At 43.1% G+C, this 115,343-nt stretch carries 108 protein-coding genes (2 of these 108 only partly in view); 47 read left to right on the top strand and 61 right to left on the bottom strand.

What is annotated here, in order from left to right:
- The 5 genes from ACZMIG_RS03470 to trxA form a co-directional block, all read left to right on the top strand.
- Window positions 1–217 carry the final stretch of a TonB-dependent receptor plug domain-containing protein gene (locus ACZMIG_RS03470; RefSeq protein ID WP_418874037.1) on the top strand. It extends 1,772 nt beyond the left edge of the window, so only the last 217 of its 1,989 coding nucleotides appear in the window; its start codon lies beyond the left edge, outside the window; it ends in the stop codon at window positions 215–217.
- Window positions 218–229: 12 nt separating this feature from the next.
- Window positions 230–1,345, top strand: a complete 1,116-nt coding sequence (locus ACZMIG_RS03465) for a YncE family protein (RefSeq protein WP_418874038.1) — start codon at window positions 230–232, stop codon at window positions 1,343–1,345.
- Window positions 1,338–2,468 (top strand): ABC transporter substrate-binding protein, encoded by a 1,131-nt coding sequence (locus ACZMIG_RS03460; protein WP_487889047.1) that lies wholly within the window; start codon window positions 1,338–1,340, stop codon window positions 2,466–2,468. The genes ACZMIG_RS03465 and ACZMIG_RS03460 overlap by 8 nt, the downstream gene beginning before the upstream one ends.
- On the top strand, window positions 2,465–3,481 hold the full coding sequence (locus ACZMIG_RS03455) for an iron ABC transporter permease (RefSeq protein WP_021855595.1): 1,017 nt from the start codon (window positions 2,465–2,467) through the stop codon (window positions 3,479–3,481). Before ACZMIG_RS03460 ends, ACZMIG_RS03455 begins: the two co-directional genes overlap by 4 nt.
- Window positions 3,482–3,642: 161 nt before the next feature.
- Entirely contained in the window at window positions 3,643–3,945 is a 303-nt protein-coding gene (gene trxA / locus ACZMIG_RS03450) for a thioredoxin (RefSeq protein ID WP_418874040.1), read from the top strand.
- A gap of 196 nt (window positions 3,946–4,141) precedes the next feature.
- Here the strand turns inward: trxA and ACZMIG_RS03445 are convergent, their stop codons facing one another.
- From ACZMIG_RS03445 to ACZMIG_RS03435, 3 genes are all read right to left on the bottom strand, one after another.
- Window positions 4,142–4,864 carry a nitroreductase family protein gene (locus ACZMIG_RS03445; protein WP_418874041.1) on the bottom strand — a complete coding sequence of 241 codons (723 nt, stop codon included), beginning with the start codon at window positions 4,862–4,864 and terminating at the stop codon, window positions 4,142–4,144.
- Entirely contained in the window at window positions 4,837–5,373 is a 537-nt protein-coding gene (locus ACZMIG_RS03440; RefSeq protein ID WP_418874042.1) for a GNAT family N-acetyltransferase, read from the bottom strand. The genes ACZMIG_RS03445 and ACZMIG_RS03440 overlap by 28 nt, the downstream gene beginning before the upstream one ends.
- A 64-nt stretch (window positions 5,374–5,437) precedes the next feature.
- A complete protein-coding gene (locus ACZMIG_RS03435) occupies window positions 5,438–6,034 on the bottom strand; it encodes a YqiA/YcfP family alpha/beta fold hydrolase (RefSeq protein ID WP_418874043.1) in 597 nt (198 codons plus the stop codon).
- A gap of 408 nt (window positions 6,035–6,442) precedes the next feature.
- On the opposite strand from ACZMIG_RS03435, the gene ACZMIG_RS03430 reads away from it, so the two are divergent.
- On the top strand, window positions 6,443–6,742 hold the full coding sequence (locus ACZMIG_RS03430) for a glutaredoxin domain-containing protein (RefSeq protein WP_302331452.1): 300 nt from the start codon (window positions 6,443–6,445) through the stop codon (window positions 6,740–6,742).
- 91 nt (window positions 6,743–6,833) lie between these two features.
- Here the strand turns inward: ACZMIG_RS03430 and recQ are convergent, their stop codons facing one another.
- The 3 genes from recQ to ACZMIG_RS03415 all read right to left on the bottom strand — a co-directional run bounded on the left by recQ (window position 6,834) and on the right by ACZMIG_RS03415 (window position 12,092).
- Window positions 6,834–8,651: a DNA helicase RecQ gene (recQ, locus tag ACZMIG_RS03425; protein WP_418874044.1), complete on the bottom strand. Its 1,818-nt coding sequence runs from the start codon at window positions 8,649–8,651 to the stop codon at window positions 6,834–6,836.
- Window positions 8,652–8,889: 238 nt separating this feature from the next.
- On the bottom strand, window positions 8,890–9,573 hold the full coding sequence (locus ACZMIG_RS03420; protein ID WP_302024721.1) for a GIY-YIG nuclease family protein: 684 nt from the start codon (window positions 9,571–9,573) through the stop codon (window positions 8,890–8,892).
- 1,106 nt (window positions 9,574–10,679) lie between these two features.
- Window positions 10,680–12,092, bottom strand: coding sequence for a hypothetical protein (locus tag ACZMIG_RS03415; RefSeq protein ID WP_487889046.1), 1,413 nt, complete (start codon window positions 12,090–12,092; stop codon window positions 10,680–10,682).
- 776 nt (window positions 12,093–12,868) lie between these two features.
- Here ACZMIG_RS03415 and ACZMIG_RS03410 point away from each other — a divergent pair.
- Window positions 12,869–13,657 (top strand): inositol monophosphatase family protein, encoded by a 789-nt coding sequence (locus ACZMIG_RS03410; protein ID WP_418874472.1) that lies wholly within the window; start codon window positions 12,869–12,871, stop codon window positions 13,655–13,657.
- A gap of 52 nt (window positions 13,658–13,709) precedes the next feature.
- Here ACZMIG_RS03410 and ACZMIG_RS03405 read toward each other — a convergent pair whose 3' ends face one another.
- Complete coding sequence (locus tag ACZMIG_RS03405) at window positions 13,710–14,504, bottom strand: ADP-ribosylglycohydrolase family protein (RefSeq protein WP_418874471.1); 795 nt, start codon at window positions 14,502–14,504, stop codon at window positions 13,710–13,712.
- Between the two features lie 48 nt (window positions 14,505–14,552).
- A complete protein-coding gene (locus ACZMIG_RS03400; RefSeq protein WP_418874470.1) occupies window positions 14,553–15,233 on the bottom strand; it encodes an NUDIX hydrolase in 681 nt (226 codons plus the stop codon).
- A 406-nt stretch (window positions 15,234–15,639) separates the two neighbouring features.
- Between ACZMIG_RS03400 and bamJ the strand changes: the two genes are divergently transcribed.
- Complete coding sequence (bamJ, locus tag ACZMIG_RS03395; protein ID WP_418874045.1) at window positions 15,640–16,038, top strand: BamJ family beta-barrel-assembly machinery protein; 399 nt, start codon at window positions 15,640–15,642, stop codon at window positions 16,036–16,038.
- 35 nt (window positions 16,039–16,073) lie between these two features.
- Here the strand turns inward: bamJ and ACZMIG_RS03390 are convergent, their stop codons facing one another.
- From ACZMIG_RS03390 to nusB, 13 genes are all read right to left on the bottom strand, one after another.
- Window positions 16,074–16,835 (bottom strand): arginase family protein, encoded by a 762-nt coding sequence (locus ACZMIG_RS03390; protein ID WP_418874046.1) that lies wholly within the window; start codon window positions 16,833–16,835, stop codon window positions 16,074–16,076.
- A 144-nt stretch (window positions 16,836–16,979) separates the two neighbouring features.
- Window positions 16,980–17,792, bottom strand: a complete 813-nt coding sequence (locus ACZMIG_RS03385; protein WP_487889045.1) for a TrmH family RNA methyltransferase — start codon at window positions 17,790–17,792, stop codon at window positions 16,980–16,982.
- 820 nt (window positions 17,793–18,612) lie between these two features.
- Window positions 18,613–19,182, bottom strand: a complete 570-nt coding sequence (locus tag ACZMIG_RS03380) for a DUF4890 domain-containing protein (RefSeq protein WP_418874048.1) — start codon at window positions 19,180–19,182, stop codon at window positions 18,613–18,615.
- A gap of 267 nt (window positions 19,183–19,449) precedes the next feature.
- Window positions 19,450–20,718: a Y-family DNA polymerase gene (locus ACZMIG_RS03375; RefSeq protein ID WP_418874049.1), complete on the bottom strand. Its 1,269-nt coding sequence runs from the start codon at window positions 20,716–20,718 to the stop codon at window positions 19,450–19,452.
- Between the two features lie 7 nt (window positions 20,719–20,725).
- The gene (locus ACZMIG_RS03370) at window positions 20,726–21,163 is read right to left on the bottom strand and encodes a LexA family protein (RefSeq protein ID WP_021855570.1); all 438 of its coding nucleotides are present in this window, start codon (window positions 21,161–21,163) and stop codon (window positions 20,726–20,728) included.
- Window positions 21,160–21,444: a hypothetical protein gene (locus tag ACZMIG_RS03365; RefSeq protein WP_021855569.1), complete on the bottom strand. Its 285-nt coding sequence runs from the start codon at window positions 21,442–21,444 to the stop codon at window positions 21,160–21,162. Before ACZMIG_RS03365 ends, ACZMIG_RS03370 begins: the two co-directional genes overlap by 4 nt.
- 353 nt (window positions 21,445–21,797) lie before the next feature.
- The gene (locus ACZMIG_RS03360; protein WP_418874050.1) at window positions 21,798–22,496 is read right to left on the bottom strand and encodes a DUF2461 domain-containing protein; all 699 of its coding nucleotides are present in this window, start codon (window positions 22,494–22,496) and stop codon (window positions 21,798–21,800) included.
- A 56-nt stretch (window positions 22,497–22,552) separates the two neighbouring features.
- Window positions 22,553–23,200, bottom strand: a complete 648-nt coding sequence (gene nth, locus ACZMIG_RS03355) for an endonuclease III (RefSeq protein WP_418874051.1) — start codon at window positions 23,198–23,200, stop codon at window positions 22,553–22,555.
- Entirely contained in the window at window positions 23,184–23,618 is a 435-nt protein-coding gene (locus ACZMIG_RS03350) for a DUF5606 family protein (RefSeq protein WP_302354008.1), read from the bottom strand. Before ACZMIG_RS03350 ends, nth begins: the two co-directional genes overlap by 17 nt.
- A gap of 46 nt (window positions 23,619–23,664) precedes the next feature.
- Window positions 23,665–24,225, bottom strand: a complete 561-nt coding sequence (coaE, locus tag ACZMIG_RS03345) for a dephospho-CoA kinase (RefSeq protein WP_288948731.1) — start codon at window positions 24,223–24,225, stop codon at window positions 23,665–23,667.
- A gap of 6 nt (window positions 24,226–24,231) precedes the next feature.
- Window positions 24,232–25,092, bottom strand: coding sequence for a CdaR family protein (locus tag ACZMIG_RS03340; RefSeq protein ID WP_418874052.1), 861 nt, complete (start codon window positions 25,090–25,092; stop codon window positions 24,232–24,234).
- 122 nt (window positions 25,093–25,214) lie between these two features.
- A complete protein-coding gene (gene yajC / locus ACZMIG_RS03335) occupies window positions 25,215–25,547 on the bottom strand; it encodes a preprotein translocase subunit YajC (protein WP_021855563.1) in 333 nt (110 codons plus the stop codon).
- 31 nt (window positions 25,548–25,578) lie between these two features.
- Window positions 25,579–26,520 carry a transcription antitermination factor NusB gene (gene nusB / locus ACZMIG_RS03330; protein ID WP_487889044.1) on the bottom strand — a complete coding sequence of 314 codons (942 nt, stop codon included), beginning with the start codon at window positions 26,518–26,520 and terminating at the stop codon, window positions 25,579–25,581.
- A 228-nt stretch (window positions 26,521–26,748) separates the two neighbouring features.
- On the opposite strand from nusB, the gene ACZMIG_RS03325 reads away from it, so the two are divergent.
- The 6 genes from ACZMIG_RS03325 (at window position 26,749) to ACZMIG_RS03300 (ending at window position 32,396) form a co-directional block, all read left to right on the top strand.
- Window positions 26,749–27,348: a 50S ribosomal protein L25/general stress protein Ctc gene (locus ACZMIG_RS03325; protein ID WP_021855561.1), complete on the top strand. Its 600-nt coding sequence runs from the start codon at window positions 26,749–26,751 to the stop codon at window positions 27,346–27,348.
- A gap of 10 nt (window positions 27,349–27,358) precedes the next feature.
- A complete protein-coding gene (gene pth / locus ACZMIG_RS03320; RefSeq protein WP_021855560.1) occupies window positions 27,359–27,931 on the top strand; it encodes an aminoacyl-tRNA hydrolase in 573 nt (190 codons plus the stop codon).
- Window positions 27,931–28,359, top strand: a complete 429-nt coding sequence (locus ACZMIG_RS03315) for an RNA-binding S4 domain-containing protein (protein WP_302024239.1) — start codon at window positions 27,931–27,933, stop codon at window positions 28,357–28,359. The genes pth and ACZMIG_RS03315 overlap by 1 nt, the downstream gene beginning before the upstream one ends.
- Before the next feature lie 29 nt (window positions 28,360–28,388).
- Entirely contained in the window at window positions 28,389–28,964 is a 576-nt protein-coding gene (gene purN, locus ACZMIG_RS03310; protein ID WP_303054320.1) for a phosphoribosylglycinamide formyltransferase, read from the top strand.
- A 497-nt stretch (window positions 28,965–29,461) separates the two neighbouring features.
- Window positions 29,462–31,927: a TonB-dependent receptor gene (locus tag ACZMIG_RS03305; protein ID WP_418874053.1), complete on the top strand. Its 2,466-nt coding sequence runs from the start codon at window positions 29,462–29,464 to the stop codon at window positions 31,925–31,927.
- 55 nt (window positions 31,928–31,982) lie between these two features.
- Complete coding sequence (locus ACZMIG_RS03300; RefSeq protein WP_303054301.1) at window positions 31,983–32,396, top strand: secondary thiamine-phosphate synthase enzyme YjbQ; 414 nt, start codon at window positions 31,983–31,985, stop codon at window positions 32,394–32,396.
- A 212-nt stretch (window positions 32,397–32,608) separates the two neighbouring features.
- On the opposite strand, the gene ACZMIG_RS03295 is transcribed toward ACZMIG_RS03300, so the two are convergent.
- Complete coding sequence (locus ACZMIG_RS03295) at window positions 32,609–34,468, bottom strand: SLC13 family permease (protein ID WP_418874054.1); 1,860 nt, start codon at window positions 34,466–34,468, stop codon at window positions 32,609–32,611.
- Window positions 34,469–34,767: 299 nt separating this feature from the next.
- Here ACZMIG_RS03295 and ACZMIG_RS03290 point away from each other — a divergent pair, with 299 nt between their 5' ends.
- Complete coding sequence (locus tag ACZMIG_RS03290; protein WP_418874055.1) at window positions 34,768–36,900, top strand: Tex family protein; 2,133 nt, start codon at window positions 34,768–34,770, stop codon at window positions 36,898–36,900.
- 52 nt (window positions 36,901–36,952) lie between these two features.
- On the opposite strand, the gene coaW is transcribed toward ACZMIG_RS03290, so the two are convergent.
- The 6 genes from coaW to ACZMIG_RS03260 all read right to left on the bottom strand — a co-directional run bounded on the left by coaW (window position 36,953) and on the right by ACZMIG_RS03260 (window position 41,736).
- Entirely contained in the window at window positions 36,953–37,795 is an 843-nt protein-coding gene (gene coaW / locus ACZMIG_RS03285) for a type II pantothenate kinase (protein ID WP_021855553.1), read from the bottom strand.
- Window positions 37,796–37,927: 132 nt separating this feature from the next.
- The gene (gene rplT / locus ACZMIG_RS03280; protein ID WP_021852324.1) at window positions 37,928–38,272 is read right to left on the bottom strand and encodes a 50S ribosomal protein L20; all 345 of its coding nucleotides are present in this window, start codon (window positions 38,270–38,272) and stop codon (window positions 37,928–37,930) included.
- 33 nt (window positions 38,273–38,305) lie between these two features.
- Window positions 38,306–38,503 carry a 50S ribosomal protein L35 gene (gene rpmI, locus ACZMIG_RS03275; RefSeq protein WP_021855552.1) on the bottom strand — a complete coding sequence of 66 codons (198 nt, stop codon included), beginning with the start codon at window positions 38,501–38,503 and terminating at the stop codon, window positions 38,306–38,308.
- A gap of 89 nt (window positions 38,504–38,592) precedes the next feature.
- The gene (gene infC / locus ACZMIG_RS03270) at window positions 38,593–39,276 is read right to left on the bottom strand and encodes a translation initiation factor IF-3 (protein ID WP_053397739.1); all 684 of its coding nucleotides are present in this window, start codon (window positions 39,274–39,276) and stop codon (window positions 38,593–38,595) included.
- Between the two features lie 136 nt (window positions 39,277–39,412).
- On the bottom strand, window positions 39,413–39,925 hold the full coding sequence (locus ACZMIG_RS03265; protein ID WP_021855550.1) for a flavin reductase: 513 nt from the start codon (window positions 39,923–39,925) through the stop codon (window positions 39,413–39,415).
- 197 nt (window positions 39,926–40,122) lie between these two features.
- A complete protein-coding gene (locus ACZMIG_RS03260) occupies window positions 40,123–41,736 on the bottom strand; it encodes a leucine-rich repeat domain-containing protein (protein WP_487889043.1) in 1,614 nt (537 codons plus the stop codon).
- 555 nt (window positions 41,737–42,291) lie between these two features.
- Here ACZMIG_RS03260 and ACZMIG_RS03255 point away from each other — a divergent pair.
- Complete coding sequence (locus ACZMIG_RS03255; protein ID WP_021855548.1) at window positions 42,292–42,684, top strand: VOC family protein; 393 nt, start codon at window positions 42,292–42,294, stop codon at window positions 42,682–42,684.
- A 199-nt stretch (window positions 42,685–42,883) separates the two neighbouring features.
- Here ACZMIG_RS03255 and thrS read toward each other — a convergent pair whose 3' ends face one another.
- Window positions 42,884–44,836, bottom strand: coding sequence for a threonine--tRNA ligase (gene thrS, locus ACZMIG_RS03250; RefSeq protein ID WP_021855547.1), 1,953 nt, complete (start codon window positions 44,834–44,836; stop codon window positions 42,884–42,886).
- A gap of 412 nt (window positions 44,837–45,248) precedes the next feature.
- On the opposite strand from thrS, the gene ACZMIG_RS03245 reads away from it, so the two are divergent.
- Both ACZMIG_RS03245 and ACZMIG_RS03240 read left to right on the top strand, forming a co-directional pair.
- Entirely contained in the window at window positions 45,249–45,815 is a 567-nt protein-coding gene (locus ACZMIG_RS03245) for a hypothetical protein (RefSeq protein ID WP_302953137.1), read from the top strand.
- A gap of 329 nt (window positions 45,816–46,144) precedes the next feature.
- Window positions 46,145–47,272 (top strand): helix-turn-helix domain-containing protein, encoded by a 1,128-nt coding sequence (locus ACZMIG_RS03240; protein ID WP_418874474.1) that lies wholly within the window; start codon window positions 46,145–46,147, stop codon window positions 47,270–47,272.
- 868 nt (window positions 47,273–48,140) lie between these two features.
- Here the strand turns inward: ACZMIG_RS03240 and ACZMIG_RS03235 are convergent.
- The 5 genes from ACZMIG_RS03235 to ACZMIG_RS03215 all read right to left on the bottom strand — a co-directional run bounded on the left by ACZMIG_RS03235 (window position 48,141) and on the right by ACZMIG_RS03215 (window position 52,786).
- Window positions 48,141–49,076, bottom strand: coding sequence for an alpha/beta hydrolase (locus tag ACZMIG_RS03235; RefSeq protein ID WP_418874475.1), 936 nt, complete (start codon window positions 49,074–49,076; stop codon window positions 48,141–48,143).
- Window positions 49,077–49,272: 196 nt separating this feature from the next.
- Window positions 49,273–51,243 carry a tetratricopeptide repeat protein gene (locus ACZMIG_RS03230; protein ID WP_125104462.1) on the bottom strand — a complete coding sequence of 657 codons (1,971 nt, stop codon included), beginning with the start codon at window positions 51,241–51,243 and terminating at the stop codon, window positions 49,273–49,275.
- A gap of 66 nt (window positions 51,244–51,309) precedes the next feature.
- Complete coding sequence (gene def / locus ACZMIG_RS03225) at window positions 51,310–51,870, bottom strand: peptide deformylase (RefSeq protein ID WP_287603546.1); 561 nt, start codon at window positions 51,868–51,870, stop codon at window positions 51,310–51,312.
- Entirely contained in the window at window positions 51,870–52,289 is a 420-nt protein-coding gene (gene ruvX / locus ACZMIG_RS03220) for a Holliday junction resolvase RuvX (RefSeq protein WP_418874476.1), read from the bottom strand. The genes def and ruvX overlap by 1 nt, the downstream gene beginning before the upstream one ends.
- Window positions 52,290–52,291: 2 nt before the next feature.
- Complete coding sequence (locus ACZMIG_RS03215; RefSeq protein WP_021853348.1) at window positions 52,292–52,786, bottom strand: SPOR domain-containing protein; 495 nt, start codon at window positions 52,784–52,786, stop codon at window positions 52,292–52,294.
- 294 nt (window positions 52,787–53,080) lie between these two features.
- Between ACZMIG_RS03215 and ACZMIG_RS03210 the strand changes: the two genes are divergently transcribed.
- Genes ACZMIG_RS03210 through ACZMIG_RS03200 form a run of 3 tightly spaced genes read left to right on the top strand, consistent with a single transcriptional unit; the run spans window position 53,081 to window position 53,911 of the window.
- Window positions 53,081–53,299: a YtxH domain-containing protein gene (locus ACZMIG_RS03210; protein WP_021853349.1), complete on the top strand. Its 219-nt coding sequence runs from the start codon at window positions 53,081–53,083 to the stop codon at window positions 53,297–53,299.
- Window positions 53,300–53,313: 14 nt separating this feature from the next.
- Window positions 53,314–53,661 (top strand): phage holin family protein, encoded by a 348-nt coding sequence (locus tag ACZMIG_RS03205; RefSeq protein WP_021853350.1) that lies wholly within the window; start codon window positions 53,314–53,316, stop codon window positions 53,659–53,661.
- 4 nt (window positions 53,662–53,665) lie between these two features.
- Window positions 53,666–53,911: a hypothetical protein gene (locus ACZMIG_RS03200; RefSeq protein WP_418874477.1), complete on the top strand. Its 246-nt coding sequence runs from the start codon at window positions 53,666–53,668 to the stop codon at window positions 53,909–53,911.
- A 732-nt stretch (window positions 53,912–54,643) separates the two neighbouring features.
- Here ACZMIG_RS03200 and ACZMIG_RS03195 read toward each other — a convergent pair.
- Genes ACZMIG_RS03195 through ACZMIG_RS03185 form a run of 3 tightly spaced genes read right to left on the bottom strand, consistent with a single transcriptional unit; the run spans window position 54,644 to window position 57,326 of the window.
- The gene (locus ACZMIG_RS03195) at window positions 54,644–55,405 is read right to left on the bottom strand and encodes an MBL fold metallo-hydrolase (protein ID WP_021853352.1); all 762 of its coding nucleotides are present in this window, start codon (window positions 55,403–55,405) and stop codon (window positions 54,644–54,646) included.
- A gap of 2 nt (window positions 55,406–55,407) precedes the next feature.
- Complete coding sequence (murB, locus tag ACZMIG_RS03190) at window positions 55,408–56,421, bottom strand: UDP-N-acetylmuramate dehydrogenase (RefSeq protein ID WP_125104464.1); 1,014 nt, start codon at window positions 56,419–56,421, stop codon at window positions 55,408–55,410.
- 56 nt (window positions 56,422–56,477) lie between these two features.
- Window positions 56,478–57,326: a DUF4348 domain-containing protein gene (locus ACZMIG_RS03185; RefSeq protein ID WP_021853354.1), complete on the bottom strand. Its 849-nt coding sequence runs from the start codon at window positions 57,324–57,326 to the stop codon at window positions 56,478–56,480.
- A 141-nt stretch (window positions 57,327–57,467) separates the two neighbouring features.
- On the opposite strand from ACZMIG_RS03185, the gene pheS reads away from it, so the two are divergent.
- Window positions 57,468–58,505 (top strand): phenylalanine--tRNA ligase subunit alpha, encoded by a 1,038-nt coding sequence (gene pheS, locus ACZMIG_RS03180; RefSeq protein ID WP_053397724.1) that lies wholly within the window; start codon window positions 57,468–57,470, stop codon window positions 58,503–58,505.
- A gap of 115 nt (window positions 58,506–58,620) precedes the next feature.
- On the top strand, window positions 58,621–59,856 hold the full coding sequence (locus ACZMIG_RS03175) for an MFS transporter (RefSeq protein WP_302433133.1): 1,236 nt from the start codon (window positions 58,621–58,623) through the stop codon (window positions 59,854–59,856).
- Between the two features lie 230 nt (window positions 59,857–60,086).
- Here ACZMIG_RS03175 and ACZMIG_RS03170 read toward each other — a convergent pair whose 3' ends face one another.
- Together ACZMIG_RS03170 and ligA are read right to left on the bottom strand one after the other, a co-directional pair.
- Window positions 60,087–60,752, bottom strand: a complete 666-nt coding sequence (locus ACZMIG_RS03170) for a B3/B4 domain-containing protein (RefSeq protein WP_487889042.1) — start codon at window positions 60,750–60,752, stop codon at window positions 60,087–60,089.
- A gap of 172 nt (window positions 60,753–60,924) precedes the next feature.
- Window positions 60,925–62,925 carry an NAD-dependent DNA ligase LigA gene (gene ligA / locus ACZMIG_RS03165; RefSeq protein WP_487889041.1) on the bottom strand — a complete coding sequence of 667 codons (2,001 nt, stop codon included), beginning with the start codon at window positions 62,923–62,925 and terminating at the stop codon, window positions 60,925–60,927.
- 675 nt (window positions 62,926–63,600) lie between these two features.
- On the opposite strand from ligA, the gene ACZMIG_RS03160 reads away from it, so the two are divergent.
- From ACZMIG_RS03160 to ACZMIG_RS03150, 3 genes are all read left to right on the top strand, one after another.
- Window positions 63,601–65,169 carry a radical SAM protein gene (locus ACZMIG_RS03160; RefSeq protein WP_487889040.1) on the top strand — a complete coding sequence of 523 codons (1,569 nt, stop codon included), beginning with the start codon at window positions 63,601–63,603 and terminating at the stop codon, window positions 65,167–65,169.
- A 228-nt stretch (window positions 65,170–65,397) separates the two neighbouring features.
- Window positions 65,398–66,246 (top strand): hypothetical protein, encoded by an 849-nt coding sequence (locus ACZMIG_RS03155; protein WP_487889039.1) that lies wholly within the window; start codon window positions 65,398–65,400, stop codon window positions 66,244–66,246.
- Window positions 66,247–66,686: 440 nt separating this feature from the next.
- Complete coding sequence (locus ACZMIG_RS03150; RefSeq protein ID WP_487889038.1) at window positions 66,687–67,130, top strand: SprT-like domain-containing protein; 444 nt, start codon at window positions 66,687–66,689, stop codon at window positions 67,128–67,130.
- A gap of 116 nt (window positions 67,131–67,246) precedes the next feature.
- On the opposite strand, the gene ACZMIG_RS03145 is transcribed toward ACZMIG_RS03150, so the two are convergent.
- Both ACZMIG_RS03145 and ACZMIG_RS03140 read right to left on the bottom strand, forming a co-directional pair.
- Window positions 67,247–68,230, bottom strand: coding sequence for a leucine-rich repeat protein (locus ACZMIG_RS03145; RefSeq protein ID WP_487889037.1), 984 nt, complete (start codon window positions 68,228–68,230; stop codon window positions 67,247–67,249).
- 96 nt (window positions 68,231–68,326) lie between these two features.
- Window positions 68,327–69,109 (bottom strand): GNAT family N-acetyltransferase, encoded by a 783-nt coding sequence (locus tag ACZMIG_RS03140; RefSeq protein ID WP_302024735.1) that lies wholly within the window; start codon window positions 69,107–69,109, stop codon window positions 68,327–68,329.
- 736 nt (window positions 69,110–69,845) lie between these two features.
- Here ACZMIG_RS03140 and ACZMIG_RS03135 point away from each other — a divergent pair.
- Window positions 69,846–70,271 carry an HIT family protein gene (locus ACZMIG_RS03135; protein ID WP_418874928.1) on the top strand — a complete coding sequence of 142 codons (426 nt, stop codon included), beginning with the start codon at window positions 69,846–69,848 and terminating at the stop codon, window positions 70,269–70,271.
- A gap of 177 nt (window positions 70,272–70,448) precedes the next feature.
- On the opposite strand, the gene ACZMIG_RS03130 is transcribed toward ACZMIG_RS03135, so the two are convergent.
- Window positions 70,449–70,760, bottom strand: coding sequence for a hypothetical protein (locus tag ACZMIG_RS03130; protein ID WP_147630749.1), 312 nt, complete (start codon window positions 70,758–70,760; stop codon window positions 70,449–70,451).
- Window positions 70,761–71,059: 299 nt separating this feature from the next.
- Between ACZMIG_RS03130 and trmD the strand changes: the two genes are divergently transcribed.
- Together trmD and ACZMIG_RS03120 are read left to right on the top strand one after the other, a co-directional pair.
- The gene (trmD, locus tag ACZMIG_RS03125) at window positions 71,060–71,737 is read left to right on the top strand and encodes a tRNA (guanosine(37)-N1)-methyltransferase TrmD (RefSeq protein ID WP_287604927.1); all 678 of its coding nucleotides are present in this window, start codon (window positions 71,060–71,062) and stop codon (window positions 71,735–71,737) included.
- Between the two features lie 150 nt (window positions 71,738–71,887).
- The gene (locus ACZMIG_RS03120; protein WP_021853364.1) at window positions 71,888–72,421 is read left to right on the top strand and encodes a DUF805 domain-containing protein; all 534 of its coding nucleotides are present in this window, start codon (window positions 71,888–71,890) and stop codon (window positions 72,419–72,421) included.
- Between the two features lie 439 nt (window positions 72,422–72,860).
- Here ACZMIG_RS03120 and ACZMIG_RS03115 read toward each other — a convergent pair whose 3' ends face one another.
- Window positions 72,861–73,709, bottom strand: coding sequence for a patatin-like phospholipase family protein (locus ACZMIG_RS03115; protein WP_021853366.1), 849 nt, complete (start codon window positions 73,707–73,709; stop codon window positions 72,861–72,863).
- Window positions 73,710–74,071: 362 nt separating this feature from the next.
- Between ACZMIG_RS03115 and ACZMIG_RS03110 the strand changes: the two genes are divergently transcribed.
- The 4 genes from ACZMIG_RS03110 (at window position 74,072) to ACZMIG_RS03095 (ending at window position 80,720) form a co-directional block, all read left to right on the top strand.
- Window positions 74,072–75,469 (top strand): aminopeptidase P family protein, encoded by a 1,398-nt coding sequence (locus ACZMIG_RS03110; protein WP_125104472.1) that lies wholly within the window; start codon window positions 74,072–74,074, stop codon window positions 75,467–75,469.
- Between the two features lie 25 nt (window positions 75,470–75,494).
- The gene (locus ACZMIG_RS03105; RefSeq protein ID WP_021853368.1) at window positions 75,495–76,700 is read left to right on the top strand and encodes a C1 family peptidase; all 1,206 of its coding nucleotides are present in this window, start codon (window positions 75,495–75,497) and stop codon (window positions 76,698–76,700) included.
- Window positions 76,701–76,994: 294 nt separating this feature from the next.
- Window positions 76,995–78,731 carry a single-stranded-DNA-specific exonuclease RecJ gene (gene recJ / locus ACZMIG_RS03100; RefSeq protein ID WP_021853369.1) on the top strand — a complete coding sequence of 579 codons (1,737 nt, stop codon included), beginning with the start codon at window positions 76,995–76,997 and terminating at the stop codon, window positions 78,729–78,731.
- A 72-nt stretch (window positions 78,732–78,803) separates the two neighbouring features.
- Complete coding sequence (locus ACZMIG_RS03095) at window positions 78,804–80,720, top strand: RecQ family ATP-dependent DNA helicase (protein ID WP_487889036.1); 1,917 nt, start codon at window positions 78,804–78,806, stop codon at window positions 80,718–80,720.
- Window positions 80,721–80,861: 141 nt separating this feature from the next.
- On the opposite strand, the gene ilvC is transcribed toward ACZMIG_RS03095, so the two are convergent.
- The 6 genes from ilvC to ACZMIG_RS03065 form a co-directional block, all read right to left on the bottom strand.
- On the bottom strand, window positions 80,862–81,905 hold the full coding sequence (ilvC, locus tag ACZMIG_RS03090) for a ketol-acid reductoisomerase (protein ID WP_487889035.1): 1,044 nt from the start codon (window positions 81,903–81,905) through the stop codon (window positions 80,862–80,864).
- A gap of 123 nt (window positions 81,906–82,028) precedes the next feature.
- On the bottom strand, window positions 82,029–82,799 hold the full coding sequence (locus tag ACZMIG_RS03085; RefSeq protein WP_487889034.1) for an acyl-[acyl-carrier-protein] thioesterase: 771 nt from the start codon (window positions 82,797–82,799) through the stop codon (window positions 82,029–82,031).
- Entirely contained in the window at window positions 82,793–83,350 is a 558-nt protein-coding gene (gene ilvN, locus ACZMIG_RS03080; RefSeq protein WP_053397766.1) for an acetolactate synthase small subunit, read from the bottom strand. The genes ACZMIG_RS03085 and ilvN overlap by 7 nt, the downstream gene beginning before the upstream one ends.
- Window positions 83,351–83,358: 8 nt before the next feature.
- Window positions 83,359–85,074 carry a biosynthetic-type acetolactate synthase large subunit gene (gene ilvB / locus ACZMIG_RS03075; protein ID WP_487889033.1) on the bottom strand — a complete coding sequence of 572 codons (1,716 nt, stop codon included), beginning with the start codon at window positions 85,072–85,074 and terminating at the stop codon, window positions 83,359–83,361.
- A 169-nt stretch (window positions 85,075–85,243) separates the two neighbouring features.
- A complete protein-coding gene (gene ilvD / locus ACZMIG_RS03070; protein WP_487889032.1) occupies window positions 85,244–87,046 on the bottom strand; it encodes a dihydroxy-acid dehydratase in 1,803 nt (600 codons plus the stop codon).
- A gap of 841 nt (window positions 87,047–87,887) precedes the next feature.
- Complete coding sequence (locus tag ACZMIG_RS03065; protein WP_021853376.1) at window positions 87,888–89,030, bottom strand: OmpA family protein; 1,143 nt, start codon at window positions 89,028–89,030, stop codon at window positions 87,888–87,890.
- Window positions 89,031–89,603: 573 nt separating this feature from the next.
- On the opposite strand from ACZMIG_RS03065, the gene cobU reads away from it, so the two are divergent.
- The 4 genes from cobU to cobC are packed head-to-tail and all read left to right on the top strand — an operon-like array spanning window position 89,604 to window position 92,535.
- Entirely contained in the window at window positions 89,604–90,131 is a 528-nt protein-coding gene (gene cobU, locus ACZMIG_RS03060; protein WP_125104477.1) for a bifunctional adenosylcobinamide kinase/adenosylcobinamide-phosphate guanylyltransferase, read from the top strand.
- Between the two features lie 46 nt (window positions 90,132–90,177).
- Window positions 90,178–91,230 (top strand): nicotinate-nucleotide--dimethylbenzimidazole phosphoribosyltransferase, encoded by a 1,053-nt coding sequence (cobT, locus tag ACZMIG_RS03055; protein WP_302697751.1) that lies wholly within the window; start codon window positions 90,178–90,180, stop codon window positions 91,228–91,230.
- A complete protein-coding gene (locus ACZMIG_RS03050; protein WP_021853312.1) occupies window positions 91,205–92,026 on the top strand; it encodes an adenosylcobinamide-GDP ribazoletransferase in 822 nt (273 codons plus the stop codon). The genes cobT and ACZMIG_RS03050 overlap by 26 nt, the downstream gene beginning before the upstream one ends.
- Entirely contained in the window at window positions 92,008–92,535 is a 528-nt protein-coding gene (cobC, locus tag ACZMIG_RS03045) for an alpha-ribazole phosphatase (RefSeq protein ID WP_443733668.1), read from the top strand. The genes ACZMIG_RS03050 and cobC overlap by 19 nt, the downstream gene beginning before the upstream one ends.
- Window positions 92,536–92,932: 397 nt before the next feature.
- Here cobC and ACZMIG_RS03040 read toward each other — a convergent pair whose 3' ends face one another.
- From ACZMIG_RS03040 to ffh, 7 genes are all read right to left on the bottom strand, one after another.
- Window positions 92,933–93,469, bottom strand: a complete 537-nt coding sequence (locus ACZMIG_RS03040; protein ID WP_021853315.1) for a 2-oxoacid:ferredoxin oxidoreductase subunit gamma family protein — start codon at window positions 93,467–93,469, stop codon at window positions 92,933–92,935.
- 12 nt (window positions 93,470–93,481) lie between these two features.
- A complete protein-coding gene (locus tag ACZMIG_RS03035; protein ID WP_021853316.1) occupies window positions 93,482–94,255 on the bottom strand; it encodes a thiamine pyrophosphate-dependent enzyme in 774 nt (257 codons plus the stop codon).
- Between the two features lie 3 nt (window positions 94,256–94,258).
- Window positions 94,259–95,344: a 3-methyl-2-oxobutanoate dehydrogenase subunit VorB gene (locus tag ACZMIG_RS03030; RefSeq protein ID WP_053397706.1), complete on the bottom strand. Its 1,086-nt coding sequence runs from the start codon at window positions 95,342–95,344 to the stop codon at window positions 94,259–94,261.
- A gap of 3 nt (window positions 95,345–95,347) precedes the next feature.
- Window positions 95,348–95,581 carry a 4Fe-4S binding protein gene (locus ACZMIG_RS03025; RefSeq protein ID WP_021853318.1) on the bottom strand — a complete coding sequence of 78 codons (234 nt, stop codon included), beginning with the start codon at window positions 95,579–95,581 and terminating at the stop codon, window positions 95,348–95,350.
- Window positions 95,582–95,787: 206 nt separating this feature from the next.
- Complete coding sequence (locus ACZMIG_RS03020) at window positions 95,788–95,967, bottom strand: tetratricopeptide repeat protein (RefSeq protein WP_021853319.1); 180 nt, start codon at window positions 95,965–95,967, stop codon at window positions 95,788–95,790.
- A complete protein-coding gene (gene folD, locus ACZMIG_RS03015) occupies window positions 95,967–96,845 on the bottom strand; it encodes a bifunctional methylenetetrahydrofolate dehydrogenase/methenyltetrahydrofolate cyclohydrolase FolD (RefSeq protein ID WP_021853320.1) in 879 nt (292 codons plus the stop codon). Before folD ends, ACZMIG_RS03020 begins: the two co-directional genes overlap by 1 nt.
- A 106-nt stretch (window positions 96,846–96,951) precedes the next feature.
- A complete protein-coding gene (gene ffh / locus ACZMIG_RS03010; protein WP_487889031.1) occupies window positions 96,952–98,298 on the bottom strand; it encodes a signal recognition particle protein in 1,347 nt (448 codons plus the stop codon).
- 463 nt (window positions 98,299–98,761) lie between these two features.
- Between ffh and ACZMIG_RS03005 the strand changes: the two genes are divergently transcribed.
- Window positions 98,762–99,352 carry a helix-turn-helix domain-containing protein gene (locus ACZMIG_RS03005; RefSeq protein WP_484449120.1) on the top strand — a complete coding sequence of 197 codons (591 nt, stop codon included), beginning with the start codon at window positions 98,762–98,764 and terminating at the stop codon, window positions 99,350–99,352.
- A 218-nt stretch (window positions 99,353–99,570) separates the two neighbouring features.
- The gene (locus ACZMIG_RS03000) at window positions 99,571–101,475 is read left to right on the top strand and encodes a heavy metal translocating P-type ATPase (RefSeq protein WP_487889030.1); all 1,905 of its coding nucleotides are present in this window, start codon (window positions 99,571–99,573) and stop codon (window positions 101,473–101,475) included.
- 302 nt (window positions 101,476–101,777) lie between these two features.
- On the opposite strand, the gene ACZMIG_RS02995 is transcribed toward ACZMIG_RS03000, so the two are convergent.
- Together ACZMIG_RS02995 and ACZMIG_RS02990 are read right to left on the bottom strand one after the other, a co-directional pair.
- Window positions 101,778–102,929 (bottom strand): PD-(D/E)XK nuclease family protein, encoded by a 1,152-nt coding sequence (locus ACZMIG_RS02995; protein WP_487889029.1) that lies wholly within the window; start codon window positions 102,927–102,929, stop codon window positions 101,778–101,780.
- Window positions 102,930–103,055: 126 nt separating this feature from the next.
- Complete coding sequence (locus ACZMIG_RS02990) at window positions 103,056–103,742, bottom strand: hypothetical protein (RefSeq protein ID WP_487889028.1); 687 nt, start codon at window positions 103,740–103,742, stop codon at window positions 103,056–103,058.
- 345 nt (window positions 103,743–104,087) lie between these two features.
- Here ACZMIG_RS02990 and ACZMIG_RS02985 point away from each other — a divergent pair, with 345 nt between their 5' ends.
- From ACZMIG_RS02985 to ACZMIG_RS02950, 8 genes are all read left to right on the top strand, one after another.
- Complete coding sequence (locus ACZMIG_RS02985) at window positions 104,088–104,957, top strand: tetratricopeptide repeat protein (RefSeq protein ID WP_053397700.1); 870 nt, start codon at window positions 104,088–104,090, stop codon at window positions 104,955–104,957.
- Window positions 104,958–105,272: 315 nt separating this feature from the next.
- A complete protein-coding gene (locus ACZMIG_RS02980) occupies window positions 105,273–106,121 on the top strand; it encodes a prephenate dehydratase (protein ID WP_302433164.1) in 849 nt (282 codons plus the stop codon).
- On the top strand, window positions 106,096–107,286 hold the full coding sequence (locus ACZMIG_RS02975) for a pyridoxal phosphate-dependent aminotransferase (RefSeq protein WP_418873964.1): 1,191 nt from the start codon (window positions 106,096–106,098) through the stop codon (window positions 107,284–107,286). The genes ACZMIG_RS02980 and ACZMIG_RS02975 overlap by 26 nt, the downstream gene beginning before the upstream one ends.
- A gap of 43 nt (window positions 107,287–107,329) precedes the next feature.
- Window positions 107,330–108,394 carry a bifunctional 3-deoxy-7-phosphoheptulonate synthase/chorismate mutase type II gene (locus ACZMIG_RS02970; RefSeq protein ID WP_021853328.1) on the top strand — a complete coding sequence of 355 codons (1,065 nt, stop codon included), beginning with the start codon at window positions 107,330–107,332 and terminating at the stop codon, window positions 108,392–108,394.
- 84 nt (window positions 108,395–108,478) lie between these two features.
- The gene (locus ACZMIG_RS02965) at window positions 108,479–109,273 is read left to right on the top strand and encodes a prephenate dehydrogenase (protein ID WP_418873962.1); all 795 of its coding nucleotides are present in this window, start codon (window positions 108,479–108,481) and stop codon (window positions 109,271–109,273) included.
- 82 nt (window positions 109,274–109,355) lie between these two features.
- Window positions 109,356–110,309 (top strand): endonuclease/exonuclease/phosphatase family protein, encoded by a 954-nt coding sequence (locus ACZMIG_RS02960; protein ID WP_418873961.1) that lies wholly within the window; start codon window positions 109,356–109,358, stop codon window positions 110,307–110,309.
- 176 nt (window positions 110,310–110,485) lie between these two features.
- Complete coding sequence (locus tag ACZMIG_RS02955; RefSeq protein WP_418873960.1) at window positions 110,486–110,851, top strand: rhodanese-like domain-containing protein; 366 nt, start codon at window positions 110,486–110,488, stop codon at window positions 110,849–110,851.
- A gap of 40 nt (window positions 110,852–110,891) precedes the next feature.
- Window positions 110,892–112,427 (top strand): endonuclease, encoded by a 1,536-nt coding sequence (locus tag ACZMIG_RS02950; RefSeq protein WP_418873959.1) that lies wholly within the window; start codon window positions 110,892–110,894, stop codon window positions 112,425–112,427.
- Between the two features lie 258 nt (window positions 112,428–112,685).
- Here the strand turns inward: ACZMIG_RS02950 and ACZMIG_RS02945 are convergent, their stop codons facing one another.
- From ACZMIG_RS02945 to ACZMIG_RS02935, 3 genes are all read right to left on the bottom strand, one after another.
- Window positions 112,686–113,468, bottom strand: a complete 783-nt coding sequence (locus ACZMIG_RS02945) for an SDR family NAD(P)-dependent oxidoreductase (protein WP_418873958.1) — start codon at window positions 113,466–113,468, stop codon at window positions 112,686–112,688.
- Between the two features lie 4 nt (window positions 113,469–113,472).
- Window positions 113,473–114,561, bottom strand: a complete 1,089-nt coding sequence (locus ACZMIG_RS02940) for a UDP-N-acetyl glucosamine 2-epimerase (RefSeq protein WP_125105317.1) — start codon at window positions 114,559–114,561, stop codon at window positions 113,473–113,475.
- A gap of 218 nt (window positions 114,562–114,779) precedes the next feature.
- On the bottom strand, window positions 114,780–115,343 hold the 3' portion of the coding sequence (locus ACZMIG_RS02935; RefSeq protein ID WP_021853335.1) for an SPFH domain-containing protein. The gene runs 390 nt beyond the window's last position; only the last 564 of its 954 coding nucleotides appear in the window; the start codon falls outside the window, past its right edge; it ends in the stop codon at window positions 114,780–114,782.

The following is a 115,343-nucleotide window of genomic DNA, read 5'->3' as shown; positions in this document are numbered from 1 at the left end:
GAGCAGCCGCAGTTCAAATAACGAACATTATGAAGATTCTAACATACCGGGATTTTTCGAAACCGGCATAACCCTTTTCAGGTCGTTTAAAATAGCCAAAAACACGATTACCCTACGAGGAGACATCAAGAACCTTCTCAACAAGCAATACGAAATTGTCAAGGCATATCCGATGCCGGGAATAAGCTATCAATTTTCAATAAATTATAAATTTTAATCAAAAAAAGAAATGAAAAAATTTTTAAGTTTTGCAGCAATTGCATTATGCGTATCATTTACATCGTGCAGCGACGATGACGATAATTACGTTCCGAAACCTATTGATGTAAGCACAGGTGCCTTCATTGTAAACTCAGGAAACATGAGTTCTCAAATCAGCGGCAGCATCACATCTATTGACTATTCTACACAGACAGCCGCCCAGAAGGTATTTCAGGCTGCCAATGGACGCAATCTTGGTACAACACCTAATGACGCTCTGATTTATGGTGACAAGATGTATATTGTTGTAACGGGTGAAAATACAGTTGAAGTTGTCAACAAGAACACAATGGTGTCTGTCGGAACAATAAAGACAACCGAAGTTATGGGAGCAGACAAGGGTGAGACACCCAGACGTCTTGCAGCCGGAAACGGAAAAATTTATGTGTCAACATTCAAAGGCTACGTTGCAGCAATCGACACAGCATCTTTAAATCTAGATAAGATTTATCAGGCCGGTTCGTATCCTGAGGGAATTGCTATAGACGGCAATATGCTTTATGTAGCAAACAGCAGCTATGGCAATGGCCAAAATCCTTCTATTTCATACATCAACCTTACCGATGGAAGCGTTACAAATCTCACCGACCCATTGATAACAAACCCTGTTGGCATCAGTGTTATCGACGGAACACTTTATGTGATGGACAGTGGTCTTTATGATTCTAATTACAACCAATATGGCGCCGGTGTAAAGAAGATTACTGCAGACAAGAAGGTTACAAACCTTATCGACGCAACAATGATGGCGACAGATAAGAAAAACATCTACGTAATAAATGCTCCTTACAGCTATGTTTCTCCCGTCACTCCTACTTACAGCGTCTACAACATTGCAAGCGGTGAAGTTAAGACATTCATAACAGACAACCTGCCGTTCAGCCCATCTACAATTGGAGTTGACCCTGTTAACGGATATGTGTTTATCACTTCTTACAGCAAGAATCCTGACACCGGATATGCAAGCTATACTACAGATGGCTATGTCAACATGTACAAAGAAGACGGAACCTTTGTTAAGATGTTCTCTACCGGAGTTGGCCCTAATGCAATAGCATTCAATACTGGTGTTGTTTATGAATAAAAATTTAACGATAACCTCTTTACTGATATCAGTGCTGATTACCCTGTGCGCATGCCGGGGTAACAGCACTGATACATCTTTTAGCGGGGACACCCTAGAACTTAAATATGCCAAGCAGCTTCATATAATCAAATGCGACGGTTACAACGTTGTCACCCTGAACGATCCTTGGAACAAAGGAAAAATACTTCATACATACATCCTTGTACCATCAAACAAAGAACTGCCGGCCAATCTGCCACAGGGCACTATTGTCAGAACGCCTTTGCAACGTGCGGTTGTAACGACATCTGTTCACTGCGGCCTGATTATGTCTTTTGGCAAAGGTCAGAACATCAAAGGAGTTTGTGATGTCAAATATATTAATCTTCCATGGATTCAGCAACAATGTAAAGAAAACAAGATTGCTGACTGCGGCAGCGGAATAACCCCAACACTCGAAAAGATTATAGGTATAAATGCTGACGCAATATTGATTTCTCCATTTCAGAACAGCGGAGGCTACGGACGTCTTAATGAGTGGGAAAAGCCCATTATTGAAACTGCTGACTACATGGAAACTACAGCATTGGGAAGAGCAGAATGGATGAAATTCTATGGAATGCTGTTTGGTGCAGAAAAACAGGCTGACAGCATCTTTAATGACGTTGAGACAAAATACAACAGCCTCAAGCAAATTGCCAAAACTGCCAAGACAAGACATTCTGTAATTATCGACAAGATAAACAGTTCTGTATGGTATGTGCCTGGCGGACAAAGCACCATCGGACAGATAATTGCTGATGCAAATGCGGCATATCCTTTTTCTGCCGAAAAGAGCAGCGGCAGTCTGCCCCTACCGTTTGAGATAGTCCTCGAAAAAGCCGGCAACAGCGACATTTGGCTTATCAGATATAATAGTCCTAAAAAAGCCACCTACAAATCATTGTTAACGGAAAACAGCGGATACTCACAGTTTAAGGCATTCAAGAACAAGATGGTTTTCGGATGCAATACTTACAGTAACACGTTCTACGAAGACACCCCATTCCATCCAGACTTGTTGCTGCGTGATTTCATCATAATAACACATCCGGAAATAACCGAACTTGGCAAAGCGAAATACTTTGAACATATAAAATGAAAAAATATTGCAGATTTTTTGTTGTAATAACTTTGGCAATAATTGCTCTGTTTGTAATTAACATCATCTATGGAGCCGTGAAAATACCGATAAACAGCATTATCGATATTTTCAGCGGCAACGATGAGGTAAATGAAAGTTGGAAATATATAATATTGCAGACTCGCCTGCCCCAGGCTCTTACGGCCATTTTATGCGGTGGAGCATTAGCTGTCAGCGGATTATTACTTCAGACCGCATTCTGCAATCCTCTTGCCGGTCCGTCTATATTCGGTATCAATAGTGGTGCCAGCCTTGGCGTGGCTTTCGTTATGCTTCTGTTTGGTGGAAGCATAACGGCAGGAGCAGTTTCTGTTACTGGATTTCTGGCAGTACTTATTGCCGCATTTGTAGGTGCTGTGGCAGTAATGGCTGTATTATTGTTTTTCTCTAATCTTGTAAACAATAACGTCATGCTCCTTATCACCGGCATTATGATAGGCTATATATCCTCATCTGCAATATCACTGCTCAACTTCTTTGCGACTGAAGAGGGCGTTCACTCATATATGATATGGGGATTGGGCAACTTCGGAGGAGTGTCTATGGCTCAGATGCCTCTGTTCGCAGCTGTTACAATAGTAGGTCTAATATGTGCCTTGCTTCTCATTAAACCTCTCAATGCCGTGTTGTTAGGCGAACAATATGCAGAAAATCTTGGTATAAACACCATCAAGTTGCGCAATTGCCTTTTATTGGTAACAGGCCTTCTTACCGCTGTTACCACCGCCTATTGTGGCCCTATTGCATTTATCGGACTTGCAGTTCCACATATAGCACGTATGCTTCTTAAGACAGACAACCACCGCTATCTCATACCTGGCACTATTCTTTCCGGAGCAGCCATATCACTTCTGTGCAACATAATATGCGTTCTTCCTGGCGACAACGGCATCATACCCCTTAATGCTGTCACCCCAATCATGGGCGCACCGGTTATCATTTATGTAATCATCAAAGGGAGACATCAATAACAGCCAGTGTATGTAGCATGATGATTTATTACAGAAAAATAAACCTCATCCATACAAAAACGAAATACCTGAAGCTCTGTTGCCCGTTTACATACGCCAGCTTGGCACACACTTTGCTTGTTAGAATTACAAATAAGTTATTAATTTAATCACGAAAAGCGATGGAAACTTTTAACGACGTAATATCCGGCAATGGTCTCGTCCTAGTAGACTTCTTTGCCACATGGTGTGGTCCATGCAAAATGATGCACCCTGTATTAGAACAAGTTAAGGCAACTCTCGGCGACAAGATACGTATCATTAAGGTTGACGTAGACAAACACAATGATACCGCCGTGCGCTATGGCATACAATCAGTCCCCACTCTTATGCTCTTCAGAAATGGAGAAATTCTTTACAGACAAAGTGGTGCAATGTCTAAATCAGATCTGATGGCTCTTCTCGATCCGTTCTTGAATCAATAAACATCGCAGATACAATGCTGTAATTGGCACAACTGATAAGAATAAGTCCAAACCGACAAAAGTCAACAATCGGTTTGGACTTATTTTATTATAATGTCATAAGGTCTTAGCTCTAAAATTTGATAACAAGTCCACAGACAATTGAGCTACCTCCACTAGCCGTCGGTCCATCTGTGTTATAATTTAATATCTATGCTCATTCTGTCCACACAAAGTTCTCCCGGCCTGCTCCTATTTCGAAATGCAGTTTGGCTATACCTAAATCCATTTTAGTATAACCTACCAATGAGAACTGACGCCTTGCACGTACCTTTGCAGGATTTATTCCGTCTGCGCTAACATACTCAAAATAAAATTTCTGCTGATTCACAGCTGTAGGAGCGAGCAAAGCAGCCTCAACTCCACTCTTAAACCATTCAGGAGTTGCCCCGTCAGCATTGCTCACCTGCTCCATGCGCTTTATTTTGTGCGACACGCCGTTTGTCTCGCCGTAGCCTATCGAAATATAGGCTTTTATTACTTCATCATCATCAAGCACATACGTTCCAGGCACTTTCTTATAGCTCAATCCTACCCAACAGGTATTCATCCCGGCCATCTGCGCTGCCAGCACCAGTTGTTCACCATAATAGCCGATACGCTCATCAAGGTCATCTGCCTTCTTTCCTGCCATAACGATATAGTTGTTAACGTTTCTGAACTTGCCATACTTTGCCAGCATACCATGAAAAGCCTTAGGCTCATTCTGTATCAGCTGCATATGCAGATGCCCCATGGCATTAAGTTCTTCTATCTTACCCTCAAGCAGTTTCACATCGTTGTCTGTCAGAGGCATGTTCTTATAAACCCTCACGCTATGCCTTTGCTTTATAGCTTCATCTATCGTCATCATCAGTCCTCCTTTGGCAGATTCTTCCAAAACTTTCTTAAATCATCTATTATGCTGTCGTAGTCATTTTGCGTAAACGTCCCTTCCCCCAGCAACAATATTGTGTAGTCAATACCTTCAAAACTCTTTGCCGTCTGGGTGTCGCGGAATCCGTTACGCTTATAAAACTTATATCTTCTGCAACGCTGCTCCTTGTTGTTACAGTCAGTCTGCCATGGCGATTCTATATCTATAACCAGTCGTCTGTCTGCATATTTTGCCTTCAATGCAGTTAGAATATGCTGTCCGTATCCCTTGCCGCGCAGCTCTTCCCTTACGGCGAAATACCAGCCCCAGTTAAAGTCTTTGCGGTTAAGAACCATCGTCAAGCCAACAAACACATCTTCGTCATAATATGCCATAAAGTCTATGGGCATAACTCCCAACAGCCCTTTTAACTCATCATATGGTATACGCTCTTCCTTCGGAAACGCACTCTCATACAGACTTTTCAGTTGCACGTTGTCTACATTCTCTGCGGTTATCTTTTCAGTCCTCATAATATCAATTATTAACATTTGTCAAGATAAGAAACACTTTGCTTCCTGCCGTTAGCATTTACAGCTATAAATTTTGTACCAGCATTTTTTCAGCCAGCGGCACATACCATTCCTTCACCTCATCTGCCGTAGGTGTATGTCCTCCCGGGAAATGATAAGCATGTTTATAATGCTCCATAAACAACGGTTCGAAATGCGCCAGAGTGTCATTCTCGCCGAACAGTCCCCATATCCGTTCCTTGTTTTCATCCTTGCAGCACTCAAACTGAACAGCTTCCATCTCGGAAAATTCACAAATAAGTTTCTCGTCAATTACCAGACGTTGCCTGCCGTTTTGGCGCGGCGACTTATATTCATGCTCACCTATTCTGGTTTTCAGAAACTCCGTCATCATAAAATACGGATTGCCCAGCAGTGCCGGTATGCCTTCTATGTTGGCAGCCATCTGTGCATAAAACGACCCGCAACTGTTGCCTACAAGCACGTCAGGTTTCTCACTGTCGCAGATGTCTTTAATCATCGTCATGGCCTCATCTGGATGTATCGGCAGGTCGGGCGTTATCACCTCTGCCTTTCCCTTTAGAGCCTCTCTAAGACTAAGTGCCGGCACACATTGGCCACTGGCAAAAAATCCGTGAAAGAATAATATCTTTTTATCCATATTCGTCATTGAAAAATTCAAACTATACATGCCACAAACAAATGAATGCCCAATGATTCTCTATACGAAAACCACACAAACCGGCACTATTCATTAAGCGGCAAATATTCTACACTTTACAAAAGTACAAAATTAAAGCCAAATACATCATCACAAAGCCACAATATCATATAAGTTTACACTGCTGCTACAGCTTTTACGCTCATTGCCTTACAGCCGACATGCATTTATACTATTTGCAGCCAAGCCTCACATTCTATAATCGTTGCCGGCCGTTTCTGACATATATTTCATATTTTACACAACATTTATCGCCTCAGCACATACTGATATAAGTAAATTTCCTTAACTTTGTCATTGGCATTATATGCCATGACATTTATTCGTCAAACTAAAAACATTTGCATTATGATTAAGATTTATGTAATGAACACATGCCCTGACTGCACAGACGTTAAAGAGCAAGTTAAAGGGAACGACAAATATGAAGTCGTCGACATCGGCGAACATGTAAGAAATCTTAAAGAGTTTCTAAGGCTGCGCGACAAAAATCCAGCCTTCGATGTCATGAAGCGTGTAGGCTCTGTAGGCATTCCATGTTTTGTTCTTGAAGACGGCACCGTTACATTCCGTGCGGATAAAGCCGGCTTACAGCCGCCTGTAAAGGAAGAAGGACAATCATGCAGCATTGACGGAAGCGGATGCTAGAACGCTCCTTGTTCCCATTTTATGTTATTGTCTACGCAAATACGATACGTAGACAATAACATATGCAGTCATCATTCCCGACCCACCATTATCATGAATTGACATATCCTTTTATCACATCCACAAATCTCTTGCCGTAGGTATTCAGTTTATATTCGCCTATTCCATATATGTTGCTGAAGGCATTCAGCGTTGTGGGCTTTTCTTTGGCAAGGGCGTGCAGTGTCTTGTCAGACATAACCACATACGCCGGCCAGTTGTTTTCTTCTGCAATATTCTGCCTCAGCTTACGCAGCACACTGAACAGGGCCGGGTCTTCCGGCTTATCGCCATTACTATACTGCATGGGCAATTCCTGCTGCGCCTGCTTGATTTTATTCTTCCGTCTGTCCTCTCTCCTTATCATCGCAAGCTCCACTTTTTTGTCGCCAAACAATGCCTCACGTCCCTGCATCGTTACCTTCAGATGCTTGTCTTCGGTATATGCTATCTCTATAAAGCCCATCTGCAGCATCTGCAACAGATAGTCGCGCCAGTCGCGTGCCGGAACGTCGTGCCCCACTCCAAAAGTCTTAAGCAGATCATATCTGTTTGCCGCCACGTCGGCAGACATCGTGCCGCGCAGAATATCTATCGTCGTAGTAAAGCCTATACGCTCTTTTGTGCGCATTATTGCCGACAGTGCTTTCTTCACTATCATCGTGCCGTCAAAATGCTGCGGAGGATTGTTGCATACATCACAGTTGCCGCAGTCGTGTTCGCTAACCTCACCAAAATAGTTTAACAGTATGCGCCTTCGGCACACCTGTGCTTCGGCATACTCCTGCATTCTGTTCAGTTTCTCGTTGTTAAGCTCGCTCTGTCCGCTCTCGTCGGCAAAGCTGCGCAGGGTTACAAGGTCGCCTATGTTATAAAACAGCACCGTCTCCGTGGGCAGTCCGTCGCGTCCTCCGCGTCCTATTTCCTGATAAAAGCTCTCTATGCTCTTAGGCAGGTTATAGTGTATCACATACCTCACGTTGCTCTTGTCTATGCCCATGCCGAAAGCCACCGTTGCCACCACTACGTCTATCTTGTCTTTTATAAAGTCCTCTTGTATTCTGCTACGCTCTTCCATCTCCAGTCCGGCATGATATGCTCCGGCTGCAACGCCCTCACGCTTCAGCTTCCCGGCAAGCCGCTCTGTCTCCTTACGCGACAGACAGTATATTATCCCACTCTCATAAGGATGCCTGTCTATTATGTCCAAGATGGTGTTCAGCTTCTCCTTTGCCGAGTATCCGCGCCTTACATCAAGACTAAGATTAGGGCGGTCGAACGAACTTACAAATATCTGTGGATCGCGTAGGTTCAGTTTGTCTATTATGTCTGCCTTTGTCGTTTTGTCGGCAGTAGCAGTCAATGCTATTATAGGTACATCGGCAAAGCGTTCATGCAACACGCCAAGATGCACATATTCAGGCCTGAAGTCGTGTCCCCATTGTGATATGCAGTGAGCTTCGTCTATTGCGAACAGCGACACCTTCATCATCTGCCCTATCCACACAATTTCTGTCATAAAGCGTTCCGGCGATATATACAGCAGTTTTATCTTTCCCTGCTTACATTGTTCACGTATCACTCTGTCTGTTGCCTCATCGTTACCGCTGTTCAGTGTTGCAGCCATTATTCCGTTTGCACGCAGTGCCTCCACCTGATCTTTCATCAGTGATATCAGAGGCGATATAACCACAGCCGTGCCTTCGAGCATCAGCGCCGGCAGTTGGAAGCATATCGACTTTCCGCCGCCTGTAGGCATAAGCACTAAAGAATCTTTCTTTTGTATCACACTCTTTATTATCTCTTCCTGCATCGGTCTGAAACTATCATATCCAAAATATGATTTCAATATCTGTTTTAATGCTTCCATCTATTTTTACACATCTTCTATTAAAAAGATCTCACTTTAAAAATATCACTTCTAATTACGAACACGTGAACATTATGCCATGCTTACTAAATATAAGGAATGATACGAAAAAAATAACTATGCGACAAAATTGAAAATATTTTCATTCCTTTCACAGTCCATATAATCATTATATAACTGAACCTTTTGATTTATAATCAATATTTCCAAAAGTTCCAGTTTTAAATGTTCTTTTATATTATTTTAATAAAAAATCTTCCTTTTCATTTCTCAAGTCACTTAATATTTTGCCATTATAGCTAAAATATTTAGGACCTTGATATGCACAGGATGAGTTTTGTTTTTCTTCTGGCAAAAAGTTTGCAGTAAAAGCTGATAAACTGTACAACCGTCCTTCATACTCAATCTTATCATCGCTGGCTATTCTTACAGGAAGTTGAAGAGCATCAAAAATTATAGTGTCGCCTACATTAAGGCCAATCATATGAAACTTAAATGGTGGCTTTGGTGCCTTACGTTGTTTTTCTTTCGACTCAGCCTCAATCTTCTTATCCTCATCCTTACTCTTACTAATCACTGGCTTGCCGTCAACGTACACATACAATTCAGCATCATCAAGCAAATCAGCAATATCACGCATAATATCTAAAGCAACAGACGGTGCAATATTAAAGAATTCACGATTCTGTCTTATCCTTAAATCTGTCAGGCGGTCAATTTGTTTATGTATCTGTTTCTCAACTTTAGCATATTTACTAGTCTTGAGAGTTGCATAAATTTCAAAAGGTAAAGGCACAGCAGTATTGTCAAGCTCTTTACTCCGAACATCTACAGGACGTGAACTTTTACCAATCTTTACCCAATCTTCTCTAAAACTTGGATTGGTTAATATATAAACAAAGCCAGAATCATTTTTCTCCATAATCATTACACATTAATGGCCTTTATCAGGCTTGTACCAATATTGTTCTATTAAAATCAAACAACATATAATCAGTTTTTATATAACTAAAAACAGAATATACCAAAACATTCATAATGTCCTTATTTCAAAATACAAAAATACAAAAATTTATCGAGATAAAATTCAAAACACAATATTATTATTCCAAGGAATAATCGAACAAAGAAAACTAATTCATTATACAAACTAATCCAGCATATCAAATCATCCACCCTCCTCAATCATTTTAAGGCACAAAAATTTGAAACAAGAATATATATTTTTCGTTAACAAACAAGAGAAATGAAGATCAATTTAGCACAGACCGTAAGCAAAACAATACGCATAGGTTTCAAATCATTAACCTATTGTTTTTGAGTCGTAACTCGGCCACTTTTGATGCAAAAGTGACTGAGTTTTTAGGCACAAACAAATGAGTTTTAATGGCGAAACTGATGCGTCGGGATATGTCGCGAGCAGTTAAACAAAAATGGACTAAAAATGCAGGCAACAAAAACCGGCCTATACAGTCAAAAGGAGAAAAGAAAGAGTTAATAAATCATAAAAATAATGACGGCATATAAGTTACGCCGCAACATAACAGCAAGCGACGTAACTATCTGATAATCAATGCCTATTTAAAACAAAGTAAAAAATAAGGCTTTAAGCTCTTTGAAAACGCCTGAAATGCCTTTACGCCGAACAGCATCGGACAGCGACACGACAAAAGAGGATTTGGCAATATGAACAAAACAGACTATATTTGCTGCGTATTTAACCCATATTATATGAAAGATTTTACTGAAGAATTGATTCTCTTTATCAGAAGACACAAAATCCTGGCATTAGTTGTCTATACGGCTGCAGTAATGACGGTGTTGACTATGACGTTTAGCGAAAGCAATGACGAAAGATGGTTGAACCTTAATCTTTTAGACATCATAAATCGGATGTCAGATTAATAAACGACCTAACAAAAAAACAGAACACGGAACAGTTTTTATTGGTTCCGTGTTCTGCTGTTATATGTTTCCCAAAACCGGCCATCCGGCCGCATACTTGGTTTACAATATTATCACTGCGCTTTATTTAACAAGCACTTTATATGAATTATTGTTGATGCGAACAATAAACAGGCCCGGCTCTGAGCTTATGTCAGATGCCTTGCCGCTATAAACCATCTGTCCGCCAACGGTGTATACCTGCATCATCTCTCCGTCTGCACCCTCAACAACAATTCTGTTGTCAGCAGCATAGACATTGATATTGTCATTAAACGCGGGGCTTGCAATTCCGGTGCCGATAGACTCCATGAAGCTCAAAATCGGGAAACCGTTGTTTATGTTCTTTGTATCAGCAGCCCATATCTTATCTTCGCTGCCGCTACCGTTGTTGAGCGTAGTAACAAAATCTTCAGCCTTCATCTGCTCTGAAGTCATGACAGGAGCATTTGTTATTTCGAAGGCACCAAAGATATCGGTAACTTCACCGCATGAAGAACCGGCAAACACATCAGAGCTGAAATACATGTCGTGCATCTTAAGCGTGTTGAAATTCTGGAACATGGCAAGACCCATGATACCGCCTAAAGTAGAGTTGCCCTCTATTGCACCGACATTATAGCAGTTGTATAATTCACAGTTGTCTCCACGGCCTAAGGCATCACCAATGATACCGCCGAGACGCTCCGGACCACTCACTTTACCGGTATTAATACAGTTGCGTATAACGCCACCCTCAAGCAGTCCGATAACGCCGCCTGCACCATTTGTCATAGCTTTAACATCACCGAAGTTTGCACACTCTTCAATCAGGCTGTAGCATGTACCGGCAACACCTCCTGCTGACATACCGTTTCCGCCTTCGCTTCCGGCTGTAATATCTCCATAATTAACGCACTGTCTGATGACGCCTTCTCTGTAATTAGAACCAACGATACCGCCGGCATAATAGTAAACACATGATATGTCAACCTTGTTGACACAATTCTCAATGATACCGCTGTTTGAGCCTACAAACGGACCAACAACCATATCGCCCGTAATCGAACCGCTCTCAATTGTCAGGTTTCTCAACTCAAAGCCCGGATCAGTGCATCCAAACATACCCATTGACTTATAGTCAGTCAAACCAGGAATGGTCAGATTAGTAATTTTATGGCCGTCGCCGTCTACTTTTCCGCTGAAAGCAACTCTTACATTTTCCTCACCAACAGAACAGTTGTATCCGATAGGGAACCAGTCGTGACCTGCCAAATCAATATCAGCAACCAGTTTGAAATATGTATTTTCGTATACAGAAGTACCGTCGTAAACATCTTTAGCCAGTTTAGCAAGCTGCTCCGGAGTTTTTATCAGATAAGGCGATTCAGCCGTACCCTCGCCACCTTCAAAACTTGAAGCAGCGAAATCTGTCCATTGTGTCCCGTCGGCAACAGCAGATACATGATTGACACTTTTGTCGAACGAATAAGACGCTGAAGCTGTCAGACTCTGCATAGACAGTCCTAAGCAAAATAAAAGTAAAGTTTTTTCATAGTTAAATTATTTTATAAGAATTTATATGATTATATTTGTCAAATATAGACAAAATAAAACAAACCGCAATGAATTATTACAATTAAATATCATTTCGCTTTATAAATTAAGCCATATAGACATATATTTCAATTTATTAATATTAAAACTTTTCACTTTCAGATATCAGCTGAAAGGATTAATGTAAAGATATTTTCTGCCTACCTAAACGCAAGATGAGATGCAAAAATTAGAACACTATATAGGATTAAGAGAAACTATTTCGCAAGATTTACCCCCAATCGGTTATCAGACCGCATATAACTTTATCAATTTTATGTATTCATGCTTTCAGCCCGCCTTTTGTTTCTATTGGCGTCTTTTTGTTCGCTTTTTCTTGACATAGCCCGCTATGCCTGCAAAAATCCAACAAAAAGCCGCTCAATATAAAGCAAAAATACAGACCGAATCATAATAACAGATTTGGGTTTAAAAGGAATTCAAGAAAATAACGTTGACTTTTTATACTTTGCCCATGAACCTGTTATGACAATAATAATAAGGTCTAAAACAAAAGAATAAAGTAACAGAAAAACCGATACACCGAAACAAGACTACAGAAACAGCAACAGGTCATTATAATCAAACAAGAAAAAAGTATAAAATATGAAAATATGACGACAAATGAGCGTAAATTTAATAATTTTGCAAGTTGAACGGCTGAAGCCGGAATCAACAACATATTAACAGAACAGAATATGAACACTCCATCGTTACAGCAAATTATAGACATAGTTAAGGAGGCTGCGGGACTGATGCAGACCGATGCCTTCGAAATATCAGAAAAAGAAGGATTTGCCAACATCGTGACATCATCAGATGTGGCTGTGCAGGACTTCCTGTGCGGCAAACTGAAAGAACTGATGCCTGACAGCGGATTTCTGTGTGAAGAAGAAGACATGTGGGACACATCGCACGAATACACATGGATAATAGACCCAATTGACGGCACTGCAAACTATAGCCGCGGCATAGCGCAATGCGCAATATGCGTAGGCCTGAAACACAATGAAGACATGGCTATGGGCGTGGTGTATATACCGATGACAGGAGAAATGTTTTATGCCGAGCAAGGCAAAGGGGCTTTTCTGAACGGACGACAGATACACGTGTCAGACCGCCCGTTTGAGAACTCGCTGCTATGCACTGCCCTGCCCGTCTATCACAAAGAATATGCACAGATGTGCTCTGAAATTATAGTTGAAGCCTTCGGCCGCTGCAACGACATAAGGCGCTTCGGTGCTTGCGCCCCGGAACTGTGCTATCTAGCAATGGGCCGCTGCGAACTCTACTTTGAATATCTGCTCAGCCCATGGGACTATGCTGCAGCCTCACTAATTGTGACTGAAGCCGGAGGCACAATAACAGCCACAGACGGATCGCCTGTAAAACTGACGCAAAAGGGCGGCGTCATTGCCGCAAACAACGCAGCCAACCATAAACAGATGGCAGACATCGTGGCAGAAAAGACCAGAAATATAAACTGACAGGCACGCACCCGAAGGCATAAAAAAACTGAGCGGCACGGACAAGACGCGGCTATAAAGAGACAGCCGCGTCGAAATCGCTGTTGACCCGGCGCATCCATTCAGGAAGCATAGCCAAAGCCTCATACTGCAAGTTGTCAGGCATAGACCTGTAGAAGGCATAAGCCATAGGCCCGGCAATGGCTGCAAGAGTGTCGGCATCGCCGCCGAGAGAAATGGCAAGCTTGATGCAGTCGACATAATCTTTCGACTCAAGAAAACAAATAAGAGCTGCCGGCACCGTGCCCTGACAGGTGGTGTCGTTTACGTAGTCATCATGAATATCGGCATAACCTTTTAATGCCAAGTCTGGATAGAAATGTTCGAGAACACAAGACCTGACATACGCCTTGTCGCGGCCCGACTTGAGATGATACACAGCCAGTGCCGTTGCCATAGCCCCCTTTATACCTTCTGGATGATTATGAGTGGGCATAGCCGTAAAACGTGCCATATCGACACACTCTTCTTCTGTTCCGGCAAGCCATCCGGCAGCACTGCATCTCATAGCGCTGCCGTTGCCATAACTGCCATAAGGATTATGGACAGATGAAGCCATCCAAAGCCTGAACCTGTAGCCGTAGCCTGCATGCGGATGCCCGTTGGTACGCTTCCACAGATTATCGGCCATGTCGAGATTGTTCAACAAGGCTTCGGCACATGCAAAAGTACATACTGTGTCGTCGGTAAAACGGGCGTGAGAAGAAAACATCTCAACGGCATCATAATTCTTCGTACTATTATATCTGCTCTCATAAGCACTGCCGGCAATGTCGCCAATGGCTGCACTCAACAATAAATTCTTCATATCGAAACAACTATTATCTGATAATAACAAGCAAAACTCTGCCGACAGCTAAAACTCCGGAAATATGCCGTTACGCCTGAGTTTCTCATACTTTTCAGCGTCAAAGCGATAGACAGAACTTTTATGACCTGATGCAGGCGCAACCTTAACAAGAAGGCCTGTACGCAACATTCTGCCACCAAAGCTCCGATGATCAAAGCTAACACAAAATACTGCTTCATAAAGGGTGCGCAATTCCTTCATGGTAAACTCTTTTGGCAGAAGGCCGAAGGCTACGGGATGAAAATGGATGCGCTCACGCAAACGTGTAAGGGCATCTTTCAATATACGTGCATGATCGAAGGCCAAAGGCGGCACCTCGTTGAGCGAAAACCACCGCGCCCTTGAAGCATCGTCGCCGGAACGCACCTCGCTTGTGCGTACAAGAGCATAATGTGCTATTGTTATTACACGCTCACGCGGATCGCGGTCAGGGGCACTATATGTATGAAACTGCTCCATATAAGCCCCGGTCAGTCCTGTTTCTTCTTCAAGTTCGCGCATGGCACCCTCGACTGCCGACTCATCCATATTGAGAAATCCGCCGGGAAATGCCCAACAGCCTTTAAACGGCTCAGCACCACGCTCGATGAGCAACACCTGGAGACTGGCGCCATCAAATCCGAAAATGACACAGTCAACCGTAACTGACGGGTGAGGATGCTTATATGTATAAACCTTATTTTCCATATTGTCTTTGTGCATTGATTCTTTTGCAAATATAGTGAAAGGCGAGAGCAATGCAAAACAAAAAAACATTTTTTTGAATCTGCAATGCCGAGCCGAATCCTATATTATGAAAATATAGTGAAAGGCGAGAGCAATACAAAACAAAAAAAAAGTTTTTTGAATTTGTATTGCCGAGCCGAATCCTATATTATGAAAATATAGCGAAAGGCGGGAGCAATGCAAAACAAAAAAAACATTTTTTTGAATCTGCAATGCCGAGCCGAATCCTATATATACCAGGCACGAAATGTCCAGTCTGCCCAAAACATGAGCAGCAGATAAATGTTTGCAATATAAAAGGCACAGAATAATCAAAAAAACAGCTACCTTTACAGCCGGAAAAATTATATAAACAAAGAAAAACAGAATGGGAAAGAAAGAATATATCAAGGCTAACCGCGAATGGCTTGAGGCAAAAGCCGGCGAAGAAGGCGTAATGGCTCTGCCGAAAGGTGTTTATTACAAAGTGCTTTCGGCTGGAAACGACAACGGCGTACACCCTACTCCACGAAGCATCGTAACGGCACACTATACAGGACGCACCATTGACGGCAAAACATTCGACTCAAGCGTTGGCGGAACTCCTGTGGCTTTCAGACTGAGCGACCTCATTGAAGGATGGATTATTGCCATGCAATACATGTGCATAGGCGACAAATGGGAAATTTATATACCGGCAGAACTGGGTTACGGAAAATTCTCACAACCGGGAATACCGGGCGGCTCAACATTGATATTTGAGATAGAACTGCTCGGCATTGCATAAAGTCAACGCAAAGATAAAGACAGACTGCAGGGCCATCAACGGGCAGAAGCAAGCCTGCAATAAAGAGACAAAAGCTCGTGATTGGCCTTGCCGTCAATACTAATGCTGCGCTGTTCGTCAAAAAGGTCGAGCGAAGGAGTACATTCTCCACAAACATCTATGCCTATGACGTTCTCGTTTCGGAGTATTATTGAAAGCAAACTCTCAAGTGATGCAAGCGACAAAGAGCCCTGATCCCAGTTGGTAACGGCAGAGTCAGTATTAAGCACATCCTTGTCTACTGAAATATACACAGGTTCGTCGACATGTTCAGCTGAGAACTTTCTCCATTCCTCAGCATGCTCTAAAGAAGACTCACCATAAAACTTTACCCGGTCGCGATACTCATCAGGAACAGCCCGGATAAGTCTGTCGGCTGCCCCAACGATAAGCACCTTGCGCAAGAACTTATTAGTGTCGAGCATGGTCTTAACCCAAGAGCCACACGAAAGCATCTCATCGAATAAAGACGGCTGCATGTCGGGATGATGGTCGAATACTACCATTGAGAACGGTTCGATTATTTTATCGGTCCAAAACTTGCTGACGTAATGATAATTGCCAGAATCGATAAAATGCAGTCCGTGTGGACTGTAAGGCTTCATCCTACGTCTGAGCGCATCGGCTGCTTCAGCATCACAGTAACAGTCGGTGCCATTAAGGTCGGTACAGTCAATCCAGCAGAAATGACTATTTGACAGAAAACGCTCCTGCTCATATACATGAGTGAAGTTCATCACCACAATTTCAGGTTTCATCTTACAGTTAGTTTTTTATGTTTATTTGCTGTATTGCGCCTGCAAAGCCACAAGCTACTCGACCGCAACACTTCCGGCATTAATCCTAAAAACTGCCGCACAGAGCAAGAGCGAGCAGAAGAGTCAAAAGTCAGGCATGAAAAATCAGCCTTGCTGACGCTGCGGCCTAAGTTCCCAAAAAGCTACGGCTGCCGCAGCAGCCACATTAAGAGAGTCAACCTGATGTGACATGGGGATGCGCACCACATAGTCGGCCTTACAGATAGCTTCAGCAGGAAGTCCGTCGCCCTCGGTACCCATTATGAGCGCAAGACGCGGCTCGTCTTTCAGCGGTTTATAATCAAGAGGCACAGAACGGTCGGTAAGAGCCATTGCCGCCGTGCGGAAGCCAAGGCGTGACAACTCGCCAAACGGATCGTCACACCACGTCCAGGGAACAAGAAAAACCGAACCCATAGACACCCTGACAGCACGACGGTTAAGAGGATCGCACGAATCGGGCGTTATCAACACGGCATCAATGCCCAAGGCTGCAGCGGAACGAAATATAGCACCAATGTTGGTTGTGTCGACAACACCATGAATGACTACAACCCGGCTTGCATCACGGCAAACATCACTGACAGAAGGCATGACAGGACGACGCATGGCACACAGCACGCCACGCGTAAGTGTATACCCGGTAAGTCCAGACAAGACATCACGCTCACCGGTGTATATCGGCACATCACCTATATGCTCCACTATATCGGCAGCATCGCCTGTGATATGCTTACGCTCGCACATAAGCGCCAAAGGCTCATATCCGGCATCGAGAGCCACACGTATAACCTTAGGACTCTCAACAATAAACAGACCTTTTCCCGGCTCTACACGGTTACGGAGCTGTGCTTCGGTAAGTTTACCGAATATTTCTACTCCGGGATGACTTAATGATGTTATCTCTATTACAGGCATGCAGCAATGATAATCTTTTTACGTTTGTATTATGACGATACAAAAGTAGCATTTATTTGCCACACTCCATAAATATTCATGCACAAAAGACTATAGGCAGATGCTGTTTTTATAGAACTTATAAGAAGTTAACGGAAGTTTGCGGCATATCAAGACATTTGATTAATGCCACAATTATATGGATGCACAATATTCTCCCGCATGATAATGGCATATAAAGAACAGCCACAAGACAAACATACATAAAAATGAAGAAAGAACAACAATACAACCAAAAACATCTATGACCAACCGGGAATAGCATAAAGAAAACCTGCCGCACCATAATGGCACGGCAGGGCAATCGCTAAATCTAAAAGACACTCACGTGCCAATAAAAAAGAAACCAACACGACACTCACGTGCCAAAATAAAAGGAAAATCAAATTACAACGCCAATATAAATGTAGCAATTGTATGACATCAACTACCAACAAATCCGTAATCGGCATTAAGTTTCCATATCAACAAATTACTTTAACCCAAATCAGTAATCAGGCTATGTATTGTTTAATACAATTGGTATATTCATACTTTCAGCCGTATTTGTATTTTCTATCGTCGGAGTTCATAAACAGCACGCCAGTGAAAGGTATACAGCAATCAACTCAATATAAAACGACAATACAGCAGAAAGCCAATAACCAGTTGGGGGTAAATCTCATCAAGCAAATTGTCTATGAAAAGACATCTGCAAGACTTCATCAGCACTCCGCACAAAAGTCATAATAAAGCTATAATTTGAACATAAAGCCGAAAGCATAATCAAGCAGCAATAAAGTCAGGCTTTTTCTGGGAGGCCCAATTCCCTACGCTGCCGCTGAAGGTCGAGTTCGCGTTTTTGCCGTTCTCTCCTTTCTTTCATCATATCCTGCCATTTTGCATATTGTCCGTCATCAAGAATCTTTTTCATCTTCTTGTCCATCTTCTCTTCACGCTTTTTCATCTGTTCAGCCTTCTCGCTGAAATCTGCATTATCCGTTCCATCACCTGGTCTAGGCCTCATTCCTCTACCGGGCTCCATGCGCATACCATCAGGTCTCATTCCCGGACGCATTCCGCCGCGACCTTCCTCAGGGCCGACCATGCCATCAGGCATTTCTGGTTTATTTTCATCGGCCATGGCCTCAGCTTCTTTCAGGTTGAGCTTGTAAACCTTTTTATATTGCTTTTCTGTAAGTTTCAGTTCCTCTTTCATCCTGTCTGTAAGCTCACGCGCCGAAGTTTCAGGGTCAACAACTTTTCTCATTGCCGGTTTACGGCCCTGTTGCTCTTGTGCATAAACACTCGGTGAGCCCAAGACACAGAAAAGCGACATTGCAAAAGCTGCTATAAAAGTTAACTTTTTCATATCATTTAATTTGTTTATGAAACATTTCTGCGGCAAAATTACAAAATGCGTAATTCAAATAAAAACATAATCAACAAACAGGAAGATTGTATATACCAAAACGAATAGAAATCTTAACCCGAAAAAAAATTTTAATAATCTATCATAAAATCAGTCTTCTATATATGCCGGAATAAGATAAAATACTAATAACAAAAAATTACGGAAGCAAATAATAAAAAGGTAAAAGACACAACAAACGCCTAAAAGACATGGAATAATCGGGAATTATGCCTTCACCTTTATTATTTCATTCAAGTCTGTCGTATATCTCTGTGAGGCATGTTCGTGCTTAAGATGCCAATCATTGCCTGTGCCCTGCACTGCAATCTTAACCATGCCATAGCCGTTTTTACGGTTTATACAATCTATTGCGGCAGCAAGTCGGGCCTGCTTTGCACGGTCAACCTTATCAAAAAGATAAGTCTGAACTGCCGTGTCAGGACAAATGCCCCACACTATTACACCAGCCTTCTTAAAGCGGCATGTATCAGCCGGCCACTGCGAACGCAAGGCATCTACTGCCGTTGACACGAGTTCACGCAAATCATTGGTGGGAACTATCATCACTGACGTATGGTTTATTGCCCGGCGAGGCACATCTGTACGGAAACGGCTTGTATAGGCAAACACTGTAACGGCACCACAACAGCTGTGCTGTTGCTTAAGCTTGCGAGAACATGCCGAAGCAAAGTTTGCCACGGCCTCCTCTAAATGACTGAGTTCAGACAAGCCTTCATCGGCAAAACTTCGGCTCGTGCATATGCTCTTTTTCTGCGGCAACTCTTCTATATCTATGCAACTTTCGCCATGAAGTTCACGCCAGGTTCTTACTCCTGATATGGTAAGCATCTTGCGCACCCAACTCTCACTGCGCTGCACCAGGTCGTAGGCGGTGTGTACTCCATAATAGTTGAGCTTAGACACGCTGCGCCGTCCTATGCCCCACACATCAGCCACATCAAGTCCCTGCAGAGCTTTTATACGTTTGTCATCTGTATCGATAAGGCATACGCCGTGATAGCCCTTGAAACGTTTGCCATACTTAGAAGCCACCTTAGCCAAAGTCCTGGTAGGAGCAATGCCCATGGTTACCGGTATACCCGTACCCTTGCCTATGGCACGCACAATCTTCATTCCATATTCGCGCAGCATATCGCCGCTGCCAAAACCAGAAAGGTCAACAAAAGCCTCATCAATTGAATATTGACTGACATCGGGAGCGAACTCGGAAAGAAGCATCATTACGCGCCTGCTCATGTCGCCATAAAGGGTGTAATTTGAACTGAACACGGCCACCTTGTTTCTCTCTAGCATATCTTTAACCTGATAGAACGGAGTGCCCATGGCAATGCCCATGGCTTTTGCCTCATTGCTGCGCGCTATGATGCATCCGTCGTTATTTGAAAGCACTACGACAGGCGACGTTCGCAAGGCCGGATTGAACACACGCTCACACGAACAGTAAAAATTATTGCAGTCAACCAAGGCAAACATTGTATAACTATCTTCTTAGCTGCCGTTTTATATTATAGGTAAGAACGCCCCACACGATAAAATTGTTCTCCTCCGTTACCTTTATCGGAGGATAATCGTCATTGGCAGGAATTAGCCAAAGACAACTGCCGTCTGGATCTATCCTTACTTTCTTCAGTGTAAACTCGCCGTCGATAAATGCCACGACAATATCGCCGTCATGCGGGTCGATAGACTTGTCGATAACGAGCAAATCGCCATCGTCAATGCCACATCCCTTCATTGAGTCGCCGACAGCACGGGCGTAAAACGTTGTTGCCGGATGACGCACAAGTTCACGGTTAAGGTCAATGCTGTCAGACAAATAGTCTTGTGCCGGTGAAGGAAAGCCTGCACGTATGCCTCCGTCTGCATAAGTAAGGCTTAACTCGCTGCTAAGATCTGCCGAATATAGTATAAGGGTCATCTTCTGAGTGCGTTTTTAATCATATCCTCTCTTACAAGTTCCTTCTCCGTAGCCGAGAGTTTAGGCAACTTCACCCTGTCGGGACATTCAGTCTGATACGCCTTAACCTCGTTAATAAGCTGTTGCCAATCGTACAAGAATTCTTCAGAGCAGCCATGCTTACGGTAAATGTCCATAGCCGCCTCCAATATTTCGGGAGCACAGCTGTCGTCACCCTGAAACACAACAGCCGGTATATAGTTGGTTATACAATCTCTCAGTAACCTTAACTGGTCCTTCATTAGCGTTTTTAATTAAATTAATGCATAATAGACGTAACTGCCACAAAAATATGCCAAACGGCAATATGTCAAAGAAAATAGCTTATCTGACAACGATATCATGTATCACCTGTAAATATCTATTTTACAGCTTATTATGAAGCATGCTGCAAAAGGTATTGTTTTAGCGTTCAAAAAGCCATCTTTTACAATCCAATATGCCGTCTTTCGGGATGCAAAAGAATGTCTTTTGCAATATCACTGCCGGGGCTCAATATAAAAACTTGCCGTGCAATATTCACTCAGCACAATACATTGGCATGCGGGGCATATCGCACATAGCTCCAACAGTAGCCATAATATCTGATTAGCGGTTATTCATAATCATCTATAACCGAATTGACAAAGTCCATCATTGGCTTACCGACAGCCAGAATGTCTGACATCTCGTCGAGCCATGTGCTCTTTGAAAAGAATGTGTCGGGCACAGCTGTCCAGCAGCAATAATCTTTCATTCGCAGATACTGGATAAACTCATAATCGCGCGGAAATCCAGACGGAGCAGTCTTCAGACTTTCCAATCCAAACCCCTTAGGTGAATCCCATGTTCCTTCGCCCGGACGGCCAAAGAGTTCTACAAACTTCTTGCTCTCAACAATGCCTCTCCATGTATCTATGTTAGCCATTATCTCGTTTCTGCAGGAAGTAAGGATATTGGTAGGAAGCCAATAGCTGCCACATGACAACAGACAGTGTCCCGGCTCAAAATGGATGTAATAACCTCCATGAAGCGCCTTCTTGCCATGGGCTGCAATATATGCCCCAAGATGAGTCTTGTACGGAGACTTATCCTGCGAAAAACGTGTGTCGCGATAGAAACGGTAAGTTACATCCTTTATTGTAAGATGTTTTACCGAAGGGTCGAACTCTGTAATCCTTACTATTGCCTCTTCTATACATTTTTCAAACACAGTCTTGGCTGAAAGATATTCGTCCTTATGGCTGTTAAACCATTCCCTGTTGTTATTTTTTCTTATATTTTCAAGAAAATCGAATATTATTTTTGTTTGCATAATACCTACAGACCATTAAATAAGACTACAAAATTCAATAAATAAGAATACCTGTTCTACAACTTTGAGCCGTCCATTATTTTAGGACAGAAGTGATCAAAAGGACACTTCTCACAATGGGGCTTACGGCTCGTACATACGTACCGGCCGTGCAACAGCAGCCAATGATGTGCATCTGTTGCATATTCTGCCGGGATGTTAGCCATAAGTTCACTCTCAACTTTAAGCGGCGTGTTGGCCTTACGTGTTACAAGTCCGAGCCTGTGGCTCACACGGAACACATGCGTGTCAACGGCAATGACCGAACGCCCGAAGGCTACGGCCTGAATGACATTGGCCGTCTTGCGCCCCACTCCCGGCAGTTTTATCAACTTATCCATTGTGTCGGGCACTTCGCCGTTGAAGTCAGATATCAGCATACGTGCCATGCTGACAAGATGCTGCGACTTGGCGTTAGGATACGACACGCTCTTTATATACTCGTAAACCTCATCCGGCTCCGCCTCGGCCATAGACTTAGCATCAGGATAACGCTCAAACAGCTGCGGCGTGATAGAGTTGACGCGCTTGTCGGTACATTGGGCACTGAGAACAACGGCAACCAATAATTGAAAAACACTACCGAATTCTAATTCGGTAGTGACTTTCGGCATTTCTTCTTTGAAATAATCAATTATGTACTGATACCTATCCTTCTTGTTCATTCTCTTCAGCTGAAGCCTCGGTATTGTTCTCAAAATCAGTTATTCCGTTCTTAACCAATATGTTGTACCACTGATACAGCTTCTTGATGTCGCTGTCGTGAACTCTGTCCTGATCGAAATCCGGAAGAACCTGTGCAAAGTGATCACGAAGTTCCTTTGAAGGACATTTTCTGTAATCTATTGATACCTCGCCACCATTCTCTACTTTATAGAGGTCAGCAAGAATCTTTGTCAAAGGCACATCATCGGCATTTGTATACATGGCTATGTCGTTAAGACTTGTTACACAGTCACTTGCAAACACCGGCATACGCTTATGTGTTTCGTCTACTTTTTCAACTATTAAATTAGCCTTGCCTCTTGATACCAAAATATAAAGGCCTGGTTTTCCTGAGATAGAAAGAATTGTCTGTTTCATCTTTATATTCAAAAAAATTATAATTAAATTAATTACATTATTATCATTACCTGTCCAACGACTCGAGCACCTTGTTTATCTGGCTTTCGATGTCGCTATGACCATCGTTCACTATAACATAGTCGCTCAGCGCAGCCATATCCTCCTGAGACATCTGATGGTTTATCCAGTCACACGCCTTCTGACGAGAAATGTTATCGCGCTCCATCACTCTCCTTATCCTAACCTCCAATGGAGCAGTGACGCATATTGTCTTGTCAACTAACTTATCGAAACCGCTCGAAAACAGAATAGCACATTCCATCCATGTATAGTCAGAATGAACAAAATCGTCTGCCACGGCAGGATGTACAATAGAGTTGATCTTTTCTGTATTTTCAGGACTCTTCAGCAGAAATGATGTCAGAGCCGGCTTGTTGAGCACTCCGTTGACATAAGCATTGTCGCCCACTAATGCCGTAAGTCCGGCATGTATCTTTTCGGATGTGGCCATAAGCCGCTTTGCAGCATCATCACAGCTGTAAATACGTATGCCACGCTTCTCAAGCATACTGCAAATATAACTTTTTCCGCTTCCTATACCGCCTGTAACTGCAACTTTCACCATTTTACTCTACTGCTCCTCTATTAAATAGTCAACCTGATTCACATCCATCTTTGCATTGCGTACTCCGTGAGGAATATAGCGCAGATATACATTACATTTTTCCGACGGACTGTCAATCAGTTCGTTATAATCAACAATAACCTTAAACTTATCAGGCTGAATGGTTCTGAACATGCTGGCACCAACCGTAAACGTAACAGTTACGCGAGACGGGAACGTGCGCAATATTTTTCCTTCCGGCATATTCACTGCAACGATAGGCACCTCGACCTTTTCTTCTGTCAGAATATCCGGGAACAATGATATCTTTACATTATCAGGCACACTCTTGACTCCACGTGTCTTAAGCAACGGCACCTGACGTATCACAGTATCTGTTAAATTTGTTATGTTAAGGCGTTCAGTATATACATATTTAATACTGTCGAGAACATCACGCCCTGCATATATGTCTATTGAATCCGGAGAGAACATGACCTTGGCAAGATAATAGCTTCTACCAAGACGTATCTTTCCGTTTAACTTAACGGGCACCCGCTTCTTTAATCCATAATTGAAAAAGAACTCATACTTGTCGGGCTTTATGCTCGTTATATGGGAAGAATTAAAAAGCTGCTGATATATCAGCTTCTGCAATTCAGCAGAAGCTACGGTTCCTGTACCTGTGTTTTTTGCGTAACTGTTGAACTTGACTTTTATTGGATGTATCTTATTGCTGTACAAATATGTAAGCAGATAATAGCCTTTATCACGAACCGTAACACGTATGTCAGTTGTTGTGTCGCTTGCTAAAACAACATTTTTAGGTATATCGACCAATGTGACCGGTACCTCTATTTCTTTTTCATAGGTTTCATTCAAGGTCATTAACAACCAGAATGTACCGCTTAATATTAAAAAAAACAAGAAAATCAGAAACTCCTTGTTTACAGAACTAAACAAGAAGCTTCTGATGACTTTAAATATATGAAACAATTTTGAATCGTTCATTATTTGTTTTGACCAGCTGTAAGCTCTGATGATGTCGCATCGGCAAATACATAACCTTTGTCAACACGAATTGTCACACCTTTTGCAATCTCTATTTCAACAATATTGGTTGCAAGGTCTATTCTTTTAACTTCACCATAAATTCCACCGCCGGTTACGACCTTTGTACCTTCCTGAAGAGCATTCTGGAACTTACGGATCTCTTTCTGCTTCTTCTGCTGAGGACGTATCATAAAGAACCACATGATAGCGAATATAGCCACCATAAAGATTAGAAAACTCATACTTCCTCCCTGCTGAGCCTGAGAAGCCAAAAACATAAATGTGTTCATTTCGTTAATTCAGTTAATTTTATTTATTAATTCATTTTTTATTGTCACTTATAGGTTTCAACAACACGCCAGTATTTATAAGATGCCTTGCAATTGTGTCAAGCATACCGTTGATATATCCGGCACTCTTAGGAGTGCTGTAAACCTTTGCCAGATCAACGTACTCATTAATAGTAACGTTAATAGGGATATTGGCAAATGTAAGCATCTCGGCTATTGCAATCTGCATAATCACGACATCCATATATGCCAGACGCGAGAAGTCCCAGTTACGTGAAGTCTCGCTCATATAATGCTGATACTTGTCTGCATTTAATATCGTTGAGCGGAAAAGTTTACGTGCGAAGTCCTTGTCTTCGTCGTCTTTATACTCCGGCAGCAGTTCCTGCTTATCATCATTTGCAGGATCAAAGCGCTTTATTGTCTTCAATACAAACGTATCAACAATCTCTTTGTCATCATTCCAATAAAGACTTTTTTCCTCGAGCAGAGCATCAAGTTCCTCATTTTCCATAATGAATGTCTTATAAAGCTTGCGCCACAATTCACGGTCTGCCTCATAAGAAGAGTCATCACTGCTCATATAGCCTGTGTAGATTCTGCTCTGAACGATCTGAGAATATAGTTTTCTTACGAACTCTATATCATCATCCCATGTCTGTTTCTGAGTTGAGATAAAGTCACAGAGCTGCTGGTTTGCCTCCAGCTGTATGGCAAACTTATTATCAACGAACTTACTTGACGGCATGGCAGTATTTTCTCGGTTGGCCCTTGCCACTTCGACATCATAATGCTTGCGTGCCTCTTTTGACACGGCAACAACCAATGCCAATAAATAATGGTAAAGATGATAAGCTTTTGAAAGACTGAACAACAATTCTTTCTCTGCCACATCTATATTCCGATTGCCGTTTTGATAGTATGCATAGGTTAACTGGACTATCTTTATTCTAATTAATTCCCTGTTAATCATTATTTTATAGATTATTTTCTATTTTAATACGTGCAAAAGTAGGTAAAAATAAGAACATTTGCAAGAAAACGGTATAGTTTTTATATGTTTTTATTGTTATTATTTGCTCATTAGAATAAAAAGTAATAACTTTGCATCGCTTTTTCAGAGCACATCGTGAAATTTATTCTCGTGTGATGGTGAATTAAGCAAGATTTTATTAACTTAATTTAGAGTAACACAATTATTATGAAAGAAATTGAAGTAACCGGTAAAAAAAGAAGTACCATCGGTAAGAAATCTTCTAAGAACCTGAGAAAAGAAGGATTTATCCCATGTAACCTTTATGGTGAGGCAAAGGACGAAAACGGCGCACCTAAAGCATTGGCATTCACATGCCCGATGAACGAGCTCCGCAAAATCGTTTACACTCCTCACATCTATGTAATAAACCTTATTATCGATGGTGAAAGCCATACTGCAATACTGAAGGAACTGCAGTTCCACCCGGTAACAGACGCACTTCTGCACGTAGACTTCTATGAGGTTAACGACCAGAAGCCTATCACAATCGGTATACCTGTTAAGCTCACAGGTCTTGCACAGGGTATCCGCGATGGTGGACGTATGAACCTTTCTATCCGCAAAATCAACGTTACAGCTAAATATCAGGATATTCCTGAGCACCTCGACATCGATGTTACTGACCTGAAGATCGGTAAGAGCATCAAGGTTGGCGACCTGCACTTCGAAGGTCTGGAGATGGCTACAAGCAAAGAGGTTGTTGTATGCTCAATCAAGGCTACACGTAAATCTAATGCAGCCAGCAAAGCTGAAGACGCTGAATAATAACTAAAGAATGGATAAATACTTGATTGTAGGACTGGGAAATCCTGGTGATGAATACCAGAATACCAGACACAATACCGGATTTATGATATTGGACGCTTTCGCGAAAGCGTCCAATATTATTTTTGAAGACCGCAGATACGGCTTTATAGGAGAAACATCCATAAAAGGCCGCAAACTCATACTGCTTAAACCAACTACATACATGAACCTCAGCGGCAATGCCGTTAGATACTGGATGAACAAAGAGAACATATCTCTTGAACATCTTCTTGTTGTAGTTGACGACTTGTCACTGCCTTTAGGCGCATTACGTCTGAAAGCAAGCGGAAGCAATGGCGGACACAACGGTCTGGGAAATATCCAAAGCGTCATCGGTACGCAACAGTATTCACGTCTGCGTGTAGGCATCGGCAACGATTTTCCTAAAGGAGCACAAGTAGACTGGGTATTGGGAAAATACGACGAAGAAGACATGAAGACGCTTACTCCGGCAATAGACACATCTATCGAAATAATCAAAAGTTTTGTACTGGCTGGAGTCAACATTACAATGAATCAATATAACAAAAAGCACCAATAATGGCAGACACTGCGAGAATAGACAAATGGCTGTGGGCATCAAGGATATTCAAGACACGCTCACTGGCCGCCAATGCCTGCAAGAACGGAAGAGTAACCATAAACGGCGTCAACGTAAAGCCATCGCACATGGTTAAAACAGGGGAAACTGTATCCGTGAAGAAGCCTCCTGTAACATACTCATTTAAAATATTACAATGCATAGAACAACGCGTAGGCGCCAAGCTCATTCCTGGCATTTATGAGAATGTTACAGATCCTAAACAATATGAAATCCTTGAGATGAACCGCATCAGCGGTTTCATTGACCGTGCACGAGGAACAGGTCGTCCGACAAAGAAAGAAAGAAGAAGTCTGGACGCATTTATAGAACCGGCAGAATTCGGATTCGACGACTGGGATGACTCTTTCGATGACGATGAGTTTTGAAAACAATAATATCATTAAATACAAACCAAATGACAAACATCGCAATATTTGCATCCGGAAACGGCACTAACTGTGAAAATATAATAAGATATTTCACTGACCACAAAGATATAAACATTAATCTTGTTATCAGCAACAAGCAAGATGCTTATGTCTTGACTCGTGCCAGCAAATATAATGTTCCCTGCAAAGTATTGACAAAAGCAGAAATAAACAATGCGGAGATAATGTTGTCTTTGTTAAAAGAGAATGATATTAATTTCATCGTATTAGCAGGATTTCTGCTCATGATACCTGATTTTCTCATTGAAAATTTTGAAAATAGAATTATAAACATACATCCGTCACTACTGCCCAAATTTGGTGGCAAAGGCATGTACGGACATCATGTTCATGATGCCGTTAAAGCTGCAAAAGAAACAGAAACAGGCATCACAATACACTTTGTGAGCAATGTATGCGATGGTGGCGCAATCATAAAGCAATATACAACCCCACTCACGGAAAACGACACGGTAGAAGTTATCGAGTCAAAGGTTCATGAACTTGAGCAGAAATATTTTCCGAAGACAATAGAAGATGTTGTGTTAAAAATGAATTCTTAATCTGGTCCTCTAGATTTCCGTACAATATATAACACAATAAGCTCCACACATTAATATGTGTGTTTCACACAGCTTTAATTACCAAGTTATATCTCCATTTAGATAAACGCATAAAAGCCAGTGATATATTTTGCTGACTGCATTAATTGTACAATTTATTCTGCATGCAATGCAATATAAAATCGGCATAGTATATAAATCAAAATGCCAACTCAAAACCAGTTTTACCACTAAACAATATTAGACTTACCATATTAACACTTTCCTTTTTATAATACTATCTGTTTTATAAAAACGACCAATATACCTGCAAAAACTATAGACGACCTATTTTATATAAATAAAAATACGTCAGGAGCTTATGACCTGTTGTGATAAATAGAAATAAACCAACAAAAACACATACAACTACAATACAAAAATCCACATAAATAAGGATTGCACATAAAATGTGTAATACTTAATTTTGCAGGCGAAAATAAAAACGGTGAATACAAATGGATACAAAAAAAATAACATACATGGCAGTTGCCTTGATGTGGTTAACAACAACCGAAAGTCAGGCTGCATCGTTTAAATATTGCTGTAACATAGCATTTTCTGGAAACAAAGTCTCTTTGACAGACGTTGCAAATAAAATTGGAGCAACAGACACTTCACGAGTATACAACCTTGACGAAGTGGTCATCGTATCACAGCCCAAAGAAGCTTTGCTTCTGAGGCAGCAGCCGCTTAGCTCTTCAATGTTCACCGGCAACGACATAAACAGCCTTGGAATAACAGACCTGAGCATGCTTGCCAGCTATGTACCTTCTTTCGCAATGCCTGCATACGGTTCACGTCTTACATCTTCAATGTATATCCGTGGTATAGGCTCGCGAGTAAACAATCCTGCAATAGGAATATATGTCGACGGCATCCCCATGGTAAACAAGAGCGCATTCAACATACATACATACCAGATTGACCGCGCCGACATTCTACGTGGTCCACAAGGCACACTGTATGGCATGAATACAGAAGGCGGACTGTTACGCTTATATACAAAAAATCCGATGAAATATCAGGGAACAGACATTCATCTTGGTCTGGGCACACATTTTCAAAGAGATTTTGAAGCAGCTCATTACGGAAAGCTTGGTGATAATGCAGCCTTCAGCATTGCAGGTTTTTATAGCGGAAGTAACGGATTCTTTAAAAATCAGACAACCGGCAACAGAGCAGACAATTATAATGAGGCTGGCGGCAAGGCACGCTTTGTTTCAAGACTAACAGACAGGTTCACCATAGACTTTACAGCCGATTATCAGTATGTAAACCAAAACGCCTTCCCATATGGTCTGCTTGACATAACGACCAACAATGTTGAATCACCATCGGCCAACAGACAAAACAGCTATAAACGAAATATGCTTAACACTGGCCTTAACCTTAAATATGCAACAGACAAATTTACACTGACATCAACCACAAGTTATCAGTTCATGGACGATTGCATGATGATGGACCAAGACTACCTTGCATCAGACTTCATGCACCTGGAGCAGCGGCAGCTCACTAACGCAATAACACAGGAACTGACCGTAAGAAATAACACAGAAGGTAAATGGAAACGTGCCACAGGCCTTTATGGATCGTACCAATGGCTAAGAACTGACGCCCCTGTATTTTTCGACGAAGACTTTACTGGCCGCATATCAGGCGGAATACAGTCTGCAATGTATAATTCAATACTTAAGGCAATGATCGACAAGATGGTTGCAGCAGGCATGCCGCAAGCAGCAGCCGAAAAAGCTGCAGCCGCTGCAATAGAGAAAGCTGGAGGAATTAATGTAAGCGCAGACATGAAAGTTCCGGCTACATTCAACACTCCACAGCTCAACATCGGCGTCTTCCATGAATCTAACATCAGTCTTACAGACCGGCTGACAGCAACACTTGGACTTAGATACGACTACAACAGGGTAAAAGTGCATTACGACACATACGCTGCAATGGCAATTACGGCAAATGTTATGGGACAAAGCATGACAAACACATTGACATCAATGCTCAACAACATGTCGCACGACAACTACAGCCAACTACTTCCGAAAGTAGGTCTTAGCTACACAATTGACTCTGACGGAAGTAACGTGTATGCCACTGTATGTAAGGGATACAGGGCCGGAGGCTACAACATACAGATGTTTTCAGACATACTTCAACATGAACTTAACGAAAACAGCAACAAAGCCATGACAGGAAGCTATGACATACCTCACACACAGGCAGACTATGATGAAATAAACAATACGATATCATACAAGCCGGAGGAAAGCTGGAACTATGAAATCGGTGCCCATCTTAACCTGTTTGACAATAAGATTCATGCCGATTTAGCCGTGTATTACATGCAGATACGCAACCAGCAATTATCAGTAATGGCCGGTGAATACGGATTCGGACGAATGATGGTCAATGCAGGAAAAAGCATAAGCTGGGGACTTGAAGCAGCACTGCGCGGCAGTGCGTTCGACAACAGTCTTACATGGTCGGCTGGATACGGCCTTACAAGAGCGACATTCAAAGAATACAACGAGACAAGCAATGATACCGAGATAAGCTACAACGGGAAACGTGTGCCATTTATACCTATGCACACTCTAAATGCCAGAGCTGACTACAGAATAAGGCTCAATGGGTCAGCCGTACAGTCTGTTGTCATCGGCGCAGACGTAACAGCTCAGGGACGCACATACTGGAATGAGGACAACACATACAGCCAGCCATTCTATGCTCTGTTAGGAGCACATGCCGACATTAACTTCACCGGCGTAAGCCTGAAACTGTGGTGCCGTAACATTACAGACACTCATTACAACACATTCGCATTCGACAGCAGTGCATCTGGACAAACCATTTATCTGGCTCAGCGCGGCACTCCAATACAAGCAGGATTTGACATCAACCTGCATTTCTGACACAATGGAGAACAGAAATTTACATAACAACAAGCAACAGATAATTTTATAAGAAATGATAAAACAGACGGAATTTACACTGAAACCGCGTACACGAGGCTTTCATCTTATAAGCAACGAGATAATAAGCCAACTGCCGCAACTGCCTAAAAACGGACTGCTTAATCTATTTGTTAAACATACAAGCTGCGGACTTTGCATAAACGAAAATGCTGACCCTGACGTACGCACAGACATGGAAGGCATATTCAACCACATAGTACCCGAAAATCAGCCATACTTTTGTCATACCCTTGAAGGAAGCGATGACATGCCGGCCCATGCAAAATCTGTCATATCAGGCGTGAGTCTCAGCATACCCATAACTGACGGCCGTCTGAATCTCGGCACATGGCAGGGTATTTATCTCTGTGAATACAGGATCCACGGCGGCCCGAGACGCATAGTTGCCACGATTATAGGCGAATAAACACACCCCTGCCAGCACTCTTTGGCATTTAAATTGACAAGAACCCGCACAAACGGAGCAGACAATAATAAAACTGGCCATATCATAACACTCTTTTCTGAGTGATGATATGGCCAGTTTTGCTTTAATAGACAATTATATTAAAAGTAAAGCCGGATAATTTTGTATGAATGGTTTATCACTGTTTATCCGGCCACCGCAAATACCGGTTGTCAGAATGGAAAAAGCAGAGGCAGAACAAACACCATAACCAGACCTATAATTATCTGCAGAGGAAGTCCAACTTTTACATAGTCCATAAATGTGTATCGCCCGGCCTGCATGACAAGTGCATTTGGCGGTGTTGAAAACGGTGAGGCAAAACACATGCTGGCACCAAGCGTAACAGCAAAAAGGAATGGATATGGACTTAACCCAGTTTCCGTCGCGGAAGCCAAGGCAATGGGAGCCATAAGCACAGCCGTAGCAGTGTTGCTTATAAACATAGTAAGAAGCGACGTCGTGAAGTAAATTCCTGCAAGCAACACAAACGGGCCGTATGCACCCAATCCGCTTACAAGCGAATGAGAAATCAATGCCGAAGCTCCGGTTTTCTCCAGTGCCACAGACATAGGCAACATGGCAGCAATAAGCACCACGCTCTCCCAGTTAATTGTCTTATATGCAGCCTCAACGTTACGGAAACATCCCGCAAGCACCATCAGCACGCCGGCTATCATAACAGCCGTAACTGGAGCTACTGGAATAAAGTCGAACACCATCATGGCTATCATTAGCAACATTATGCAAGCTGCCAGCGGTGCCTTATAGTCGAGAGTAACCTTTGCGGCCTCTTCGAGCGGCTGTCCCAGCACCACCCAGTCGTCCTCATCCCTGCCTAAACGGCTTATGTTGGCCCATGTTCCCTGAACAAGAAGCACGTCGCCTCCATGCAGGCGCACATCAGGCAGCCCCTCCATTATATATTCGCCCTTACGCCTTATGCCGATTATATTTATGCCATATTTAGAGCGGAACGACGATTCTTTTAGCAGACGGTTTACGAGGCGCGACGTAGGCAGCAATACAATCTCAGCAATGCCAATGTCATAAAAATCGAGTGACTCATGGCCTGCATGTCCGTCAGAAACAGCCTTTGAAGGGATGTCCAAAGAGTAGTCTGCAGCAAGCCGCAATGCTTGTTCTCTCTCCCCTATCACGTATATTATGTCGCCGTCCTGCATTATTGTATTCGGACCGGCAAGCTTCTGACTTACACTTTTTATTATACCCTTCTGCCTGGTTGTCTCACGCCTTATTTCCAGCACAGTAAGTCCATAACGGTTGTGTACGTCAAGCTCAGCCACAGTCTTTCCCTTAGCCTTCGATCTGGCCCCTACGACAAAGCGCGAAAGATTTTCATCAAGACGGTATTCACGCACAAGTTCGTCGAGAGATTTTGTCTTGTGCTCCTTATCCTTGTCGCCGTCATTTTTCTTGACAAGCAGCCACTTGCTGAGCGGCAGAAGCACGATGATGCCGATGACGATGCATATCAGTCCGACAGGAGTGAACGAGAAAAACGACAACGGAGCATAGCCATTCTCAGAAAGAACGCCCTGAATAACAAGGTTGGGCGGCGTACCGATAAGCGTCAGCATACCGCCAAGGCTGCTGGCAAAGGCTAACGGCATGAGCAGGCGACCCGCACTTATGCCGGCTTTGGCTGCAAGGCTCACAACGATAGGCAACATAAGGGCTACCGTACCCGTGTTGCTGACGAATGCCCCAATAACGGATGTAACTGTCATAACCAGAAGAAACAGGCGCAGTTCGCTGTCGCCTGCCAGCTTCATTATGCGTCCGCTTATCATCTTTGCAAGTCCTGTCTGAAATATAGCTCCGCCAACAACAAACAGGCCTACCATCATTATCACCACCGAATTTGAAAAGCCAGAAAGAGCCTCTTCAGGCGTCAGTATGCCCAACGACATAAGCAGTATAAGAGCACACAGGGCAACAATGTCTGAACGTATTTTTCCTATTGCAAAAAAGAAAGCGGAAACAGCAAGTATTATTAATGTCGTTATCATATAAACAAGAATAGTTTTCTGAATCAGTCTATCAAAAAACATAACATACACCTACGGCCGCAAACCTGCCAGCACGACAGACATACAGCTCAGGCAACTATGTTACATGGTTATATGCAAAGATAACCATTTTAAAAGAAAGACTGCTGACTGGCTTCTCTTTTTTACTATCCTTTAACGAAACAAATAAAACCTGTACTCCGTGCTACATAACATTTAACTTTTAAAAATAGGTGCACAGGATTGCATTTTAACCGAAAAGCAGTATTTTTGTAACAAAGTTAATCAATACAGTAAAGATGAATCTATTTGCCAAACGAATATCCGACCTTCTGAACATCAACATAAAATATGTTGACAACACCCTGGAGCTGCTCGACTCGGGATGCACCATCCCCTTCATAAGCCGTTACAGGAAAGAACGTACAGGAGGGCTTGACGAAGTTCAGATAACACAGATTTGTGAACTGAACGAGCGCATGAAGGAAACCGCCAAACGTAAGGAAACCATAATAAAGACAATAAGCGAACAGGGTAAACTTACCCCCGAACTGGAAAAGCGTATTAACGAATGTTGGGAGCCGGAAGTGCTTGAGGACATCTACATGCCCTACAAACCGAAACGGCGCACAAGAGCTCAGGTGGCAAGGGAGAACGGCCTCGAACCGCTGGCAACAATAATAATGCTGCAACGCGACAGCGCCCCCGAGACAACAGCACGGAGATTTATAAACGAGAACGTCAAAAGCGAGGAAGACGCCATAAAGGGAGCTTTGGACATTATAGCCGAGAATGTCAGTGAGGACGAACGCTCACGTAGCCAGTTGCGCAATGCCTTCAGACGCGGGGCAATAATAACCTCGAAAGTAATAAAGAGCAAGGCCGACACTGACGAGGCCGCAAAATACTCCGACTACTTTGATTTCTCCGAACCGCTGAAAAGATGTTCGTCACACAGATTGCTGGCAATGAGGCGGGGCGAGAAGGACGGCATACTGCGCGTAAGCATTTCTGCCGACGACGAAGAATGCGTTGAAAAGTTAAAACGTCTTTTCGTAAGAGGCTACGGCAGGTGCTCAACACTAGTAGGCGAAGCTGTGGCCGATTCGTTCAAGCGTCTGCTTAAGCCTTCAATAGAAACGGAGTTTGCCACCATGAGCAAGGAGAATGCCGACGGCGATGCCATAGCCGTATTTGCAGAGAATCTGCGCCAGCTTCTGCTTGCCGCGCCTTTGGGACAGAAGCGCGTGATGGGCATCGACCCAGGCTTCCGTACAGGATGCAAGGTGGTATGCCTCGACGAGCAGGGCAACCTGCTTCATCACGAAGCCATATTCCCCCACCCTCCGCGCAATGAACAGATAGAAGCATCAACACAGATAAAGGAGATGGTGAAAAAGTATGGCGTAGAGGCCATAGCAATAGGCAACGGCACGGCAAGCCGTGAGACCAACAGATTTGTAAAGACTCTCGGACTTGCAGACAGCATACAGGTCTTCACTGTAAGCGAAGACGGAGCTTCAGTTTATTCTGCCTCAAAGACTGCGCGCGAGGAGTTTCCCGACAAGGATGTAACCGTGCGCGGTGCCGTAAGCATAGGCAGGCGACTTATGGATCCTCTGGCTGAACTTGTAAAGATTGACCCTAAAAGCATCGGCGTAGGACAATATCAGCACGACGTTGACCAGGCCAAGCTGAAAAAGAGCCTTGACCTTACCGTTGAAAGCTGTGTCAACTCGGTTGGTGTAAACCTTAACACCGCCAGCAAACACCTGCTCACCTATGTGAGCGGCCTTGGACCGACGCTTGCACAGAATATAATAGACTACCGCACGGCCAACGGAGCATTCCGTAGCCGTTCTCAACTGCTGAAGGTGCCACGGCTCGGCCCGTCGGCATTTGAGCAGAGTGCAGGTTTCCTGAGAATACCGGACGCAAAAAATCCGCTTGACAATACAGCCGTACACCCTGAAAGCTATAAGATTGTAGAGAAAATGGCAAAAGACTGCGGATGCAGCGTGGCAGAACTGATTAAAGACAAAGACAAGCGAAAGAGTATCAGGCTTGACAGATATGTAAGCGAAAAAGTAGGCATGCCAACGTTAACAGATATTATGGCCGAACTTGAAAAGCCGGGACGCGATCCGCGCGAACAGCTCGAAGAGTTTGAATTTGATCCTAACGTGAGCACTCCCGACGATCTTGTTGAAGGCATGGTTCTGCCGGGCATTGTAACCAACATTACCAACTTCGGAGCTTTTGTCGACATTGGAGTTCATCAGGACGGACTGGTGCACATATCACAGCTTGCCGACAGATATGTAAGCGACCCCACACAGGTTGTCAAATTACATCAGCACGTAATGGTGAAGGTTATAGAGGTGGACCGCAGACGCAACAGAATATCGCTTTCGATGAAAGCATGCAAATAATGTATTAATGTCGGTTGAAATATATGTCACTTTATTTCAACCGACAAAATATTTATAATCGTTCTGTTTTATACCTTTTATCAAAATAGCTCAAAGCAGCACCAATAGCAGTACAATATTCAGAATATTCAGGGATAATGAGTTTTACACGATATAGTTTCTCAATAGGAGGAAACACCCTACGGCATTGAGGCAGCAAAGTTAGATTGCCAATCATAACATACTCGCGAATATCACTGCCTATCGAAGCCAACACCGCAGACTGCCCAACAGACTGCAAGACAGCCCAAATCAGCCCGATGGCAATATCTTCACGAGAAGCATCACTTTTTGCATTACCAAACAATGAAGCTACTGCAGACATCGGTAATCCAGGCAACGGTTTGGCACTTATGTCACCAATAGTTAAATTTATCTTTGACACGTCACCATTCATCGCAATCTCTGACACAGTACGTATGTCATCTGTCTTCAGCATAAGACGCGCCAAGCCCTGCAAAGTTCCGCCTCCAATCCCTATTCCGCCAATGTGCTCTATCTTATCGCCGTCACATTTTACAAGAGATGTTCCGGTGCCCATGCTCACAACAATTATCTTGTCCCTTCCTGACTCATGTCGGGCGCCAAGTCCGTCAGCTATAAACTCGTTAGCTTTATCGGTAGGCAAGCCATAAACAGGTTCGTTTATATATGCGCTGCCAACACCTGTAAGCATAACATGCTCTACATCAGAAAGTTGTATCTTATTGTCATACAGATACTTTCCGAATGCACCATATAAAGAAGTAACAGGGTCTGTTGCCTTGACACGTATAGGCGAAACAACATGCCCGTCACGTATTCCAACTATTTTTGTCGTACTGATTCCGACATCAATACCGATAACTATTCCCATAATATTTAAACTTTTTACAAAGACAATGATTAGCAAGAAAAAAGCCTAAGCAGAGCTCACTCTATAATATAAAGAAAAACCGCAACCTCTCATCAAAGAGATTGCGGTTAATATATAAGATTCGGTTACATCTTATTTTACTTTCTCAACGATAGCCTTGAAAGCCTCAGGATTGTTTACAGCGAGGTCAGCAAGAACCTTACGGTTAATCTCGATACCAGCCTTGTGCAAAGCACCCATAAGTGTTGAGTAGCTCATATTCTCAAGACGAGCTGCAGCATTGATACGCTGTATCCACAAAGAACGGAAGTTACGTTTCTTGTTACGGCGATCACGGTAAGCATAGGTCAAACCTTTCTCCCATGTATTCTTGGCAACTGTCCAGACATTTTTTCTAGCTCCGTAGTATCCACGAGTGAGCTTTAAAATTCTTTTTCTTTTTGCTCTTGAAGCAACGTGATTTACTGATCTTGGCATAATTTTTTTCCTCTAATTTTTGTTCGACATTGATTAACGGAGACACAGCAAGTCGCGTACCTGCTTCATGTTGCTCTGGTCTACGATTGTCTGGTGTACCAGATTACGTTTCTGCTTCTTTGTTTTCTTAGTCAGGATGTGACTGTGGTAAGCATGATGTCTCTTAATCTTACCTGTACCGGTGAAACGGAATCTCTTCTTTGCACCGGAATTTGTCTTCATTTTTGGCATTTTTTCTTAAATTTAAATTAGTTGTTATTTATTAGCTGTGGCAACGTATATACCAGGACGTTACGCACATATTTATTACTTCTCGTTAATTAGTCGTTTCCTTCACTGAGCTTTTTCAGTGCATCAGCTCCGTTCTTGGCGTTATCAAACAGGCCACCGGCTGCAGAAACATTCTTCTCGGCAACGCTGTCAGCAGCTTTTGCTTCAGCCTCACGACGCTCACGGTCCATCTTCTGCTGGCTCTTCTTGGCAACGCCAGCCTTTTTCGGACTTAGATAAAGGAACATCTTCTTGCCCTCAAGTGCCGGCATCTGCTCAACTTTACCATATTCTTCCAAATCGTTAGCGAAACGCAACAGCAACACCTCACCTTGCTCTTTAAACAAAATTGAGCGGCCGCGGAAGAATACAAAAGCACGAACCTTATTGCCTTCTTCAAGGAACTCTTTCGCATGCTTCAACTTAAAGTTGTAGTCATGCTCATCGGTCTGAGGTCCGAATCTTATTTCTTTAACCTCTTGCTTAACCTGCTTTGCCTTAAGTTCCTTAGCACGTTTTTTCTGCTGATAGAGGAATTTACTATAGTCGATGAGACGACATACAGGTGGCTGTGCATTAGGGGATATTTCCACAAGGTCAACACCTTCCTCACGCGCCATCTCCAACGCCTGACGTGTTGGTACTACTGTTGATCCGTTATCACCTACGATACGGACTTCCTTTACGCGAATTTGTTCATTCACGCGATAATGATTGTTCTTGTCGTTCTTCATTCAACTATTTCATTCAACTATTTTATGAAAATCGGGTGCAAATTTACTATTTTTCAATCAATCAACAAAAATATTTCTTACCTTTTTTATCTTTATCGTCAAAATCATTATGAAGGACATGTCTTGCACACCTAAATTATTGACTTACATATACATTTTTGATTTCCAGAATGTAAGCATCATGATATCCGCCATGCGAACCGCCGTACCATTTGCTTATTTCAGGATTGAGAAAACACTCAGGCTTGATGTTGTCTTTATAAAGCTTTTCACACTCAAGCGTAAGACGTGCCTGCTTAAACGTAACGCTGCCGCATTCTGTGTCAACCGGCATAAGTCCTGTTGCCTTGACTTTATCACATTCACGGCCGGACTTTGAACCGCAAAGATTGTATATGCTGCGCATATCTGGATCTTTTCCTAGAAAGGACAACGTCACAACGGCATTGTCTTCAATAAAATCATGAGTAAAACGTTCGGGCCTAACAAATATCACGGCTACAGGTTTATTCCATAACCATCCTACACAGCCCCATGAAGCTGTCATGACATTAAAATGGTCTCTGTTGCCTGATGCTATAAGCATCCATTCTTTGCCTATTGCCTCTATAAAATTGTCGTTCAGAGTTTTTATATCTACCTTCTTCATCTTCTGTCATTTATAAATAATAGTTGCAAAGATAATGCAAGATTACAGCAAAGCAAAACTAAGAGCCGAGTTTTTGTCTTGCCGGCAAAGATATTGTCATATTTGAAAAAGATTTCTTTTTGAACTATGCATAAAAAATTTGAAACCGCCCTGCTTACTGAGGACAGTTTCAAATAAAAACTTAAACATTCAAACTGTTATGGTATTAACACTTTTGACGCAACATCGTTTATGCAAACCACATACATACCAGACTGAAGAGCAACCGACATACTGCCGGAGTCTGATGCAGCCGAATATACTTTCTGCCCGGCCAATGTATAAACAGAAACTGCCGGACCATCATTCAGATTATCTATGTTCAACATTCCCGGCGAAACTCTAATCAGCGGCATTTGTCCCTCTGAAACAGAAGCAATTGATGTTGTTGTGGTCATGAAGTCTTTCCATTGTTCTGCCTCTTTATACTTATCGATACTTTCTTCAGGAACAAGCAACTTACACTTGTCTACCGGTGTGAGATTAAAGACATAAGAACCGAGACTTGGTGGCTCAACGGCATAAACGCTGAACTGCTGCAAACCAGATAACCCGGAGAAACACTCTGTACCTATATGTGAAACGCGACTGCCTAAAGACACACTGAGCAATCCACTGCAATCCTGAAACACGTAATCGTCTATATATTCAACACTTTCAGGCAACGTGATATTCTCTAAAGATTTACATGAATAAAAAGCACTCCAGTCTATACGGGTAAGCTTGTCATTCCAAGCTATATCCTTAAGTGCCGTACACTCAAAGAATGCTCCATTTCCAATAGTCTCAAGGTTTGCGCCCAAAGTCAGCTTCTCTAAAGCCGTACAGCCTTGGAACATCTTTACGCCTATCTCTTTATAAGAATCAGGAATAGTAACTTCTGTCAGTGAAGTACATCCCTGAAATGCACCCGAAGCAAAAGAAACAACATGGTCAGGAAGCACAAGAACAGACAGTTTTGCACAATCTAAAAACGCCTGGATTTTTACTGTCTGCAAAGCACTCAGGTCAGACATATCCAAGCTGGTTAATCCACACCCGCTAAATGCCCCTTTACCGATGGTCTCTAAAGAAGTATTGAAACGGATGTCACTAAGTTGAGAACATTCTACAAAAGCATTCGTGCCAATCTCCTTCAATGATACAGGAAACGATATTTCCGTAAGTGACGAACACAACTTAAAAGCCTCCTCGCCTATTGTCTCTACCTTGTCACCAAAGGTAACAGACGACAGACTATAGCAGCTGTTAAACGCTCCGTCAGGCACAGATGTAACCTCTGCCGGAATAATAATTTTATCTATTGCAGCACAGTTATAAAAGACAGAATTGCCCATACTCTTCAGCGAGGTTGGCAAAACCACATTCTTCAGTTCTGTGCAGCTTGAAAAGCCGGCACGTCCTATAGTTTCAAGACCATCAGGCAACACAACTTTTTCAAGAGAGGTACAATCCAGGAATGCGCCGGCGCCTATAGTCTTTACATTCTCTCCAATCACGATGCTCTTAACGTTCGTATTACCGTCAAAAGCATAGTCTGCAATCTCATTAACACCTTTCAGATTTGCATCAGAATTCATGTCGATGTCTGTCTCATCACCCTTCCAGCTCTCAAGCACAGTCTTGTCATCAGACAGTTTGTAAGATGTTTCGGGGTATCCTTGTGCAAAAACTGAAGATGCAGCACAAAGAAATATTGCCGCAAATGCACATCTACGCAATTTAAATCTCCTGATTCTTTTCTGCTCTAAAAAATAAGTAAATTTTTCCATACACTTTTTTATCTTTAGTTAAACAATTGACTGCAGAGCTTTATCGTAACCATTTTCGAATTAACCCATATACTAATACCAGACTTGTTTTAAGAGGCATCAACAAAATTCCATTTTATAACAGCCATAAAAATACGGCTACATGACACACATCCGACAAATGTATCAAAAAAGGAAATAAGTTTCCAAATATATGACATTTTCTATATGAAACAAGATAATGTCACCATAAAAGACAATAAATTAACAATTATTTTGTAATTAAGTGGAGAAACGACGCTTCCTGTCAGCAATAAATGTCTTATGGAGACATCTATCTACAACGTTCGCAACCTTTATATAATATAAGGTATGATAAGCTATCTCCTGCCCCATCATTTTACAGACCAACCAACGATAAAGATCAAAATCCATACATTAAAATAACATGTTATCGCTATCGTTTATATAGGATGCAGCCCAACATTGTAAATTCAAAAAATGTTTTTTTGTTTTGCATTGCTCTCTCCTTTCATTATCTTTGCATAGTCAAAAAACAAGATAAACAAAGAAATTATGAAAGTAACTGGATTTTTAGACCACTGCAACATCAACGTAACGGACATCGAACGCAGCATTAAATTCTACGAAGAGGCAGTAGGACTGCACGTCAATTCACGTATGGAAGCGAAAGACGGCTCGTTTATTATAGTAAAACTTACAGACGACAAAGGCCTGTACGAACTTGAACTCACTTGGCTTAAAGACCATCCGCAGCCATACGAGCTGGGAGACAACGAGAGCCACATCTGTTTCAGAGTTGCAGAAGACTATAATGAGGTGTTTGAGTTCCACAAGTCAAAAGGATGGGTTTGTTATGAAAACCATGACATGCATCTCTACTTCATCAACGACCCTGACGGATATTGGATCGAAATTCTACCGGTAAAGAATAAAAGCGACAAATAACATTTGCGACAGAATAACACAAAAATCTGCCAATTATATTTGCATAGTCTGCCTATACAAAAAAGTATTTTGCACATACTTTCACTAAAAACGCAGCCTTACGCAATGGCGCATGATATTATTATGTCATACAAAATAAAAAGAGGTAAAAGACGCATATTGTCTTTTACCTCTTTTATATTATAGCATTCGCCAGAAATTACATTTCAGTTGCCTTCAGCTGTTCTGCAACCTCATCATTAATTTTCTTTGCGAAATCTTCCTTAGTCATTGTACCCTGGTCGCCCTGTCCCTGCTTTCTTACAGCAACAGTGCCGTCAGCCTGCTCTTTCTCGCCTACAACAAGCATATAAGGAATACGCTTCATCTCGTTGTCACGTATCTTACGTCCGATTTTCTCGTTGCGGTCATCAACAATTGTGCGCACTCCAACTGAATCGAAATACTTAGAAAGCTGAGCAGCATAGTCGTTGAACTTCTCGCTGATAGGCAGAATTGCCACCTGATCAGGTGTCAGCCACAACGGGAAATGACCTGATGTATGCTCAATAAGCACGGCAGTGAAACGCTCGAGTGAACCAAACGGAGCACGGTGAATCATCACAGGTGTCTTCTTCGTGTTGTCATCGTCTGTATATTCAAGCTTGAAGCGCTCCGGCAGGTTATAGTCAACCTGGATTGTTCCGAGCTGCCAGCGACGGCCGATGGCGTCCTTAACCATAAAATCGAGCTTAGGACCATAGAATGCAGCCTCGCCATACTCTATCTTGGCGTTCAGGCCTTTCTCCTTACATGCATCGATAATAGCCTGCTCTGATTCAGCCCAAACCTCGTCCGAGCCTATGTATTTCTCGTGGTCGTTAGGATCGCGCAGAGAAATCTGAGCCTCAAAGTCAGTAAAGTTGAATATTGAGAACACCGTATTAATAATATCCATTACTCGCAAGAACTCGTTCTTTACCTGGTCAGGACGGCAGAAGATGTGGGCATCATCCTGAGTGAACGAGCGTACACGTGTAAGTCCGTGGAGCTCACCGCTCTTTTCATAGCGGTAAACAGTGCCGAACTCAGCAATACGCAAAGGCAGGTCACGGTATGAACGCGGCTTCCATGCAAACACCTCACAGTGGTGAGGACAGTTCATCGGCTTCAGCATGTATTCCTCATCGTCCTCAGGAGTATGTATCGGCTGGAATGAGTCCTTGCCGTAATGAGCATAGTGACCTGAAGTTACATAAAGATTTTTGCTTCCGATATGCGGAGTGATAACCTCCTGATAGCCGTAGCGCTTCTGTATACGGCGCAGCATATCCTGAAGGCGCAGGCGCAGCTCTGTTCCTGCAGGCAGCCAGATAGGCATACCCTTGCCCACACGCTCAGAGAACATAAACAGCTCCATCTCCTTACCTATCTTGCGGTGGTCACGTTTCTTGGCCTCCTCAAGCATAACGAGATACTCGTCGAGCATCTTTTTCTTCGGGAAAGAGATACCGTATATACGCGTCATCTGCTCGCGCTTTGCGTCACCGCGCCAGAATGCTCCTGCAACGCTTGTTATCTTTATCGCCTTAATAGCGCCAGTGCTTACGATGTGCGGACCTTTACAAAGGTCAGTGAACTTACCCTGAGTGTAAGTTGTAATCTCACCGTCGGCAAGATCCTGCTCTATATGCTCGCACTTATAGTCCTGACCGTCGGCCTTAAATTCCTTCAAGGCGTCTGCCTTAGATATTTCTTTTCTTACAACCGGCTCGTCTTTTGAGGCCAGTTCCTTCATTTTCTTTTCTATCTTCTCGAAGTCGCCTTCCTTTATGACATCGCCTTCCTTCGGCATAACGTCATAGAAGAAACCGTTTTCTATAGCAGGACCGAAGCCAAACTGTATGCCCGGATACAACTCCTGAAGAGCCTCTGCCAGCAAATGGGCTGATGTATGCCAAAATGCATGCTTGCCTTCCTCGTCCTCCCATTTGTAAAGCTCTATCTTTGCATCCTCGTTAATAGGGCGATTAAGTTCCACTGTCTCACCGTTTACGCCGCAAGCCAACACGTTGCGCGCCAAAGCCGGCGATATGCTTTCTGCAATCTGAAGCCCCGTTACACCCTGTTCATACTCACGAACAGAACCGTCGGGAAATGTGATTTTTATCATAACAGCTTTTGTTTAAATCTATTTTGGGCACAAATTTAACCATTTATTTCTTGACATGATACATTTTATAGTAAAATTTTGCAAACCAGTGTATTTTTATCACGCATTTATAAATAAAATGTAGATGCATTAATGGTCATGCAATTTTCTTACAGACAAAAGCGTAGACATTAATAATATATATATTCACGCAGAAATGCATATACGGGCACTCTCCGTTATGCCTTGAAATAAAGCGGACGATATAATAATTTTCATAAAAAAGTATTCTTCGATTAAACCAAAAGCAGTTTTATCAGTCTTATAATTGTAAACGGATTAAGACTGCTGCTCTAAACGGCGTAAGGTACCAACCGCACAGAGTCAGTTGTATTCCAATAAATCAGAATAATAAACTTAAAAGTAGAAACTTATGAAAAAAATTATTATGTCTCTGGCCATAGCATTCATGGCAATAATGCCTACAATGGCACAGAACAACAAAGTTGAGAAGAAACAGCTTACACCGGAAGAGAGATTTGAGCGCAAGGCTAATGCTCTGTCTGACAAGATGATGCTTGACGACGCCACAAAGGCAAAGTTCGTACCGATGTATACAGAATACCTAAAGGAGCTTAAAGATGTATGCCCCAATAAAGAGGTTGCCAAGAAGCCTTGCTCAGAACTTACGGAAAAAGAAATTAGCGAACGTATAGAAAAGCGCTTTGATGCAAAGCAGAAACGCCTTGACGTTGAAAAGAAATATTATAAGAAATTTAAGACTGTGCTGAACGCACGCCAGTTGCAGCAGGTGTTCTGTAAAAACGGAAAAGGCAAACGTGCCTGTGCAAAATTCTCACCCCGTATGAACTGTAAAAACAACAAAGCATTCAAGCGCGGCCCACAAAATATGCGTCAGTGCAAAGGCGTATGCCCGGGCAATCAGGCAAACTGCGCCGGCAAGGAATGTAATAACAAAGAATGTCCCAATAATAAATAACATTGTTGTATAATTCCCCTCATATTTTTATGTCTTAATAATTTATAAGGCTTAAAATATGAGGGATTTCTGTTTCCATAAGTCACATCTGCCTATGCCATAAGATTATGCTGCATCTAAGATGTCTTGCATCAAATGCTTCTGTATTATTCCGGCGTATCTAAGCCACAGGCACTCTTACAAATTTGCGTTTAAGCCTTATTGCCTGCACTGTCTTTTGATTTATATTCATTATTACAGAAAAAAAAGACAAAAAAGAAGGAAAACCAGACTACCGACTGATAATTTTTTATACCTTTGCAGTATAACATGATCGCAGACAACACCTTATGGACTATTCTATATACAGTTTTTCATTATGCATAGCCCTGCCGTTGATGATATTCTTCGGCTTTTATTTTTTATTGGCGCACACGCCCGACAAGGCTATCTTCAGCAATTATATACGTTCACGGCGCATCATGGGTATAGCCATGCTGCTGCTCTCCGCCAACTATTCTGTACATTTCTTTTACGGCATAAGGTTTAAGAATGTCAATGCCGCCATACTGATGAACCTCTCAACCTATTTTCTGTGCTACTGGCTCTTCAGTTCGGCACTCACAACTCTGCTCGACCGCTTCTACATCACACGCCGCCGACTGCTCACCCACATCTGTCTCTGGCTGCTGTTCTCCGTGCTTTCGGCCATTGTTCTGCTTATGCTGTCCGAGGGCATAGCCCAAAAGACCGGACTGCTTATCATGGCCACATGGCTCGTGATCTACGGTTTGACTCTTGCCCGAAGGCTCGTCCTGGCATACCGCAGGGCGGTAAAGATTTTCGACGACACTCATTCCGACAACATCGGGGCCTACATACGCTGGCTCTCCGTATTCACCTATTGGGCCGTCGTGTTTGGCGTTGGCTGCGGCCTGCTCACGTTCCTGCCCGACAAATACATCTATGTGTGGATACTTTCGTCGATACCTTTCTACATTTACCTGTTCCACTGTTACCATAACTACATGCTCTTCTATGAGAAGGTTGAGAATGTCATGGAGAGCGAGATTGCTTCTGAAGACGACATTCTGTGCGATGCCGACACCGGCGAAGCCTGCAGTGACGACTTGCCTACGTGCCATACCGATATTGCAGATAATATAAAGAAATGGATTGAGAATGAAGGCTATCTCATACAGGGACTTACGATAAAGGAACTTGCCGAAACCCTGCACACCAACCGCACCTATCTCTCTGTCTATATCAACACATCGCTCAACACAACCTTCCGCGACTGGATAACGCAACTGCGCATAGACTATGCAAAGCAAAGAATGGCCAACCATCCCGACCAAAAGATCACCGAGATAGCCGAAGCCTCAGGCTTCCTCTCGCAGAGCCACTTTATGAAGACTTTTAAAGACAAGGAAGGATGCTCACCAGCAAAATGGAGAAAGACAAAGAATAATTCATAATTCACAATTATTTCCAATCACCACAAGTAGCATATCCGCCAGAGCATTAGCCTTATTGCTTCTCTGAAACAATTCTCCCTACAAGCGGCATATACCAACAAGACTAATGTGCCGGCTGATTTGTAATTGTCGTGCAAGCGAAAGCAGAAGCAAATCTCATTTAGTTATGCCGAGCTCAGCCGACAATCAATAAAATTAATCTGCCGGAATAAAGTATAAGAACCAACGGTCAGCGAAGCTAATTTTATAATCCGCTTGCTTCCTATTGCTGATTTATAGGTATGTTTTTCGGATAGCAGATCCTGATACTTTATGCTGTCGGATAGCATATCCGACAGAACATTTGTCTTGTTGTTTCTCTGCAGTAGCGAAAAATCTGCCGGAATTGAATTATGTAGCAACAAGAAGCCACGCCCGGCTTGTCTTACAAGGCGAAGCATGCACCCGAAGAGGTGCTACTTTAAAACATGTTTTCTGAAAGAGTCCCTTTTTTATAACAAGTATCACCACTTCGGGTGATTTTTCTCGTGCCTTTGCATCCGTGGGTGTGCCACCAACGGTTATGGAAGTGTAGCCCTTCGGCATCTCTTACCAAATGTGCCGGTTGATTTGTAAACCGACAGAACATTTGTCTTACTGTTTTTTAAAACCGACGATTATCGGATTGCAAAAAAAACTCTATAGTTTCCGGTCAGAAAACAGGCCATTTATCACACAAAAGTGGCCGAGTTACGATGCAAAAACATATCACTAACAGTCTGAAACAAAAGCTATGCCGGAGGGTTAACAATCATCAGTATTTCAATGCAAATATATCAAACCAATAACATAAACAGCCGTAAAAGTTACGATTTTTACGGCTGTAAAACTACTTCTTCTCCAGAAGGAACATAAATGGTATAAAAAGGCGCTTTGCCCAGTCGGTCTCAGTATGAGCCATGCCTGCATAATAATTTGTTGTCCAATAAGGCACATGCCACCCTTTTCTGCGCAAGACATCGTCTATTTTCTGCTGATAAGGGGCATAATATGAGTCAAGAGTCTTGTCTCCATAATCTATGTATATCTTCGACCTGTTGGCCTCGGGCAGCTTTTCTTCAAGATATCTGCAAAATGCCGGAGCCGCAATCTCCGTATTACGGATGTTCATCAGTTTTGAGGTTACCATGAGCGTGTGCATCGAAAGACAAGCTGCACCGCCAAACACATCGGGATATTCGCACAAGCCGTAGAGAGAAATCAGTCCGCCCATGCTTGACCCCATAAGAAAGGTGTGTTCACGGCCTTTATTTGTAGAGAAATTCTTGTCTATATATGGTTTCAGCTCATTTACGATGAACTTCAGATAGCTGTCTGCATTCATCCTCGAGGCGTCAAGTTCCTTGTCGAACTCACAAAATTCTGCTTCAGACATATAGTTAAGCGTCTTCTGCGGAAAATAATCATGAAATCTGCTTTCAGCAATATTCCACACTCCTACAACTATGCAATCTCGTATTTTGCCTTCAGCCATCAATGCCGAGACGTTCTCGTCAACCTTCCATTCCTGATGATTCCACGTTGTCTCCGCATCAAAAAGCATCTGCCCGTCGTGCATATACACAACATCGTATTTTTTCTGTGAAGAATAATTCTCAGGAACCCACACATAAACGTTTCTTGCCTGAATAAGTGAAGTGGGAAAATTCTTATACTCGTATAACTTTCCTCCGGAAACGCCGGCATCGGCCACAACCATGCCATCGCCTGCCGCATTGGCGCACAGCATCTTTGTCAACAACAAAGCAATAAAAAGTTTTTTCATAATTATATTTCATTCACTAAAAAACAATAGTTCCATGCAGACAATCGGATAAGGCAATAAAGCCTACGGACATGAGTCCGCCGCAACGAATTACAAAATATACGATAACGAATCATCATGTTTTTCATCTGCGGCATCAAAGCGGCAGTATTATCATATAAGACATTTTAAGGGCAAGCCTCGCGGCAAGGCCGCATCACTTCTTATTGCTGTATTTCTTTATGATACTGTATGCATTATACAGGCCTAATTCGCCCGCCTTGCTAAGGTCGCGTATGCCCTCTTCGGTTTTCTTCAGGTTAATGTTTGCAATGCCCCGGTTATAATATGCCTCAGCAAAATTGGGATCAAGCTCAATGGCCTTTGTATAGTCAGCAACAGCCTTAACATAGTCTTTACTTACAGCATGCAGATTGCCGCGGTCGTAATAAACATAGGGATTATGCGGGCTCAGGCTTATCGCCTTGTCGAGGTCGGCCATGGCATTCAGCGTCAGCAGTCCGACATCCTTACCTTGCGATGCCTCAAACTCGTTCATGCGGGCCTGACACACCGCACGCTGCCAATAAGCCATGGCAGATGTGCTGTCAGTACTGATATAAACAGTCAGGTCGCTTATAGCGTCGGCATAATTCTGCACCACGGTATTTGCCACGGCACGCTGAATAAGAAGTCCCTTCTCCTTAGCAATGTTACGTGACGCGCCGATAGCCGCCGACAACGAGTCGATTACAGCAAACACGGCCTTGTTCTCGTCTTCGGTAAGAGTCTTTACATCACAGCGCACATACAACTTGCGCAAAGGCTTCTGCCTGAGGTTGAACTGCTCCACATCGCGGTCGTATGCCTGATAAGACTTTACGCCGTTGTCATACTGGCTGAACGACAGCTGGAACATTGGCAGGAACACGGCGTCAATCTTACGGTTCTGCACACGTCCGCGGTATGACGAAGAGTATTCATGAGTGACGGCATTGTCGTCTGCCACTACAAGCTGGTTATACTTGTCGAAATCAATCTCACTCTTCTTGCGCACCTCGTGCTTTTTCTTCTTGCTCCAGCGCGGCTGAACACCATAATGCTTGTTCATCTGCGCCTTGAATATGCGGAACTCGTCAAGTTCGGCCTTGGCCGTCATGCCAAGTTTACGGTAGCATCTTGCACGGCTGTTAAGACCAACCCAGAAATTAGGATACTGGTTGATGATAGTGGTATAGTCGCGTATGGCTCCCCGTATGTTTCCTGTGCGTTCGAGCAATATGGCGCGGTTGTAAATGGCCATCACATTGTTGGGCTCCATGCTTATAACATAGTCGAAGTCTTCAATGGCCCTGTTGTCATCACCTACCATCACACGCAGCTGGCCACGGTTGTAATGGGCAAGAAAGTTGTTAGGATCAATCTCTATGGCCTTGTCGTAGTCGGCCATGGCACCTCGCAGATTATTATAGTTATAACGGGCCAAGGCACGATTAACATAATTGTTGGCCGTATTGGGCTTAAGATGTATGGCCTTGGACAGCTGTGCGTCGGCGTCTTTCCACTTCTGCTGCGAAAGACTTATCATGGCACGCATTGTCCATGCATCGCCGTCGTAAGGGTCAAGTTCAAGACTCTTGTCAAGATATTTGGCACAGCCAACGGTGTCTTTCTGCTGGAGGCAGACCTCGGCCTTAAGTGAATACGTCTTCGAATAATTCTTCCACATATTCATCATCGAGTCGAGATCGGCGTTGGCCTTGTCGTAGTCCTTCTCCTCTATCCTGCACAACACACGATTGTACCACAGATTCTTGCTGTAAGGATTAAATTCGAGCGTCTTGTCATAGTCGGATATTGCCTCGCTAAACCTGTTTTGCTTGATAAAGCACAAGCCTCTGAGTTCATAGATGTCAGACACATAAGGATTTATCCTGATTGCCTCAGTACAGTCTTTTTCCGCACCGACATAGTCATCAAGATAAAACTTTGCCACAGCCCTGAAAAACCACGGCTCATAAAGATAAGGCTTAGAAAGGATGGCCTGATTAAAGTATTGTATGGAGAGAACGTAATCCTCGTAATAAAGCGCGCTCCTGCCGACATCAATGAGCCGGTCGGTACGAAACTGTGCCGACGCTCCTACAGATGCCAATAATAGCAGCAGCGATATTACGAACTTACGCATAACAACCTTTCAGAATAAACTACAAATACCTACAAGCCCAAAAATCAGACGAAAAGCCGGAAGGGCTTATCGTCTGGCAACCTTAGTGCGATAGCTGCAGCGAAAACGTCCCTGCAGAATAGCCTTCAGCTTGCTCTTTATCAGCTGACGGCGCAAAGGTGACACACGGTCGATAAACATCTTTGCGTCGAGATGATCAAACTCGTGCTGCATAACACGGGCCAGATAACCCTCAACCCACTCATCGTGCTCATTGAAATCGGCATCCATATACTTAACATGTATGCGTGTTGCACGCTTTACGCTCTCATGGATGCCAGGGATTGAGAGGCAGCCCTCTTCCATTGAAACGACCTCGCTGTCGTCAACCTCAACAATATGGGGGTTGATGTAAGCACGGCGGAAGTCCTTGTATTCAGGATATTCTTCCGACAACACGTCAAGATCGATAACAGCCAGACGTATATTAAGTCCCACCTGAGGAGCAGCCAGTCCGACACCGTCTGACTCGGTAAGCGTCTCGAACATATTGTCTATGAGCTCCTTCAAGCCCGGATAATCAGCATTAATATCCTGTGACTCCTTACGCAGCACAGGATGTCCGTAAATATATATAGGTAATATCATTATCTTCTTCTAACAGATTCTAAATAGCTTTGCAAAATTATCGTGGCACTTATCTCGTCGACAAGCGCCTTGTTCTGCCGTGCTTTTTTATGCAGACCGCCGTCAATCATCGCCCTGTGAGCCAGCACGGAAGTAAAACGTTCATCATAAAATTCAATCGGGATTTCAGGATAAGCCTTGCGCCAGCGGTTTACAAACTGTACCACTCTTGCCATATTCTCACTTGGCCTTCCATCCGGTTGCTTAGGCTCACCTATTACAATCCGCTCTACGGATTCTTTTTTAATATAATCCGTCAAAAAGCTGAACAGTTCAGACGTGGCAACTGTTACCAGTCCGCCTGCTATAATCTGAGCCGGATCGGTAACAGCCAGTCCTGTCCGTTTCTTGCCGTAATCAATCGACAGTATACGGGCCACAATTATTTCTGATTAAACAGTAACCATGCGTCAGGATACTCAGAACGCAATTCGTTACGGCTACGCACAGCGTCGGTCTTGATGTCGAACGTACCGGCAACGACACGATACATCTGATTTGAAGAATTGTATGCGATCTGTGCATCATAGCCACGGCTCTTCAGCGTGCTCTGCAATCCTTCAGCGTTAGCCTGTACAGAGAAAGAACCTACAACGACGCTGAAGTTTTTAAGTCCTGCACCGCTGACAACAGACAGGCTCTCCTGACGTACAGGCACATTGTCTACATTGTCAACAACAACCGTTTCTGTTGCAGGCTTCTCAACAACCGGAGTAACAACAGCTATCTCCTCGCTGCCTTGATTCTGAACTGCAGTCTGCTCTTCCTGAGCCTTAGCTTTCTCATAAGCTTTTCTGTAAGCGCTCTCTGATGATTTACAACCAGTGAATGCCAACGCCACACAAAGGCCGGCGCACAATACAGTGTACTTTTTCATAATTTCCCTTATCTTATTATTTAGAAATTAAACATATTTTCTACGTAATATTGTGCGAAATTACACAAAAACAGCCAAAAACTCTGACAAACCGCACATAAAGTTTGTTAAATAAAAGAAATACGCCCCTTCAGACAAAAAAAACCGGTAAAAACGTTGGTATTTAAGAAATAATCATTAAATTTGCTTACGAACAAAATCAAAGCACCAACGGCAGAAAAGCCTAAACAAAGACGACTGCCCACATGCCGAGAGAAATAAAATTATTATTCACATAATTAAAAATCAAAATTTATGAAAACACTAGGTTACATCGGCGCATTCTTAGGAGGCGCAATCGCCGGAGCTGCAGTAGGTCTGCTTCTGGCACCCGAAAGAGGAAAAGACACTCGCGAGAAAATAACTGACGCAATTGACGATTTCTGCCAAAAGCACAATATCAAGCTGAGCCGCAAAGAAATGAGCGACCTCGCATCAGATATTAAAGACGCAGCTGAGGCTGAAGAAGTTTAACAAACAGCTGACAAATGTTCTCAAGCGATAAAAACATTGAAACAATAGGCCAACTGGTAGAGTTGGTGAAACATCGCATCGGGCTTCAGGGTGAATACCTGAAGCTCGAAATTACAGAAAAGACAGTGAGGCTGATTACTGCCATACTGCTCTTTACGCTGTTTTCGCTGATACTCATCGCAATACTCATATATGTGTCGTTTGCCATCGTATTTGCAATGGCGCCGTCTATGGGCTTCCCTGCCGCATTCGGAATAATGGCATCGTTCTACATATTAATCTTTGTATTGCTGACAATTTTCAGAAAAAGCCTAATAGAGAAGCCGCTCGTAAGATTCATAACCAGTCTGTTAACAGAATAAGCACATGGACAACGCCACAAAACCACAGACATACAACAGCATAAGCGAAATAAGAGAACGCAAAGAGGCCATTCTTGCTGAAATGAGAAAAGACAATGCCGACATTGGCAAAAGATGGAAAAGCTTGTTTCAGAAATCACCAGAAAGAAAGAAGGGCATCACCGTGGCGTCTGTAATAAGCACAGGTACGGGTCTTATCGACGGTTTCTTGTTCGTATGGAAGATATACCGTAAATTCAAGAAACGGTAACATATCTGACAGTATCATTTTCACACAACGGTCATCCTGCATATCTGTTTCGTACAGAATATGCAGCAATGTGTGCAAACCGTTTTTATGCAAGCACCGGCACAAAAACCAAGGATTTAAGTATGTATTTACATACGACACCAGATATTAAGCCACAACCGGCCATTATGCCATATACGGCTTAATCACGCAAGCAAGCCGACATCTTCTGCGGTCTTTTTGTTTTCTATTGTGTCTTTTTCCGTTTTTTCCTGATGCCACCCACTATTCCTGCAAAAAATCTAATGAAAATCAGCTCAATATAAAACAAAATTAAGACCGAATCCTAAACCGATTTGGGTCCAAAAAGGAAAGACACAATACGCAAACAATAAATCCATGCAGAAATCATACTCATGACAACGCCATGACAACGTCCGGCTAACCATCAAAATATTTAAGTTTCGTCTGACTGCATACACAAAGAAAAGAACATTGAACATAAAAAATTTAAGCCAGCACCGGCCTGCTTATAACACGCAAAAAGCACGCCTCTACTGACTTAAACCCGTGTCCCTAAAACTTACGGACACAAAAAAAGGAGTACCGCTGTACTCCAACCTTGTTAACCTTAAATCTAATACTATGAAAAACACGATGCAAAGGTATGCATTAAATCCCATACTTCCAAATATCAGTGTAAAAAATACATCCTATTTATACACTTTTAACACTTTAAGCCCATTTTAGGGGCTAAATCTCAATAATCTGACCATCGTAAGCCAAATTTATATCTTCAGGCAATATGCCGTTAGTCTCACTATGCAGGCCGATATCATGCCCCATATGCGTAAAATATGTATGTTCAGCACCTACCCTTCTTGCAAAGGCAATTGCGTCTGCAACAGTCTGATGGGAATGATGTTCGGGGGCAAAGCGCAGCGCATTGACAACAAGCGTCTTTATCCCGCTGAAATAAGAAAATTCGCTCTCGCTGATTGTCTTCATGTCTGTTATGTAAAGCAGGCGGCCTATTCTGTATCCAAGAATTGGCATCTTGTCGTGCATCACCTTTACAGGCATAATATCAAAATCTCCAATGCGCAATGACTCATGGGGCTCTATTGTGTTGAGATTAATCTTCGGCACACCAGGATATTTGTTTTCATCAAAACAATAAGGCATTGTATGCATCAGTCCGTCGGCGGTATGCTTATCGGAATAGACATTAACCTCTCCGAACTGGCAGAACGGGCGGAGATCGTCTAATCCGCCAACATGGTCATAATGAATATGGGTCAGCAATACGGCATCAATCTTTCTGAACTCAAGTCCAAGCATCTGCTCCCTGAAGTCAGGGCCACAGTCGATAACAACTCTTGTATTGTCCGTTTCAATCATGGCAGACGCCCTCAGGCGCTTGTCATGCGGATCATTGCTCGTACAGACCTTGCACTTGCAGCCTATAGTCGGCACTCCAACCGAAGTACCCGTTCCAAGAAAAGTGAGTTTCATTGTCAGATTATATTCACTTCTGGAACAATATCAATGCCAAACTTGTCCTTCACGTCACGCTTTATGGCATCACAGAGTGCAACAATATCCTTACCCTCGGCACCGCCTCTGTTGACAAGCACCAGCGCCTGACGCGAATGAACGCCCGCCTTACCGAGAGACTTGCCCTTCCAGCCGCATTGGTCAATCATCCATCCGGCTGGAATTTTCTCATTATTATCATCAACGCTATAATGAGGCACATTGCCAAACCTGGCCACAAGTTCCTCATATTTTGCTTTCGGTACAACAGGATTCATAAAGAAACTTCCGGCATTGCCTTCAACCTTAGGATCAGGAAGTTTCTCGTTACGTATGTCTATTATCACGTTGCGGAGCTGCTCTGCCGTAGGAACCTTTATGTTGCGCTTCTCGAGTTCAGCCCTTATATTGCCATAATCAAGGCATGGGCAGAACACTTCTGAAAGTTGGTAGGTTACATATGTTATCACGAAGCGGTTGCGCCACTCGCCCTTAAACTTGCTCTTGCGGTAAGCATATTCACATTCTTCGTTTGTAAACTCACACATCTTTCCGGTCTGCAGGTCCACGGCCTCAACCTTCAAAATTATGTCCTTAGCCTCAGCTCCATAAGCGCCTATGTTCTGCACGGCAGACGCGCCTACATCACCGGGAATAAGCGAAAGATTCTCTGCTCCGTACATACGGTTAGACACGCAAAGGCTCACTATGTCGTCCCACACCTCTCCGCTGCCGCAACGCAACATTATGCCTTCGTCCGTCTGGACGGCGACATGGCCCTTTATAGCCGAATGCAGCACTGTGCCTTCATAATCGGCCGTAAATAACATATTGCTGCCGCCACCAAGCACCAGCAACGGCTTGTCAGCGTCTGTAAGCGAATTTACGATCTGCAACAATTCGTCTACACTCTCAAACTCTATAAAACGGCGACACTTTACATCTATACCGAATGTATTGTGCTCCTTGAGATTAAAATCGTAAAAATCTTTCACTTAAATCTTAATTTTAAAATCCTACAACAAAAATATCCGGCATGACAATACATGTCTTATTCTGACAGCTTTGTCAGTTTCCAGTTTCCTCCGATGCGCTTGAACGTCAGCTGCATTTCCATACCGTTGGCTATTCCGCGCATAACAAAAATCTTCTGGCGTCCCTCGGTATATTTCTGTCCATACATTATATTGTAAATGAAGTCGGCAGGGAGTTCCGGCGCAAAGGCCGGCCATGTGCCCGGATCAATCTCGCCTGTCATTGTGCTGAAATCATCGTCAGGGTCAGGTCCGGTAAAAACAACAGGATTGTTCAGGCTCTCAACCTGGAAAGCAGAGTCGGTGACAAAACGCTGATAAAATGCGAGGAATGAGGCATTTGTGTTCTGATACATGGCGTTGGTCTGAATAGACTCAAGCATCCATTGGCCGTTTTGTCTTTCAAACATGTACTTTTTCACTTTTTTCCTTTTCAAGTACACTTTTTCTACCACGACATTGTTTATCGACGTATCTTTAACAACGTTCATCTGCCGCGTATTGTCGAAGATAAGCGTATAATAACCCTGATTCATGAAGAAGTGCTCCATTTTCCATTTTGACTTCTGAATATAGGACACTTTCTTTCCGTCTACGACCTTCAATGGGAAAACAATACGCTTCATCTGCAACTTGCGGTTTGCCGCAAAGTTAAAAATAAAGTCGTCAAACAATTCGTCGGCGGCCTTAGGCATCTGCTGCTCAGAAATCAGCTGATCCATGGTGTCTACTGCCGTAGTGTCGGGAACAGAATCAACAACAAGTGTGTCTGCCGCAGGCTTCTTGTCCGTACATCCCGTTGTCCACATCATTGTAGAAACACAGAATGCACAAATTACAAAGACTGATACAACCCCTTTTTTCATAATTTTACTACTCCTTTCGTAAGTAACAATCTCTCAAAATTTGCGCAAAAGTACAACTTTATTTTGATTTATGACATTATTCAATGTAAAAATGTTACCTTTGCAGCAATATTTTAATACGCATATAAATTTATCGTTAACATGATACTCGACAAAATTGAGAAACTTCTTGAAGAAGTAAAAGGTCTTACGGCCTCTAATGCCGAAGAGATTGAGGCAATGAGACTGAAATACCTTAGCAAGAAAGGCGAAATTAATGCCCTTATGGCCGACTTCCGCAATGTGCCGGCAGAACAGAAAAAAGAGGTCGGAATAAAAATCAACGAACTTAAGCAAACTGCACTTGAGCGCATCAACTCGCTTAGAGAACAGTTTGAGACTGCCGAAGCTCAGGACGACGACCTCGACCTTACACGCACGGCTTATCCGATAGAGCTGGGCACACGCCACCCGCTCACCATCGTAAAGAATGAGATTATCAACATCTTCTCACGCATGGGCTTCACCCTTGCCGACGGTCCTGAGGTTGAAGACGACCTGCACGTGTTCACAAAGATGAACTTTGCCGCCGACCACCCGGCACGCGACATGCAGGACACATTCTTCGTAGAATCTAATCCGGATGACGTAACAAAGAACATTCTGCTCAGAAGCCATACCAGCTCTGTACAGGCACGCGTGATGGAGACAACACAGCCGCCTATCAGAATTATCTGTCCGGGACGCGTTTACCGCAATGAGGCAATCACTGCGCGCGCCCACTGCTTCTTCCATCAGATTGAAGGTCTCTACATAGACAAGAACGTGTCATTCACCGACCTTAAGCAGGTGCTGCTGACATTTGCACGCGAGCTGTTCGGTCCAGACACAAAAATACGCCTGCGCCCAAGCTACTTCCCGTTCACAGAGCCTAGTGCTGAGATGGACATATCATGCCACATCTGCGGCGGCAAGGGATGCGGATTCTGCAAACACACAGGATGGGTGGAAATCCTTGGATGCGGAATGGTAGACCCCAACGTGCTTGAGCTGTGCGGCATAGACAGCAAAGTGTACAGCGGTTATGCATTCGGACTCGGTGTGGAGCGCATAACCAACCTGAAATATCAGGTGTCAGACCTCCGCATGTTCTCTGAAAACGATGTAAGATTCTTAAGAGAATTTGAATCGGCCAACTGATAGAATATAACGACATTTCAAGGAGGTGAAAAGTAAAAACGACTTTCACCTCCTTCGTTTTTATCCCTTTATGCCTGTCGGGCAGATGCCATAAACCCTTAAATCAGTTATCAACATGAAAGAGCGCCTTTTCACACGCAGTTATATGTTCATCCTGGCAGCCAACTTCCTTCTGTTCTTCGGCTTCTGGCTGCTAATACCTATTCTTCCGTTTTATCTCAAAGAAACATACAGCTGCCCTGAAGCCATGCTTGGTGCCATACTGTGCTGCTACACGGTCAGCGGCCTGTGCGTCCGCCCGTTCTCGGGCTTTCTGATGGACAAGTTTCCGCGCAAGCCTATCTACATTCTCTGCTATTTTGTCTGCGCCTCAATATTCCTCGGCTACATGACGGCAGGAGTGCTTACATGGTTCATCGTGCTGCGCGCTCTCCACGGCATAGCCTTCAGCAGCGTAACCGTAGGAGGCAATACGCTCTGCGTTGACATAACGCCCAGCAGCAGGCGCGGCGAAGCCCTGGGGTATTATGGACTGACCAATAACACGGCAATGGCTCTTGGACCTATGACCGGTCTATTCATGCACGACCACGTTAGCTATGAGGGCATCTTCATCACAGGCATGCTGTTCAGCTTAGTCGGACTGCTATGCGCAATATGCGTAAAGGCACGCACTCCGGAATCGATAAAAAACAGGCAACAGGAAAAACAACAGACAGAAACAGCTACCACAAACAGCAAGCTCTCTCTCGACCGCTTTATCCTTATAAAAGGCATACCCGTAAGCATAGCCTTGCTGATGCTGTCGATACCTTATGGTGCCACAACCAACTTCGTTGCAATGTATGCCCGCGAAATTCATCTCGATGTGCCTTCGGGTTTCTTCTTTACACTCATGGCCGTAGGCATGGGAGCATCGCGCCTTGTTGCAGGCAAGAAAGTTGACCAAGGCTATATCACACAGTGCATACACGTCGGGCTCTACCCTGTCATCCTTGCCTTCTTCATGCTAAGCATGTGCCGCTTCATTGCTCCAGAGAGCATGAACGCAGCCGAATGGATTTTCTTTGCCGTGCCGCTGCTTCTCGGCATAGGGTTCGGCATTATCTTCCCGGCAATGAACACGCTCTACATCAACCTTGCACCCAACAACCAGCGCGCCACGGCCACAAGCACTTATCTTACGGCATGGGACGTAGGCATTGGTATCGGTATATTAAGCAGTGGAGTAATAGCCCAGCACTTCACATTTTATATGGTATATCTTATAGGTTCTGTCCTCTGCACTGTCTCACTGATATTCTTTGTATGCAAAGTTACTCCACATTACAACAAAAATAAGCTGAGATAACACTGATTTTACGCTTTCATCAGAAAGCTGTATAAATGAATGGAAAAAACGTAAAAAAGCGCATTTAAAGTAGATTCCATTTTATATTGCAAAGAGATAGTTTCTGCAATGTAAAAGACAATAATAATGCAGTATATAAAAAGACAAAGGGATTAAAGTCATCACAAAAGGAATGGCTTTAACCCCTACGATTATCGAAAAGTCTTTTTACAGCCAAAATGCCGAAAGTGCTATCTGTATACATAATAGCTGCAGTTTTTCCCCTGCGCATATTTCTCGAACAACCTTACAAGAAATTCGGCGTTGGCCTTTACATTGTCTTCATTACCGTCGTATCCGTTGATAAGCACCAGCACATTTTTAGTGGACATCTCCATCTTTGTGCGCTCGTTGTCGCTTGTAGGAGTGCCCACACCTCCTGCGGCATCACGATACACGGGCAGTCCGGCTATGTTGAGCATTCCACGGCCTATACCCTCATAAGGTTCGCCTTCACGCCCGACACCGAGCGTGAGCGTGTCGCCGACAAACTTGTCTGCGTCAAAGCCACCGATGCTGTAGCCATAGGCAATGCTTGCAAGATTTACAAGGTCTACCAACGTGTCAATCTGATATAGAGCCTTGCCCTGAAGCATTCGCCTTATCAGAGCCTCCGAAGCCGGACGATAGCGGCTGGGATCCTTGCCGCAGGCACGATAGACGCAGCGTGTGGCCTCAATTCCGGATATATGCTTTATTGTCTCCGTGGTGTATCCGGCACGATACTTTGCCCCCCACTCTTCTATTTCTTTCCAAAGGTCCTCGTTATATTTCGTGTTTACGACCTCTGCGCTAACTGCCGCACCTACAAAGCCCGGGCAGACGCTCTCTATCTCTTCTGAAACCAATACTTTCATCTTCAGTTATTTTTATACTTCAGTCAATTGTCAAACTTAATTATCGCTATGCTTTAATCCTGTCTGGAATGCTCCAGTCAAGATGTTATGACAACATTTTAACCGCGCACAACCTTTCATCATCGCTAAACGTGGCACATCCTTACAGACAAAGAACAAGTAACTAAGTCCATTATTCTATCATCTTAAGGAACGTCTCTTCGTCCACAATCTGTATGCCAAGCTTTTCGGCTTTCTGCAGTTTTGCCGGTCCCATGTTCTCGCCTGCCAATATAAACGATGTCTTGCCGCTTATGCTGCCTACATTCTTGCCACCATTCTGCTCTATCATCTGTTTATATTCGTCGCGGCTATGATGTGCAAACACGCCACTTATAACAATGCTTTTTCCGGCCAATTTGTCGGTAGCCGACGACATCTGCTCTTCGCTCAGCGCCATCTGCAGCCCGTATCCGCGCAAGCGCTCTACTATCTGCATCGTTACAGGGTTTCTGAAATATGTCATAACGCTCTTGGCTATAACCTCGCCTACACCCTCCACCTCCAAAAGGTCTTGAAGGCTTGCCGCGGCAAGGGCATCTATAGTCTTGAAATGGCGGGCAAGCAGACGTGCCGTTGTCTCGCCTACAAATCTTATTCCGAGCGCAAAGACCACACGTTCAAACGGCACTTGCTTAGATGCCTCAATGCCGTTTACAATCTTTTCGGCCGACTTCTGACGGCTGCCGTCGCCGTTTATCTGCTGCACTTCAATGTCATACAGGTCGGCAACATTACGAACAAGTCCATGTCTGTAGAAATCGTCAACGGTCTCAGGTCCAATACTGTCTATGTTCATTGCCTTACGCGAAATAAAATGCTCAATGCGCCCCTTTATCTGAGGAGGGCATCCCGCATCGTTAGGACAATAATATGCGGCTTCGCCCTCATACCTTACCAACTTGGCTCCACACTCAGGACAGTGGGTTATAAACGTCACTGGCTGGGCTATAATCGGGCGCTGCTCAATGTCAACGCCGACAATCTTAGGAATAATCTCGCCACCTTTTTCAACATACACATAATCACCTATATGCAGGTCAAGGCTGCGTATAAAGTCTTCGTTGTTGAGCGTAGCACGCCTTACGGTTGTTCCGGCCAGTTGAACCGGCTCCATATTGGCTACAGGAGTAACAGCTCCGGTACGCCCCACCTGAAATGTCACTTCATTAAGACGTGTACAGGCTCTTTCTGCCTTAAATTTATAGGCTATGGCCCAGCGCGGATTCTTAGCAGTATAGCCAAGAGCTCTCTGTTGTCTGAGTGAGTTCACCTTCAGCACAATGCCGTCTGTTGCCACAGGCAGGTTTTTACGCTCTGTATCCCAATAGTCAATAAAGTCATAAATCTCCTGCAGCGTCTTCACCTTACGCATTCCTTCACTTATCTTAAAGCCCCACTCACGTGCCTTTTCAAGATTCTCATAATGGCCGTCGCCGGGCAGTTTGTCGCCAAGCAGATAATAGAGATATGCATCGAGGTTGCGACTCGCCACCAAAGCAGAGTTCTGACTCTTAAGCGTTCCGCTTGCCGCATTACGCGGATTGGCAAACAGAGGTTCTTCGGCAGCCTCACGTTCCTGATTAAGTCTTTCAAACACATTCCACGGCATAAGAATTTCGCCCCTTATCTCAAACTCCTTAGGCCAGTCGCCATCTTTCAGCACCAGCGGTATCGACCTTATCGTCTTTACGTTGGCCGTCACATCGTCGCCATGAACGCCGTCGCCACGCGTCACTCCTCTAACCAGTTTGCCGTCTTCATAGGTAAGAGATATAGACAAACCGTCATATTTCAGTTCACAGCATATGTCAAAGTCTTCATCGTTAAGCCCTTTCTTAACGCTGTTATAGAAGTCGGCCACTTCCTCCTGGCTGTATGTGTTAGCCAGCGACAGCATTGGATATTTATGCGTAACCTGCGTAAACTCCTGATTAATGTCGCTGCCCACCCGTTGTGTAGGCGAATTGGGGTCGAACATATCCTCATGACGTACCTCCAGTTCCTGCAGTTCCTTCATCATGAAGTCAAACTCCTGGTCGCTTATTTCAGGTTGGTTAAGCACATAATACTTATAATTATGTTCGTGCAGTTCCTTTCTGAGCTGCAATATTCTCTGTCTTTCGTCTGTCATAAACTTAAATATATTCTAAAAACAATGCAACGCAAACCGACAACAGCCATTATCGTGCTTGCTTATATATAGCCGCATATATCTTATGCAAAGATTATGCAAGTGAGAGCAAAGGCACCATGCTCGCTTGGATGACTATGCCGAGCGCAGTTATATCTTATGCAAAGATAATGCAAATTTTCGCAAAACAGCAATGTGACGATAATCTTAAATTTAAAGTAAATAAAATATTCTAAAAACAAATCTTTTCATATAACAAGGAATATATTAAAGAAAACACATTAATATATCATTATATTTATAGCTAAATTATGTAAAAATTGAATTCATGTTTTGGTTATTATGAAAAAAATTACGACTTTTGCGAGAAAGTTTAATTTAAAAAAGAATATATATGAATTGAAAAGATTAAAAGACATATAAAATTGAAGCGTTAGCTTGTATTCTTGTTTTCTCTCAAAATCGCCAATTTAGAAGGAAACGTTCAAGAGTAAAAGTTGATGCTCACGCCATAAGGCGTGGGCTTTTACTCGTTATTAGAACGTTTGACGTGTTTGGCGATACGTGAGAGAAACTAAAGACGAAGTTATTAGTCCACGTTTCTTTTTTGTCTATTTTCTCATAACATTGGACTACAAAATATTATATTAATTCAACAAATGAGAAATAAACATAATGGCACAACTAAACACGTATTATCGTCCTGTATGGACTTGCGGTAGATACAATGAAAAAGCACAAGTAACAATATGTTATAATCTAATTGCAGGAATTAGCTACTATTTTGAAAGCTATTCCGCAAAAGTAATCGGTGAAATATTATCAGTACCAAGGAATCATATCGTGAATACTGAAAATATTTCAAAGAAATTAAACATCTCAACAGAAAGTTTAAATCCTTTCTTTGAACAACTTGAGCAACTAGGACTGGTATCTTCTATAGTTCCTTCAAAAGATATTATATCTGAATATCGTAAACGTGTAAGTATCTACAATTGCCAACAGACACAAATAAATAAACCTTCAATACAAGAAAAGATTCCATATCTCATTTCCAATGCTGAAAAACTTTATACAGATAAAGTTGGAGGTATTACAAGCGTAATGTTTGAACTTACATATAATTGTAGCGAAAAATGTATTCATTGTTATAATGAAGGAGCAACAAGAAATGACCATGAAAAAAGCCAGCGTGGAAATCGCGAAGAATTAACATTTGACGATTATAAAAAATTAATTGACGAATTATATGATTTAGGCTTAATAAAAGTCTGCCTTTCTGGAGGTGATCCTTTTTCTAATCCTAACGCATGGCAAATCATTGACTATTTATATAAAAAAGAAATAGCTTTTGATGTTTTTACAAATGGACAACACATTATAAAAGACGTGAAAAGACTTGCAGATTACTATCCACGTTTGGTCGGCATATCATTATATAGCGGGATTGCAGAAGTCCATGACTACATAACACGTATACGTGGTTCGTGGGAACGTACAATGTCTGTTATTCGACAACTGTCAGAGCTGGCTGTCCCATTAAATTTAAAATGTTGTATAATGCGTCCTAATTTCAAATCATATTACATGATTTCAGACATTTCAAAAAAATATGGTGCCGTTCCTCAATTTGAAATAAGCCTTACAGATTCTATAGAAGGCGACAGATGCGTAAGTAAATATTTAAGAATGACACCTGAACAACTTAAAATAGTACTTCGAGATGAAAACATACCTTTATATGTAGGAAAAGAAGTACCAAATTATGGCGGACAGTCCAAAATAATGGATGACAATCCTTGTGGTGCAGGATATAATTCTCTTTGTATAACACCTGAAGGAAATGTAATACCATGCTGTGCTTTTCATACACTATTTGGAAGCATAAAAAAACAGTCCATTTCTAACATATTAAAAAATAGCGTAGAATTAAAATATTGGAAAAGCCTTACATTAACAGACTATGAGGAATGTGGTAGACATGATTATTGTGCATATTGCAATCTGTGTCCCGGAAACAATTATATTGAGAATGGGACGCCTTTAAAATCATCTGAAGTAAATTGCTATATAGCTAAAATAAGGCATGAATTAGCTCAAAAAATGATGAAAGGTTTTGATCCTTTAGAAGGCAAGACTCTAATTGAATGCATAAAACAATTTCCTGATTATAAACCAACAGAATTAAAAAGAGAAATGTCGCAGCATAACTACAGCGACACGAGATTGAAGGTAGGTGGGTAAATGTGATTCCCGAAGAAATATCACTATAATCAATTAAATTTACAATTATGAAAGTAGATTTAAAAGTAACAGCTGCTTCTAGAATCGTTACAATGAGCCATTGTCCAAAAGGATTAGAATGTGACTGTGGCGTCATGTACCGTTCTGTTTAATGAAGCATGAACATGGGAGTGCACTTCATTATAGTGCACTCTCTTTTAAAAGATTATAATAAATAGTACAAATAATATGAAAAAAATAAGAGCAATCAATGTATCATATAAAATAATTAGAGCAAACGATATTCATCGTACTGTTTATCCCTATTTACGCGATTCTGAAGGAAACAAGATAATGTACTCGTTAAGTCCCAATCATGGTCGTAGTTTCCTTATTGGAAGGAATAATGACGGAAAGTTTATTATCAGCAAAGGTAATGGTCTTAGCTATACTCAATATAAGATGCTTAACACAGGTGAGTTCGGAAATGATACGTGGGGGTTGTTACTCAGAAATGATGCAATACGTGATTTCACTTTAGGTATGGAAATTAATTCCCTAGGTATTAAAACTAATCAAATGGAATATGTTTTAGAACTTGAAAAAGATATTGTACTTACGAATGGCAATATTATTAAACCTATTTTATTGCAATATAACGTAGAATGTCCATATAGAATTTCCGATGCAGCTTTTATGTCTCAGAAACAAATTAAAGAAGAGATAGAAAAATGGAAATATATTAATGACAAAAATTTTACAGACTATTATCTTATTGCAGCAGACATACTCATACGTAATCTTCGTATATTGCATGACAACAAAATCTTACATAATGCCATACACGAACAAAATTATACCTGGGCTCTAGAACTACTTGATTTTGAATTAGCCTGTTCGCCTCAAAATCCATATACTTCTGAAGAGTACAGAAGACATGTAAAATCTCTATTTCCACGTGAAATAATACAAACATACATCATAATAAACTACATTGCCAATGTATTAAATGAAAGCATAAATCATAATATTGTTGACGAACTCTTTAAGGAATATGGATTTAATCTGAATAACTATAATTGTAAAAATAAGAATTAATCAAGATGAATGTTTTTAAGAATTTTTATGAATCAGTCAAGCGGGGATACAATCAAGAACCAAATCTTGGACCAAAAGAAAGTTTAATAATACTTATTATTATCTGTATCGTTGGAGTTTTATATTTAATACAAAAATATACAAATTTTCCTGCACTTAATAAAACAATAGATTTCATATCTGCTATCCTTGAAAAATTATGTACATTTATATCAAACTTATAATAAAATGTCTCTTATACATTTTATCCCAAATCGGTCACTATAAATTTCAAGAACAAATCGTAAATATACAATTGTTATTATGAGTAATTTTATAATATATCGCTTATTTTTTGCTATAAAAATAGCAAAATCTAACAAGAAGAAAGCATTTTTTAATGACGATTAGGGTTTACAATATAAGCCCTAATCAATATAATACTAATTTAAAATATTAAAATGAAAGAACCTGTACATAAAAAGGGAATAATACCTACAGAAATAGATATTTTTAATAGATTTTATGAGTATAATTCATTATTCTTTCAAAATAAATTACCAATACCTTTCTTTATTGTAATACATACGAGAAAAACCATTGGACGCTTCAGTTGTGAATATAACGAAAATGGGGATGTCAAAAATCCAATAATTGAAATCAGTGATAGATATGAATACACAGAAGCTCAATTAAAAGACATTATAGTTCATGAAATGCTTCACTATTATTTAGATTACACTCATCAAAATGAACCACAAGAACACGGAAAGAGATGGAAACAAATGGCATTATTTTTTAACGAAAAGTTTGGTACAAATATTCAAATAAGAACTGATACGAGTTGCATCAAAGAAGTAAAAAAACAAAAAAAATGGTTGTTGTCAGATATTTTCTCAAAATAAGACATTATAATAAATTTGTATAAATGGATACAGTGTCCTTTTATAAGTAACCAGCATCTTCATTTATACAAAATATTTTATTGTGCCAATATTAAACATAAATGTATATCCGTATCTTATTTTCTGATAATAATACGTCCTCCGTTTTCGCCAAATAAAGAGCATCCAATAACTTTTATTGAAGCAGGAAGGCTTAATGTCAAGAATTTTTTACAAGCATTAAACGCAAATGAACATATTGTTATGACACCATCAGGAACATAATAATAATTTCTGTCAAACAACTGATTTGCACATAATAACCTTTTCATATTATTTGAATAATTGACCCCATACTCATCACAAAAATATCCATCTCTAATACACAAGCAATTATCAACTTCGTCTTCAAGAGAATAGGGCTTGTCCCAATTTATTACACATCCTTGCACAATCTCACTACCGAAAATAGGGCTAGAATCATAAGATAAATTTAACATATTACATGTATAAGGAATATTCAATTCTTCAAAGACACATCCAATAAATGCATATGGCTCTATCTGTTCTACACCTTCAGGAATCCAATATTTTCCAACATTAGACGAAGGTGCTTTCAGAAGGATTTTCTTATCACGACTATAAACAAAACCATGTTTGTCCGTCCATCCATCCTCTATATTTTTTTGTAATTCTTCTGAACGTTCCAACTCATAAGGCCAATTCCATATTTTAGAATCAACTTCATGATGGCAATAGCTCAACGCATCATCCACATTATAATAATTAGATACCGTATATGGAATATCCAATTTTAAAAGAGCAGGACAGTTTTTAAAAGCATGTAATGAAATGTCACATACCGACTCATTTATTCTATAATAACTTACATTCGGTGCTTTAATAAGCTTGTTACCACATGTTGTAACTATATACTCAGAACCATCTTCACAAACAATCGGATCATAATAGGTTTTATCTATATAAATACGACTCTCCACCCATTTTCCATTTTTTAATTTTTCTATGAATATTGTTGTTTTATCACGAAAGCCAATTACTTCTGTTATATCATCAGACATTTCACGCTTTATTAAATCTAAAATTTCATCACATTCCATTCTACCAAGCTTTATATTAATATAATAAATTCAACCAGATTAAATAAACAGATAATATATTTTCTTTCAACTTAATGAATTCGTAAGCTGAAAACATCAAAACCTTTCATCCCATAACCATTGTACATTTTCAATTAATTTTATACCTTCATCTACAATTAAAGCACCTTTTACATATACATCTAAATCACCAAACTGACGCAAAGGCATTTTGATTGGCATACGGACATAACCATTTTCTGCATAAAAATGTTTATACTTAGAATAATCATCTGAATCTGTAATCACTTTAGAAACAGACATTATCGGACAATCACTATTTTGTCCTATATAACGGAGCAATCGCGTTCCTATACCCTTATTCTGCCACTCATGCTTAATTACCAACATATTAATAAATGAAACATTTTTATAACGAAGGACTTGAGCAAAACCTACAAATTGAGTTTTCACAAAAACAGCTACAAGGATTACGTTACAATCCTTATCACCATAAGCAAAGTCGTAAATATCATCTATAGTCAACTTAACGGAAAAGAAATTGTTCCATAATTTTAATATTTCAGTTGCAAGTTCTTTATCCCAATATGACACAATACGATAATTAACGTCACATACATCTTCTCGCAGATTGAAAAAATCCGTTATCAATCTATAAGACCTGCCTTTCAAATCAATCCCTTTTTCACTAAGAGTATGTTCTATGATATTATATAAATCCGTATATCTTTCTTTAATTATATCACACGAATGATCTATAAACTCCTTACGTTTAAGACCATTATTACAATCGTTATTCACAGATTGATAAATATTTATAGGAATATCAACTCTAATATTTCTATTTTCAACAGATACAATTATTTGAATCTTATTCATATTTTTATTTACGCTATATTTTATATATTGTTTCTAATACATTGAGGAATGGAATTTAAAATATTTCATAGTTTTAATTATCTATATTTGCATTTTCCATAATATGACTAGTTTATGTGGCAAAGATACTAAAAACATGATTACAATCAAAATTATTTTTATATATTACGATTATGAATAGAAATTTAAAAAGAAATATTATAACATCACGCTTAATAAAACTCACTGAAACACGACCACAAATTCATTGATTTTTTATTTGAAAACCAATGAGTTTTCAGCTATATTTCAGTGGATTTTAAAATTTAATTTATCAGACCGATATAAAAATATAAAACCCATTGAAAATAAAATAATTTCAATAATTTTGAATTCATCATGAATTGGTGTATCTTTGCATAAAATATTGCTGCCCTCGGTATAACATCCAAGCAAGCTTGATGATTCTGCACTCACTTGCTGCATCTTTACATAAGATATTGCTGCGCTCGGCATAACATCCAAGCAAGCTTGACGTTTCTGCACTCACTTGCTACATCTTTGCATAAGATATTGCTGCGCAGGCTAAATAACAACATAAAGTTATTATTAGTTATGCTTTGGACTTGAAGCATGTCGTGACTTTATATGACGAGAGAGAAATATATGTCTATGCAGAACTTTAAATAAAGACAAACACTACGCGAAAAAAACGCGAAACGAAATAATAAAAACAATCTAAAACAAAAGCAAAAACATGAAAAGTGATCCTAAAGAGTGCCTTTATTGCCAAAACAATGAGACACAGCACGAACTGATGATTGAAGTATCCAAACTTAGTGTGTCGCGCCTCTTTATCTTTAAGGAGCAGACATATCACGGACGTTGTCTCGTGGCTTACAAAGACCATGTGGACGACCTCAACCTCCTGAGTGATGAGGACAGAAACGCTTTTATGGCAGACGTGGCAAAAGTGACAAGAGCCATGCAGAAGGTGTTCAATCCTGACAAAATAAACTATGGTGCATATTCAGACACGCTGTCGCACTTACATTTTCACCTGATTCCTAAATATGTAGGCGGACCTGACTTTGGCGGAGTGTTTCAGATGAATCCCAAAAAGGTTTATCTGACAGACGAGGAATATGCCGACATGGCTGAAAAACTGAAAAAAGAGTTGTAATAAACATAACACAAATGCCGCCTGTAAGACAATAGAAAATAAAACCTACAGGCGGCATTTACAATATACAATTATACTGCAAGGCACGTATTTGCACTACAGTATCAATTAAGCATCAAATGCTTTTGGCTCCAACGATAAAGTACCGACATTTAAAATTTCATTCATCTAAACATATCAGCGTTTATCGGCAACACCAAAATCGATCCATCTTTCCTGCGAATAGTTCTGCTTGATTATTTTCTTATAGTTAAAGAATGAATCTTTCACTACATTTAGAATACTATTCATATTCTTAACCTTAACAGAAAGTTCTTCCCGCAGCTTGTCGCACTCTGCATTTATTTCAACAAGCTTACGAAGTTCTACGTCCATTGCATTCAGTTCTGCTTCCGTTACGCCTCTATCAGACAATACATTGATGTTTCTACGAAAGCCGGTTATGAGCATTCGGCTCTTTTCTATTTGCTGCTCTATCGTTTTTGACATAATGATAAACAATTAGTTACATGATTAATAAATAATTAGATTCCTTGCAAATTTTCATCACAAAATTAATAAAAAAAGGCTTTCAGACGACATAATAGACATATGTCTTTTTAGAAATTTTAATCTTAAAGCCATTATAAGTTTACGGTTTTTCACTATACACAATATTATTTTTAACACAAAAAAATAACGTTACGAACTAAACCGACATCATTTTTCGCTTGCAGTTTTATATAAAAAATATAAAAATAAAGGCTAAAAATTGTGATATTGGCAGAAAATTAGATAATTTTGCAAATATGCGAATTGATATAATTACAGTTTTACCTGAGATGCTCGAGGGATTTGTAAGAGAATCCATATTGGCACGCGCGCAGAAGAAAGGACTGGCAGAGATACATCTGCACAACCTGCGCGACTACTCTACAGACAAATGGAAACGCGTGGACGACTATCCATACGGCGGATTTGCCGGAATGGTGATGCAGTGTGAGCCAATAGACCGGGCCATATCGGCCCTAAAGGCCGAAAGAGAATATGACGAGGTAATATTTACTTCGCCTGACGGTGAGCAGTTTGACCAGCATGTGGCCAACAACCTGTCGCTGAAGAAAAACCTGATAATTCTGTGCGGACACTATAAAGGCATTGACCAGAGAATACGCGACCACCTCATCACGCGCGAAATAAGCATAGGCGACTATGTGCTTACGGGCGGAGAGCTGGCGGCAGCGGTGATGGCTGATGCAATAGTAAGGCTTGTACCGGGAGTTATAAGCGACGACCAGAGCGCTCTGTCTGACTGCTTTCAGGACGACCTGCTGTCGGCACCTATATATACAAGACCGGCCGACTATAAAGGTTGGAAAGTGCCTGACATTCTGTTAAGCGGAAACGAGGCCAAGATAAAAGACTGGGAAATAGAGCAGAGCTACGAGCGAACCAGACGGCTGCGCCCTGACCTGCTGAAAGAATAAGACAGAGAGTATATTGGATACATTCGAGACATTGAATTAATGTCAAACACTCTGACGTGCAGAAGACAGGGCCTGAATAAACGAAAATACGGCCCGTGTCTGAAGCCGTAGACATAACAAATATAATTAACAAACAATTTTATTGAAACTATGGAAGACATCGTAAGATTACCACAGATGAGCTTCGGCGAATCTGTAAAAACAGTGTTAAGCAAACTGACCGACTTTAAGGGCCGTGCACGCCGTTCTGAATTATGGTGGTTTTGGCTCCTTTATGCCGTTGTAAGCGTTGTACTCAATCTGTCACTTGCAGGAATGCAAGTCGTAAGTTCTGTTGTGTCAATGCTCCTTCTGCTCTCTATCTGCTCCGTTACGGTGCGCCGCCTGCACGACCGCGGACACGGAGGCTGGTGGGTTGCAGCAAGCATCATAATAAATATATTGTACAATATATATATGTCGTCAACAGGATATCTCGAGGCCATGACTACGGTAAATCCTGACCCAAGCATTGCCGTAAAGATCATGAGCGACCCTATCGTCATGACTTCAATGCTGCTGCTCTTCTTCCTGAACATCAGCATCCTGGTGTTCTGCGTCATGGACGGCAAGCCTGAAGAGAATAAATATGGCCCGTCGCCTAAATATATTGTAAACAACGGCGACTTTCAGGAAATCAAATAAAAAGCAAACAGACAAAGAGTTGCAATAAAAGGATTTACAGCACGATGGCAGCTAAAAAACATTAGCGGACAAGCTTGCCTAATTATTGCATCACTCTTAACAGACAAGCATGATGACATTTTACGAAGAAATATTGTAAAAACTCATGCTGGAGTTTACAGACATACAATCATCCGTTTTTCAATATGCCTCCTTTCGCAACGCAAAAGGAGGCATATTAGGTTATAAAAGGCCATGTTTCGCGATGCAAAACATGGCCTTTTACAATACATTGACAATCAACGAGTTAGAGCAAATACATTTTCCCTGCCCTCGCCGATATTGACGCCGGCATAAATTCAAGGAATAAAACAGTATGCGGAAACAGACTACGCATTAATAAGTCCACGACATTTAGCCCCCGCCCCTATCAACATGCTGCCACATGACACCGGCTGGCTCAGCAATATCCCTGCTCACGGCAGAACTTCTCACCTAAGGCATAGCCTTCCTCATAAAGCCGTTCGAGTTTATCTACATCCTTCTCTATACGTCCAACCTCCATAGGGCGCTCTGGACGTATGCATAATATCTGTCCGGCACGCTCCATTTCCTCTATCATTTCAAGTTGGCGGTTGTAAGCCTCACAACGATGGCTCAGCACCACGCGCAGCCGTGGATAGTTCTTATATACAAAACGCGGTATCTTATGGTCTTTCTCCTTGCTGCGAAAACCATAGTTGCGCGTAAGGACAACAACATTCTTGTGATGCCCCTGCTCCATGGCCCTCATTACAGGTATGCTGTCTACTATTCCTCCGTCGAGCATAGGTATGCCGTCAACATTTACAATCTTGCTGACATAAGGCAGACTGCTGCTTGCACGAACAATGTCAAGCAGGCGCTGGCGGTCGTGCTTCTCTGTAAGGTAGCATGCACGTCCGGTCAGGCAGTTGGTGGTAACCATCTCGAAGACGTCAGGATTATTGAAGAATGCTTCAAAATCATAAGGCAGCAACGTATTTGGGAAATCGTCGTAAAGCAGTTTACGGTCGAAGATGCAACCCTGCGTAACCAGATGTCGCAGACCTATGTACTTATATTTTGAAAGATAGTCGATGTTGGAAATACGGGCGCGGCGTATCTGGCGGCTCATATACGACATGCCGTTACATGCTCCGGCCGAAACTGCAACAACGTAATGAAAATACATGTCATGCTTCATAAAGCCGTCCAGCACGCCGCTGGTGAACACACCGCGCATGCCGCCGCCCTCAAGAACCAATCCTGTATTTCTGTCAATACGCATAACTCACTAAAAAACTTTGCAAAGTTAATGATTTTAGTTTTAATGGCATATATTTTAAAGTAATTTACAATATAAAAAATCAAAAAAACAAACATCTGTAACTTTTTTGCATGCATATTCAGCCCTGAGGATATCATTATAACATGTTTTACAGACCAACAAATTAAAATAAGTGACATTTTGTTATAAAAATAAATTGATTTTATTTTGTTCTGCACATGATTTGCATTATCTTTGCAATATTGAAGTTATATATCTGTGAAAAACGAGTTGAAAAAGCCTGACACACCATAAAAGTTACTGGAAAAACAACCACGCCACAGAGTGACGAAATTTAGTTTAACAAGCATTTATATACGAATATGTTCAGCAAGGAAACCTACGTAAGCCGCCGCGCCGAGTTGAGAAAGCTCGTAAAGAGTGGCATCGTGATTTTGTTCGGTAATAACGACTCACCTGTCAATTACCCTTCAAACAGCTACTATCCGTTCCGTCAGGACTCTTCGTTCCTGTATTACTTCGGACTTAACCGCGACGGGCTTGTAGGCGTGATTGACATCGACGAAGGCACCGAAACGCTCGTGGGCAACGACATCGACATTGAAGACATCGTATGGTTCGGCTCTGTAAACAGCGTGAAGGACATGGCTGAAAGCGTTGGCGTAGCCAATACTGCCCCGATGAAGTCGCTGCAGATTATATGCAACAATGCACTGAAACAGAAAAGGCCAATACATTTCCTGCCGCCATACAGATATGACACAAAGCTGCAGATATTCGACCTGCTAGGCATTCATCCAAACCAGCAGAAAGAGGCAGCATCGCTCGAACTGATAAAAGCTGTGGTGAAGATGCGCTCTACGAAAGAGCCGCAGGAGATAGCCGAGATTGAAGACGCATGCTCTATTGGCTACAAGATGCATACAACAGCCATGAGGCTGACTAAACCCGGACTCACCGAGAAGTTTATCGGCGGACAGGTTGACGGAACAGCACACTCTTATGGAGCAATGGTAAGCTTCGCAACAATATTCACACAGCATGGAGAGATAATGCACGGCACACCGTCATGGGACGTTCTTGAGAGCGGCAGGCTGGCTTTGTGCGACTCTGGTGCAGAAAACCGCAACAACTACTGCTCAGACAACACCCGCACATATCCCGTAAACGGCAAGTTCACTCAGCGCCAGCGTGAAATATACAGCATCGTAGAGGCCTGCCACGACTATGTGCTCGATGTAGCCAAACCAGGTGTAAAATGGTATGACGTACATATGGCTGTATGCCGTCTGATGACCGACAAACTGAAAGAAATCGGCCTGATGAAGGGCGACACAGAAGAGGCTGTAAGAGCCGGAGCACATGCAATGTTCCTGCCTCACGGACTTGGCCACATGATGGGTATGGACGTACACGACATGGAAGGACTCGGACAGAACTATGTAGGCTTCGACGACGAGATACAGCCTTCAACACAATTTGGCACAAACTGCCTGCGCATGGGACGCCGCCTCGAAAAAGGCTTTGTTGTCACAGACGAACCGGGCATTTATTTCATACCGGCACTCATAGACGACTGGAAGTCGCAAGGACTGCACAAAGACTTCATCAACTATGAGATGCTTGAAACCTACAAGGATTTCGGCGGCATACGTATTGAAGATGACCTGCTGATAACTGACGACGGATGCAGATTCCTAGGCAAGGAGCGCATACCTTATCATCCGGACGACGTTGAAGAATTCATGAGAAACAACTAAAACCCAAAACAATACTTATAGAAAAATGAAAAAGTTAATTGCAATGGCTCTGTTGGCTTGTATAGCAACAGGCATGAACGCGCAGGACAAGAAAGGAACTGCGGAAAAGAACAAACCTGTGTTCACAACCATTAAGGAGAACAAGATCACAAGTATCAAAGACCAGAACCGCAGCGGTACCTGCTGGGCTTACTCTACACTGAGTTTCTTTGAGAACGAAATTCTGAAAAAGACAGGCAAGACTTACGACCTCTGCGAAATGTTCGTAGCCAACAAGGACTACATGGAGCGTGCCATCCTTACAGTAAGAATGCACGGCGACAGTCAGTTCTCACAGGGTGGAAGCTCTGAGGACGTGCTCTATATCCTTAAGAACCACGGTATCTGCCCTGAAACAGCCATGCCGGCACCCGGCACTCTGACAGGCGACTCTCTGGCTAACTTCGAAGAGTTCTTCGGTGTTATGGAGCCGTATGTTGCAGCTGTATCAAAGAGCAAGGCAAAGAAGATTTCTAAGCAGTGGCAGAAAGGTCTGCAGGGTATCATCGACTCATACTTAGGAGAATGCCCGAAGGAGTTTGTTTATGAAGGCAAGAAGTATACTCCGCAGACATTCGCAGCAAGCCTCGGCCTCAACTTTGACGACTATGTTTCAATAACAAGCTACACACATCACCCGTTCTACACACAGTTCCCTGTAGAAGTTCAGGACAACTGGCGCTGGGCAACATCATACAATGTTCCTATGGACGAGATGATGAAGATTATTGACAATGCCATCAATGAAGGCTACACCGTAGCATGGGGCGGCGACGTTACAGAAGACGGATTCACACGCATGGGTCTCGGTATCGCATACGACGTAAAGAAAGTACGCAGCATGGCCGGAACAGACGCAGACAGATGGTTCAAGCTTTCTTCTACAGAAAAGAAGAGCAAGCTCGATTCTCTCGGAGTTGACGCTCCTGAAATCGTTCCTACACAGGAAATGCGCCAGGAAGCTTTCGACAACTGGGAGACAACTGACGACCACGGAATGGTAATCTTCGGTATCGCTAAAGACAAGAACGGACGCGAATACTATATGGTTAAGAACTCTTGGGGCGAGTATGGCGACTACAAAGGAATTTGGTACATGTCAAAGAACTATGTTGCATACAAGACTATGAGCTTCATGGTTAACAAGAACGCCATTCCTAAGGATATCCGTAAAAAGCTCGGCTTAAACTAACATACGGCCAACTGCTGGACTGACCGGAAACATAACATTGCAGACAGACAACCCAAGGTTGCTGCATAAAAGACATAAAGGCCTTCGAACGTCAGCAAAAAGCTGCATGAGACGGGCACCAAAAACCGGCAGGACAAACAAAAGCAGTTACAATGTAGCTTAAGAACAAAAGCGGTGATTTCTGAACTTTTCTGTCAGAAATCACCGTTTTCTTGTTTTTTATTTGTAACTTTACACGCCATTTTATACAAATTGACAATGGCAACCGGGAAAGAGAAATAAAAAACAATATAAATGCACTTCAAATGGAACTACGAATCACCAACATCAGAACAGAAAAAGGCAGCTGAAGAGCTGGGAGCAAAACTGGGCATAAGCCCCGTTATGGCCGGAATACTAATACGGCGAAACATTACCACCGAATCTGCTGCTAAACGTTTCTTCCGTCCTCAGCTCAACGACCTGATAAATCCGTTCCTTATGAAGGATATGGACGTGGCCGTTGACAGACTGAACGATGCCATGGGACGAAAAGAGCGCATTATGGTGTATGGTGACTACGATGTTGACGGATGCACTGCCGTCGCACTCGTGTATAAATTCTTACAGCAATTCTACTCTAACATAGATTACTACATACCCGACCGCTACGACGAAGGATATGGAGTGAGCTATAAGGGTATTGACTATGCCCATGAAACTGGCGTAAAACTGATAATAATCCTCGATTGCGGCATAAAGGCCATAAGCGAAATAGAATATGCCAAGAGCCTTGGCATCGACTTCATTATATGTGACCATCACGTGCCCGACGAGATTATGCCTCCGGCTGTAGCAATACTTAACCCCAAACGCCCTGACGACTCTTACCCGTTCAAGCACTTGTGCGGATGCGGTGTAGGCTTCAAGTTTATGCAGGCTTTCGCCAAGAACAACGGCATACCATTCTCACGTTTAGTGCCCCTGCTCGACTTCTGCGCAGTAAGTATAGCTGCAGACATTGTGCCTGTAGTGGAAGAAAACAGAATATTGGCATACCACGGTCTTAAACAGCTCAACCAGAATCCGAACATCGGACTAAAAGCCATCATTGATATCTGCGGACTAAACGGACGCACGATAACAATGAGCGACATAGTGTTCAAAATCGGACCACGCATCAACGCATCAGGACGCATGGAGAACGGACGCGAGAGCGTAGACCTGCTTGTTGAAAAAGACCTTGGCAGCGCACTTAAAGAGGCAAAGCACATAAACGAATACAACGAACAGCGCAAGGACATTGACAAGCAAATGACAGAAGAGGCCAACCAGATTGTGGCAAAAATAGAGAGTCAGAACAGGCGCTCAAGCATTGTGCTGTATGACGAAAACTGGAAGAAAGGCATAATTGGCATAGTGGCATCAAGGCTGACAGAAATCTATTTTCGTCCAACAATAGTAATGACACGTGAAGACGACCTGGCCACAGGTTCGGCAAGGAGCGTTACGGGCTTCGACGTTTATTCTGCCATAAAAAGCTGCCGCGACCTGCTGATAAACTTTGGCGGGCACACTTACGCTGCCGGTCTGACATTGAAATGGAAAGATGTGCCAGAATTCATGAAACGTTTTCAGAAATATGTTGACGAGCACATACAACCCGAACAGACAGAAGCCATACTCAACATTGACGCCGTAATCGACTTCAAAGATATAACGCGCAAGCTGCATTCTGAAATCAAGAAGCTAAGTCCGTTTGGTCCACAAAATCCCAAACCCCTGTTCTGCACTACAGACGTTTACGACTTTGGCACAAGCAAGGTGGTAGGAAGAGAACAGGAACACATAAAACTCGAACTTGTAGACTCAAAATCAAACAACGTGATGAACGGCATTGCTTTCGGGCAAAGCGGATCGGCACGATATATAAAATCAAAACGCAGCTTTGACATTGCATACACCATTGAAGACAATGTTTTTAAACACAATGGTATCCAGCTGCAAATAGAGGACATACGTCCTGCAGAAGACGAAGAAGAAACAAACTAACAATACTTTTGTCTGTCCACGGAAACGCTTGCATATTTCGTGGACAGACAAAATATATCATATACACAAACAATGGTGACGACTGACGACAAATACAGAAAGATACTTCGCGACAACTGGGGGTATGACGACTTTAGGGGCATTCAGCGAGAGATTATCGACAGTATCTGCGCCGGACGTGACACACTTGGTCTGATGCCGACAGGCGGAGGCAAATCAATTACTTTTCAGGTGCCGGCTCTCTCAATGAAAGGGGTATGCATCGTCATCACGCCCTTGATTGCGCTGATGAAAGACCAGGTAGTAAACCTTAGGCACAAAGGCATCAAGGCGGCAGCTGTTTATTCGGGCATGATGCATGCCGATATTATAACTACACTTGAAAATGCCATATTCGGCGGAGTAAAAATCCTGTATGTATCACCTGAACGCCTGTCTTCTGAACTATTCCAGAAGAAGATGAGCCATATGAACGTAAGCTTCATAACAGTTGACGAAGCCCACTGCATAAGTCAGTGGGGCTATGACTTCAGGCCGTCTTACCTCAAGATATCAGACATAAGAAAACTAAAGCCAGACGCACCAATACTGGCCCTGACAGCAACAGCAACACCAAAAGTTGTAGACGACATTCAAGACAAACTCGGCTTCAAAGAAAAAAATGTGTTCAAGATGAGTTTTGAACGCAAAAACCTTGCATATATCGTAAGAAAGGCCGATGACAAGTTTGAAGAGATGCTCCACATTCTCAATAGTGTAAGCGGCTCAGCCATTGTTTACGTAAGAAGCCGTAAGCGATCAAAAGAAATTGCAGCCGAGCTATGCAAACGCAAGATAAGCGCAACCTACTATAATGCCGGACTGGAAAGTGCCGCAAGAGACGAACGCCAGAAGGAATGGCATGAGGGCAAGGCACGCGTTATGGTTGCCACAAATGCCTTCGGAATGGGCATAGACAAACCTGACGTAAGACTCGTTATACATCACGACTGCCCTGATTCTCCAGAAGCATATTTTCAGGAAGCGGGAAGAGCCGGACGCGACGGAAAGAAAGCCTATGCCGTACTGCTTTATAACGGCAGCGACAAAGGCAAACTGAGAAGAAGAATAGAAGAGACTTTCCCAGACAAAGACTATATACGCCTTGTGTATGAACATCTTGCCTACTTTTATCAAATAGGCATGGGGAGCGGACAAGGATGCAGATTCGAATTCAACATCGACCGCTTCTGTGTTGCCTTTAAGCATTTTCCCATACAAGCAGGATCGGCACTAAAGATTCTTTCCAGAGCCGGATATATCGACTATGACGAAGAATCAGACAATAAGGCTCAGATAAGAATGCTTCTAGGCCGCAACGAACTGAATATGCTCGACAGCCTCAACGAAAGGGAGAATGCTGTGATAACGGCACTGCTAAGGTGCTACGGAGGATTATTTTCCGACTTCTGCTACATTGATGAAAGTCTTGTGGCACAGCAAGCCGGACTAACCGTGCCTGAAACATACATGATTCTGAAAGACATGACTGCACGCCGTATTCTTCATTTCATACCAAGGAAAAAAATTCCACACATAACATACACTCAGCGACGCGAAGAAATGGAGCATCTGGTGCTGAGCAAGGAAATATACGACAACCGTAAGAAAGAATACATGGAGCGCATCGAGGCCATGATAAATTATGCTACAAATGACGACATATGCCGCAGCCGGCAGCTGCTAAGGTATTTCGGCGAAGAGCGCTCTACTGACTGTAACCAATGCGATGTCTGTATTGCACATAAAAAGCACCGCGAAATCAAAAACGAACAGAAAAGAGCCGAGGAACTTATTACAGAACTCCTCAGCGACAAAAAACCACACTGCATCACAGAGATAAAAAACATTAACTTCAACAGAGATGCAATAGAATATGCTGTTGAATACATGCTAAACGAAGAAAAAATATATCTCTCAGACGGAATGGTAGTGCTCAGAAAAGGATAACAGACCGTATGCTACAAGCTGAATATCAGACACATCCGAGCATCTATCCAGATACAACAATACAAACTCTTACATAATAAGAACAGACGCGGAACATCACTGCCCCACGCCTGTATAATTATCAGCATGTCAAATATATAATCAATTATTTTCAGGACGCAGCTTGCGGACAGTCATACCAGCCTGCCACATCTCGCTCTCACGCATCTGCCGCAGTTCTTCATTAAGCTTTTCACGATAATCAGGCTTAGAGTTGCTGTCGATGGAAATCTGTGCCTCGTTACCCGACTTTACAGAAAGATAAAGCCACTCCATCACCGGCTTAATAGCATCACGGAAACGTGGAGCCCAGTCAAGAGCACCGCGCTGGGCCGTTGTAGAACAGTTGGCATACATCCAGTCCATGCCTTTCTCGCCGAAAAGCGGAGCAAGACTCTGGGTAAGCTCCTCAATAGTCTCATTAAACGCCTCTGAGGGAGAATGTCCATGCTCACGTAGCACCTGATACTGAGCCTCAAAAAGTCCTTCAATAGCCCCCATCAGCGAGCCACGCTCACCGGTGAGGTCGCTTGTAGCCTCACGCTCAAACGTAGTTTTAAAGAGATATCCAGCCCCGATACCTATACCGAATGCTATTGTACGCTCTTCAGCCTTACCGGTAGCATCCTGATAAACGGCATAAGAACAGTTTAGCCCACGCCCTTCACGAAACATTGTACGGAGCGATGTGCCCGAACCCTTTGGGGCAACCATAATAACGTCAACATCACCTGGAGGAACTACACCAGTGCGGTCGCTCCAGTTTATGGCAAATCCATGAGAATAGTAAAGTGCCTTTCCTTTTGTCAGATAAGGTTTAACCTTAGGCCACACCGATATCTGACCGGCGTCAGACAGCAGCATACATATTATCGTACCCTTTGCAGCAGCCTCTTCAATTGAAAACAATGTCTTTCCGGGCACCCATCCGTCGGCAACAGCCTTATCATAAGTTTTGCCTTCACGCTGACCTACAATAACATTAAAGCCATTGTCACGCAAATTGCATGCTTGCCCAGGTCCCTGAATTCCATAACCTAATACAGCTATCGTTTCGTTCTGTAGAACTTCACGTGCCTTCTCTAAAGAAAATTCTTTACTGGTGACCACTGTTTCTATCACGCCACCAAAATTCATTTCTGCCATAATAAAAATGTTTGTTTAAGCAGCCCCGTATCCGAGGCTGCAGATTAGACGTTACATATTTCTTACTTTCACATAAAGACAGCAGTAAGCACCTGCCGTTAAAGCAAAATAGTGCTTGAACTGTTAATCTTTAACAAATTCGATCTTACATCTACAGACTTCAGTTTCTTCTGAAGACTCAGGCGGCACTCTTGTTATGCGTACGCAGAACACATCATCAGAAACATCTTCCCTGTAATAGTTCAACGTATCCCCATAATAGCTTTCGGCCACATAAGCAATGTCGAAACGCTTTATCCTATATTCACGATACGTATCAAGCGCAAATAAATCGAGCACATGCTCAATATACTTTACGCTGTTAATATGACCGTTTACGTCAACGTCGCTGTAATGAGTTGGCACAGAGGCAACAAGCCCGGCGTCTTTACTCATCCTGACACGCGACAATGCACCAATAGGACAAGCCTTGTCTGTTTCTATATAGTTGAGTATCTCACCGTCACGTATATCCATGATGTTCTGCGGCTGACGAGAGTCGGTGTCTATCAGGGCCCAAATACTGCGGCCATAGCCATAAACCAGATTTTCGTCTTCTGCATCAACTACACGAAAATTACGATTGGTAAAAAATTTCATCACTCCTTCAACCCATGTTTCAACATAAAACTTGGCATATTGCAGCGGCATCTTTTCCATCTCGATAGCCAGACGCGACAACACCCATGTCTTATGCAAAGGGTTAAGGTATGTCATGCCAAAACCACGATGGGCTGCATGAAAATCTGCGGCATTAAGCATGTGATTGCCAAGATGTCCCATAAAGAGACGTTTTGAGAAATCACAATGAAACGGTTCTGCCAAAAACTCGTATTTTCCTACTTTGTCTAACATTTTTTATTCCTATTTTTTTCCTGTAATTCTAAAAATTCACTGACCTGCTCCACTTTACTGCGGGTTATGGCAATACGCCCGCTGCGGGTATACTGCAACAAGCATTTAAACTTGTCGAGAGCGTAATAGAGTCCTGTAATATCTTCCGTCATTCCGCTCAGCATTACGCAGCAGAACGTAGGGTTTACATCAATAATGCGGGCGTCAGCCTTTCTGATTACACGCGATATTTCGGGATTAGCAAGCACTTCGCCCGTTGAAAGTTTATAAAGCCCCACCTCACGTATAAAAAGGTCATCGTCCGTGTAATAATCAGCCTTTATCACATCTATTTTCTTCTCGATATGCTTTGTTATTGTTTTTATCAGGTCTTCGTCGCTCCATGCCGTTATGGTGTACTTGTGAACACCCTCGATGCTTGAGGCTGACACATTCAGACTTTCGATATTAACCTGACGCCGCGTAAACACGGCTGTTATCTGGTTAAGTATACCGGCAATGTTTTCTGAATAGACCAACATTGTATATAATTTTCTGTCTTTTGTTTCCATACCCGCCATTATCTGTTTACTTCAAGCAACATCTCGTTGACCGAACATCCCGGAGGAACCATCGGCATTACATTATCTTCCTCCTTAACAGCACACTCCAACACAAACGGTCCTTCTGTTGACAACATTTTATGAACTGCATTCTTCAACAATTCTCTTTCAGACACAAAAATATATGGTATGTGATACCCGTCACATATTCCGCCGTAACATGGATTTGTCATCCTTGTAAACGCCTGACGGCTGTCGAAAAACAAATCCTGCCACTGACGCACATTGCCCAAATAGTTATTGTTCATCAGAATCACCTTAACCGGAATACGATGTTCCATTATCGTACCGAGTTCGTGTATGCTCATCTGAAAACTTCCGTCGCCGGTAAACATACAAATCTGACGATCAGGCACGGCATAGGCAGCTCCTATAGCAGCCGGAAGTCCGTAGCCCATGGTTCCCAAGCCGCCGCTGCTCACTACGGAGCGTTTCTTGTTATATCTGAAGTAACGGCACGAAAACATCTGATTCTGTCCTACATCATTAACGAGAACAGCATCGCCTCCTGTTGCATCAGCCACAGCCTTAACCACTTCACCCATAAGAAGCGGACCTGACGACGGGCAAGTTGCAGGCCTGATAACCTTCTCGTATTCCTCTTCATACAACGGTCTGAAACTCTCACACCATTCTTTGTGTGAATTAGGCCTTAACAGCTTTGTTATTGCCGGCAACGACTCCTTACAGTCTGCTACAACGGCAACGTCGGTCTTAACGTTTTTGTCTATCTCAGCCCCGTCAATATCGAGCTGTATTATTTTTGCCTGTTTGGCATAAGTGGCAGGATTACAGATAACACGATCGCTGAAACGCATGCCTATGGCTATCAGCACATCACACTCCTGCTCTTTCATGTTTGGTGCATAGTTGCCGTGCATGCCTAGCATCCCCATATTAAGCGGATGGCCGGTTGGAAGAGCCGAAAGTCCAAGCATGGTGCGGGCGGCCGGTATGCCGGCCTTCTCGATAAAGTCGACAAGCTCTTGCTGTGCATTGCCAAGCTCCACACCGTGCCCTACAAGTGCCAACGGCTTTTTTGCGTTATTAATAAGCTCTGCAGCACGGCTTACGGCCCCTGCGTCTACAGTGGGATAAGGCACATAGCCACGTACAAAGTCTACACGACACGGCTCATACTCTGTGAGAGACACCTGGGCATTCTTTGGAAAATCTAACACTACAGGACCAGGACGGCCTGAGCGTGCAATATAAAAGGCACGGCTTACGGCCCATGCCACATCCTCTGCACGGCGTATCTGATAACTCCACTTGCTTATAGGCTGCGACACGCCAACAAGGTCGACTTCCTGAAAAGAGTCAGTGCCAAGCACATCTACGCCCACCTGTCCGGCAATAACGACTATCGGTGTTGAGTCCATCATTGCATCTGCAATGCCTGTAAGCGTATTTGTTGCTCCCGGACCACTTGTTACGATACATACTCCTACGTCGCCGCTGGCACGTGAGTATCCTTCTGCCGCATGGGCAGCCGATTGTTCATGCCTGACGAGTATATGCTCAAAAGCCTTTTTGTCACCGCGTGTATAATCATAAAGGGCATCGAAAACCGGCAGAATAGATCCGCCAGGATAACCGAAAATGGTTTTCACGTTTTCTTCTTTCAGAGCCCTCATCAGAGCCTCTGCTCCTGTTATCATTTCCTTTGCCATACTCTCTCAATATTTTTTGTTGTGTCAAGTAACAAGTAACATAACCGACGCCATACGCACAAAGCCGTGCGCACAAAGCAATATACGTCAACAGTGCCATGCAGGGCATTACACCAACGCACGACAGGCGCAGGCACCGATTATGAAACACACTTCACAAAAACTTATACTAACCTATAATCCTCACTCCGCCTTTATCTGCCGAACTTACGCTCTGAGCATAAGCTCTCAGGGCCTTGCTTACTACACGCTTTCGGGTCAGCTTGCGCTGTGGCCTCAAGTCAAGCTCTTCAGCCGTCAGCCTGACATTTATTGAGCGGTTGGGGATGTCTATGTCTATGATGTCACCATCAATTATCTTTCCGATGTTGCCTCCGGCAGCGGCTTCCGGCGAGATATGCCCTATGCTTAGTCCTGAAGTTCCGCCGCTGAAGCGTCCGTCTGTAATCAAGGCACACTCCGTTCCGAGATGCATACTCTTAATATAAGACGTTGGATAAAGCATCTCCTGCATGCCGGGACCTCCCTTAGGGCCTTCGTGCGTGATAACCACACAGTCGCCACTCTTGACCTTACCGCCGAGAATAGCCTCACAGGCATCTTCCTGCGAATCAAAAACCTTTGCCGGTCCGCTAAACTTCCATATTGAAGGGTCTACGCCTGCCGTCTTGACAACACAGCCGTCGTGCGCGATGTTGCCAAACAAGACTGCCAATCCTCCGTCTTTTGTATAGGCATGCTCTATGTCGCGTATGCAACCTGCCGAGCGGTCGGTGTCGAGCGTATCCCACTGCTCTTCCTGCGAGCCCATGACGGTAGAAAACTTTCTGCCAGGCGCACTGCGGTATATGCGTTCTGCATCACCGTCAATGCCATTGCCCGTTATGTCATATTTTCTAAGTTGTTCACCCAGCGTTTTTCCGTCAACACGCATCACGCCTTCGTTGATCAGTCCGCCCTTGGCCAGTTCATTTATTATTCCGAATATTCCGCCAGCCCGGTTACATTCTTGCAGGCTATACTTCTGCGTATTTGGAGCCAGCTTACACAGACAAGGCACCCTGCGGCTAAGCTCATCTATGTCAGACATGGTAAAATCAGCCTCGGCCTCTTGAGCAACAGCCAAAAGATGCAGCACCGTATTGGTGCTTCCTCCCATGGCTATGTCGAGTGTCATGGCATTCAGAAAGGCTTCACGCGTAGCAATATTGCGCGGCAGGACACTCTCGTCTCCTTCTTCATAATACCTCATGGCATTTTCCACAATCTGGCGCGCGGCATCCTTAAACAGCTGTATGCGGTTCTTGTGCGTGGCCAGAATTGTACCATTGCCAGGAAGCGAAAGGCCTATGGCCTCTGTGAGCGAATTCATAGAGTTTGCCGTGAACATACCCGAGCAGCATCCACAGCCAGGACAGGCACAACTCTCTATCTGGCGCATTTCGTCATCGCTGACACTCGGGTCGGCTCCTTTAACCATGGCCGTTATCAGATCGGCATTCTCGCCGTTCCATCGTCCAGCCTCCATAGGTCCGCCGCTGCAGAATACGGCCGGTATGTTTAATCGCATGGCTGCCATAAGCATGCCAGGCGTAACTTTATCACAATTTGAGATACATATCATTGCGTCTGCCTTATGGGCATTAACCATATATTCAACAGAGTCGGCAATGATATCGCGCGACGGCAGCGAATATAGCATTCCGTCGTGTCCCATTGCTATACCGTCATCAATCGCTATCGTGTTGAATTCTGCGGCATAACATCCCATACTTTCAATCTCAGCCTTTACGATCTGGCCGATTTCATGTAAATGTGTATGTCCCGGGACAAACTGCGTAAATGAGTTGACGATGGCAATGATGGGCTTTCCAAACTGCTCATGCTTCATGCCTGCAGCAACCCACAGGGCTCGCGCCCCTGCCATACGCCGTCCTTCTGTACAAACCGCACTTCTCAACTTGTGTTTCATATTCTCTCAAATTTTTCACTTGTACGTATGTGCAAAGTTATACTTTTTTCTCACAAACAGCAACAAATATACTAAATAATTAAGCCATCAAATAAATTTTATCGGAAAACAAGTGTAAAATGTGATAAATTGAAAGACTTTGTTGCACATATGTATCTTAAATGTGCAATTTCAAGATGTTACAATTATTCCATTTATACAAAACACTTGTCATGATTATCGACAATATAATAAAATAATGTCACACGACAAAGTATAAAAATATTCGACATAAAAGCAAAAAAATCGAAGAGGAATACATCAACGGCATCAATTATTTATTGCCACACAAATATACATGTGGGCAATCATAACGGACTATAATATTTCTCTCTCTGATCCGGAATAACAAAACCGGATAAGGCTAAATAACATCAATATTGCCACAAAACACGACAAGCGGCAAAGACATGGAAAACTGGACTAACTTTATGGCAGATATTGAACAGATATGGCATGACAACTAAAAGATAAAAATCTGCATCAACAACAAGACACAAAATCGCGAACAGATTCAACGCCAAAAATCTGTAATATTTCCTCGTAATTAAATTACAAATTAGCATATTATATAAAAAATACAATCAATACAGAAAGAACCTGCACTATGCTTTGTTTCGAAATGAAAGTGGATTGTTTTTGATGTGAAAACCACCCACTTTTGCATCAAAAGTGACAGAGTTACAATTGCAAAACCATTCATTAATTTCAGGGAAACAAGCTTTAGCCATGCAATATAATTATACAAAAAAATCTCCGCCCTATTTGGGACGGAGATTTTTTTATGATTTACTATGTAAAATTACTTAGTATTGTCGTTGAATGTAGCTACGCGGTTGAATTCTACCTGCTCGAACAATTTGTCTGTAGCGCCACAACCTACTGTTGTAAGACGGTCAGCAGAAATCTTGTACTTGTTAACCAAAATCTTCTTAACGGCTGCCGCACGCTCTTCTGACAACTGCTGGTTACGCTCTGCAGAGCCTTCAGGAGAAGCATATCCCTTAATCTCAACCTTTGCATCAGGATGATTCTTCATGTACTGTGCAATAAGCTCAATCGGAGCATACTGAGCAGGATCTACTACAGACTTGCCCTGACGGAACAATACTGTAGGCTGCAGGTTGGTTGCTGTTGCAGGCTTCTCATACTTAGGTCTTCTGTTGCACTCATCAAGAGCCTTCTGCAGATCTGCAATCTGACGGTCTTTAGCAGCAAGCTGTGCATCCTTACCGTTCAAATCGCTGCGCAGGTCGTTGATTTTAGCATTCAGGCCGTCAATCTCAGACTGGTCACGCAGTTCGGCAATTGTGAAGTTGTGTGTGCCGTTAGAATTCTTGAACTTGTAGTTGAAACCAACATTAAGCTGGAAGCCTGAGTTGTTTACATTATACTTAATAGCGTGTGTTCCGCCATTATAGCCTCCAAGTGTCCAGATCATAGCAGGCTCGATGTAGAACTGCCATGCCTTAGCCTTGCCAAGATTAAATGTAAAGTCAATGGCTGCCTTAGATGTAAGAGCGTCGTCGTTATACACTTCAGACGGATGACCAAACACGTGTCCCCATCCTAAACCGCCGAGAACAGAAACTTCAAACAAACGCGGCTCACCAGGATATCCGCCAAACCAGTTGCTCAGGTTAACAGTTCCGAGCAAAGATGTATTCATCGAACGCACAAATGTTCCGATTGACTCGCCCGGCTTGTTAGACAAATAAACATTGCTTTCTGCAGCAAGACCAAATACCGGAGTGAAATTACGGCCGATACGCAATCCGAGATTAGGATTCAGATCCTTAAGCCATGCATGACCGGTAGTTTTGGTTGCAAAACCGCCATTGACTCCAATATAAAAATTATCGAAAGTCTTGCTTTCAGTTACTGTCTGAGCTGAAACAGATGCAGTTGCCAATGCAGCAACAAACATAAATAATAACTTCTTCATTTTCTTAAAATTTAAATTATAAACAATTTATTAATAATTGCAGTACACAAAGATACAAATTAATATTTACAAAACAAATTATTAGAGACAAATAATTAGATTAAGAAAAATAATTGTATGTATTAACGTAGAAAAGGACAAAATATTGGTACTTTATAATAAGCAGCAGCAAATTAAAAGTGATTTAACTGTGAGATTTACAATATGACGTTTTTTAGTTTTATAAAATAAAAATATAAAATATATACAAAAAGTCAGGAAAACGGCAATAAAATATGCCACAACGTCCTATTTGTAAATATATTTGAATACCTGATTAAGCTAAACGTCACGTTTATTATTCACATTGCTTATTGTCCTTCACGTTGTCAGGCATTATGCAGCATATTAGTTTTATATGTTTTCATTAAAGTTTAGCCAACCATGGCATAGCCTGCATAAAGGTAAAAACACGGCTGACGGCCAAAACTACACGAAAGGCAAAGACCAATCATAAATAAAAGAATACTACGAAAATAAAAAACGAATAAACTTTTTATCATATTAATGTAAATTGCATTACCTTTGCATTATATGAAAAAGATTATTCTTATTACCGGCGGACAGCGCTCGGGTAAAAGCGTATATGCAGAGAAACTTGCTTTGAGCCTCTCGGACAATCCTGTATATCTTGCCACGGCTCACGTATGGGACGACGAATTCAAGGAAAGAGTAAGAAAACATCAGGAACGAAGAGGTGAACAATGGACAAACATTGAAGAGGAAAAATATCTCAGCAGGCACGACATATATAATAAGGTAATAGTGATTGACTGCGTCACCCTTTGGTGTACAAATTTCTTCTTTGACCGTGAAGCTGACGCCGACACCCAACCTACTGTGAGCGAGGCTCTCGAAGAAATAAAGAAAGAGTTTGACAAGTTTACGGATAAAGACAACACTTTCATATTCGTCACCAACGAAATTGGCAGCGGAGAAGTGAGCGGCAACGCCGTTCAACGCAGATTTACCGACATGCAGGGATGGATGAACCAGTATGTGGCATCAAAGGCTGATGAGGTGATAATGATGGTCTGCGGCATTCCGGTAAAAATAAAGTAAGCCACAAGACTCTATCCGGCAGTAAAGATCCTTAAACTATATGATTATGAAAAATTTTGAAATAAAAGCACCAGACAACAGTATAAAAGAGGATATAATAAAAAAAATCGACAATCTGAACAAGCCCAAGGGCTCGCTTGGAAGACTCGAAAGTCTGGCAGTTCAGATTTGCCTTATACAGCAGACATTGTCGCCAAAGCTCACGGGCCAGTGCCATATTCTTTTTGGCAGTGATCATGGCGTTGAACGCGAGAATGTAAGCGTGTCGCCACGCGATGTTACATGGCAGCAGATGATAAACTTTACCCGTGGCGGCGGCGGTGTCAACATGTTTTGCCGCCAGCATGGCTTCAGACTTTATCTTGTTGACACGGGCGTAGACCATGACCTGACGGAATATAAGGAGATAATCAACCGCAAGATTGCAAACGGAACAGCTAATTTCAGATACGAGGACGCCATGAATGAAGAACAGTTTGAGCAGGCCATAAACATAGGCTGCGAAATGGTTGACAAGTGCGTGGCAGACAACGGCTGCAATATTATATGCCTTGGCGAAATGGGCATAGCAAACACATCACCTTCAAGCGTATGGATGAGTCTGTTTGGCAACATTGAGCTTGAAGAGTGCGTAGGTGCCGGCGCAGGACTCGACTCGCCGGGAATAAGACATAAATATGAGGTTTTGGCAGACGCAGTGAGAAACTTCAGAAACCGGCACGGCAACACACCCGACCCGACTACTATAATACGCTGCTTTGGCGGTTTCGAGATGGTGAGCACAATAGGTGCCATGCTGCGTGCGGCAGAACGTCACATTATCATAATGGTTGACGGATTTATCATGACAGCATGCGCTCTGGCAGCCAGCATGCTTTACCCTGAGGTAAAGAATTATATGATTTTCGGACATAAGGGTGACGAAACAGGACACCGAAAGATGCTTGAACTTCTTGACGCAAAACCGCTGTTGAGCCTGGGACTAAGGCTTGGCGAAGGTACAGGCGCGCTGTGTGCCTTCCCTATTATAGACAGCTCTGTCAGAATGATTAACGAAATGAACAACTTTGACAATGCGAATATCACTAAATACTTCTAAATGGTACGACAACATATGGGCGTCGTTTATCTTCTTTACAAGACTGCCTTTTTGGCGACTGCACGAACCTCCTAAGGAAAGCTACCGCACTGTGGTTGAGCACTGGCCGCTGACTGGATGGCTTACAGGCGGAATCATGGCTGCCGTCATTTATTTTGGCGGAATGATTCTGCCGCATACGATAGCCGTACTTATGGCTATCGTGGCAAGACTTCTGATAACGGGAGCCTTACATGAAGATGGTCTTACCGACTTTTTCGACGGTTTTGGCGGTGGCGGAAACAACAGACAACGCATTCTAGACATAATGAAAGACTCGCGCACGGGTACCTTCGGCGTAGTTGGAATTGTGATGTATCTGCTGATTCTCTTCTTCGCACTTACGGCCATGCCGGCGAAACTGGCTGCACTGACAGTATTAGCAGCCGACCCTTACAGCAAGATGCTTGCAGGGCAGATTATAATGATGATGCCGTATGCCCGGACGGAAGAAGAGTCGAAGGCACACGTTGTTTACCGCAAAATGAACATTAAGGCTGGCATAAGTCTGTTTATTCAAGGCATGGCGCCGCTAGCTCCACTCGTGCTTACATGCTGGGGACTTGTTCGCTGGGACTTGATAATATTCATTCCCGGCCTTGTTATGTATTTTCTTTATCTCTTAATTTGGCGTAGGCTGAGAGGATATACGGGCGACTGCTGCGGAGCGATGTTTCTGCTTATTGAGCTGTCGTTCTACCTTACAGTTTCATCCCAATTTTTCAACAACAGACAATTATGGACGTTATTCTCATAAGACACACAAGTGTAAATGTGCCTAAAGGCACATGTTATGGATGGAGCGACGTGCCCGTGGCCGATACGTTTGAGCAGGAAGCAGCCATAACAAAGAAAAACATTGAGCATCTCAAGTTCGACATGGTGTTCTCATCACCGCTTACAAGAGCGAGAAAGCTTGCCGAGTATTGCGGATGGGCAAATCCTGTTGTTGACGACAGACTGAAGGAAATGAACATGGGCAGCTGGGAGATGAAACTCTTTGACGAGATAAAAGATGAGAACCTGCAAAGATGGTATGACGACTATATGCACCAACCAACAACCAACGGCGAAAGTTTTCCGATGATGTATGCGCGCGTAGCCGGATTTTTAGACGAGCTAAAGCAAAAACCTTACAGACGCGTTGCCATTTTTGCCCACGGCGGAGTGCTTATGTGCGCAGGAATTTATGGCAAGCTATTCAGTGAAAAAGACTGTTTTAAACATCTTGCGCCATACGGAGGAATTGAAAAAATTACCATCTGAGATATTCAGCATCAATAATCGTCTGCGCCACTTATAGTAATTTTGGCAAATATTTCTTTTGCTGTGATGAGTTATAGTACAGACTCATCACAGCAAAAGATTCTCACATTCAATACGTTATGCAAGAATGTGATAAGTGATAAGTTTTACAAGAAAATATATACATGCCACACAAGCAACGCAAAAACATACCTTTTGCATAACAAAATAACGCATTTTCATCATGCAAAATAGTACTGTTCAATAGTCTGTTTACATCATTCTTAATATTTTGATAAAAAATCAGACCGTTTTCAACGCTAGTACAAACAAATATACTAACCTTTGAAAACGGTCTGCCGGTTATCTTGCATCCTGCCAGCCATGAAGGCCAGGCAAGAGCAGTGATAACTTATGTTTAGCCGATGATTTCCTTACCAGCTGTTATAGCCTCCATGTTCAGAGGAATAAGTCCGTGGTGACGCTCAGGCAGAGTCTTATACAGAGCCTTCTCGACACCCTTGTCGCTTACAACAGGACAAACCTTGAGCAGTCCGCCCAAAACAATCATATTGAAAACCTTTGAGTTCTTCATCTCAACGGCCTTGTCCATTGCTGCGATAGGACATACTGTAATATCTGTACGCTTAGGAGGATTGATTATACCTGATGTGTCATAGATAAGGAAGCCGCCCTTCTTTACTTTCGGCTCGAATTTATCCAGTGAAGGCTGGTTGAGCACGATAGCGACATCATATTCACTCACGATCGGAGAAGACACGCGCTCGTCACTGACGATAACAGTAACATTACACGTTCCACCACGCTGTTCAGGACCATATGCCGGCATCCATGTGACTTCCTTGTCCTCCATAAGTCCAGAATAAGCAAGAATCTTGCCCATAGACAGCACACCCTGTCCGCCGAATCCTGATATAATAATTTCCTTTTTCATAGGTCTGCTTTTTTATTTGTCCTCTGTTGTATCCTTGAGGTCGCCCTTAGGATAGAACTTGAATAAGTTTTCTTTCATCCACTCGTTAGCCTTTACAGGTGAAAGTTTCCATCCGCTGTTACATGTACTTACCACCTCAACAAGGCTTGAGCCCTTGCCAGCCATTGATGCCTCAAAAGCCTTACGTATAGCCTTCTTTGTTGAGCGGATAGCAGCCACAGTTTCAACGCTCTGGCGTGTAACATAGCATGTACCTTCCATTAAGGCTGCCATTTCAGTTATCTTCAGCGGATATCCGTGCAGCTCAGGTGTACGTCCGTAAGGACATGTAGATGTCTTCTGGCCGATAAGTGTGGTAGGAGCCATCTGACCACCTGTCATACCGTAAATGGCGTTGTTGATGAATATTATAGTTATGTTCTCACCGCGGTTAAGAGCATGTATTGACTCTGCTGTACCAATACAAGCAAGGTCACCGTCGCCCTGATAAGTGAACACCAGACGATCAGGCCATACACGCTTAATAGCAGTAGCAACAGCAGGAGCACGTCCGTGAGCAGCCTCACTCCAGTCGATATCAATATAACGGTATGCGAAAACAGAACATCCTACAGGACATACACCCACAGTTTTGTTCTCCATGCCCATTTCCTCAATAACTTCTGCAACCAACTTGTGAACAACTCCATGAGAGCAGCCCGGGCAATAATGCATCGGGGTTTCGTTCAACAATGCAGGTTTTTTATATGCTAAGTTCTCCGGAGAGATTATTTCATTCTTATCCATGGCTTATTTCATTAATTTGTTTTTTAAGGCTTCTACAATCTCGTCCGGTCCTGGCACGATTCCGCCAAGACGTCCGAAATGCTCAACAGGAACTTTACCATTAACAGCAAGGCGAATGTCTTCAATCATCTGTCCTGCGTTAATCTCAGCAGAAAGAATACCCTTCTTTCCTTCAGCAAGGGCTGCAATCTCTTTCTCCGGGAAAGGCCACAAAGTAATAGGACGGAACAAGCCGACCTTGATGCCTTCTTCGCGTGCCAGCTCGACAGCTTTCTCTGCAATACGTGCTGCACTACCGAAAGATACAATTATATATTCTGCATCGTCGCAGAGAGTCTTCTCATATCTAACCTCATTGTCCTTAATCTGCTGATATTTACGCAGCAATGCGAGGTTTCTCTGTTCCATCACTTCCGGCTGCATCTCAAGAGATGTCATGATATTGGGCTTACGGCCGTTTGTACGTCCCATTGTAGCCCAAGGACATTCTTTTGCAATCTGCTCTTCTGTACGGCGTGGCTTATATGGAGGCAGAACCACCTTTTCCATCATCTGACCGATAACACCATCAGAAAGAATCATTGCCGGGTTACGATATTTAAATGCAAGTTCAAAGGCCAGGTCAACGAAGTCTGCCATTTCCTGCACACTGTTAGGAGCAAGTGTTATAACATAGTAGTCACCATTACCGCCACCACGTGTTGCCTGGAAATAATCTGCCTGAGACGGCTGGATAGTACCAAGGCCAGGGCCTCCGCGCTGTACGTTTACAAACACACCGGGAATTTCAGCACCTGCCATATAAGCGATGCCTTCCTGCATGAGGGCAACACCAGGGCTTGAAGAAGATGTAAGCACACGCTTACCAGCACCGGCAGCACCATACACCATATTAATAGATGCAACCTCACTCTCTGCCTGAAGCACAACCATACCAGTTTCTTCCCATGGTTTCAGTGCAGCAAGAGTTTCGATAACTTCACTCTGCGGAGTAATTGGGTATCCGAAATAAGCGTCAGCACCACAGCGTATAGCTGCATGGGCAATGGCCTCGTTACCCTTCATCAAAATAGTTTCTTTCTCTGCCATTTGCTAATCCTCCATCTTTTTCTTATAAACAGTGATACACCCGTCTGGGCATACAATTCCGCACGAGGCACAACCTATACAATCGTCTGGCCTTACAGCCTCGGCATAGGCATACCCTTGTACGTTTACACAAGTGGTTGTGAGCGCTATGACATCTTTAGGGCATGCCACAACACATAGCGAACACCCCTTGCAGCGGTCGGTATTGACCACAATAGCTCCTCTGATTTTACTCATAAATACTATTTTAAGGTTATTATTATGAGCGGCGGAATAAACCACCGCCCGTGTTAATTAAATTTTTTGTTCTATTAAACTAAGATACTCAAACAAGCAAATCACGCGTATAAGCATGAAGGATGAACTGAGCATTGGCATCAGACAGTCGAAATGAAGCATCTTATGACACTTAGCAGTCACATTCAGCCTCACAACTGACCGACTTATGGATTAAACATATCCTTGCAGTAATAATTAAGGATGCTGTCAATCATTCGTTTGGCTTCAACCGCAGGACTCTCCGGATCAAGCTTTATTGCCTCAAGATAATTATTGAGCGCAGCCTGCCAGTTGCCTTCCTTGCGGTACTTATTGCCTTCTAAATAATACTCTTCTGCTGTCATTACTTATAATATTCCTTTTTTCCAGCTGCCAAAGTGTTTTTCATAAGAGAGCATATAGTCATTGGCCCCACCCCACCAGGCACAGGAGTGATAAACGAACATTTCGGTGCAACCTCATCGAACTTCACGTCTCCGTTAAGACGGAATCCGCTCTTTCTTGTAGCATCAGGAACACGTGTCGTGCCGACATCAATAACAACAGCCCCTTCCTTAACCATATCAGCTGTAACGAAGTCAGGGCGACCTATTGCCGCAATGATTATGTCGGCCTCGCGACACTCCTCCTTCAATGTCTTCGAATGGCTGTGGCATACAGTAACGGTTGAATCGCCATACTGCTTCTGCATCATCAGCTGAGCCATGGGCTTACCGACAATGTTGCTTCTGCCAAGAATGACACACTTGCGTCCTGAAGTTTCTATGCCATAACGGCGAAGAAGAGTCAGTATGCCTAACGGAGTGGCAGAGATGAAACACGGCAGACCAATTGCCATACGTCCTACATTAACCGGATGGAATCCGTCAACGTCCTTACGGTAATCTATTGCCATGATGATTTTCTGCTCATCGATATGCTTCGGTAAAGGAAGCTGAACGATATATCCGTCAACATCGTCGTCATCATTAAGTTCCTTAACCTTTGCCAGCAGCTCATCCTCAGTTACATCTTCCTCAAAGCGTATAAGAGAACTCTTGAAGCCACACGCCTCGCAGGCAATAACCTTATTCTTTACATAAGTCTCACTGCCGCCGTCGTGTCCAACGAGTATTGCTGCCAGATGAGGACGTTTGCCGCCTCCGGCCACTATCTGTCTTACTTCTTCAGCTATTTCGGCCTTTATCTGTGCCGCCGTAGCCTTGCCGTCAATTAATTGCATATATTTTGGTTTTCTTATAATCAAATTTCACACTCCACCTGCCTTCCATGTGCACTTCACGCATAAGCTAAAAGCTGCACAGAAAGCGGTGCACTAACAAACAACATCAAAACTTCGGCATACCGCTCTTCATACCTTTCATAGCCCCCATCATCTGGCTCATCTTTGAGCCTGTAACCATCTTCATCATCTTGCGGGTCTGGTCAAACTGCTTTATCAGGCGGTTAACGTCCTGAATGTTTGTACCCGATCCTTTGGCTATGCGCTGGCGGCGGCTTGTGTTAAGTATTTCAGGATTAGTACGCTCCTTTGGTGTCATGCTGAGGATTATCGCCTCAATGCCTTTAAAGGCGTTATCGTCGATATCAATATCCTTGATGGCCTTGCCCACACCGGGAATCATAGAAGCCAGGTCCTTAATGTTACCCATCTTCTTTATCTGCTGTATCTGGCCAAGGAAGTCGTTGAAGTCGAACTTGTTTTTCTGTATCTTCTTCTGCAGGCGCTTAGCCTCTTCCTCATCAAACTGCTCCTGAGCACGTTCAACAAGGCTGACGATATCGCCCATTCCCAAGATACGGTCGGCCATACGTGAAGGATGGAACACGTCTATGGCTTCCATCTTTTCGCCTGTTCCTACGAACTTGATTGGCTTTGTGACAACAGTACGGATACTTATCGCAGCACCGCCGCGTGTGTCACCGTCAAGTTTTGTAAGCACCACGCCGTCGAAATCGAGACGGTCGTTAAACTCTTTGGCTGTATTTACAGCATCCTGACCGGTCATTGAGTCTACGACAAACAGAGTCTCATCGGGATTAACTGAGTTCTTCAGAGTCTCTATCTCGTTCATCATCTCCTCATCAACAGCCAGACGGCCGGCGGTATCTATGATGACAACATCGTTACCTTTGGTCTTAGCCTCCTTTATAGCGTTGTTGGCAATCTCTACAACATTCTTATTATTGTCTTCCGAATATACGGGAACTCCAATCTGTGCTGCCACGACCTTGAGCTGCTCTATAGCGGCAGGACGATAAACGTCGCAAGCCACCAGCAAAGGATTCTTGTGCTGCTTTGTCTTAAGCATATTGGCAAGTTTTCCACTGAATGTGGTCTTACCAGAACCCTGCAGACCGGACATCAATATTATTGCGGGACGTCCTTCAAGTTTCAGGCCGACGCTCTCGCCGCCCATAAGATCTGCAAGCTCATCGTGAACAATCTTCACCATCATCTGCCCCGGCTTCACAGCCGTAAGCACGTTCATACCTAACGCCTTTTTCTTTACAGTATCCGTGAATGTCTTTGCCACTTTATAGTTAACGTCGGCATCGAGCAATGCACGTCTTACATCCTTAAGGGTTTCGGCCACGTTAATCTCGGTTATTTTGCCTTCACCTTTAAGTATTTTAAAAGAGCGTTCCAGTCTGTCGCTTAAATTCTCAAACATAATTATGTATATATATTATCTTATTCGTTTTATTCACTAAGTAAAATCCGCTTCAAATCATTTCTGCTGCCTGCCTCATCCTAATTTCACCACACCGGAAACCCATCGTAAATCGGGTATGGGAAACGACATCGGCCGGCATAAAATATAATCGGCTTTCTCTTATGCAAAAATAATCATTTAATAATGAAATACACAATAACTGGCATTGTATTTAAAATATTTTAAAACACTGACGCAAAAAAAATGCTCATACGCTTTTTAATTGTGCAATATTTTCCACTTTATGTCATATCTGGCATGGCCTTAACTGCAAATACGAGCCACAAAAAGCCACCAAACAAGCATTTTAGGTCAAAAATTATAGCAAAATGTCATTTCGAAACATTATAACCGCATGCATTCACAATATGAAAGAATATGCATCAAATTTGATTATATTTTATGTTTCTGTTTGAAAATTATGCATTATCTTTGCCGGCAGATGAAAGATACAGTGCTTTATATCAAGAACATGGTTTGCGACAGATGCAAGATGGCCGTAGAACATGAGTTGCGCAATTTTGGACTTACCCCCACAAAGGTTGAGCTGGGAGTTGTATGCGTAAAAGAAGAGGTCGATTCTGAATGCCGCACCAAGATACGTGCCGGACTAGAGGCACTCGGTTTTGAACTGCTTGAAGACCGACAGCAGCAGACTGTTGACCGCATAAAGAGCCTCATCATTGAACTTGTGCATTACAGAAACAACAAATCGGGAACAAATCTCTCGGCATATCTTTCAGAGCAGCTTGGCTCAGACTACAGCGCACTCAGCAAGCTGTTTTCAGAAAACACAGGCATGACCATTGAAAAATTTTTCATCTTACAAAAGACTGAACGCATAAAGGAACTGCTGTTTTACGGAGAAATGTCGCTGAGCGAAATAGCGGACATGATGAACTATTCGAGCGTGGCCTATCTCAGCACACAGTTCAAGAATATTACAGGAATGACTCCATCGCAGTTTAAGGCCCTGAAAGAAAAGAACCTGACACAACTCGACAAGCTATAGCGGCAGTTGCGACATCAAAGTATAGCCTGACCAACACAATATAGCGACAAAATGTTATAAATGTTTTCCATTATTTCGTAACGCCTCCACCACACATTATAACTACCTTTGCACAGAAAAGGCAGAAGCAATGGCGCGACCTGGGATTACACAACGGCAAAGCACTCAGACCGGACTTGCAGCCATGCTATGCCATTACTTAAAAAACATACTAAACAATGGAAAAAAAGACGATAGCCGTCATAGGCATGGCATGCGCCGGATGCGCAGCCAACGTGGAAAGAAGGCTGAACGAACTGAACGGAATAAGTTCTGCTGCAGTGAACTTTGCGGCACGCACAGCCCTTGTAGAATACGACCCGAAAGTGATAACGCCGCAGATGATGAAAGATGAGATTATCAAGGCCGGATATGATCTGGTGATTGATGAGGACGAATCGGTTGCAGCCATTGAACGGCATGCATATAGTCAGCTGATCAGACGCATGGCAGCGTCGTGGGTGTTTGCCGCCCTGACCATGGGCATATCCATGAGATGGCTGAATGTCGGCAGCACATCAGCCGCAAACCAGACAATGCTGATAATCGCACTGGTAAACATTGCTTACTGCGGACGAATGTTTTACGTCAACGCCTGGAAGCAACTTATGCACAAGACAGCAAACATGGACACGCTCGTAGCCATGAGCACACTCATATCTTTTCTGTTCAGCGTGTTCAACACATTCTGGGGCGACTCTTTTTGGGGCTCGCGCGGCATAGAAAATCATACATATTATGACGCATCGGTAATGATTATCACTTTCGTGCTTACAGGACGCGTGCTTGAAGAACGTGCAAAAAGCAGCACGGCATCTGCCATCAGGGCCCTTATGGGCATGGCTCCTAAGACAGCGCACCTTATTAACGGGGACAGCATAGACGAAGTGCCGATTGCTGCTCTTGGCTCAGGCGACATTATTGAGGTTAGAGCCGGAGAAAAGGTTCCCGTAGACGGTTCGATAACAACAGGCGAGACTTATATAGACGAAAGTATGATTACGGGCGAACCTACTCCTGCACGGCGAAGCGAAGGCGACAAGGTGTTTGCAGGAACAATACTGAAACAGGGCACCATCCGTTTCCGTGCTGAGGCGACAGGCGACAAGACTATGCTGGCACAGATAATAAGAATGGTGCAGGAGGCCCAGGGCAGCAAGGCACCGGTGCAGCGCGTGGCAGACAAGATTGCCCGTGTCTTCGTACCGGCTGTGCTGTGCCTGTCGCTAATAACGTTTATTTTATGGTATGCAGTCGGCGGCGACAGTCAGCTCCCGCGCGCAGTTCTTTCCGCCGTATCAGTATTGGTTATAGCATGTCCATGTGCTCTCGGACTGGCCACGCCCACAGCTCTGATGGTTGGCATAGGCAGGGCGGCACGCAACAACATCCTGATAAAGGACGCAACAGCCCTTGAAAACATGCGAAACATTGATGCCATTGTGATTGACAAGACCGGTACACTGACCATTCCTAATAAAGATGTTGACTTCACCAAAGCCGACTCGCTGACGCTTGACCAGCGAGAAACGCTAAAGCCCGGAGCTCGCGAGGCCATGCAGATGCTTCATGACGAGGGCGTAGAGGTGTATATGATGAGCGGCGACAAGGAGGAAGCAGCCAAATATTGGGCCGACAAAGCCGGAATAACCCACTGGAAGAGCCGCGTTATACCGCAGGATAAAGAAGACATGGTAAGAAAGTTGCAATCAGAAGGACATCACGTGGCAATGGTAGGCGACGGTATTAACGACACTCAGGCACTGGCTGCCGCCGACGTAAGCATCGCCATGGGCAAAGGAACCGACATAGCAATAGACGTAGCCCAAGTAACACTGATGGGAACCGACCTGCGCAGAATTGCCTACGCGATAAAACTGTCTAGACAGACCGTAGGCATGATACATCAAAATCTGTTTGGGGCATTTATATATAATGTGGTATGCATACCTCTTGCAGCCGGACTGCCATACTTATTCGGCGCCCATTGGCAGATAACTCCGATGTGGGCAAGCGCGCTCATGGCATTTTCAAGTATCAGCGTGGTGATGAACAGTCTGCGACTGAAATTTATGAAGCAATAAATAGCAATAAAAAAGACCACGATATAATGCAAAAAGTTACGATAAAAAGACAGCGTATCTAACAATGCCTCAAAAATCGTAACTTTTTGCATTTATTTTAATTACAAGTAATATAATTTACTGGCTTTTTAAAGAAATCATTTAAGCAAAAACAGCATTTATACTTTCAGATCATTAACCATAGGTTTACACATCGTAACTCGGCCACTTTTTAACCGAAAACGGCCGAGTTTTTATGCAAAACTCAGCCATTTATTTTTAGTATTTCAGTACGTTTTTATTTAAAATAAAATCGCCAATCATTATTCCGTAATATTCAATTTTGATTTTATCTTATCAATTACCTTTTCTATCTCTATATTAGCTTCGTCTTTGTTTATCATATCAAAAGTTTCTCGGCATTTAAAATTGCAGAAGTTGATTCCGCTTAAATAATCAATCTCTTTTGATTTTTCATCATCAACACTCAGCTCTATACCCTTACTACTAAAGCATATATTGTAAGATTCACCTTTATAATTAAACGGAACATCTGCTTTACCTGTCTTATTGTGAGCCATTCGAGTGATTTTTTGATGCAAATCTGTCTTATTGATTTGAAATTCTCCATTAGATACGGGAATATTAAAGGTAATGCCTTCTATGCATTTCATTTTATTAATCAAATCAGTAATAAAATCATCTATTGTATGCCACATCACATGTTTCATTGCATCTTTAAAAGATGCATCTTTATTTTCGTTAGAAGTATACATACGAAATAATTCGTCAAGATTTCCTGCAACCAATCTTTTTAAATAAAGAATGTCTTTTATATCAGGTAGAGCAAAATCAATCATATCAAGATATTGTTGCATCAAACTCTTCTTAAAGCCATCTGTTTCTAACCCACTACATTTTTTAATCCAGTTTCTTATGTTGACATCATAGCTTATTGTTATCAAATTCTTATCCTTAAACTCTTCTTTTTCAGAAGGGAACACACCTCTAAGACTCAGATACACGTAATAAATGTCTTTCTCATCCCTAATATTTTCGAATTCTGCTGATTCTATAATCTTCTTCCCATAACCTAAAAGCTGTGGGTTACCATCTACTATTCTGTCTTTTGCAAATGTTTTGTTCTCGATGATAATTACCTTATTTGTTGTCTTTGAAGTAATCAAAATATCTATATTTAGTTTTTCTGCGTGATCATTTATATTGGGGAAGACATCGCATTTACAAAAATCCTCAACACAAAAATTACCTTTATCATCATTCTTTTTTATTTCCTCAATGAACAGCTTGAGATATCTTTCATCAAGTGATAACATCATACTTATAAAACTTGAATGCAAATATTTCTCGTTATACCAATTGAACATTGACAGAAAGAGATTAAAACCATTCTTCTTTCTTTCTATCTTTCCAACAGTAGTATTCACTTCAAACATCAAATCCTTATATTCCATATCGATTTTACTATTGATTATTTAAATTATAATTTACAGGATTTCCTTAAATAGACGTACACTACAACTAAAATAATGACAACTCAAACATAGAATTGCCATTCATAACAAAAAAGTCTGTATCATTTACTTCATCGTCCGTCCTTCGACGGCCACTTGAATGCTGAAGCTCGGACTGAAGTTATATTTTACGGCTGCGCCTATACGGTCGCCAATATTGCCAATATCATAAAGAGGATAAGGCATGCGCTTGTTAGAAAGCGACTTTTGTCCGTAGATATAACCTTCCCAATGCTCGTCAAACTTATAGCCTATCACGGCGTTGAGCCCTGCATCCATGTATGAGTCGCTTGTCCAATAAAGATGATTGAGATATCCGCCAACGGCTATCGACAGCTTGTTATTTACGGGTATGGCATACATTGCGGCGATGTTCTGCCCAAACCCCGAACCATGCCATGCACCTTTGCCGAACGAGGCAAAAACAGATGCGCCAAGATTAACATTAAGTCCTTTGTGCAAATCCCAGTTATATGCGCCGCACCAGTCGAGCGGATACATGTTGACATACATACGCCCAAGCGAATCGAAAGCAGGAAGGTGGAGCGAGTCGGTCTGCGGCATGCCTACGCCGAAGTCGCCGTCATGCAGATAAACATGAGTAGGACCGTCGGCAGAACCTATTATTTCGTTCTGCGGCATCATATCAGAGCCGCCAATCGTGTCGGTAACAGCTATGTGCCGTCTGTCTTCCTGAGCATAAACAGAAACTGCCGACACACATAAAAACAATATAATCAACAACTTTTTCATCACAGGCAAAATTAATCCGTAAGCATGAAAACTCAAAATAATACTGCCTTTTTTCATCATAATTAACTCTAATTCATTCTTAGTCAGACATATTGCAGCTATATGAAGTAAAAGCCTATACGCATACGGGGCAATGCATGGACAGAAAAACACGACTCTAGACAAGGCGCCGTCGGCAAGGACAAACATTGACGTTTTATTTGCAGATATCATCACAAATTAGTATATTTGCACAATTAACGCCGCATGATGCCGCGCCTGACATGCAACGACTAAAAAAACGGGCGCATGGCATCCGGCACACTAAATTAATATTATAAAAAACAACAAACACCATACTAAAATATGAAATTCTTCAAAGCTCTGTTCGGCAGTAAAGAAGAAAAGCCGGAAGAAAAGAAAAAGGCCGAAGAGGCTAAAAACTTCGACGTGTTGAAATATGACGGCGTGCGTGCACTGCGCGCCGGTCAGGCCGAATTTGCAATAAGATGCTTCACTCATGCCCTGCAGATGCAGGACGATCTCGAAATACACGACTATCTGTCGCAAGCATACATACGCACCGGCGAACTTACGCTGGCCTACGAACAGCTGCAGAAACTGGCCGAGGCACAACCTGACAATCAGCAGATATTTATCCGCATGGCCAACGTGGCATATATGATGGAAGACTACGGAGCCATGGCCGGGGCATGCGAAAAGGCAATGCTCATTGACGACAAGACAGCCGAAGTGATGTATCTTTATGCAAGGGCGTGCATCGGACAGGAGGACGTAACCAACGCCGTGGCAATGCTGACCAAGGCAATATCTCTTAAAGAGGATTATGGCGACGCCTACCTGCTGCGCGGAGAGACATTACTGAAAAACGGCGACACAGACGAGGCTGACGAAGACGCCACATGGCTTATTGAACACACCGAGGACAACGAAGACGTTATGATGCTGAAAGCCAGAATTGAACGGGCTAAAGGCAACACCGACGCTGCAATAGATTACTATACAAAAGTGACCGACGCCAATCCGTTCAACATCGATGCATACCGCGAACGCGGAGAACTGCGGCTTGCAACAGGCGACGAGAAAGGCGGAAACGAAGACATTGAACACGCCAAAGAACTGACGGCACAGCTGCCCGAGAACAACGACGAAGAAGGAATAGAAAACAAAGTGAAGGAGAAATACAAGTCTATGGATCCATACGGAGTGTTCTGATATACAATAAGACATTATTATAATAATAAAAGAGCAAAAATGAAACCTTATAACAAAATTTTAATATAAAATGTTTGTAGGTGTCATTTAAATATTATACTTTTGCAAGCAAATAAGAAAATATATCAAAAATGAGAAATAATTTATACGCATCTTTCTTTTACTTTTATTTTTACTTTGCAAGGAATTGTGAAGCGGGAAGTTGCGTGTAGATTTCAACTTATGACAAGACAATCTTTTAAGAAAGATACAAACAAGTCCCGCTTCATAACAATGAGGCGGGATTTTTCATTATAAAGAAAATAATAAATAAACATGAAGAGAATAGCAATACAGGGTTCAATCGGGTCGTTTCACGACATTGCAGCACATCAGTATTTCAAGGACGAACAAATACAGCTGATATGCTGCTCAACGTTTGAACAAGTGTTTGATAACATAAAGCACGACCCTACGGTGATAGGCATGCTTGCAATAGAGAACACCATAGCAGGTTCGCTGCTCCACAACTATGAACTGCTGCGCGACTCAGGAACAACCATCGTCGGCGAGCACAAACTTCACATTGAGCACAGCATATGCTGTCTGCCGGAAGACTCATGGGAAACGATAACCGAGGTACACTCCCACCCCGTCGCACTTATGCAGTGCCGCGGATTTCTTGCCGGACATCCGGAAATGAAAGCTGTAGAAGCTCAAGATACGGCCGGAGCAGCAAAGTTTATCTCTGAGAACAAATGCAAGGGATGGGCTGCAATATGCAACGCTAACGCCGCACGCCTTTATGGAATGAAAATCCTGCAGGAATCTATTGAGGACAATAAGCACAACTTCACAAGATTCCTGGTTGTGAGCAATCCTAACAAAGCCGACTTTCTGCGTCCGCTCGAACAGACAAACAAGGCAAGTATTGTTTTCTCTCTGCCTCACGAGGAAGGCAGCCTTTCACAGGTGCTCAGCATCTTCTCGTTCTACAAAATCAACCTGACAAAAATACAGTCACTGCCTATCATTGGCCACGAATGGGAATATATGTTCTATGTTGACCTCGCATTTAACCAGCTGACCCGCTATCGCCAAAGCATAGACGCAATAATGCCGCTGACAAAGGAACTTAAAATTTTAGGAGAATACCAAGATGACGGAAAACAACCCAAACCATAACATAAAGCCGGCAGAAAGAGTTTCGGCTGTAAGCGAATATTACTTCAGCCGCAAGCTGAAAGAGGTGGCAAGGCTTAACGCCAAAGGCAAGGACATAATAAGCCTGGCAATAGGCAGTCCGGACATGCCGCCGTCTGAAGCCGCGATAAACAAACTGTGCGAAGTGGCACGACAAGACGGTTCACACGGCTACCAGCCCACAATGGGAACGCCGGAACTGCGTGAAGCCATGGCCGGATTTTACAAACGCTGGTACAATGTTGACCTTGACCCTCAGAAAGAAATACAGCCGCTCATAGGCTCAAAGGAAGGCATACTGCACGTAACGCTTGCCTTTGTCAATCCCGGAGACGAGGTGCTGGTGCCTAATCCCGGATACCCTACCTACACTTCGCTCAGCAAAATACTTGGCGCAAAGGTGGTCAACTATAATCTGCGTGAAGACAACGGATGGCAGCCTGACTTTGATGAGCTTGAGAAAACGGACCTGAGCAAGGTGAAACTGATGTGGACCAACTATCCAAACATGCCTACAGGAGCAAATGCGCAGGAGGATACATACCGCAAACTTGTAGACTTTGCAAAAAGACATTCAATAGTTGTGGTGAATGACAACCCATACTCGTTCATTCTCAACGAGAAACCGTTGTCGCTGCTGCAAATTCCTGAGGCAAAAGACTGCTGCATAGAGTTCAACTCCATGAGCAAGAGTCATAACATGCCGGGATGGCGCGTCGGCATGTGTGCATCAAACAGCCGTTTTATCGAATGGATTCTCAAAATAAAGAGCAACATTGACTCGGGAACATTCCGCGGAATACAGTTTGCCGCCGCCGAGGCATATAATAACAGCGATGAATGGCACCACCAGGCAAACATAACGACATACAGAAGAAGGCGCGACACAGCCGAACAAATAATGAAAGAACTCGGCTGCACATTCGCCCCCAAACAGGTCGGAATGTTCCTGTGGGGCAAAATTCCTGAGAAATATAACGATGCAGAGGAACTCACAGAACGTGTATTGCATGAGGCAAGAGTGTTCATCACCCCGGGATTTATATTCGGGAGCAACGGCGAAAGATATATACGCATATCGCTGTGTGCAAAAGACGACAAGATTGAGGAGGCTCTCAGCCGCATAAAGGGCATGAAGCAGAAATGATACTTACTAACATTCGAAACAACAAATAAAAGAAAATACAATTATGGAACTTGATTTACTACCGCTGAACCTTCCCAGCGACAACGAAAAACTTACCGTAATAGCAGGCCCATGTTCAGCAGAAACAGAAGAACAGGTTATAGAGACAGCACGCCAGCTGGCTTACAAAGGCTGCCATATATTCCGTGCCGGTGTGTGGAAGCCACGCACAAAGCCCGGAGGCTTCGAGGGCAACGGTGAGGCCGCTCTGCCGTGGCTGAAAAGGGTTAAGGAAGAAACAGGCATGCTAACTTCTACAGAAGTGGCAACACCCGAACATGTTGAACTGGCCCTTAAATATGACATTGACATCCTGTGGGTAGGTGCGCGCACATCAGCCAATCCTTTTGCCATGCAGGCCATTGCAGACAGTCTGCAAGGTGTTGACATACCCGTACTTGTAAAAAATCCTGTAAATCCTGACCTTGAGCTATGGATTGGAGCCATGGAACGCATCAATCAGGCCGGCGTAAAGCGCATCGCAGCCATACACCGCGGATTCTCAAGCTATGACAAAAAGATTTACCGCAATCTGCCCATGTGGCAGATTCCTATCGAACTGCGCCGACGCATACCCGAACTGCCTATATTCTGCGACCCGAGCCATATCGGCGGACGTCGTGAACTTATAGCCCCCCTCTGCCAGCAGGCCATGGATCTGGGTTTTGACGGTCTGATTATCGAATGCCACTGTGACCCTGACAAGGCGTGGAGCGATGCAAAGCAGCAGATAACTCCCGACATTCTTGACTATATACTGGGACTTCTCGTCATTCGTGACCAAAGCGTAACAACTGAAGGAATCAGCGCGCTGCGCAAACAGATTGACGACCTCGACAATCAGCTTATGGAACTTCTGTCAAAAAGAATGAGAGTGTGCCGTGAAATAGGACATTACAAGAAGGAACATAACATGACCGTTCTGCAGACGTCTCGCTACAACGAAATTCTGAATAAACGAGGTGCACAAGGCTCACTATGCGGAATGGACCCAAATTTCATCAAGACGATTTTTGAAGCTGTTCACGAAGAGTCCGTAAGACAACAAATAGAGATTATAAACCAATAATATAAGTATACGGAACGCACGCGCCATTCATAAAACTGATGATGGCGCGTGCAGACCGCCTGCTTATACCAAAATACGAAAAACATGAGAATACTTGTATTAGGCGCAGGCAAAATGGGAAGCTTCTTTCTCGATTTGCTCAGTTTTGAGCACGAAACCGCAGTATATGAAAAGAATCCCGAACGGTTGAGATTTACTTACAACACATTGCGCTTTACTACACTTGATGAGATTGACGAATTTCGTCCGGAACTTGTGATCAACGCCGTTACAGTAAAATACACCATATCGGCATTCAAAGAAGTTATGCCACATCTGCCGGCCGACTGCATAATAAGCGACATCTCGTCTGTAAAGACCGGCCTGAAAAACTTCTATGAACACTGCGGACATCGCTACGTGTCCACTCATCCTATGTTCGGACCAACATTTGCCAATCTGAACCAGTTGAGCCATGAAAACGCCATAATAATAAGCGAAGGCGACTACATGGGACGAATCTTCTTTAAAGATCTGTACAGCCGGCTCGGCCTCAACATATATGAGTATTCTTTTGAAGAACACGACAAAACAGTCGCCTACTCACTGAGCATTCCTTTCGTCAGCACATTTGTTTTTGCGGCAGTCATGAAGCATCAAGACGCTCCCGGAACAACGTTCAAACGCCATATGAACATTGCCAAAGGTGTACTCAACGAAGACGATTTTCTGCTACAGGAAATACTGTTCAATCCGTACACATCAGAACAGGTGGAACAGATAAGGACAGAACTGAAACGGCTGCTCGAGATAATTGACAACAAAGACGCCGAAGGCATGAAAGAATATCTAACAAAGATACGCGACAACGTAAAACGTGACATTGCCATAGACAGATAATAAGACATAGGGCAACAACTCACGGCAGATATGCCTTCCTGCAAAAACGACCAAAGCTAATAACCTGACAACGACTAATATCATGAACACATTTCTTTTTCTAACGGCTTTTCTCACATTTGTGGAATTTAACTGTGAGAATCTTTTTGACTTCAGACACGATAGTCTGAAAAACGACATCGAATTCACTCCTGAAGGAGACCGCAAGTGGACAGAACGAAAATATTGGAATAAGCTGAACAATATCTCAAAGGCAATCATATCATGTGGAATGGACGGCAAAGACTGGCATCTGCCCGACCTCGTTGCATTATGTGAGGTTGAGAACGACAGCGTTATGCGAGATCTTACCAAACGCTCACTGCTACGCAACGCAAATTACGAATATTTAGTGACCAACTCGCCTGACGAAAGAGGAATAGACGTAGCCTTAATATACGACCCCATGCATTTTCAGCCAATACGGCACTATCCGCTACGCATAAAACCGATGGAGGGAATGAGGCCGACACGCGACATACTGTATGTGGCAGGAAGAATTATAACCGATGACACGCTGCATATATTCGTAGTTCATGCGCCAAGCCGCTATGGAGGCGAAAAGCCGACACGCCCACACAGGATGCTTATCGCCAAGACATTATGCGGAGCTATCGACTCAATACGTCTTGCCGGCAGTGACCCAAACATTATAATTGCCGGCGACTTTAATGACTATGCTGACAGCAAGGCACTTATGCAACTGCAGCTTCATGGAATGAAAAACGCCTCACATGACGCTAAAGGCAGCAACGGAGCCAAAGCTACATACAAATATAAAGGCGAGTGGAACAGCATTGACCATATTATGGTGAGCCAAAGGCTTTATGGCATGAAGGTCTTCGGAAGAATAAACGACCAGACTTTCATGCTTGAGCCTGATGAAAAATACGGCGGAGTGCAGCCATACCGCACATACAGAGCATGGAGATACCGCAACGGCTACAGTGACCATCTGCCTTTGGTGGTAAGATTTGCATTGAAACAGCCAGACTGATAACAACCTTTTTCATTCTGTCAGTATAAATATTTATTACCAAAGGAACAATAACAGCCAACCTGCCAATATGATAAAATTATATGAAAATCCTTGGCAGGCATATTCTGTTTGAGTCAAAATAAGTATATTTGCGGAATATTTCTTATTTTATGAACAGATTAATTTTATCAATCATGACGTTAGTTTCAGGCAGCTTGTTCAGCTGCGGACAACAAAACTTCAAGACTGTTGACGCCAATGAATTTGAAACTGTCATTTCTTCAGACAGCGTACAATTGCTTGACGTAAGGACAGCAGAAGAGTTTAACGAGGCACACATCGATGCCGACAGTGTTATTAACATCGACAAACTGCAACCAGACTTTATGACAAAGGCACGCAAGATACTGAAAAAGGACAAACCTGTTGCAGTTTACTGCCGAAGCGGAAGAAGAAGCGCTGACGCAGCCCAACTTCTGGCTGAAGAAGGATACAAGGTGATAGACCTTGACGGAGGTATTATAGAATGGGAAAAGAGAGGCAAGAAAACCAGAAAATAACCTCTTTTGGCTTTTATAAAATAAACATAAAACTTAAAATATGATCAACCTTAAAAGAACGGTCGTGCTGAACAGCCTGATCTTGATGCTGACTCAACTGTTTGCGCAAGGACCCAACAACAGCGGAACTTACTACAAGAACGCTGACGGAAAGAAAGGAAGCGAACTGAAAACAGCGCTTTCTGAAATTATCAGGAATCACAAGGAATTGTCATACGACGCTCTGTGGGACTGTTTCAGAACAACAGACGTACGCAACGACGGAAAAGTATGGGATATGTATTCAGGTATCACAAACTTTACTTTCGGCTCCGACCAGGCTGGAAACTATAAAAACGAAGGTGATGTATATAACCGCGAGCACTCTATGCCAAAAAGTTGGTTTAATGATGCCAGGCCGATGTATACCGACCTCGTTCATCTCGTACCAACCGACGGATACGTCAACGGAAGACGAAGCAACTATCCTTTTGGCGAAACAGACAGCCCCTCATACACATCAGCAGGAGGCTTCAGCAAACTAGGCCCTTCGTCTGTCAGCGGATACAGCGGCATTGTATTTGAACCAAACGACGAATACAAAGGCGACTTCGCACGCATATACTTCTATATGGTTACTTGCTATGAAGAGAATGTATCAACCTGGAACAGCGACATGCTGGCCCACAACAAGTATCCGGCACTGACCGAATGGGCATTGAAGATGCTGCTGAAATGGGCTGCTGAAGATCCTGTGAGCCAAAAGGAGATAGACAGAAACAATGCCGTGTACGGATTCCAACAGAACAGAAATCCTTATGTCGACTATCCGGGACTTGAACAATATGTATGGGGCAACAACACCGCAGACAGTTTCAGTTACGACAACTACGTTGAACCTGAAACAGGAACAACTCCCGACCCGGATCCCGACCCTGACCCTGATCCTGATCCAGACCCGATAGAAGGCGAGCAAACTTACAAAAAGGTTATGTCTGCCGATGACCTCACTGTGGGATACGGTTATATCATCGTGTGTGAAGAGGCAGGAACTGCATTGGCTGAAAGCGGAAACAACAATGTAAGAAACAGCGCAACAGTGAGCATATCAGACAATCAGATAACTACAGAAGTCAACAAGGACGGCAAGCCTTACCAGCTTATCCTCGGAACATCCAACGGATACTATACGTTCTATGATGCTACCGAAAACGTCTATCTGTCTCTGAACAGCAGTGATAATAAACTGGGAAACAAGACCGACGCTGACACGGACAACGCATTGTGGGAAATAAGCATAAGCAACGGCAACACGGAAATAGGCAACAAAGCCTACCCTGACAGATTTATCAATTACAACAAAATGCAGCCGCGCTTTGCCTGCTACAAGGCCAGCAGCCAACAGACAGCTGTATGTCTATACAAAAACACAGTGTCAACCGGTATCGAAAGCATAACCAACGGCGCAAACGATAATGTTGATGTATATAATATTGCAGGACAAAAAATCCGCTCTAACGTAAAGGCAGACAATGCACTTGACGGCCTGACAAGAGGTGTTTACATCATCAACAAGAAGAAATATGCCGTAAAATAACAATACAAAAACAAATGTCTGAAGGCGACAAAAACAAGGATGCCAAATAAAAAGACATGATGTTATATTTTAAAATATAGGCCATAAACGAAAGAGGGACAAGCCTAAACGGTTTGTCCCTCTTTCGTTTATGTAATACAGTAAATCTGTCATGGATTATATTGCCAACAAACTAACAGACCAGATGAAACATCTATTCAAGTATATTGCAAACAGCATACAGGCGTGATGGGCCAACACTGTACACCAACCGGCTCATTATGAAAGATGCTCCACCCTGTCAGGATTACGGTCGATGACCGTACCGTTGGCCTGATGCGTAGCAAGAACAAGCACTTCAGCAATCTGCACATGCTCAGGAGCACTTGCTGCATAGAATGCGACATCAGCTATATCATCGCCGGTAAGGGGCTGAACTCCTTTATATACATTGTCGGCCTTCTCCTGATTGCCATGGAATCGGACAACACTGAAATTGGTTTCAACCAGCCCGGGCTTAACGTTTGTAACACGCACAGCTGTGTGTGCAACATCGATACGCAGTCCGTCAGAAAGAGCTTTCACAGCAGCTTTAGTAGCACAATAAACATTTCCTCCGGCATAAGCAGCATCACCTGCCACAGAACCGATATTGATGATATGGCCCTTGTTGCGTTCTACCATAGCAGGAACAACGAGACGCGTCATTATGAGCAGTCCCTTTATATTGGTATCAATCATTGTTGTCCAATCTTCCCAATCGCCCTCATACTCCTTGTCGAGTCCAAGAGCAAGACCAGCATTGTTTATCAGCACGTCGACAGTCTTCCATTTTCCCTGCAACGACTCAACAGCCGCAGTGGCAGCTCCGCGGTCTCTGACATCAAATGTCAGCGGCAGCACGTCAGCTCCAAACGCCTTTACCTTTTCACATATTGCCTTAAGTTTCTCCTCATTACGTCCTGTAAGGATTAAATCGTAACCTCCCTCGGCAAACTTACGCGCACAAGCTTCGCCAATACCGCTTGTGGCACCGGTAATCAAAACAACCTTCCTTTCCATTTTGTTATTTCATTTCTAAAAGAATCTGCACAATACGCTCTGCCGTGCGACCATCCCAGCGGTCGGGCAACGAACATTTCTTCCAATTTCCGCCAACCATGTCGGCAACGGCTTCAGCCAGTTTTTCTGCATTCTCGCCAACAAGCACGTTTGAACCGCACTTAACCGTCTCTATATGCTCTGTATAGCTGTTAAGCGTTATGCAGGGAATGCTGTTGAAGGTGGCTTCTTCTGCCACATTGCCCGAGTCGGTAACAATACCCATGGCATTAGCCGTTAGATAACCAAACTCAAGATATGACAGAGGATTGACAATGACAAGATTGCCGCATTCTGCCGCAAACTGCTCAACAACGGCCTTAGCCGCAGAACGGAGCGGTGCCACAATCTTAATGTCACCGGCAGCACGACACATGGCAACAACCATCTTCTTCAGGTTGTCGGCATCTGCAATAAGAGCCTTACGGTTAAGAGTGAAAACCAGATAGCGGTTGTCGCTGATGCCAAGTTCATCGAGGACGGCAGGACGCACAAAGCGGGCGCGGTTGTAGCGCAGCGTATCCATAAGGATGTTGCCCACCATGTAGACCTGCGACAGCTCGGCACCTTCGCGCGTAACGATGCTGTTGCTGCCCATACCGGCCGTGAAAAGAAGATCTGAAAGGCCGTCGATGACAAGACGGTTGATTTCTTTCGGCATCTTGATGTCAAACGAACGTGTTCCTGCCACGAGGTGCGCAAGCGTAACGCCGTGTTTTTTTGTAACAATGGCAACAGCCATTGTTGAAGCCAAGTCGTCGACAACGATAACCACATCGGCAGGATTGGCTTCAAGATATTTGTCAAACTCGGCCATGACACGGCCTGTAAGTTCATTAAGACTGACACAGTCGACGCCCAGGTAAACATCAGGCTCACTGATTTCGAGGTCACTGAAAAGAGACGACTCAAGCGTGGCGTCTTCTTTTGTTCCTGCATAAACCAGACGGTAGTCGATTTCGCGGCCTTCTTCCTTGGCCTTGATAACGGCTCTCACAAGCGGAGCCACTTTGATAAAGTTTGGCCGTGCGCCGGCAACTATACAAATATTCAACATAACAAATAAAATAAACGGAGAAACGCAAACTGTTATCCGGCCGGAACTCTATATAGACTTAATAAGGCAATGACTAACGGCCGCACTATTTGAGCAGCGGCCTGACAGTGAAACATCACCATAACGGCCCGCTGCCACCAACGGCAGCAACCTTCGGCACCAACCGGCATTATAACTTATTCGCGTCTCCTTATACCATAAAAATTTTAAAGTTATTATTCTGACTTAAACAAATCTTTTATTCCTCCTATGCTGCCCATAAGGTTTGTGGCCTCATAAGGCAGATAAACGGTTTTGGTCTTGTCGCCGCTGGCAACGTCTTCGAGCATCTTGATATACTTCTGTGCCAACAGATAATTGGCAGGATTGGTGCTCTTGCCCACAGCTTCAGTAATCTTCTGTATGGCTATTGCCTCGGCCTCAGCCTTGCGTATCTTGGCCTGAGCTTCGCCCTCGGCGTTGAGTATGGCCATCTGCTTGTCGGCCTCAGCCTTGTTTATTATGGCTGTCTTCTCGCCTTCCGACTTAAGTATGGCAGCAGCCTTCTCGCCCTCGCTCGTAAGAATGGTGGCGCGCTTGTTGCGTTCTGCCTGCATCTGCTTCTCCATTGCCTGAAGCACGCTCTCAGGAGGTGTGATGTCCTGGAGCTCAACGCGGTTAACCTTAATACCCCATTTGTTGGTGGCATCGTCGAGCACGGCGCGCAGCTTGGTGTTTATCGTGTCGCGCGATGTGAGCGTCTGGTCGAGTTCAAGCTCTCCGATGATGTTACGCAGAGT

The organism is Xylanibacter sp. (genome assembly GCF_057607445.1).
This window is presented reverse-complemented; position numbering and strand designations above follow the sequence as displayed.

Coding starts and splice junctions, on each gene's coding strand:
- ACZMIG_RS03035 (WP_021853316.1), bottom strand. CDS start 94,255: ATGGATAAGAATGAAATAATCTCTCCGGAGAACTTAGCATATAAAAAA.
- ACZMIG_RS03130 (WP_147630749.1), bottom strand. CDS start 70,760: ATGTCAAAAACGATAGAGCAGCAAATAGAAAAGAGCCGAATGCTCATA.
- thrS (WP_021855547.1), bottom strand. CDS start 44,836: ATGATAAAAATCACATTTCCCGACGGTTCTGTTCGTGAGTATGAACAG.
- ACZMIG_RS03300 (WP_303054301.1), top strand. CDS start 31,983: ATGATAAAACAGACGGAATTTACACTGAAACCGCGTACACGAGGCTTT.
- ACZMIG_RS03315 (WP_302024239.1), top strand. CDS start 27,931: ATGGCAGACACTGCGAGAATAGACAAATGGCTGTGGGCATCAAGGATA.
- ACZMIG_RS03005 (WP_484449120.1), top strand. CDS start 98,762: ATGCATTATCTTTGCCGGCAGATGAAAGATACAGTGCTTTATATCAAG.
- pheS (WP_053397724.1), top strand. CDS start 57,468: ATGATACTCGACAAAATTGAGAAACTTCTTGAAGAAGTAAAAGGTCTT.
- ilvN (WP_053397766.1), bottom strand. CDS start 83,350: ATGGAAACAAAAGACAGAAAATTATATACAATGTTGGTCTATTCAGAA.
- ACZMIG_RS03415 (WP_487889046.1), bottom strand. CDS start 12,092: ATGCAGAGTCTGACAGCTTCAGCGTCTTATTCGTTCGACAAAAGTGTC.
- cobC (WP_443733668.1), top strand. CDS start 92,008: ATGGACGTTATTCTCATAAGACACACAAGTGTAAATGTGCCTAAAGGC.
- ACZMIG_RS03290 (WP_418874055.1), top strand. CDS start 34,768: ATGAATCTATTTGCCAAACGAATATCCGACCTTCTGAACATCAACATA.
- folD (WP_021853320.1), bottom strand. CDS start 96,845: ATGCAATTAATTGACGGCAAGGCTACGGCGGCACAGATAAAGGCCGAA.
- yajC (WP_021855563.1), bottom strand. CDS start 25,547: ATGAACACATTTATGTTTTTGGCTTCTCAGGCTCAGCAGGGAGGAAGT.
- ACZMIG_RS03365 (WP_021855569.1), bottom strand. CDS start 21,444: ATGAAGGACCAGTTAAGGTTACTGAGAGATTGTATAACCAACTATATA.
- ACZMIG_RS02965 (WP_418873962.1), top strand. CDS start 108,479: ATGAGAATACTTGTATTAGGCGCAGGCAAAATGGGAAGCTTCTTTCTC.
- ACZMIG_RS03115 (WP_021853366.1), bottom strand. CDS start 73,709: ATGCGTATTGACAGAAATACAGGATTGGTTCTTGAGGGCGGCGGCATG.
- ilvD (WP_487889032.1), bottom strand. CDS start 87,046: ATGAAACACAAGTTGAGAAGTGCGGTTTGTACAGAAGGACGGCGTATG.
- ACZMIG_RS03200 (WP_418874477.1), top strand. CDS start 53,666: ATGGACAACGCCACAAAACCACAGACATACAACAGCATAAGCGAAATA.
- ACZMIG_RS02980 (WP_302433164.1), top strand. CDS start 105,273: ATGAAGAGAATAGCAATACAGGGTTCAATCGGGTCGTTTCACGACATT.
- ACZMIG_RS03325 (WP_021855561.1), top strand. CDS start 26,749: ATGAAAGAAATTGAAGTAACCGGTAAAAAAAGAAGTACCATCGGTAAG.
- ACZMIG_RS03380 (WP_418874048.1), bottom strand. CDS start 19,182: ATGAAAAAGTTAACTTTTATAGCAGCTTTTGCAATGTCGCTTTTCTGT.
- trxA (WP_418874040.1), top strand. CDS start 3,643: ATGGAAACTTTTAACGACGTAATATCCGGCAATGGTCTCGTCCTAGTA.
- ACZMIG_RS03140 (WP_302024735.1), bottom strand. CDS start 69,109: ATGAATAAGATTCAAATAATTGTATCTGTTGAAAATAGAAATATTAGA.
- rpmI (WP_021855552.1), bottom strand. CDS start 38,503: ATGCCAAAAATGAAGACAAATTCCGGTGCAAAGAAGAGATTCCGTTTC.
- ACZMIG_RS03385 (WP_487889045.1), bottom strand. CDS start 17,792: ATGCCTGTAATAGAGATAACATCATTAAGTCATCCCGGAGTAGAAATA.
- ACZMIG_RS03255 (WP_021855548.1), top strand. CDS start 42,292: ATGAAAGTAACTGGATTTTTAGACCACTGCAACATCAACGTAACGGAC.
- ACZMIG_RS03260 (WP_487889043.1), bottom strand. CDS start 41,736: ATGGAAAAATTTACTTATTTTTTAGAGCAGAAAAGAATCAGGAGATTT.
- pth (WP_021855560.1), top strand. CDS start 27,359: ATGGATAAATACTTGATTGTAGGACTGGGAAATCCTGGTGATGAATAC.
- ACZMIG_RS02970 (WP_021853328.1), top strand. CDS start 107,330: ATGGAACTTGATTTACTACCGCTGAACCTTCCCAGCGACAACGAAAAA.
- purN (WP_303054320.1), top strand. CDS start 28,389: ATGACAAACATCGCAATATTTGCATCCGGAAACGGCACTAACTGTGAA.
- ACZMIG_RS02985 (WP_053397700.1), top strand. CDS start 104,088: ATGAAATTCTTCAAAGCTCTGTTCGGCAGTAAAGAAGAAAAGCCGGAA.
- ACZMIG_RS03235 (WP_418874475.1), bottom strand. CDS start 49,076: ATGAAAAAACTTTTTATTGCTTTGTTGTTGACAAAGATGCTGTGCGCC.
- recQ (WP_418874044.1), bottom strand. CDS start 8,651: ATGGAAGCATTAAAACAGATATTGAAATCATATTTTGGATATGATAGT.
- ACZMIG_RS03370 (WP_021855570.1), bottom strand. CDS start 21,163: ATGACCCTTATACTATATTCGGCAGATCTTAGCAGCGAGTTAAGCCTT.
- ACZMIG_RS03120 (WP_021853364.1), top strand. CDS start 71,888: ATGGAAGACATCGTAAGATTACCACAGATGAGCTTCGGCGAATCTGTA.
- ACZMIG_RS03245 (WP_302953137.1), top strand. CDS start 45,249: ATGAAAAAAATTATTATGTCTCTGGCCATAGCATTCATGGCAATAATG.
- ACZMIG_RS03000 (WP_487889030.1), top strand. CDS start 99,571: ATGGAAAAAAAGACGATAGCCGTCATAGGCATGGCATGCGCCGGATGC.
- recJ (WP_021853369.1), top strand. CDS start 76,995: ATGCACTTCAAATGGAACTACGAATCACCAACATCAGAACAGAAAAAG.
- ACZMIG_RS03375 (WP_418874049.1), bottom strand. CDS start 20,718: ATGTTTGCCTTGGTTGACTGCAATAATTTTTACTGTTCGTGTGAGCGT.
- ACZMIG_RS03440 (WP_418874042.1), bottom strand. CDS start 5,373: ATGAGGACTGAAAAGATAACCGCAGAGAATGTAGACAACGTGCAACTG.
- bamJ (WP_418874045.1), top strand. CDS start 15,640: ATGGGAAAGAAAGAATATATCAAGGCTAACCGCGAATGGCTTGAGGCA.
- ACZMIG_RS03460 (WP_487889047.1), top strand. CDS start 1,338: ATGAATAAAAATTTAACGATAACCTCTTTACTGATATCAGTGCTGATT.
- ACZMIG_RS03065 (WP_021853376.1), bottom strand. CDS start 89,030: ATGAAGAAGTTATTATTTATGTTTGTTGCTGCATTGGCAACTGCATCT.
- ACZMIG_RS03110 (WP_125104472.1), top strand. CDS start 74,072: ATGTTCAGCAAGGAAACCTACGTAAGCCGCCGCGCCGAGTTGAGAAAG.
- infC (WP_053397739.1), bottom strand. CDS start 39,276: ATGAAGAACGACAAGAACAATCATTATCGCGTGAATGAACAAATTCGC.
- ilvC (WP_487889035.1), bottom strand. CDS start 81,905: ATGGCAGAAATGAATTTTGGTGGCGTGATAGAAACAGTGGTCACCAGT.
- ligA (WP_487889041.1), bottom strand. CDS start 62,925: ATGACAGACGAAAGACAGAGAATATTGCAGCTCAGAAAGGAACTGCAC.
- ACZMIG_RS03020 (WP_021853319.1), bottom strand. CDS start 95,967: ATGACAGCAGAAGAGTATTATTTAGAAGGCAATAAGTACCGCAAGGAA.
- nth (WP_418874051.1), bottom strand. CDS start 23,200: ATGAACAAGAAGGATAGGTATCAGTACATAATTGATTATTTCAAAGAA.
- ACZMIG_RS03195 (WP_021853352.1), bottom strand. CDS start 55,405: ATGAAACTCACTTTTCTTGGAACGGGTACTTCGGTTGGAGTGCCGACT.
- ACZMIG_RS03030 (WP_053397706.1), bottom strand. CDS start 95,344: ATGGCAGAGAAAGAAACTATTTTGATGAAGGGTAACGAGGCCATTGCC.
- ACZMIG_RS02960 (WP_418873961.1), top strand. CDS start 109,356: ATGAACACATTTCTTTTTCTAACGGCTTTTCTCACATTTGTGGAATTT.
- trmD (WP_287604927.1), top strand. CDS start 71,060: ATGCGAATTGATATAATTACAGTTTTACCTGAGATGCTCGAGGGATTT.
- ACZMIG_RS03050 (WP_021853312.1), top strand. CDS start 91,205: ATGCGAATATCACTAAATACTTCTAAATGGTACGACAACATATGGGCG.
- cobU (WP_125104477.1), top strand. CDS start 89,604: ATGAAAAAGATTATTCTTATTACCGGCGGACAGCGCTCGGGTAAAAGC.
- ACZMIG_RS03350 (WP_302354008.1), bottom strand. CDS start 23,618: ATGAAACAGACAATTCTTTCTATCTCAGGAAAACCAGGCCTTTATATT.
- ACZMIG_RS03465 (WP_418874038.1), top strand. CDS start 230: ATGAAAAAATTTTTAAGTTTTGCAGCAATTGCATTATGCGTATCATTT.
- ACZMIG_RS03420 (WP_302024721.1), bottom strand. CDS start 9,573: ATGGAGAAAAATGATTCTGGCTTTGTTTATATATTAACCAATCCAAGT.
- ACZMIG_RS03240 (WP_418874474.1), top strand. CDS start 46,145: ATGGACTATTCTATATACAGTTTTTCATTATGCATAGCCCTGCCGTTG.
- ACZMIG_RS03150 (WP_487889038.1), top strand. CDS start 66,687: ATGAAAGAACCTGTACATAAAAAGGGAATAATACCTACAGAAATAGAT.
- ACZMIG_RS03145 (WP_487889037.1), bottom strand. CDS start 68,230: ATGGAATGTGATGAAATTTTAGATTTAATAAAGCGTGAAATGTCTGAT.
- def (WP_287603546.1), bottom strand. CDS start 51,870: ATGATATTACCTATATATATTTACGGACATCCTGTGCTGCGTAAGGAG.
- ACZMIG_RS02995 (WP_487889029.1), bottom strand. CDS start 102,929: ATGGAATATAAGGATTTGATGTTTGAAGTGAATACTACTGTTGGAAAG.
- ACZMIG_RS03175 (WP_302433133.1), top strand. CDS start 58,621: ATGAAAGAGCGCCTTTTCACACGCAGTTATATGTTCATCCTGGCAGCC.
- ACZMIG_RS03360 (WP_418874050.1), bottom strand. CDS start 22,496: ATGCAAACAAAAATAATATTCGATTTTCTTGAAAATATAAGAAAAAAT.
- ACZMIG_RS03085 (WP_487889034.1), bottom strand. CDS start 82,799: ATGTTAGACAAAGTAGGAAAATACGAGTTTTTGGCAGAACCGTTTCAT.
- ACZMIG_RS03405 (WP_418874471.1), bottom strand. CDS start 14,504: ATGAAGAATTTATTGTTGAGTGCAGCCATTGGCGACATTGCCGGCAGT.
- ACZMIG_RS03305 (WP_418874053.1), top strand. CDS start 29,462: ATGGATACAAAAAAAATAACATACATGGCAGTTGCCTTGATGTGGTTA.
- ACZMIG_RS03025 (WP_021853318.1), bottom strand. CDS start 95,581: ATGAGTAAAATCAGAGGAGCTATTGTGGTCAATACCGACCGCTGCAAG.
- ACZMIG_RS03265 (WP_021855550.1), bottom strand. CDS start 39,925: ATGAAGAAGGTAGATATAAAAACTCTGAACGACAATTTTATAGAGGCA.
- nusB (WP_487889044.1), bottom strand. CDS start 26,520: ATGATTAACAGGGAATTAATTAGAATAAAGATAGTCCAGTTAACCTAT.
- coaE (WP_288948731.1), bottom strand. CDS start 24,225: ATGGTGAAAGTTGCAGTTACAGGCGGTATAGGAAGCGGAAAAAGTTAT.
- ACZMIG_RS03435 (WP_418874043.1), bottom strand. CDS start 6,034: ATGGATAAAAAGATATTATTCTTTCACGGATTTTTTGCCAGTGGCCAA.
- ilvB (WP_487889033.1), bottom strand. CDS start 85,074: ATGGCAAAGGAAATGATAACAGGAGCAGAGGCTCTGATGAGGGCTCTG.
- ACZMIG_RS03400 (WP_418874470.1), bottom strand. CDS start 15,233: ATGGAAAATAAGGTTTATACATATAAGCATCCTCACCCGTCAGTTACG.
- ACZMIG_RS03185 (WP_021853354.1), bottom strand. CDS start 57,326: ATGAAAAAAGGGGTTGTATCAGTCTTTGTAATTTGTGCATTCTGTGTT.
- ACZMIG_RS03215 (WP_021853348.1), bottom strand. CDS start 52,786: ATGAAAAAGTACACTGTATTGTGCGCCGGCCTTTGTGTGGCGTTGGCA.
- ACZMIG_RS03170 (WP_487889042.1), bottom strand. CDS start 60,752: ATGAAAGTATTGGTTTCAGAAGAGATAGAGAGCGTCTGCCCGGGCTTT.
- ACZMIG_RS03410 (WP_418874472.1), top strand. CDS start 12,869: ATGAACACTCCATCGTTACAGCAAATTATAGACATAGTTAAGGAGGCT.
- ACZMIG_RS03155 (WP_487889039.1), top strand. CDS start 65,398: ATGAAAAAAATAAGAGCAATCAATGTATCATATAAAATAATTAGAGCA.
- ACZMIG_RS02975 (WP_418873964.1), top strand. CDS start 106,096: ATGACGGAAAACAACCCAAACCATAACATAAAGCCGGCAGAAAGAGTT.
- coaW (WP_021855553.1), bottom strand. CDS start 37,795: ATGGGAATAGTTATCGGTATTGATGTCGGAATCAGTACGACAAAAATA.
- ACZMIG_RS03295 (WP_418874054.1), bottom strand. CDS start 34,468: ATGATAACGACATTAATAATACTTGCTGTTTCCGCTTTCTTTTTTGCA.
- ACZMIG_RS02945 (WP_418873958.1), bottom strand. CDS start 113,468: ATGGAAAGGAAGGTTGTTTTGATTACCGGTGCCACAAGCGGTATTGGC.
- ACZMIG_RS03455 (WP_021855595.1), top strand. CDS start 2,465: ATGAAAAAATATTGCAGATTTTTTGTTGTAATAACTTTGGCAATAATT.
- ACZMIG_RS02950 (WP_418873959.1), top strand. CDS start 110,892: ATGATCAACCTTAAAAGAACGGTCGTGCTGAACAGCCTGATCTTGATG.
- ACZMIG_RS03105 (WP_021853368.1), top strand. CDS start 75,495: ATGAAAAAGTTAATTGCAATGGCTCTGTTGGCTTGTATAGCAACAGGC.
- ACZMIG_RS03160 (WP_487889040.1), top strand. CDS start 63,601: ATGGCACAACTAAACACGTATTATCGTCCTGTATGGACTTGCGGTAGA.
- ACZMIG_RS02990 (WP_487889028.1), bottom strand. CDS start 103,742: ATGAAAAAGTTGTTGATTATATTGTTTTTATGTGTGTCGGCAGTTTCT.
- ACZMIG_RS03230 (WP_125104462.1), bottom strand. CDS start 51,243: ATGCGTAAGTTCGTAATATCGCTGCTGCTATTATTGGCATCTGTAGGA.
- ACZMIG_RS03095 (WP_487889036.1), top strand. CDS start 78,804: ATGGTGACGACTGACGACAAATACAGAAAGATACTTCGCGACAACTGG.
- ACZMIG_RS03430 (WP_302331452.1), top strand. CDS start 6,443: ATGATTAAGATTTATGTAATGAACACATGCCCTGACTGCACAGACGTT.
- rplT (WP_021852324.1), bottom strand. CDS start 38,272: ATGCCAAGATCAGTAAATCACGTTGCTTCAAGAGCAAAAAGAAAAAGA.
- ACZMIG_RS03210 (WP_021853349.1), top strand. CDS start 53,081: ATGAAAACACTAGGTTACATCGGCGCATTCTTAGGAGGCGCAATCGCC.
- ACZMIG_RS03390 (WP_418874046.1), bottom strand. CDS start 16,835: ATGAAACCTGAAATTGTGGTGATGAACTTCACTCATGTATATGAGCAG.
- ffh (WP_487889031.1), bottom strand. CDS start 98,298: ATGTTTGAGAATTTAAGCGACAGACTGGAACGCTCTTTTAAAATACTT.
- ACZMIG_RS02955 (WP_418873960.1), top strand. CDS start 110,486: ATGACGTTAGTTTCAGGCAGCTTGTTCAGCTGCGGACAACAAAACTTC.
- ACZMIG_RS03205 (WP_021853350.1), top strand. CDS start 53,314: ATGTTCTCAAGCGATAAAAACATTGAAACAATAGGCCAACTGGTAGAG.
- ACZMIG_RS03340 (WP_418874052.1), bottom strand. CDS start 25,092: ATGACCTTGAATGAAACCTATGAAAAAGAAATAGAGGTACCGGTCACA.
- cobT (WP_302697751.1), top strand. CDS start 90,178: ATGAAAAATTTTGAAATAAAAGCACCAGACAACAGTATAAAAGAGGAT.
- ACZMIG_RS03040 (WP_021853315.1), bottom strand. CDS start 93,469: ATGAAAAAGGAAATTATTATATCAGGATTCGGCGGACAGGGTGTGCTG.
- ACZMIG_RS03135 (WP_418874928.1), top strand. CDS start 69,846: ATGAAAAGTGATCCTAAAGAGTGCCTTTATTGCCAAAACAATGAGACA.